The 113,095-nt window shown below is 48.1% G+C and carries 117 protein-coding genes, 4 tRNA genes and 1 riboswitch (2 of these 122 cut by a window edge); of the genes, 88 read left to right on the top strand and 33 right to left on the bottom strand.

The window, feature by feature from the left end:
- The 4 genes from EFA69_RS01750 to EFA69_RS01735 form a co-directional block, all read left to right on the top strand.
- Positions 1-1,278 carry the 3' end of a SusC/RagA family TonB-linked outer membrane protein gene (locus EFA69_RS01750; RefSeq protein ID WP_245964465.1) on the top strand. It extends 1,851 nt beyond the left edge of the window, so only the last 1,278 of its 3,129 coding nucleotides appear in the window; its start codon lies off the left edge, out of view; its stop codon occupies positions 1,276-1,278.
- Positions 1,279-1,296: 18 nt separating this feature from the next.
- Positions 1,297-2,859 (top strand): SusD/RagB family nutrient-binding outer membrane lipoprotein, encoded by a 1,563-nt coding sequence (locus tag EFA69_RS01745; protein WP_123131357.1) that lies wholly within the window; start codon positions 1,297-1,299, stop codon positions 2,857-2,859.
- A 15-nt stretch (positions 2,860-2,874) separates the two neighbouring features.
- Entirely contained in the window at positions 2,875-3,846 is a 972-nt protein-coding gene (locus tag EFA69_RS01740) for a DUF1735 domain-containing protein (protein WP_123131356.1), read from the top strand.
- A 646-nt stretch (positions 3,847-4,492) separates the two neighbouring features.
- A complete protein-coding gene (locus EFA69_RS01735) occupies positions 4,493-6,865 on the top strand; it encodes a prolyl oligopeptidase family serine peptidase (protein ID WP_123131355.1) in 2,373 nt (790 codons plus the stop codon).
- Between the two features lie 178 nt (positions 6,866-7,043).
- Here the strand turns inward: EFA69_RS01735 and EFA69_RS01730 are convergent, their stop codons facing one another.
- Positions 7,044-7,883: a phosphatase PAP2 family protein gene (locus EFA69_RS01730; RefSeq protein WP_123131354.1), complete on the bottom strand. Its 840-nt coding sequence runs from the start codon at positions 7,881-7,883 to the stop codon at positions 7,044-7,046.
- Positions 7,883-8,707, bottom strand: coding sequence for a phosphatase PAP2 family protein (locus EFA69_RS01725; RefSeq protein WP_123131353.1), 825 nt, complete (start codon positions 8,705-8,707; stop codon positions 7,883-7,885). Before EFA69_RS01725 ends, EFA69_RS01730 begins: the two co-directional genes overlap by 1 nt.
- Before the next feature lie 306 nt (positions 8,708-9,013).
- On the opposite strand from EFA69_RS01725, the gene metK reads away from it, so the two are divergent.
- A complete protein-coding gene (metK, locus tag EFA69_RS01720) occupies positions 9,014-10,318 on the top strand; it encodes a methionine adenosyltransferase (RefSeq protein WP_123131352.1) in 1,305 nt (434 codons plus the stop codon).
- A 75-nt stretch (positions 10,319-10,393) separates the two neighbouring features.
- Here metK and hpf read toward each other — a convergent pair whose 3' ends face one another.
- The 4 genes from hpf to EFA69_RS01700 form a co-directional block, all read right to left on the bottom strand.
- Positions 10,394-10,693 carry a ribosome hibernation-promoting factor, HPF/YfiA family gene (gene hpf / locus EFA69_RS01715; protein ID WP_123131351.1) on the bottom strand — a complete coding sequence of 100 codons (300 nt, stop codon included), beginning with the start codon at positions 10,691-10,693 and terminating at the stop codon, positions 10,394-10,396.
- A 26-nt stretch (positions 10,694-10,719) separates the two neighbouring features.
- Complete coding sequence (locus EFA69_RS01710; protein WP_123131350.1) at positions 10,720-11,598, bottom strand: tyrosine-type recombinase/integrase; 879 nt, start codon at positions 11,596-11,598, stop codon at positions 10,720-10,722.
- A 74-nt stretch (positions 11,599-11,672) separates the two neighbouring features.
- Positions 11,673-11,867, bottom strand: a complete 195-nt coding sequence (gene rpsU, locus EFA69_RS01705; protein WP_123131349.1) for a 30S ribosomal protein S21 — start codon at positions 11,865-11,867, stop codon at positions 11,673-11,675.
- Positions 11,868-11,951: 84 nt separating this feature from the next.
- The gene (locus EFA69_RS01700) at positions 11,952-13,091 is read right to left on the bottom strand and encodes an acyl-CoA dehydrogenase (RefSeq protein WP_123131489.1); all 1,140 of its coding nucleotides are present in this window, start codon (positions 13,089-13,091) and stop codon (positions 11,952-11,954) included.
- 213 nt (positions 13,092-13,304) lie between these two features.
- Between EFA69_RS01700 and EFA69_RS01695 the strand changes: the two genes are divergently transcribed.
- The 13 genes from EFA69_RS01695 (at position 13,305) to uvrB (ending at position 27,428) form a co-directional block, all read left to right on the top strand.
- The gene (locus tag EFA69_RS01695; protein ID WP_123131348.1) at positions 13,305-14,153 is read left to right on the top strand and encodes a polysaccharide biosynthesis/export family protein; all 849 of its coding nucleotides are present in this window, start codon (positions 13,305-13,307) and stop codon (positions 14,151-14,153) included.
- 13 nt (positions 14,154-14,166) lie between these two features.
- Entirely contained in the window at positions 14,167-16,605 is a 2,439-nt protein-coding gene (locus EFA69_RS01690; protein ID WP_123131347.1) for a polysaccharide biosynthesis tyrosine autokinase, read from the top strand.
- 5 nt (positions 16,606-16,610) lie between these two features.
- A complete protein-coding gene (locus EFA69_RS01685; RefSeq protein WP_123131346.1) occupies positions 16,611-17,366 on the top strand; it encodes a tyrosine-protein phosphatase in 756 nt (251 codons plus the stop codon).
- Positions 17,367-17,385: 19 nt separating this feature from the next.
- The gene (locus EFA69_RS01680; RefSeq protein ID WP_123131345.1) at positions 17,386-18,360 is read left to right on the top strand and encodes an NAD-dependent epimerase/dehydratase family protein; all 975 of its coding nucleotides are present in this window, start codon (positions 17,386-17,388) and stop codon (positions 18,358-18,360) included.
- Positions 18,361-18,421: 61 nt separating this feature from the next.
- Positions 18,422-19,822 (top strand): tetratricopeptide repeat protein, encoded by a 1,401-nt coding sequence (locus tag EFA69_RS01675; RefSeq protein ID WP_123131344.1) that lies wholly within the window; start codon positions 18,422-18,424, stop codon positions 19,820-19,822.
- A 9-nt stretch (positions 19,823-19,831) separates the two neighbouring features.
- A complete protein-coding gene (locus tag EFA69_RS01670; RefSeq protein WP_123131343.1) occupies positions 19,832-20,614 on the top strand; it encodes a phosphosulfolactate synthase in 783 nt (260 codons plus the stop codon).
- Positions 20,615-20,638: 24 nt separating this feature from the next.
- Entirely contained in the window at positions 20,639-21,283 is a 645-nt protein-coding gene (locus tag EFA69_RS01665; protein WP_123131342.1) for a DedA family protein, read from the top strand.
- A gap of 37 nt (positions 21,284-21,320) precedes the next feature.
- The gene (locus EFA69_RS01660) at positions 21,321-22,061 is read left to right on the top strand and encodes a shikimate dehydrogenase family protein (RefSeq protein WP_123131341.1); all 741 of its coding nucleotides are present in this window, start codon (positions 21,321-21,323) and stop codon (positions 22,059-22,061) included.
- Positions 22,062-22,235: 174 nt separating this feature from the next.
- A complete protein-coding gene (locus EFA69_RS01655; RefSeq protein WP_245964463.1) occupies positions 22,236-22,811 on the top strand; it encodes an RNA polymerase sigma factor in 576 nt (191 codons plus the stop codon).
- Positions 22,792-24,486 (top strand): outer membrane beta-barrel protein, encoded by a 1,695-nt coding sequence (locus EFA69_RS01650; RefSeq protein ID WP_123131340.1) that lies wholly within the window; start codon positions 22,792-22,794, stop codon positions 24,484-24,486. Before EFA69_RS01655 ends, EFA69_RS01650 begins: the two co-directional genes overlap by 20 nt.
- A 95-nt stretch (positions 24,487-24,581) precedes the next feature.
- Positions 24,582-24,797 carry a hypothetical protein gene (locus tag EFA69_RS01645; RefSeq protein ID WP_148041226.1) on the top strand — a complete coding sequence of 72 codons (216 nt, stop codon included), beginning with the start codon at positions 24,582-24,584 and terminating at the stop codon, positions 24,795-24,797.
- 99 nt (positions 24,798-24,896) lie between these two features.
- Positions 24,897-25,214 (top strand): hypothetical protein, encoded by a 318-nt coding sequence (locus EFA69_RS01640; RefSeq protein WP_123131338.1) that lies wholly within the window; start codon positions 24,897-24,899, stop codon positions 25,212-25,214.
- 180 nt (positions 25,215-25,394) lie between these two features.
- Positions 25,395-27,428, top strand: coding sequence for an excinuclease ABC subunit UvrB (gene uvrB / locus EFA69_RS01635; protein WP_123131337.1), 2,034 nt, complete (start codon positions 25,395-25,397; stop codon positions 27,426-27,428).
- Between the two features lie 732 nt (positions 27,429-28,160).
- Here the strand turns inward: uvrB and EFA69_RS01630 are convergent.
- The 3 genes from EFA69_RS01630 to EFA69_RS01620 are packed head-to-tail and all read right to left on the bottom strand — an operon-like array spanning position 28,161 to position 32,056.
- Positions 28,161-30,410, bottom strand: a complete 2,250-nt coding sequence (locus tag EFA69_RS01630) for a xanthine dehydrogenase family protein molybdopterin-binding subunit (RefSeq protein WP_123131336.1) — start codon at positions 30,408-30,410, stop codon at positions 28,161-28,163.
- A gap of 12 nt (positions 30,411-30,422) precedes the next feature.
- Entirely contained in the window at positions 30,423-31,406 is a 984-nt protein-coding gene (locus EFA69_RS01625) for an FAD binding domain-containing protein (protein WP_123131335.1), read from the bottom strand.
- Positions 31,403-32,056: a (2Fe-2S)-binding protein gene (locus EFA69_RS01620; protein ID WP_123131334.1), complete on the bottom strand. Its 654-nt coding sequence runs from the start codon at positions 32,054-32,056 to the stop codon at positions 31,403-31,405. Before EFA69_RS01620 ends, EFA69_RS01625 begins: the two co-directional genes overlap by 4 nt.
- 237 nt (positions 32,057-32,293) lie before the next feature.
- Between EFA69_RS01620 and EFA69_RS01615 the strand changes: the two genes are divergently transcribed.
- The gene (locus EFA69_RS01615) at positions 32,294-32,827 is read left to right on the top strand and encodes a GNAT family N-acetyltransferase (RefSeq protein WP_123131333.1); all 534 of its coding nucleotides are present in this window, start codon (positions 32,294-32,296) and stop codon (positions 32,825-32,827) included.
- 87 nt (positions 32,828-32,914) lie between these two features.
- Entirely contained in the window at positions 32,915-33,808 is an 894-nt protein-coding gene (locus EFA69_RS01610) for a DUF6624 domain-containing protein (protein ID WP_123131332.1), read from the top strand.
- Between the two features lie 389 nt (positions 33,809-34,197).
- Here EFA69_RS01610 and EFA69_RS01600 read toward each other — a convergent pair whose 3' ends face one another.
- Positions 34,198-36,405: a B12-binding domain-containing radical SAM protein gene (locus EFA69_RS01600; RefSeq protein ID WP_123131330.1), complete on the bottom strand. Its 2,208-nt coding sequence runs from the start codon at positions 36,403-36,405 to the stop codon at positions 34,198-34,200.
- 529 nt (positions 36,406-36,934) lie between these two features.
- On the opposite strand from EFA69_RS01600, the gene EFA69_RS01595 reads away from it, so the two are divergent.
- A complete protein-coding gene (locus tag EFA69_RS01595; RefSeq protein ID WP_123131329.1) occupies positions 36,935-38,002 on the top strand; it encodes a DUF748 domain-containing protein in 1,068 nt (355 codons plus the stop codon).
- A gap of 80 nt (positions 38,003-38,082) precedes the next feature.
- On the top strand, positions 38,083-38,697 hold the full coding sequence (locus tag EFA69_RS01590) for a hypothetical protein (protein WP_123131328.1): 615 nt from the start codon (positions 38,083-38,085) through the stop codon (positions 38,695-38,697).
- Between the two features lie 121 nt (positions 38,698-38,818).
- Here EFA69_RS01590 and EFA69_RS01585 read toward each other — a convergent pair whose 3' ends face one another.
- Entirely contained in the window at positions 38,819-40,582 is a 1,764-nt protein-coding gene (locus EFA69_RS01585) for a hypothetical protein (RefSeq protein ID WP_123131327.1), read from the bottom strand.
- A 209-nt stretch (positions 40,583-40,791) separates the two neighbouring features.
- Between EFA69_RS01585 and EFA69_RS01580 the strand changes: the two genes are divergently transcribed.
- From EFA69_RS01580 to EFA69_RS01570, 3 genes are all read left to right on the top strand, one after another.
- The gene (locus tag EFA69_RS01580) at positions 40,792-41,079 is read left to right on the top strand and encodes a YciI family protein (protein WP_123131326.1); all 288 of its coding nucleotides are present in this window, start codon (positions 40,792-40,794) and stop codon (positions 41,077-41,079) included.
- A gap of 225 nt (positions 41,080-41,304) precedes the next feature.
- A complete protein-coding gene (locus EFA69_RS01575) occupies positions 41,305-43,962 on the top strand; it encodes a cation-translocating P-type ATPase (RefSeq protein ID WP_123131325.1) in 2,658 nt (885 codons plus the stop codon).
- Positions 43,963-44,115: 153 nt separating this feature from the next.
- Entirely contained in the window at positions 44,116-45,675 is a 1,560-nt protein-coding gene (locus EFA69_RS01570; protein ID WP_123131324.1) for a protein adenylyltransferase SelO, read from the top strand.
- A gap of 85 nt (positions 45,676-45,760) precedes the next feature.
- Here the strand turns inward: EFA69_RS01570 and EFA69_RS01565 are convergent, their stop codons facing one another.
- The 11 genes from EFA69_RS01565 to EFA69_RS20465 all read right to left on the bottom strand — a co-directional run bounded on the left by EFA69_RS01565 (position 45,761) and on the right by EFA69_RS20465 (position 54,893).
- Positions 45,761-46,318 carry a hypothetical protein gene (locus EFA69_RS01565; protein WP_148041225.1) on the bottom strand — a complete coding sequence of 186 codons (558 nt, stop codon included), beginning with the start codon at positions 46,316-46,318 and terminating at the stop codon, positions 45,761-45,763.
- Between the two features lie 268 nt (positions 46,319-46,586).
- Complete coding sequence (locus EFA69_RS01560) at positions 46,587-46,799, bottom strand: heavy-metal-associated domain-containing protein (RefSeq protein WP_123131322.1); 213 nt, start codon at positions 46,797-46,799, stop codon at positions 46,587-46,589.
- Positions 46,800-46,872: 73 nt separating this feature from the next.
- Positions 46,873-49,110 (bottom strand): heavy metal translocating P-type ATPase, encoded by a 2,238-nt coding sequence (locus tag EFA69_RS01555; protein WP_123131321.1) that lies wholly within the window; start codon positions 49,108-49,110, stop codon positions 46,873-46,875.
- Positions 49,111-49,208: 98 nt separating this feature from the next.
- The gene (locus EFA69_RS01550) at positions 49,209-50,285 is read right to left on the bottom strand and encodes a flavin-containing monooxygenase (protein WP_123131320.1); all 1,077 of its coding nucleotides are present in this window, start codon (positions 50,283-50,285) and stop codon (positions 49,209-49,211) included.
- Positions 50,286-50,465: 180 nt separating this feature from the next.
- A complete protein-coding gene (locus EFA69_RS01545; RefSeq protein WP_221175649.1) occupies positions 50,466-50,846 on the bottom strand; it encodes a four-helix bundle copper-binding protein in 381 nt (126 codons plus the stop codon).
- Between the two features lie 105 nt (positions 50,847-50,951).
- Complete coding sequence (locus tag EFA69_RS01540) at positions 50,952-51,893, bottom strand: cation diffusion facilitator family transporter (RefSeq protein ID WP_123131319.1); 942 nt, start codon at positions 51,891-51,893, stop codon at positions 50,952-50,954.
- A 239-nt stretch (positions 51,894-52,132) separates the two neighbouring features.
- Positions 52,133-52,462 (bottom strand): four-helix bundle copper-binding protein, encoded by a 330-nt coding sequence (locus tag EFA69_RS01535; protein WP_123131318.1) that lies wholly within the window; start codon positions 52,460-52,462, stop codon positions 52,133-52,135.
- A 134-nt stretch (positions 52,463-52,596) separates the two neighbouring features.
- Positions 52,597-53,160 (bottom strand): AraC family transcriptional regulator, encoded by a 564-nt coding sequence (locus EFA69_RS01530; RefSeq protein WP_123131317.1) that lies wholly within the window; start codon positions 53,158-53,160, stop codon positions 52,597-52,599.
- Between the two features lie 89 nt (positions 53,161-53,249).
- A complete protein-coding gene (locus tag EFA69_RS01525; protein ID WP_123131316.1) occupies positions 53,250-53,564 on the bottom strand; it encodes a hypothetical protein in 315 nt (104 codons plus the stop codon).
- Between the two features lies 1 nt (position 53,565).
- Positions 53,566-54,189, bottom strand: coding sequence for a thioredoxin family protein (locus tag EFA69_RS01520; protein WP_123131315.1), 624 nt, complete (start codon positions 54,187-54,189; stop codon positions 53,566-53,568).
- A 161-nt stretch (positions 54,190-54,350) separates the two neighbouring features.
- Positions 54,351-54,893, bottom strand: coding sequence for a hypothetical protein (locus EFA69_RS20465; RefSeq protein ID WP_245964462.1), 543 nt, complete (start codon positions 54,891-54,893; stop codon positions 54,351-54,353).
- Between the two features lie 237 nt (positions 54,894-55,130).
- Here EFA69_RS20465 and EFA69_RS01510 point away from each other — a divergent pair, with 237 nt between their 5' ends.
- The gene (locus EFA69_RS01510; RefSeq protein WP_148041224.1) at positions 55,131-55,460 is read left to right on the top strand and encodes a hypothetical protein; all 330 of its coding nucleotides are present in this window, start codon (positions 55,131-55,133) and stop codon (positions 55,458-55,460) included.
- Positions 55,461-55,556: 96 nt separating this feature from the next.
- On the opposite strand, the gene EFA69_RS01505 is transcribed toward EFA69_RS01510, so the two are convergent.
- From EFA69_RS01505 to EFA69_RS01495, 3 genes are all read right to left on the bottom strand, one after another.
- Positions 55,557-56,627 (bottom strand): YncE family protein, encoded by a 1,071-nt coding sequence (locus EFA69_RS01505; RefSeq protein ID WP_123131313.1) that lies wholly within the window; start codon positions 56,625-56,627, stop codon positions 55,557-55,559.
- Between the two features lie 174 nt (positions 56,628-56,801).
- Complete coding sequence (locus EFA69_RS01500; RefSeq protein WP_183906651.1) at positions 56,802-57,854, bottom strand: YncE family protein; 1,053 nt, start codon at positions 57,852-57,854, stop codon at positions 56,802-56,804.
- 29 nt (positions 57,855-57,883) lie between these two features.
- The gene (locus EFA69_RS01495) at positions 57,884-59,812 is read right to left on the bottom strand and encodes a TonB-dependent receptor (protein ID WP_123131311.1); all 1,929 of its coding nucleotides are present in this window, start codon (positions 59,810-59,812) and stop codon (positions 57,884-57,886) included.
- Between the two features lie 107 nt (positions 59,813-59,919).
- Positions 59,920-60,119, bottom strand: a riboswitch (cobalamin riboswitch).
- Positions 60,120-60,367: 248 nt separating this feature from the next.
- Between EFA69_RS01495 and EFA69_RS01490 the strand changes: the two genes are divergently transcribed.
- The 4 genes from EFA69_RS01490 to EFA69_RS01475 all read left to right on the top strand — a co-directional run bounded on the left by EFA69_RS01490 (position 60,368) and on the right by EFA69_RS01475 (position 63,296).
- Complete coding sequence (locus EFA69_RS01490; protein WP_221175648.1) at positions 60,368-61,054, top strand: DUF4919 domain-containing protein; 687 nt, start codon at positions 60,368-60,370, stop codon at positions 61,052-61,054.
- A gap of 406 nt (positions 61,055-61,460) precedes the next feature.
- Complete coding sequence (locus EFA69_RS01485) at positions 61,461-62,120, top strand: DUF4919 domain-containing protein (RefSeq protein ID WP_123131309.1); 660 nt, start codon at positions 61,461-61,463, stop codon at positions 62,118-62,120.
- A gap of 90 nt (positions 62,121-62,210) precedes the next feature.
- Positions 62,211-62,672: a hypothetical protein gene (locus EFA69_RS01480; protein WP_123131308.1), complete on the top strand. Its 462-nt coding sequence runs from the start codon at positions 62,211-62,213 to the stop codon at positions 62,670-62,672.
- Positions 62,673-62,675: 3 nt separating this feature from the next.
- Entirely contained in the window at positions 62,676-63,296 is a 621-nt protein-coding gene (locus EFA69_RS01475) for a DNA-3-methyladenine glycosylase (protein ID WP_123131307.1), read from the top strand.
- A 122-nt stretch (positions 63,297-63,418) separates the two neighbouring features.
- Here EFA69_RS01475 and EFA69_RS01470 read toward each other — a convergent pair whose 3' ends face one another.
- Entirely contained in the window at positions 63,419-64,606 is a 1,188-nt protein-coding gene (locus EFA69_RS01470) for a THUMP-like domain-containing protein (protein ID WP_123131306.1), read from the bottom strand.
- A 156-nt stretch (positions 64,607-64,762) separates the two neighbouring features.
- Between EFA69_RS01470 and EFA69_RS01465 the strand changes: the two genes are divergently transcribed.
- A complete protein-coding gene (locus EFA69_RS01465) occupies positions 64,763-65,461 on the top strand; it encodes a DUF4397 domain-containing protein (RefSeq protein ID WP_123131305.1) in 699 nt (232 codons plus the stop codon).
- 167 nt (positions 65,462-65,628) lie between these two features.
- Complete coding sequence (ahcY, locus tag EFA69_RS01460) at positions 65,629-66,936, top strand: adenosylhomocysteinase (protein ID WP_123131304.1); 1,308 nt, start codon at positions 65,629-65,631, stop codon at positions 66,934-66,936.
- A gap of 82 nt (positions 66,937-67,018) precedes the next feature.
- Here the strand turns inward: ahcY and EFA69_RS01455 are convergent, their stop codons facing one another.
- The 3 genes from EFA69_RS01455 to EFA69_RS01445 all read right to left on the bottom strand — a co-directional run bounded on the left by EFA69_RS01455 (position 67,019) and on the right by EFA69_RS01445 (position 69,857).
- Entirely contained in the window at positions 67,019-67,999 is a 981-nt protein-coding gene (locus EFA69_RS01455) for a CgeB family protein (protein ID WP_123131303.1), read from the bottom strand.
- A gap of 82 nt (positions 68,000-68,081) precedes the next feature.
- Positions 68,082-68,849, bottom strand: a complete 768-nt coding sequence (locus EFA69_RS01450; protein ID WP_123131302.1) for a glycosyltransferase family 2 protein — start codon at positions 68,847-68,849, stop codon at positions 68,082-68,084.
- 135 nt (positions 68,850-68,984) lie between these two features.
- Complete coding sequence (locus tag EFA69_RS01445; protein WP_123131301.1) at positions 68,985-69,857, bottom strand: hypothetical protein; 873 nt, start codon at positions 69,855-69,857, stop codon at positions 68,985-68,987.
- A gap of 565 nt (positions 69,858-70,422) precedes the next feature.
- Between EFA69_RS01445 and EFA69_RS01440 the strand changes: the two genes are divergently transcribed.
- The 5 genes from EFA69_RS01440 (at position 70,423) to EFA69_RS01420 (ending at position 73,301) form a co-directional block, all read left to right on the top strand.
- Positions 70,423-71,019: a sigma-70 family RNA polymerase sigma factor gene (locus tag EFA69_RS01440; protein WP_123131300.1), complete on the top strand. Its 597-nt coding sequence runs from the start codon at positions 70,423-70,425 to the stop codon at positions 71,017-71,019.
- Between the two features lie 12 nt (positions 71,020-71,031).
- Positions 71,032-71,325: a hypothetical protein gene (locus tag EFA69_RS01435; protein WP_148041223.1), complete on the top strand. Its 294-nt coding sequence runs from the start codon at positions 71,032-71,034 to the stop codon at positions 71,323-71,325.
- Positions 71,326-71,346: 21 nt separating this feature from the next.
- Positions 71,347-71,931 (top strand): guanylate kinase, encoded by a 585-nt coding sequence (gene gmk, locus EFA69_RS01430; RefSeq protein ID WP_123131298.1) that lies wholly within the window; start codon positions 71,347-71,349, stop codon positions 71,929-71,931.
- A 2-nt stretch (positions 71,932-71,933) separates the two neighbouring features.
- Complete coding sequence (gene nadD / locus EFA69_RS01425) at positions 71,934-72,512, top strand: nicotinate (nicotinamide) nucleotide adenylyltransferase (protein WP_123131297.1); 579 nt, start codon at positions 71,934-71,936, stop codon at positions 72,510-72,512.
- Positions 72,513-72,881: 369 nt separating this feature from the next.
- Entirely contained in the window at positions 72,882-73,301 is a 420-nt protein-coding gene (locus tag EFA69_RS01420; protein WP_123131296.1) for a hypothetical protein, read from the top strand.
- 102 nt (positions 73,302-73,403) lie between these two features.
- On the opposite strand, the gene frr is transcribed toward EFA69_RS01420, so the two are convergent.
- The 3 genes from frr to EFA69_RS01405 all read right to left on the bottom strand — a co-directional run bounded on the left by frr (position 73,404) and on the right by EFA69_RS01405 (position 75,371).
- Entirely contained in the window at positions 73,404-73,967 is a 564-nt protein-coding gene (frr, locus tag EFA69_RS01415) for a ribosome recycling factor (RefSeq protein WP_123131295.1), read from the bottom strand.
- Positions 73,968-74,079: 112 nt separating this feature from the next.
- A complete protein-coding gene (pyrH, locus tag EFA69_RS01410) occupies positions 74,080-74,787 on the bottom strand; it encodes a UMP kinase (protein ID WP_123131294.1) in 708 nt (235 codons plus the stop codon).
- Between the two features lie 89 nt (positions 74,788-74,876).
- Positions 74,877-75,371 (bottom strand): acetyl-CoA carboxylase biotin carboxyl carrier protein subunit, encoded by a 495-nt coding sequence (locus EFA69_RS01405; protein ID WP_123131293.1) that lies wholly within the window; start codon positions 75,369-75,371, stop codon positions 74,877-74,879.
- Between the two features lie 82 nt (positions 75,372-75,453).
- On the opposite strand from EFA69_RS01405, the gene EFA69_RS01400 reads away from it, so the two are divergent.
- The 51 genes from EFA69_RS01400 (at position 75,454) to EFA69_RS01150 (ending at position 112,614) form a co-directional block, all read left to right on the top strand.
- Entirely contained in the window at positions 75,454-77,985 is a 2,532-nt protein-coding gene (locus EFA69_RS01400; protein ID WP_183906650.1) for a M1 family metallopeptidase, read from the top strand.
- Positions 77,986-78,100: 115 nt separating this feature from the next.
- A tRNA-Tyr gene (locus EFA69_RS01395) sits at positions 78,101-78,183 on the top strand.
- A 72-nt stretch (positions 78,184-78,255) separates the two neighbouring features.
- Positions 78,256-78,328: transfer RNA gene (locus EFA69_RS01390), tRNA-Gly, on the top strand.
- 41 nt (positions 78,329-78,369) lie between these two features.
- Positions 78,370-78,441, top strand: a tRNA-Thr gene (locus EFA69_RS01385).
- Between the two features lie 60 nt (positions 78,442-78,501).
- Entirely contained in the window at positions 78,502-79,689 is a 1,188-nt protein-coding gene (tuf, locus tag EFA69_RS01380; RefSeq protein WP_123131291.1) for an elongation factor Tu, read from the top strand.
- Positions 79,690-79,796: 107 nt separating this feature from the next.
- Positions 79,797-79,869 (top strand) — tRNA-Trp (locus tag EFA69_RS01375).
- 23 nt (positions 79,870-79,892) lie between these two features.
- Entirely contained in the window at positions 79,893-80,084 is a 192-nt protein-coding gene (gene secE / locus EFA69_RS01370) for a preprotein translocase subunit SecE (RefSeq protein WP_123131290.1), read from the top strand.
- Between the two features lie 15 nt (positions 80,085-80,099).
- Positions 80,100-80,657 carry a transcription termination/antitermination protein NusG gene (gene nusG / locus EFA69_RS01365; RefSeq protein WP_123131289.1) on the top strand — a complete coding sequence of 186 codons (558 nt, stop codon included), beginning with the start codon at positions 80,100-80,102 and terminating at the stop codon, positions 80,655-80,657.
- 12 nt (positions 80,658-80,669) lie between these two features.
- Entirely contained in the window at positions 80,670-81,113 is a 444-nt protein-coding gene (gene rplK / locus EFA69_RS01360; RefSeq protein ID WP_123131288.1) for a 50S ribosomal protein L11, read from the top strand.
- A gap of 11 nt (positions 81,114-81,124) precedes the next feature.
- A complete protein-coding gene (gene rplA, locus EFA69_RS01355; RefSeq protein WP_123131287.1) occupies positions 81,125-81,814 on the top strand; it encodes a 50S ribosomal protein L1 in 690 nt (229 codons plus the stop codon).
- Positions 81,815-81,823: 9 nt separating this feature from the next.
- The gene (gene rplJ, locus EFA69_RS01350; protein ID WP_123131286.1) at positions 81,824-82,351 is read left to right on the top strand and encodes a 50S ribosomal protein L10; all 528 of its coding nucleotides are present in this window, start codon (positions 81,824-81,826) and stop codon (positions 82,349-82,351) included.
- A 38-nt stretch (positions 82,352-82,389) separates the two neighbouring features.
- Complete coding sequence (rplL, locus tag EFA69_RS01345) at positions 82,390-82,773, top strand: 50S ribosomal protein L7/L12 (protein ID WP_066832322.1); 384 nt, start codon at positions 82,390-82,392, stop codon at positions 82,771-82,773.
- 153 nt (positions 82,774-82,926) lie between these two features.
- On the top strand, positions 82,927-86,799 hold the full coding sequence (rpoB, locus tag EFA69_RS01340) for a DNA-directed RNA polymerase subunit beta (RefSeq protein ID WP_123131285.1): 3,873 nt from the start codon (positions 82,927-82,929) through the stop codon (positions 86,797-86,799).
- A 122-nt stretch (positions 86,800-86,921) separates the two neighbouring features.
- A complete protein-coding gene (gene rpoC / locus EFA69_RS01335) occupies positions 86,922-91,238 on the top strand; it encodes a DNA-directed RNA polymerase subunit beta' (protein ID WP_123131284.1) in 4,317 nt (1,438 codons plus the stop codon).
- 1 nt (position 91,239) lies between these two features.
- Complete coding sequence (locus tag EFA69_RS01330) at positions 91,240-91,554, top strand: DUF3467 domain-containing protein (RefSeq protein WP_123131283.1); 315 nt, start codon at positions 91,240-91,242, stop codon at positions 91,552-91,554.
- A 102-nt stretch (positions 91,555-91,656) separates the two neighbouring features.
- The gene (gene rpsL, locus EFA69_RS01325; protein WP_048919295.1) at positions 91,657-92,073 is read left to right on the top strand and encodes a 30S ribosomal protein S12; all 417 of its coding nucleotides are present in this window, start codon (positions 91,657-91,659) and stop codon (positions 92,071-92,073) included.
- 13 nt (positions 92,074-92,086) lie between these two features.
- Positions 92,087-92,554 carry a 30S ribosomal protein S7 gene (gene rpsG / locus EFA69_RS01320; protein ID WP_123131282.1) on the top strand — a complete coding sequence of 156 codons (468 nt, stop codon included), beginning with the start codon at positions 92,087-92,089 and terminating at the stop codon, positions 92,552-92,554.
- A gap of 2 nt (positions 92,555-92,556) precedes the next feature.
- Positions 92,557-94,656, top strand: coding sequence for an elongation factor G (gene fusA, locus EFA69_RS01315; RefSeq protein ID WP_123131281.1), 2,100 nt, complete (start codon positions 92,557-92,559; stop codon positions 94,654-94,656).
- Positions 94,657-94,666: 10 nt separating this feature from the next.
- Positions 94,667-94,972 (top strand): 30S ribosomal protein S10, encoded by a 306-nt coding sequence (gene rpsJ / locus EFA69_RS01310; protein ID WP_048919298.1) that lies wholly within the window; start codon positions 94,667-94,669, stop codon positions 94,970-94,972.
- 329 nt (positions 94,973-95,301) lie between these two features.
- Positions 95,302-95,922, top strand: coding sequence for a 50S ribosomal protein L3 (gene rplC, locus EFA69_RS01305; protein ID WP_123131280.1), 621 nt, complete (start codon positions 95,302-95,304; stop codon positions 95,920-95,922).
- 1 nt (position 95,923) lies between these two features.
- A complete protein-coding gene (gene rplD, locus EFA69_RS01300; RefSeq protein WP_123131279.1) occupies positions 95,924-96,556 on the top strand; it encodes a 50S ribosomal protein L4 in 633 nt (210 codons plus the stop codon).
- Positions 96,556-96,843, top strand: coding sequence for a 50S ribosomal protein L23 (gene rplW / locus EFA69_RS01295; protein WP_123131278.1), 288 nt, complete (start codon positions 96,556-96,558; stop codon positions 96,841-96,843). Before rplD ends, rplW begins: the two co-directional genes overlap by 1 nt.
- Before the next feature lie 11 nt (positions 96,844-96,854).
- A complete protein-coding gene (gene rplB / locus EFA69_RS01290) occupies positions 96,855-97,679 on the top strand; it encodes a 50S ribosomal protein L2 (protein ID WP_123131277.1) in 825 nt (274 codons plus the stop codon).
- 3 nt (positions 97,680-97,682) lie between these two features.
- Positions 97,683-97,961, top strand: a complete 279-nt coding sequence (rpsS, locus tag EFA69_RS01285; protein WP_123131276.1) for a 30S ribosomal protein S19 — start codon at positions 97,683-97,685, stop codon at positions 97,959-97,961.
- Positions 97,961-98,341, top strand: coding sequence for a 50S ribosomal protein L22 (gene rplV / locus EFA69_RS01280; protein WP_123131275.1), 381 nt, complete (start codon positions 97,961-97,963; stop codon positions 98,339-98,341). Before rpsS ends, rplV begins: the two co-directional genes overlap by 1 nt.
- 5 nt (positions 98,342-98,346) lie before the next feature.
- Positions 98,347-99,129 carry a 30S ribosomal protein S3 gene (gene rpsC, locus EFA69_RS01275; protein ID WP_123131274.1) on the top strand — a complete coding sequence of 261 codons (783 nt, stop codon included), beginning with the start codon at positions 98,347-98,349 and terminating at the stop codon, positions 99,127-99,129.
- 26 nt (positions 99,130-99,155) lie between these two features.
- Positions 99,156-99,578, top strand: coding sequence for a 50S ribosomal protein L16 (gene rplP / locus EFA69_RS01270; RefSeq protein WP_066617994.1), 423 nt, complete (start codon positions 99,156-99,158; stop codon positions 99,576-99,578).
- Positions 99,579-99,580: 2 nt separating this feature from the next.
- Positions 99,581-99,775 (top strand): 50S ribosomal protein L29, encoded by a 195-nt coding sequence (gene rpmC / locus EFA69_RS01265; protein WP_123131273.1) that lies wholly within the window; start codon positions 99,581-99,583, stop codon positions 99,773-99,775.
- Between the two features lie 11 nt (positions 99,776-99,786).
- The gene (rpsQ, locus tag EFA69_RS01260; RefSeq protein WP_123131272.1) at positions 99,787-100,044 is read left to right on the top strand and encodes a 30S ribosomal protein S17; all 258 of its coding nucleotides are present in this window, start codon (positions 99,787-99,789) and stop codon (positions 100,042-100,044) included.
- A gap of 1 nt (position 100,045) precedes the next feature.
- A complete protein-coding gene (gene rplN, locus EFA69_RS01255) occupies positions 100,046-100,414 on the top strand; it encodes a 50S ribosomal protein L14 (RefSeq protein WP_048919309.1) in 369 nt (122 codons plus the stop codon).
- A gap of 12 nt (positions 100,415-100,426) precedes the next feature.
- Positions 100,427-100,750, top strand: coding sequence for a 50S ribosomal protein L24 (rplX, locus tag EFA69_RS01250; RefSeq protein WP_123131271.1), 324 nt, complete (start codon positions 100,427-100,429; stop codon positions 100,748-100,750).
- Position 100,751: 1 nt separating this feature from the next.
- Positions 100,752-101,303: a 50S ribosomal protein L5 gene (rplE, locus tag EFA69_RS01245; RefSeq protein WP_123131270.1), complete on the top strand. Its 552-nt coding sequence runs from the start codon at positions 100,752-100,754 to the stop codon at positions 101,301-101,303.
- Between the two features lie 4 nt (positions 101,304-101,307).
- Positions 101,308-101,577, top strand: coding sequence for a 30S ribosomal protein S14 (gene rpsN, locus EFA69_RS01240; protein WP_062543991.1), 270 nt, complete (start codon positions 101,308-101,310; stop codon positions 101,575-101,577).
- Positions 101,578-101,664: 87 nt separating this feature from the next.
- Positions 101,665-102,063, top strand: a complete 399-nt coding sequence (gene rpsH, locus EFA69_RS01235; protein WP_123131269.1) for a 30S ribosomal protein S8 — start codon at positions 101,665-101,667, stop codon at positions 102,061-102,063.
- Positions 102,064-102,073: 10 nt separating this feature from the next.
- Positions 102,074-102,628: a 50S ribosomal protein L6 gene (gene rplF / locus EFA69_RS01230; RefSeq protein WP_123131268.1), complete on the top strand. Its 555-nt coding sequence runs from the start codon at positions 102,074-102,076 to the stop codon at positions 102,626-102,628.
- Positions 102,629-102,636: 8 nt separating this feature from the next.
- Complete coding sequence (gene rplR / locus EFA69_RS01225; RefSeq protein ID WP_123131267.1) at positions 102,637-102,990, top strand: 50S ribosomal protein L18; 354 nt, start codon at positions 102,637-102,639, stop codon at positions 102,988-102,990.
- A 4-nt stretch (positions 102,991-102,994) separates the two neighbouring features.
- Positions 102,995-103,513 (top strand): 30S ribosomal protein S5, encoded by a 519-nt coding sequence (gene rpsE, locus EFA69_RS01220; RefSeq protein ID WP_123131266.1) that lies wholly within the window; start codon positions 102,995-102,997, stop codon positions 103,511-103,513.
- A gap of 2 nt (positions 103,514-103,515) precedes the next feature.
- Entirely contained in the window at positions 103,516-103,695 is a 180-nt protein-coding gene (gene rpmD / locus EFA69_RS01215; protein WP_123131265.1) for a 50S ribosomal protein L30, read from the top strand.
- 1 nt (position 103,696) lies between these two features.
- A complete protein-coding gene (gene rplO, locus EFA69_RS01210; protein ID WP_123131264.1) occupies positions 103,697-104,143 on the top strand; it encodes a 50S ribosomal protein L15 in 447 nt (148 codons plus the stop codon).
- A 3-nt stretch (positions 104,144-104,146) separates the two neighbouring features.
- On the top strand, positions 104,147-105,472 hold the full coding sequence (gene secY / locus EFA69_RS01205; RefSeq protein WP_123131263.1) for a preprotein translocase subunit SecY: 1,326 nt from the start codon (positions 104,147-104,149) through the stop codon (positions 105,470-105,472).
- Between the two features lie 2 nt (positions 105,473-105,474).
- Complete coding sequence (gene map / locus EFA69_RS01200; protein ID WP_123131262.1) at positions 105,475-106,239, top strand: type I methionyl aminopeptidase; 765 nt, start codon at positions 105,475-105,477, stop codon at positions 106,237-106,239.
- Positions 106,240-106,247: 8 nt separating this feature from the next.
- Positions 106,248-106,466, top strand: coding sequence for a translation initiation factor IF-1 (gene infA / locus EFA69_RS01195; protein WP_048919321.1), 219 nt, complete (start codon positions 106,248-106,250; stop codon positions 106,464-106,466).
- A 4-nt stretch (positions 106,467-106,470) separates the two neighbouring features.
- Positions 106,471-106,587 carry a type B 50S ribosomal protein L36 gene (gene ykgO / locus EFA69_RS01190; protein WP_071885446.1) on the top strand — a complete coding sequence of 39 codons (117 nt, stop codon included), beginning with the start codon at positions 106,471-106,473 and terminating at the stop codon, positions 106,585-106,587.
- Between the two features lie 10 nt (positions 106,588-106,597).
- Positions 106,598-106,975: a 30S ribosomal protein S13 gene (gene rpsM, locus EFA69_RS01185; RefSeq protein WP_123131261.1), complete on the top strand. Its 378-nt coding sequence runs from the start codon at positions 106,598-106,600 to the stop codon at positions 106,973-106,975.
- Positions 106,976-106,985: 10 nt separating this feature from the next.
- The gene (gene rpsK / locus EFA69_RS01180; RefSeq protein WP_066832394.1) at positions 106,986-107,378 is read left to right on the top strand and encodes a 30S ribosomal protein S11; all 393 of its coding nucleotides are present in this window, start codon (positions 106,986-106,988) and stop codon (positions 107,376-107,378) included.
- 20 nt (positions 107,379-107,398) lie between these two features.
- On the top strand, positions 107,399-108,004 hold the full coding sequence (rpsD, locus tag EFA69_RS01175) for a 30S ribosomal protein S4 (protein ID WP_123131260.1): 606 nt from the start codon (positions 107,399-107,401) through the stop codon (positions 108,002-108,004).
- A gap of 38 nt (positions 108,005-108,042) precedes the next feature.
- Complete coding sequence (locus tag EFA69_RS01170) at positions 108,043-109,032, top strand: DNA-directed RNA polymerase subunit alpha (protein ID WP_123131259.1); 990 nt, start codon at positions 108,043-108,045, stop codon at positions 109,030-109,032.
- A 67-nt stretch (positions 109,033-109,099) separates the two neighbouring features.
- On the top strand, positions 109,100-109,618 hold the full coding sequence (gene rplQ, locus EFA69_RS01165; RefSeq protein WP_123131258.1) for a 50S ribosomal protein L17: 519 nt from the start codon (positions 109,100-109,102) through the stop codon (positions 109,616-109,618).
- A gap of 79 nt (positions 109,619-109,697) precedes the next feature.
- Positions 109,698-110,810: a glutamine-hydrolyzing carbamoyl-phosphate synthase small subunit gene (carA, locus tag EFA69_RS01160; RefSeq protein WP_123131257.1), complete on the top strand. Its 1,113-nt coding sequence runs from the start codon at positions 109,698-109,700 to the stop codon at positions 110,808-110,810.
- 20 nt (positions 110,811-110,830) lie between these two features.
- Positions 110,831-112,108, top strand: a complete 1,278-nt coding sequence (gene eno / locus EFA69_RS01155) for a phosphopyruvate hydratase (protein ID WP_123131256.1) — start codon at positions 110,831-110,833, stop codon at positions 112,106-112,108.
- A gap of 176 nt (positions 112,109-112,284) precedes the next feature.
- Positions 112,285-112,614: an FtsB family cell division protein gene (locus tag EFA69_RS01150; protein WP_123131255.1), complete on the top strand. Its 330-nt coding sequence runs from the start codon at positions 112,285-112,287 to the stop codon at positions 112,612-112,614.
- Between the two features lie 108 nt (positions 112,615-112,722).
- Here EFA69_RS01150 and hscA read toward each other — a convergent pair whose 3' ends face one another.
- Positions 112,723-113,095, bottom strand: partial view of a Fe-S protein assembly chaperone HscA gene (gene hscA / locus EFA69_RS01145; RefSeq protein WP_221175647.1) — the end only. The gene runs 1,511 nt beyond the window's last position; only the last 373 of its 1,884 coding nucleotides appear in the window; the start codon falls outside the window, past its right edge; the stop codon is at positions 112,723-112,725.

The raw sequence follows: 113,095 nt of genomic DNA, 5'->3' as shown, positions 1-113,095 counted from the left end.
AACAGATCATTCTTCTACCCTGCGGCAGATATTTCATTCATGGCAAGTGAAGCTATTCCATTCTTAAGTGAGAGCGAATGGATTGATGAATTGAAGGTGCGTGGAGGTATATCTAAAGTAGGACAGGTAAACCTTGGTGGTACCTTTGGGGCTTATCAGTTAAATCCTACCTTTGGAGTGGCTCCAGGCTTCCCATATGGTAGCTTAGCAGCATATACTATAAATAATTCAATTGTGTCTTCAAACCTGAAGCCTGAGATGACTACTGCATACGAAGCAGGTTTTGACGTTACTTTGAAAGATGGTTTGATTACTGCTAGTGGTACTTATTATGCCAGCAGTACAGTAGACCAAACAGTATCTACTGGTATTTCCTCAACTACAGGATATACAAGCTTTCTAACAAATACAGGCGAAGTAACCAACAAAGGTGTAGAAGCAAGAGTAGCTGTAACACCTATCAGGGGTGCAGATTGGACAGTAACTGTTGGCACAAATTATACCTTCAATGATAGTAAAGTGGTTTCAATTTCTAGTGACCAAGAACGTCTTCAATTGTCAACAGGGGGAGCTGCTCAAGTATATGCAATTGTGGGAAACAGATTCCCAGCTTTGCTAGGAAATGATTACATAAGAGATGATCAAGGAAGAGTAGTTGTTGATAGAATTACTGGTTATCCTTCAATAAATAATACACAAGTTTATTTAGGGCATACAGAACCTTTGCATAGAATGGGTGTTGACGCAGAAGTTAGATACAAGAATTTTAGGCTAACTACTTTATTTGAATACAGAGGTAATTTCTATAGATATCATAACAGCAGTTCTAGTTTAGACTTTTCTGGATCTTCTGCTGCAACCGCTGTGTATAACCGTGACCGCTTTATATTTCCTAATTCTTCCTTCTTCGATGAAGAAACAGGGCAATACGTGGCAAATACCAGCATAACAGTAAGAGATGGAGGTTCTGATTTCTGGGCGAGTAACAATTTTAATAGGAATGTTGCAACTAACTACACTACTAAAGGAGATTACTGGAAATTAAGAGAGGCATCCATTTCTTATGAAGTTCCAAGAGCACTGCTGGCAAGAACAGGGTTTGTAAAAGGTGCTACCATCGCTTTGCAGGGCAGAAATCTATTCTTATGGACACCTAGATCAAATAAATTTACTGATCCAGATTATAATTTATCAGATACAAATGCAATCGGTATAACTACATTGGGACAAACACCTCCAACAAGATACTACGGTGCAACAGTTGCTGTAACTTTTTAATTAAAAGAGAAAACTTAAATGAAGAAAATATTCAGATTACTTGCTCTAAGTATTTGGACTTTAATGACAGTGTCATGTAATGACTTCCTTGACGTGAATGAAAATCCAAATTCAGCAACTTCTACTACTCCTCAGCTTATATTACCTGGTGCTTTAACTACTACCGCATCCTTAATGGTAACCTATAATAATTACGGATCAGGAGTAGTAGGGTATGCAGCCAATGCGGGAGGCTTCGGCTTTTCTGGTGCGTATATTACGTATAACTATAGCACTACTGACAATACAGGACTTTGGACAGGAATGTATGATAATCTTAACGATTACCAGTATGTAATTGATAATACGAAAAATGATCCAGCACTAGCAAGATTTTATGCTATTGCTAAAATTATGAAATCGCATAATTTTCAGATGCTTGTAGACCAATATGGTGATTTGCCCTATACAAATTCTTTGATAGGAGATGGTAATATTTCTCCTCAATACGACAATGCAGCAGATATATATAAAGACTTGATTGTGCAATTAGATTCAGCTGTGTACATTATAAATAATTCTCCTACTGCAACTAACCCAGGGACTACAGATGTAATGTTTGGTGGAAATATGGAGAGGTGGAAGCAATTTGCGAATACTGTTAAGCTTAGAATGCTCATCCGTATTTCAGGAGTTTCTTCTTTGACTTCTTTTGTTAATGAAAGATTTGCTACTTTCGGTGCCTCTCCTGTTTTCTTAACAGATGATGCCTTGATTAACCCTGGTTACACAACTGCAAATCAAAATCCTTATTGGGGTACCTACCATAGTTCCACTTCTGGTGCTGCTGCTTCCGGTGGTCGTCAATACATTCCTGGTTCGTATGCTTTAACTATGTATAATGGAAGCAGAATATCAGATCCGGTGAGAGGAGCTACTATATATCGCTCATTTCCTAGTACACCTAATAATCGTTTAGGCAATCAAGAGGGTAGTGTTCCTACAGCACCCGCAAACACAATTGCTTGGTACATTGGTAGAGGGACAGGATTGAATGCATTAGATACTGTTGGCTTATTCAAAGGCCGTACTATGGGTATGCCTATTGTACTTGCAGCTGAAAGTTACTTTTTACAGGCAGAGGCAATGCAACGAGGGCTACTGACTGGAACGGCAGCAACAGCATATAGACAAGGGGTAATCAGTTCGTTCCGCTATCTTTACAAAGGTGCTAATAATGCTGTTCTTGCAGGTAAAGACCCAATTGCTGATGCAGATGCCTACTTAGCTGCAAACAAAGAGAACCAACTTGTAGATTTTGAGGCTTCGACTAATAAAATTGAAACTATAATTACTCAAAAATATATTGCACTCAATTTTATACATGGTCATGAGGCTTGGAGTGAATTTAGAAGAACAGGTTACCCTTCTGTCTCATCTAGCTCAACTTTTGTTTCTACTGTGTCTCAAGCAACTAGTCCGGATAGATTACCTAAAAGACTGCTTTACCCTAACACAGAATATCAGTTGAACTCTGCGAACGTCCCTTCTACAGGACCTAACTTTGTATTCAATACTCCAATTTTCTGGGACGTCAACTAAAAAAAGCTCAATAGTATGAAGAAGATATTAAGTTTATTAACAGCCTTCGTTGCTATGGCAAGCCTTAGTTCTTGCCTTGATGAGGATCCTGTTTTCGATGCAAGTAAATCTCAAAATATAATTGAGATAAAGTATGTTGGTAATAAAGGTGCAACATTTCCTACGGGTACCATATTTCCTATGTATGCATTCTCGTTTCCTATCATTCAAGGAGCAGAAGAAGAAATTCCTGTACTTATTAATTATGGAGGCCCCAACGTTGCGCCAGAGGATATCACGGTAACTATCATGAATGATCCTTCTGCTTTAACTGAACATAATACCAAAACTGGTTCTAAGTTTGTTCTTTTGCCAGAATCAATGTACTCTATTCCATCAGCAACAATAACTATTCCTAAAGGAGAGCGAACTGCTTCTCTTCCTGTAAAAGTGAAGCCTTATTTATTTAACCCTGCTCTTACCTATGCATTAGCTATTTCAATTTCTAGTGCAAGTTCTGGTACTGTCAGCACAAATTTTAAAACAGCCATTTTGCCACTTAATGCTAAGAATAAATATGATGGTGTTTATAGGGTGACTAACCTTGTTTTTAATAATGTGACGGCTCCTCTTCATACTGCTAACTCGCCTCGTACTAGGCACTTAAGGACAGTAGATGCAGATTCAAATGAATTGTTCGACCCTGCTTTAAACGGAGGGACTCAAGGTATCAGCTTCTTTAATAATGGGGCTGGAAGTCTATATGGAAACTTTAGCCCAGTATTTAACTTTGACTTGAATACTGATAATGTAACTTCTGTAACTAATTATTTCCCAGTTCCCAATTCAAGTAATAGAGATGCTAAGCTAGATCCTACAGGGTTAAATAAAATGACAATAGTTTCTGCAGATCAAAAAACCTTAGAAGTAAGTTATATAATGACTGTAAATGGAGTTAATACTCTTTATTTAAAAGAGAAGTGGGAATATACTGGGCCAAGACCTTAGTATAAAGATCAAAAAAGGGCTGTATTTGCAGCCCTTTTTTGATCTTTATACTAAAGGCTTTTATTACGTTGTGTGTGGTCTATGACGTATACTAATTTCTGTAGTAGGATATTAGCCTTGTGACAGAGTATCGGTTTTGTTCCTTTTTGGAAAGACAGGCTATATTCTGACTAATCTTCTGTTCCTTGTAGAGGTACAGGTTTACCCCTTTACGTTTCTGGTGTAGATGTTTCCAATTAGATGGTTTTCCAGTGGCAACCTTTTGCTGAAAGCAAGCCATCATCAGTGCATGTCTAATTGATGTCGAGCGGCTGCAACTGTTTGTATAGCTTATGGCTGAGTGTAGACTTCGATATTCTAGTTCAGGGCCAGTATCTCGCCTGTCCTCTGCGTGCAGGCGTAGAAAGGCCAGCATATGTGCCGCACAACAAAGGACTAAACATCGCCAGTAAACACTAGTTTGTAGGGTTTGGCCTCTAGATTCTCTGCTTTCTGGTTGAACCGCCCGAACCCTCTGCGCTGGAGTTCCGCATGGCAGTCTTTTATTAACTACCAATAAAAAAGTCCTAGATTACTAGGACTTTTTTATTGGTAGTTAATAAAAGACTGCCATTTATAAGAAATTGTTCTAATTATAATGTGATCTATGAAATATGTAGTTACTTGTGTGCTTCTTTTTTATTTGGTTTGCTCATTCGCTGTTTGTCACGCCCAAACCAGCCCTACCCTTACGGTAGAGAAAATAATGCGGGATCCTGCACAGTGGATTGGATCCTCGCCTAGCAATATTTACTGGTCAGATGACAGCAAGCAGGTGTATTTCCAGTGGAACCCAGAGAGAGGGAGGAAAGATTCACTCTACTCTGTAGCGGCAAATGGGGGCAAGCCTACCAAGGTAGCAGCGGCAGCTCGTAAAAAATTACTTACTCCGGGCGGGGTGTATAACCAGAAGAGAACCCATAGACTGTATGAAAGGGGAGGGGACCTGTTTCTGGTGGAGGTGAAGTCTGGAAAACTGAAGCAACTTACCAAGACGGTTGAACGTGAATCTTCTCCCAGCTTTACGTTTGATGAGCAGGAAGTAACTTACTTGAAAGACGGTAACCTATATGCCTGGAATGTTGGCAATGGCCAAACTCGGCAATTGACAGATTTCAGGAAAGGACGAAAGCCTGCCGATCCAGATCTAATCAAAGATAAGCAGGAATTATTTCTGCGGGAACAACAGCGTGAGCTGCTGGTAATTGTTCAAAAAAGAGAAGAAGAGCGGAAACAGCAGCGACTGGTGCAGAAGGAGAATGCCAAGAGCAAGCCCAAAGAAATTTATACAGAGGATAAATCAGTAGACAATATAGTACTGAGTCCCAACGGGAGGTTCATCACGTACCGGTTGGTCGCCCGGCCAGCGAACAGTAAAGTGGCGCAGGTGCCTAATTATGTGACAGCTTCTGGCTACACAGAAGACATTCCTACCAGAACCAAGGTGGGGGCAGTGCAGGCTACTTATGAAATGGGGGTATATGATACACAGCTAGACACCACCTATACCATCTCTTTCAAAGAACTTTCAGGCATACAAGACAAACCAGGCTATCAACGCATAAGCGGGCAAGCTACTGCGGAGGCAGGACGTTCTACGGCAGAAGCTAGAAAAGTGATAATGTTTGGCCCGTATTACTCAGGAGATGGTAAAAAGGCCGTGTTGGTAGCAAGATCACAGGATAACAAAGACCGCTGGATTTTGGCTTTTGATCCGGGCACTCGTGCCTTAAAAGAATTGGCCCGACAGCATGACGAAGCTTGGATCAACGGGTATGGCCCCGGTGAAATAGGTTGGATGCCAGACAATGAGAGCGTCTGGTTTGTGTCAGAGGAAAGCGGATATGCGCACTTGTATACGGTTAACGCTTCTACCGGAAAGAAAACTGCGCTAACCAGCGGTACGTTTGAGGTGCAGAGCGTGCAAATGGCTCAGGATAAAAAGTACTGGTACCTCACTACCAATCAGGTGCACCCCGGGGAGCAGCATTTCTACCGTATGCTTTTGAATGGGGGTAAGATGGAACAGATTACCCATATGACGGGAGGCCATGAAGTAACCATGTCGCCAGATGAGAAGAAACTGGCCGTTCGGTACTCGTACACAAATAAGCCTTGGGAACTCTACCTCATGGACAATAAGCCCGGGGCCAAACCCACACAGATCACGCATTCAACCACATCGGAATTCAATAGTTACCCGTGGCGAGACCCGGAGGTGATCACCTTCAAAGCGACGGACGGGGCCGATGTGCACGCTCGCTTGTATAAACCGGCCAATGCGACTGGAGCGGGGCCTGCCGTGATTTTTGTGCACGGAGCCGGATATTTGCAGAATGCCCATAAGTGGTGGAGCTCTTACTTCAGAGAATTCATGTTCCATAATCTTTTGGTAGACAAGGGGTACACCGTCTTAGATATTGATTACCGGGGGAGCGCAGGGTATGGTAGAGATTGGCGTACGGGTATTTACCGGCACATGGGCGGAAAAGACCTGAGCGATCACGTAGACGGAGCCAACTTCTTGGTGGAGAAACATGGCGTTGATCCAAAACGCATCGGGATTTACGGTGGGTCTTACGGCGGTTTTATTACCCTAATGGCCATGTTCACCCAACCAGATGTATTTGCCGCCGGGGCCGCATTACGTTCCGTCACAGACTGGGCTCATTACAACCATGGCTATACCTCCAACATCTTGAATGAGCCCCAGGCAGACAGTTTGGCCTACGTCCGAAGCTCACCTATATATTATGCTGAAGGCTTGAAAGGAGCTTTGCTCATGTGCCACGGCATGGTAGATACCAACGTCCACTTTCAGGATATTGTGCGGTTGAGTCAGCGGTTGATAGAGTTAGGGAAAGACAATTGGGAACTGGCCGTTTACCCGGTAGAGGATCATGGCTTTGTAGAACCTTCCAGTTGGACCGATGAGTACAAGCGTATTCTCAAACTCTTTGAAACCAATCTCCGGAGATAATGATCAAAAGGGCCTGAAGAAAAGTAACCCGTTCTGCGTTTAGGGCCTCTTTTTCCAAAAAGAGGCCCTAAACGCAGAACGCGGCAGAGTGAAAGCCAAAGCCAAAGAGGCTCTAAACAGGACCGCCAGCTACCTATAGCTGGCGGTCCTGTTTAGAGCCTCTTTTTTCAAAATTAGGTTAAAAACGTTTCGTGAAGGAAATGCCCTGTAATGGTTCGCCAGCGGCCTGTTCAGAGGCAGGAACCAAGCTCCAACTGGTTTCTTGGCTCCTTTTATGCAGTTCTGGCACCAGAATCCCTATGCTGGCTCCTAGGGCGTAGCCAATGATGTTGTCGCTCAAGAAATGTTTTCCGGCCCGCAGGCGGAGATACCCTACCGTAGCCGGGAAAGCCGCGGCCGCTCCCCATACCACGGGGCGCCAGGGCGAATTTGGGTGAAGGTCATGGAAAACTTTGGCCGTAAAGAACGTGACGCTGGCGGTTGCGGCGGTATGTCCGGCAAAGAAGGAGTTCTTTGCATACTTGTGCAAGCGTTCCTCCAAAGGCGCCTGAGTGGCATACACATTTGGCCGCTTCCGGTTGGTTAAACCAGCGGTAAGAGCATAAATTCCTCCAGCCAGAGAAATGGTTTCGGCATACATAAAATAGATGTCCTTCGCATGCGGGACCGCTTTTTGGTCTGCCAGGAAAAGCAACGGCAGGCCGTACGAGGTATAGAAGAAGACATCACTGGCATCTTTGGCTTTCTGGCTGAAGTTTCCGGCCGCCCAACGGTCAAACTTGTTCACTTGGCTTTTGTCAAAGGAGGCAAGATCTGTTATTGTCAACGGCGTCTTGTTGCTCAGAAGTACAGAACCTGTTACGGCCATGGTCACTCCGCCTGCCGTGATAAGCCCGTCGCGCAGCAAGTCTGTGTGGTAAAGACGTGGCGTGTCTTGTGCCTGTACTGGCGGAGACACTACCGCACCTACCCAAAACAAGCCTAAAACTGCCCAATACTTTGCAAAGAGCGATTTCATCAGAACTTATACCGAAGCGATACCCCATCCAGGTTCTGGCCCAATACCGGAATCACACTAGGTGTAATAGAGAGGCCGCTGGCATTGCTTTTCTTGTGCAGCTGCGGTACCAAAATACCCACGGCTGCCCCAACGCCATACCCTATCAAGTTGTCGCTCAAGAAGTGTTTACCAGCCTCTAAGCGCAGATAACCTACTGCTGCAGGCACAATGGCGGCCCCGGCCCACACAAACGGACGCGCCGGTGAATCTGGGTTGTAGTCATGGAACACCTTGGCGGTGAAGAACGAGATAGTAGACACCGCAGCCGTATGCCCGGCAAAGAAAGAGTTCTGTGCATTGGCTCTTGTCAGCTCACTCAAAGGAACTTCATTGCGATTTTTACTATAAGTTAATGGTCTTGCCCTAGGAAAAGCCGCCGAACCCAAGGTGAAAAGCGTACCTGTAATAGACATGGTTTCTACATAAAGTGCGAGCAACTGACCGCCATTCTGGCTGATATCTTTGTCAAAAAGCAATAATGCCGGAGCTGCCAAGGAGCTGTACAAAACCATATCACTAGCTTTCTTAGCACTCTTGCTATGGTTTCCGGCAGAGAACCGGTCAAAGCCATTGACATCATTCCTGTTAAGGTTTTCTGCTTCTATGTCAGTGAAAGGGTCTTTCTGCTGCATGAGGTACAGCCCCAGGCCACTTAAGCCCATGCCTGCTACCGTAACAGGGGCATCAACCTTGAAAGAAGTTTTATAAGGAGAAGAAGATTGTGCAAACGAATGAGTGAACGTGAAAACACTCAAGACAAGCGTATAAATGTATTTTTTCATAGTTGGATGAATGGACTGAATAATTATTGTAAGATGCTTCTGAAACGGGCAGGTGGGGAAAAAGTTTCTGGGCAGGTACAGGAGCGGTATTGGGCGCCATTGCATAAAGTAAATGCGTTTAGCAGCCGTTTTTCCAGAATTGAACCAAAAGTAGAAAGCAGTCTATTTCTTAGGAAGAAAGCAAGAAACGGCTGCCCCTAAATTTGATTTGCCCCGCATGCTTTCACATCTCCCTCAATTAGACTAATTTTGTCTCTTGCGGACCACCTGCGGTACCGCCTTGTCGTTGTAATAAAACAGTAGATAATGCCTTATCTTTTTACATCTGAGTCGGTATCGGAAGGACATCCGGATAAAGTAGCCGATCAAATCTCTGACGCCCTGTTAGACGAGTTCCTGAAGCAAGATCCTCAGTCTAAGGTGGCGTGTGAAACATTGGTAACTACCGGCTTGGTGGTGCTGAGTGGCGAGGTGAAATCATCTGCGTACGTAGACGTGCAGAAGGTGGCCCGCGAGGTAATCCGCCGCATTGGCTACACCAAGTCAGAATATAAGTTTGACGCTGAGGCCTGTGGGGTGATTTCTGCCATCCATGAGCAGTCCGGTGACATTAACCAAGGTGTGGAGCGCGAGAACCCAGAAGATCAGGGAGCTGGTGACCAGGGCATGATGTTCGGCTATGCCACCAATGAAACGGACAGCTATATGCCGTTGGCGCTGGAGATCTCGCACCTGCTGCTGAAAGAACTAGCCGCCATCCGGAAGGAAGAAAAAGAAATGACGTACCTGCGCCCGGATGCCAAGTCACAGGTAACCATTCGCTACTCAGACAACCACGTGCCGGAGAAGATTGACACCATTGTGATCTCTACCCAGCATGATGAGTTTGAGGCATCTGATGCCAATGATCGGGCAGCTTCTAAGCAGGCCGAGGAGAAGATGGTGGCTAAAATCAAGGAAGACGTACTCAATATTCTGCTCCCGCGCGTGAAAAGCAAATTGCCGCAGCGTACTGCAGACTTATTCGCCGGAGACATTACCTACCACATTAACCCAACCGGTAAATTCGTGATTGGCGGTCCGCACGGAGATACTGGCTTAACCGGCCGTAAGATCATTGTTGACACGTTCGGCGGGAAAGGAGCCCACGGCGGAGGTGCTTTCTCTGGAAAAGATTCCTCAAAAGTAGACCGTTCTGCGGCGTATGCGGCCCGCCATATTGCCAAAAACCTGGTAGCCGCCGGGGTGGCAGACCAAGTATTGGTACAGGTGGCGTATGCGATTGGAGTAGCTGAGCCAGTAGGTCTGTACGTGACTACTTACGGTACCACCAAAGTGAAAGGCGCGAACGGAGAAACCATGACAGATGGCGAGATTGCGAACAAAGTGAATGAGCTGTTTGAGATGCGCCCGTATGATATTGTGAAGCGTTTCGGGTTGCAGAACCCTATTTTCTCTGAAACCGCCGCCTACGGACACATGGGCCGTGAGTCTAGCGTGAAGAAAGTGGAGTATCTGGTAAACGGTGCCACAGAGGTACGTGAGTTTGAAACCTTCACTTGGGAGAAACTAGATTACGTAGATAAAATCAAGGCTGCTTTCTCTTTATAGGGAGTTTGCGTTTAGCGCCTGTTTTTACGAAAAGAGCCCCTAAACGGGGCTCTTTTTATTTATATAGACTAGCGCTTAGTGCGTGGTCAGTTTGTCTTTGTATCTGATCAGCTGCTTCTTCATGTCTTCTATGGCTTTATCAGTAGCTGTCTCAAAGGTACCGGCTTCTTCTTTGCAGAACAGGGTTGCACCAGGCACAAAGAGTTTCAGCTCCACCAGTTTGTTGTCATGTGACTCAGGTTTTTGTACACGCAATACCACTTCGCCACTTACAATGCGGTCAAAGAATGTGTCCAGCTTGTCAATTTTCTTCTGCAGGAAGTCTAACAGGCTTTGGTCTGCGGTAAAGTGTACAGATCGGATTTGCAGTTTCATAGTTTACTTCTTTAGGGTGATACGAATTAAGCTTTGGGATGAGCTTTCTCAAAAATAGCTTTGAGTTTCTCAATCGAATTATGCGTATAGACTTGCGTTGCCGCCAAACTGGCGTGGCCCAGCAAATCCTTGATGGCACCCAAATCTGCCCCTCTGTTGAGTAAGTGCGTAGCAAAAGAGTGACGTAGCACGTGCGGGCTATTTTTGTTAGCGGTAGACACCGTGCTGATGTACTTTTTTACCACCCTGTACACATACTTGGGGTAGAGTGGGGCCTCTTTATCCGTAACGAAGAGAAAAGAAGAATTGTTATTGGGAAAAGTAGCACTGCGCAGTTGCAGGTAGTGGGAGAGGGCATTGATCAAGGAGGCATTCAGGGGTAGAATCCGTTCTTTGTTCCCTTTGCCCAGCACTTTTAAGGTGCTGGCCGCTAAGTTGATGTCCTCTAACTGTAGAGTGGTGAGTTCTGCCAGACGCATACCTGTTCCATACAGCAACTCTAAGATAAGCCTTTCTCGTTGGCCCTTGAAATCGGTAGTGAATTCACTTTGGTCAAGCAGTTGGGTGAACGCATCTTCAGGAATAAAGGCGGGAAGCTTCTTGGCTAGCTTGGGGGCTTTTATGCGGAGGGTTGGATTGGTTTCCAATAGCCCGCGCTGCACTAAGAAACGGTAATAAGACCGTAAAGAAGCAATTTTACGGTGGATGGTACGGCTGTCTAATTCTTTCTGAACCAGCGTGACTACCCACGAGCGGATGATAGCATGATCTGCGACCTTTAGGTCTTCCAACTGATACACCTCCTGCAAATACTCCTGGAACTGATGTAGATCCGTTTGGTAAGAGGTAATGGTGTGCGGGCTGAAGCGCTTTTCGTACTGGAGGTACTTAAAAAATAATTCCATAAATTAATAAGTAGCCGCTTGAGAGCGGTACCCACTAATTTATGGAATTACCACGTAAAATCTAGGAGTAACGACTAGTAGTTGTCGTTCGCGAACAGCTGTTGCTTGTAAATAGCTCTTTCTTTCTGCTTTCTCTTTGTTACAGAAGGCTTCTGGAAGAAAGTTCTTGCACGCAGTTGTTTCAACACGCCAGTTCTCTCAAATTTCTTTTTGAATCTCTTCAGGGCTTTGTCTACAGACTCGTTATCCTTTACGTTAATGATGATCATATAATTGATTGCTTTTAAAGTCAACTGTTTTAAGGAGTGCAAAGATATTTACAAATATCCTCACAGTCAATACCTGATTCCCAATTATTTTAAAACAGCTCTGGAAATAACAAGTTTCTGAATTTCAGAAGTACCTTCACCAATGGTGCATAACTTAGCATCACGGTAATACTTCTCAGCAGGATAGTCTTTGGTATAGCCATACCCACCAAAGATTTGCACTGCTTCATTAGCCACCCGCACACTTACTTCAGAAGCATATAATTTAGCCATGGCAGATTCTTTGTTAACATTTTCGCCCCGGCTCTTCATGGCCGCGGCCCTGTAGGTAAGTAAAGCGGCTGCCTCAATCTCGGTGGCCATGTCGGCTAGCTTGAAAGCAATGCCTTGGAACTGGGAGATAGGTTTATTGAATTGGTGGCGCTCTTTTGAATAAGCAAGGGCGGCTTCATAGGCACCTTGGGCTATCCCTAAGCTCAGAGCCGCAATAGAAATTCTGCCCCCGTCCAAAACTTTCATAGCTTGGATGAATCCTTCGCCTACCTCTCCCAAAATGTTCTCATGAGGAACGCGGCAGTCCTCAAAGATAAGTTCGGTAGTCTCTGAGGCCCGCATGCCCAATTTGTCTTCTTTGCGGCCCGCGTAGAATCCTTCGGTTGGCTTTTCTATCACAAATGCGGTCATGGCATGGGAATCTCCAACTTCACCGGTGCGGGCAATCACTACGGCTATATTGCCGGACTTGCCGTGGGTAATAAAGTTTTTGGCTCCATTCAATACCCAATAGTCTCCGTCTCTTACCGCAACAGTACGCATATTGCCGGCGTCAGATCCCGTATTGGGCTCAGTAAGTCCCCAAGCGCCAATCCATTCGGCACTAGCAAGTTTAGGGAGCCATTTCTTCTTTTGTTCTTCATTGCCAAACTGCAAGATATGGCCAGTGCAGAGAGAATTATGCGCAGCCATGGATAAGCCAATTGATCCATCAATTTTTGCTAGTTCTGCAATTGCTGTAACATATTCTGGGTACCCGAAACCAGAGCCTCCGTATTCCTGAGGGACCAAAACGCCCATTAATCCGAGTTCGCCCAATTGTTTGAACACCTGAACGGGGAACTCCTGAGACTCATCCCATTTCATCATGTCAGGTTTAATGGACTTTGCTCCAAAATCACGGACCATGTCCGCAATCATTTGTTGATTCTCGTTATAGCTTAATTGCATAGGGAGGGGTGTGATATGTCCTATAAAGTTAGCGAACAATACGTAATCATACTAACGTATGTTAGTTGTTTTTTGCAGTTTCAACTACCAAAGGTTAAGAGATAAGGCGTCTAAAGGTAATCTTACCGTTTGGCGTACCCGTTACTTTTGCCTTACTTTGTAATTGGCTTTAACTGTGCGTCAGTTATTAATTAAAAACAAGCCCATCTCTAGATGATTAAAAAGATGTTCCAGAAAATCATGTGGAAGCCCATCGCAAAGCTCTCTCTCTTTGCTGTGTTAGTTTGGTTGAGTTCCTGTAGTGTTTATAGGCAGAATGTGATGTTCAGAACCGAAAGCGAACTCAATACAGAGTTGCTGAGAAGTTCCATGGCTGAAGCTGGGCGCAACTATAAGCTTCAACCTAATGATATCTTGCAGATTCGTATTTATACTAATAAAGGAGAGATACTAGTTGACCCTAATAATTTTCTTAGACAGGAATTATTGCAGACAGCAGGTGGAAGCAGTGCAAATAGAGGTAATCAACAGATAGGGCAACAGCAAGAGCGACAGGATTATACTATTCTTCCTTCAGGAGAAGTTAAGGTGCCCATGATTGGGTTTGTGTATGTCCAAGGGTATACCGTGGCCCAGGCAGATAGCATGTTCCAAAGCAAGTTTGAAACTTATTACAGAGATACCTATGTTTATTCTCAGGTAGTTAGCAGAAGAGTGGTAGTGCTAGGAGCTACTGGTGGTACGGTAGTACCGTTGGCGCATGAAAACATGAATCTGGTGGAGGTGTTGGCATTAGCGGGGGGGATGCCTGACAATGGGAAAGCCCAAAATATAAGATTGATCAGAGATATTTCAACGGCGAAGCCAATTGTTCAAGTCATAGATCTGTCTACAGTAGCTGGTTTGCAGAAAGCGAACCTAAGAGTGCAGCCTAATGATGTAGTCTACGTTGAGCCTGTTAGGCGGGTGTTTAATGAGTCTCTTCGTGATGTTTTGACTGTGCTAGGGGCTGTTACGAATGTGCTTACCTCTTATGTAGTTATTAGAAATATAGTTAATTAGTTTAAATACGTTCATGAGTGTAAAGGCAGCCAATGATTTGGATGAACTGGATCATCGTTTAGGAAGTGATGAAGGAGAAGAGGAAGACGGTGGTGCTAGTATTGATTTCGTTACTCTTTTAGATGTAGTTAAAAGAAGCATTCTGTGGGTTGTGTTACTCATTCTCTTAGGTGGTGCTGGCGCTTATCTTTACCTGAGATATACAAAGAAAGTATACGAGTCTTCCTCAACCATAAAATTGGACGAGCAATCTGAGGCAGGTGTCTTGGGATTAGAAAGCAATGGGCTTCCTATAGAGGCTGGAGCTGGTAAATTACAGGGGGAGGTCGACCTCATAAAGTCTGATATAGTTTATGAAAGGCTTAAAAAGACTATGCCTTTACAAGTCAGCTATCACGTGGACGCTCGTGTGTTGGATGCAGAACTCTATAAAGACAGCCCCTTTGCCGTTAACTATGATACCTCTGCGTTTGATTTATTTGATCAGCAGATATTCATCGCTTTCAGTTCGCCAAGCAGATACGAAGTTTATGTAGGGGAAGAAGGCGAACGTCTCGTTGCTACTGTTGGTCAACCAGTAAATATCTCTGGCAATAATATCACCATCACTACTACATCATCCTTTTCAAGTGCTAAAGTAGGTGAGACCTACTATTTTATTGTTCATAGTAGCCAACGCCTGAAAAGATACATAGATGAAAATCTTTCAACGGCAATCTTAAATCCTGAATCCAAAACCATACAGATTTCATTTAAGGATTTTAACAGGTATAAAGCACGTGATATTGTTAATAACATAGATACCGTTTATCTACAGCACAAACTTGAAAGAAGTAATCAGGCCAGTAGACAAACGTTGAATTTCCTAACAGAGCAGTTAAAAGAGACAGAAAATAGCCTTAAAAAGGTAGAAGACGAAATAGAAAGCTTTGTAAGGCAGAATAAATCGTATGATATCAGATCAAGCTTTCAAGAGGCTATAACTGAATATAGGGAGTTAGAGCAGAAAAAGTTAGAGCAACGTTTTCTGCTTACGCTTTATAATACTATACAATCAAAGATGCAGCAGGATGAGGACCTAGGGTTGATTGTGGCAGGTCTCCAAGGGCAGCCCAATCAAGATCCTCAGTTATCAGAACTGCTCACAGAGCTGAGTCAGTTGCAGGCAAGGTCAAGAACTGCAAGAATGACAAGCAGAGGTAATACGGCTGCCGATAATTTGCGGGAAGAACAGCTAAAATTCACACAAGGAAGGTTAAATGCCATCATCAATAGTAATAAGGCACTAGTACAGGCGCAGATTGAGAATATTGATAGAACTCAGGGAGAACTAACCGGCAAGATGTTGCAAGCTCCTTCCCAAGAAACGGAGCGGGCTAGATTGGAGCGTCTATCTGGATTATATGCTGGTTTCTTTACCCAAATTTTGAATAAAAGGGTTGAGTATGGAATAGCGATGGCTGGTACCACCCCGGATTTTCAAATACTGTCTCCAGCAAGCTTACCTAATGAGGGAAATCCTATATCGCCAAACCCTATCATGATCTATGCAATAGGTATTGCTGGAGGTTTATTCTTAGGTTTAGGCTTGATCGCTACGCGTTACTTGATGCATGATACGGTCACCAATGTGCGTGAATTGGAGCGTAATACTTCTATTCCAGTTTTGGGAGTGGTGCCTTCTTATGATAAGCAGAAGATGCCTTTCTCTAAGCTTGTGGTTAACCAGAATCCAAAATCGGCATTAAGTGAATCAATCCGATCTATACGGACGAACCTAGAGTTCATGAGCTCCTCCAAGAGGAAACGGATTGTTTCTATTACTTCTACTATCAGTGGGGAAGGTAAGACGTTCGTGGCAGTGAATTTAGGTGGTATCATCGCTATGTCAGGCTTGAAGGTGGTTGTGCTGGATTTAGATATGAGGAAACCTAAAGTACACTTAGCCCTGGACGGTGACAACAGTAAGGGTATGAGTACTATCCTGATAGACAAGCATTCTGTAGAAGAATGTATTCAACAGACTTCTATCACAGATTTGAATTTCATATCAGCGGGACCTACTCCACCAAATCCATCTGAGTTGATTATGGGTAGCCGCTTTGATGAGGTTCTTCAGGAATTGCATCAGACTTTTGATTTGATTCTGGTAGACAGCCCGCCAGTTGGCTTGGTTACTGATGGTGTGTTAATCATGCGGAAAGCAGATATTCCTCTTTACATTGTAAGAGCTAATTATTCTAAGAAAGCGTTCTTAAGAGGAATTGATAAAATCATGCGGACAAATCAATTGTCTAATATGGCTGCTGTTTTGAATGATGTAAATAGCATGAATATGTACGGTTATGGCTACGGTTATGGCTACGGTTATGGCTACGGTTATGGCCAAGGATATTACGATGAGGAGGAAAAGCCCACATTAGGAAGTAGAATGAAATCTCTATTCAAATAACCTATATGTGGGGTAGTCTCAAGAAACTCTGGTGCAGAAGCGAACCTAACCATGTCTCTTCTTATGCAGCTTTAGGAGCAGATATGCATTCGCATCTGTTACCCGGGCTGGATGATGGGGCTGCTACTCTTGAGGATTCCATACAGTTGGTAGAAGCCTTACATACTTTAGGTTTCAGAAAACTCTGTATGACTCCCCATATCATGGGAGACTTTTTTAAGAACACTCCTGTTTGTATAAGAGAGAAATTACAGCAGTTAGAGGAGGCGATCAAAGCACACGGTCTCCCTGTTGAGCTATCTTGCGCGGCAGAATATTACTTGGATGAATGGTTTGTTTCTAAGTTGGAAAAGGGGGAGGAGCTACTGACTTTTGGGGGCGAACGTAAATTTCTGCTGATCGAGACTTCTTACATGAATGAGCCAGCTCATTTACGCCAAATTATTTTTGAGATACAAGCAGCGGGCTATACGCCAGTATTGGCGCATCCAGAGCGGTATACTTACTTTTACGGTAGGCCCGAAGCTCTTCTTTCTTTAAGGGAAACAGGTATTCTGTTTCAGATTAACCTCAACTCAATAGCAGGGTATTATTCAAAGCCTGCTAAGGACATGGCTCGGTTGCTTATACAGAGAAAGTCGGTTGAATTTTTGGGGACAGATACTCATTCCATGAAGCACATTAGAGTGCTTGAACGAGTGATGAGTGAACCATTATTTAAAGCGGCAATAAAATTGCCGCTTCTCAATTCTACGCTTTAAACTTCATCTACATCTCTTCTTGAAACATGTATTAGTTACCGGTGGTAGTGGCCTCTTAGGCCATTTCTTGTTACAGCGTTTGTTGCAGGAGGGGTGTAAGGTTACCGCTATTTTCAGGAATACAGTTTCAGAGCTTAGCCATGAGAATCTTCAGTGGATAGCGGGAGATATTCTGGATGTAGTACTACTGAGGTCGCTGGTGAAGGAGGTGGAGGAAGTATACCATTGTGCGGGATTTGTTTCTTACGCCCCTCAGGATGCGGCCCTGCTTCAACAAATCAATTTAGAAGGAACCGCAAATGTAGTAGACGCTTGCTTAGATCACCCAAGTGTACGCCTTTGCCATGTGAGTTCAATTGCTGCGATTAATCGCAAAAGAGGTGATAAAGTCATCCAGGAAAATGTAAAGTGGGATCCCATGGCAGAAAAGTCTGTTTATGCATTTTCCAAACATTATGCAGAGGTAGAGGTTTGGAGGGGTATCTCTGAAGGACTGAAAGCCGTTATTGTCAATCCTTCTGTTATTCTAGGACCAGGCGACCAAACACGTAGTAGCACCCAACTCTTCAAATATGTTTCTGATGAACGTGCCTTCTATACGCATGGGTATGCTAACTTCGTAGATGTACGCGATGTGGTAGAAGCTATGGTGCGTTTAATGAACGGAAATAACTGGGGAGAACGTTTTATCATTAATGGGCATCAAATTACCTATGAGCGCTTCTTTAGAGACGTTGCCCAATTAATGGGGAAAAAGCCACCTTTTGTAAAAGTTCCGTCTTGGGTAGCAGAGGTGCTGTGGCGTTTAGAAAGCGTGAGGGGAAAGATAATGAATAGTAAACCTCTCATCACAAAAGAAACAGCCCGTATTGCCAAAGAAGAACACTTTTATTCAAGTGAAAAGCTAATTAGGGCAACTGGCCTCACGTTCCGCCCGTTGGAAGAGACCCTTCGTTGGAGCTGTACACAATTAGCGGAAATGACCGCAAGTTAGAGCTGCCGAGGAGAGAGATGTGTACTGAAGGCTTTACGGCCACCATGTGATTTACTTGTAAATGAAAGATAATTTTGAAGAATATTCTAGCGACGATCTAGAGCTGATTCAACGGTTCGAGGCGATGTTAGATGCCAATACCACTGTTTTCTTTGATCTCTCAGATTATGAGAGTATCATAGACTATTATGCTAATAATTTTAATTACAGCCAAGCACTAAAAGCTTGTAATGCAGGCATCCTGCAATATCCTTTCTCCACAGAATTACTTATTGACAAAGCGCAGGTTCTTGCTATGCTGGGTGCTTTTGATGAAGCCCTCAATATTGTGGAGGAAGTGGCTCAGATGGAACCGGAGAATGAAGATATTGCTCTAACCAAGGGCATTATCTTCAACCAAAAAGGAGATTTCGCTTTGGCCATAGACTGTTTCAAGCAAGCCGTGGAGCAGTCTGAAGTGCGGGATGATATTTACTTTAACATAGGACTTTCTTACCAAGGCTGGGGCAAATTCAAGTCTGCCATGAAGTATTATAAGAAAAGCCTCAAAGTAAATATTGAGAATGAGTTGGCCTTACAAGAACTCCTGTACTGTCTGGAGATTACTGGTGAAGGTGATGATGTCATTAGCTTCTTTCAGGAGTTTGTAGACGAAGATCCTTATTCTGCCATGGCCTGGTTTAACCTGGGTTTGGTGCATAGCCGCTTGGGGAACTATGAAAAAGCGGTTGGTGCCTATGAGTATGCCACGTTGGTTCAACCAGATTTAGCGCCTGCCTACGTAAACTTGGCGAATAACTACGTTTATTTAGGTGAATTCTCTAAAGCCATTGAGGCTTTTCAAGGTGCTTTAGAACATACAGACCCTAATGCTGATATTCTCTGCAATATTGGCGAATGCTATGAAAAACTCTCTCAGTGGGATCTGGCGCATAAATATTATCAGAAAGCCATTGATCTATCTCCAGAGATGGATGAGGCTTGGTTTGGCATAGGGATTATTCTAGATCTACAAGGGAAATGGATGGAGGCGGTGCATTTTTACCGGAAAGCCATTTCTTTCTATGCTGATAACGCCGATTACTGGTTGGCTTTGGCCGCTGCCGAATATCAGTTGGGAAATATTATCTCCAGCGTAGAAGCATATGAGCAAGCCAGTGCCATTGCCCCCGAAAACAAAGATATCTGGCTAAGTTGGTCTATTATTCTATATGAACAGGGCAACTACGAGGGCGCCATAGACTTGCTTGTGAATGCGTTAGAGCTTCAGCCCGACGAGGCCGAGTTGCATTATAGACTCTGCGCCTACAGTTTAGCCGCAGGAAAATATAAGCAGGCATATAATTATCTGGAAAATGCCTTAATTTTGGACTTCGATAAGCATAAGCTTCTCTTTGACTTCTTTCCTGAACTGGAGTCTCAGCGGGCGCTCTCTCGCCTGATTGACCAGTATCGTAAATAACAGTAACCCATGAACTACGAACTTTCCCACCTTCCACAACGAACTTCTAAACCTAGAGAAAGCGGTTTCACCATGGCCATGGACAAGGGCCTAAGTCTAAGAGAAACGGAGAATTTTGTAGAAGTAGCCGGAGAGTACGTAGACATTGTGAAACTAGGTTGGGCCACATCTTTTGTGACCCCAAACCTAGACAAAAAGATTCAGATATATCAGGAGGCTGGTATTCCGGTTTATTTCGGGGGTACATTGTTTGAAGCTTTTATAGTGCGTGGCCAATTTGATGACTACAGAAAGCTGCTGGATAAATACAAGCTTGATTTTGCCGAAGTTTCTGATGGTTCCATTGAAATGGACCACAACCTGAAGTGCCAGTACATCAGCACGCTTGCCAAGCAGGCCACCGTGCTGTCAGAGGTAGGTTCCAAAGACGCCGAGAAAATCATTCCTCCGTATAAGTGGATCAGCCTCATGCAGGCAGAACTGGATGCGGGTGCTTGGAAAGTGATTGGTGAGTCAAGGGAAGCGGGTAATGTGGGGCTTTTCCGGTCTACCGGTGAAGTGAGAAGCGGTCTTGTGGAAGAGATCCTGACCAAAATTCCTTTTGAGAAGATTATCTGGGAAGCACCCCAAAAAGCGCAACAGGTTTTCTTTATCAAATTATTGGGGGCCAATGTAAACTTAGGCAACATTTCGCCTAATGAAGTACTGCCTCTGGAAACCATTCGTTTAGGTCTGCGGGGCGATACCTTTACCCATTTCCTGGACAAAGAAATGTTAGATAAATTAATCTAACCCACCTTTAGCGTCATCACCTTCATGGAGTTACTCCGTCAGTTCATCGATCTATTCCTGCACCTGGACCAGCACCTGAGCCAAATCATCACAGATTATGGTACCTGGACGTACATCATCCTGTTCCTGATCATCTTTGTGGAGACAGGCGTGGTGGTCATGCCCTTCCTGCCCGGTGATTCCCTTTTGTTTGCCGCGGGTGCTTTTGCCGCCAAAGGTGATCTTAATGTATGGCTGCTGTTGGTGCTGCTGTTTGTAGCCGCCTTCTTGGGAGATACGCTTAATTACATGATAGGCAATCATTTCGGTCCTAAAGTGTTCCGGAGGGATTACCGGTTCCTGAAGCGGGAGTATCTTATTAAGACTCAGGCGTTCTATGAGAAGCATGGGGGAAAAACCATCATCTTCGCCCGGTTCATTCCCATCATCCGTACGTTTGCCCCCTTTGTGGCAGGTGTGGGAACGATGAAGTACAGTAAGTTTCTGTCATATAATGTGATTGGCGGGCTACTATGGGTAGTAGGTTTTGTGGTGGCTGGTTTTGTCTTCGGAAACATACCGGCGGTGAAAAAGAACTTCTCCCTGGTGATTTTCGGGATCATCTTGCTTTCAGTAATACCGCCTATCATAGAGATGGTGAAGCATAAATTAAGCGCAAGAAAACAATAAGCGTTGTATATTAGCCAACTCTCCCAATTAGTTCAAAATGAAAAATGAATATGGGTTGGTTGGTTATAAGCTGAGCCATTCCTTTTCCCAAAAATATTTCACAGAGAAATTTGCCGCAGACGGTATCCAAAATAGTGTATACCATCTGTTTGAGCTAGATGACATTGAACAATTCCCGCAATTGTTACAGGCCCACCCTAATCTGAGGGGGCTAAATGTGACCATCCCTTACAAAGAGGTGGTCATCCCTTTCCTGGACGAGGTGGAACCGGCGGCCGCTCGCATTGGGGCCATCAACGTAGTGAAGTTTGAGAATGGTCGGCTAATTGGCTATAATTCAGATTACCAGGGGTTCATGCAGTCCCTCCAGAATTTCTACCATTGCTATTCACAGTCGCAGGCCTTGGTCTTGGGTACCGGGGGGGCCGCCAAGGCGGTGATGGCGGCCTTGGAATACCTGAACATTGCCTACCGGGTAGTCTCCAGAGAGAAAAGAAGCCCTCATGTGCTCACCTATGACGAGCTATCGCCCAGCGTTATGTCGGCGGTTTCCCTTATTATCAATGCCTCGCCGGTAGGCACCTACCCAAAGCAGGAGGAGGCGCCCGCCATTCCTTACCATCTGCTTTCCGCCCACCACTACCTCTATGATTTGGTGTATAACCCCGCCGAAACCCTGTTCCTGAAAAAAGGGAAAGAGATGGGGGCCAGAACCATTAACGGTTATGAAATGCTTTGCCTGCAGGCGGAAGTAGCCTGGCAAATCTGGAATAGCTAATCCTGTTTAGGGGCTGTTTTTCCAGAATCGGGCCCAAACTAACTTCCATTTACTCTCCTCTCTCTAAGCCATGTGCTTGGTTCATGAAAATAATTTCACAACCAAGCACATGGCCATGCAACCTTTGGCGCACTGCAGGGCTCTTACCAGTAGAAAATTATACAGGACCCACCGTTGAAGATTCTCAAATCCAAAGATCCTACTGAGGAAGACCTCATTAGGCGGGCGATAGCCGGGAAGCGAGACGCCCAACATCTGCTCTACCACCGGTACGCGGGCAAGATGTTGAGCGTGAGTAAACGGTATGCCCGTACAGATTTTGAGGCCGAAGACATCTTGCAGGATGCTTTCGTGAAGGTGTTTCTGTACCTGAAGAATTTTAAAGGCGACTGCCCGCTGGAGTTTTGGATTAAGCGCATTGTCATCAACACCGCCCTGAAGCACCAGCGCAGCAACCGGCATCTAATGGTGACGGAGCAGGAAGAGGAGTGGGAGGATGTAACCGAGAACGACAGCCTGGACAGTCAGTTTGCCTATGAAGAACTGTTGCAGTTGGTACGGGAGCTACCGCCCCGTTATCAGGCCGTTTTCAACCTGTACGCGATAGAAGGTTTTTCCCACAAGGAAATTGGAGAGATGCTGGACATCACAGAAAGTACTTCTAAGTCACAATATTCCCGCGCCCGCGCCAGCTTACGGCAGGCCTTGCTGCGGTTAAAAAAGCAATACCATGAAAAAGTCACCGGCTGAGAAAGACAAAGGCCAATCTGTGGAAGATATCTTCCGGCAGGGCTTTGCGGGGGCTGAGAGTACACCACCAGCCCGTATTTGGGAAGGCATAGGCAAAGAACTGGAGAACCATGAGTTGCAGCGCTATAAGCAGCAGGTGAAATGGTACCGCTCTATTGCGGCTGTTTTCCTGTTACTGCTCACATCTGCCGGCGTGGTGCTCTGGCGGCAAAATACCTCCTCCCCTCTGGGAACAGGTTCTTTGGCTACTCAAGCACCTAAGCAGTCTCAAGAAAACAAACAGCTTCCGGCACCGGCGGCAAAGGAAACAATAATTGCCAATGAAGGGCAGAATCCAGCACAAACATCAGACGCACTGGCTGCCGTTTGGGGGCCAATTTTGGAAAAAGAGCCGCTAAACGCAAATCAGGCCCAGAAAGAACAGCTAAGCCAGGAGGCAGGAAGAACTAAACGCAGGAATTGGAATAACCCCAGAACTACCAATGCCAGCGCAGAGTCATCATTGGCCCGGAAGGAGGAAGCCTTTGCCGGGGCGTTGGCCAGCGTAGGTCCAGCAGCAGATAGTTCGGCACCTGAGGGGTTAGGAGAAGCAAGCCAAGCTTCTTCAACCCAGCAAACAGAGGAGGCTGTGTTGACAAAAGCTCCAGTCATCAATGCAATGTCTGCTAAACCTTTTACAAGGGACATGGCGAACAATTTGGCTATAGATAAGGGGTTGCCAGTTGCCGGAAATGATTCCTCCTTGGCTATGGTTCCCAAGCGTACCATTATGGCCCAGAAAGAGCCTGAGAACCCTGCTGTTCTAGCCCAACAACCGCAGCTATCCGAAAATCAAGGCATTGATAAGAAGGAAGAGAATGATTTCTACAAGTGGAGCCTGAACATGAGCTATACACCGCAGTACGCTTATAACCAGGTTAAGATTGGGCAGAGCGCGGGCATGAGCGAGATGACATTGGCCCAGCCGCAGATGTATGAGCAGTACCACAGTTACCAAGAAGCGGTGGAGGAATATAATAAGAGTTATAACCCGGCGTACTCCTATTCTGCCATGGTGGGTGCCAGTTACAGAATAAACGAGAAATGGCAGATAGAAAGCGGCATTATGTATGCCCAAAACGAGGCCACTACCACGCATTCTTACTTAGTCTATGCTTCGGGGGCGTCAGCCTCCAGCCCTAATGGGTTCGTCTACGCCAATATGCGTTCCAATAAAAGTGCCCCGCTAGCCGCCAGTGCTTTAACTACCAGAAGTGACGTTTCTACGCAGAACGTTTTCGTGAGCCGCACAGATCAGTATAATACTAAATACAAGTACCAGCAGGTGGGGCTCCCGCTGCGGTTAGCTTACCGGCTGAACATGAAAAAGTTATATGCCTATTTCGCCGGCGGCGTTAACCTGAGTGTGTTGGTGCAGAACAGCATTATACCGGAGACAGATCAGGTGGCGGCGGTGGAGTACGGCTTCAATGACAAGGACTCTCCTTTCAAGACGCTCCAGTGGGCTACATCAACGGCCATAGGGCTAGGGTATGATGTGAGCAGGAAAATGAGTATTTTAGTGGCGCCAGAGTTTACCTACTCTCTCACTCCTATGGTACGCGAAGAGCAACAGCAGGCAAACGCGTATCAGTTGGGGGTAAGTATTGGGGGCAGATGGCGCCTAACTAAATAAATTATTTTATTCCAAATTTCAATGCTGAATAGGGGTAGGACGTGCTTCTGCGGTCTACACTACTCAGGCTATTTTCTTACCAAGTGATTACCATCATGAACAAGACTTACTCTCTCCCCAAAGTAGTAAGAACATGGGCGCTGTTATTTTCTGTACCCCTTTACGTTGGAACCTCAGCCTTGTGGCTGAAAGAAGAAATTAAAGACGTTGTAAGCGAAAAAGAAGAAAACGTAATGACTGCCATTGAGCAGCACATGGAAAAAGCCTTCGCAGACAAAAGCCAGAAAAAGAGTACCGTTACTTTACCTTAGACAAATGCTGTAGTGAAGCAAAAAAAACGTATAGAAACTGTAGCATAGAACATACACAGAATGAAGAAGGGGGGCTTAGTCTTATTGGCTCTTGCGGGTATGGCAACCTTCACAGGCTGCGAAGAGGAAGAGGTCATCAGTGACTGTTACCCGGCGGTAGTGCTGGACCAAGGCTGCGGAACCGTATTAGCCATTCTAGACCCTTCGGCCGCCGAACTGGTGGGCGAGAAACCCCAGAACGATTCTGTATACGTCAACACATTTGACCTGCATCCTGTGTACCAGGTACCCGGTAAGAAAGTGTACATCACCATGAAAGCCCTGTCTAAAGACGAAGTTCCTGAATGCCCTGGGTTTATCCCGGTGATTTACCCCCACGTCAAATTGCTGTCGGTGAACGAAGCTCCCTGTAATTGAAGCTCTAGGTTTTACGTATCCTTCTACAAACACCTTCTGGAACGCCACTTTACCCAAAGTGGCGTTTTTCGGTTAATTTCAGAAAAAGAGCCGCTAAACGCTACTTTCTTTAGCAAATGCTAAACTCTATTGCGGCAGTAGGTGTTATAATACGTTACCTTTGAGTGTAAATCTTCACGTATGAAGTTCCAATTAACATCAGAATTCAAACCCACCGGCGACCAGCCCCGGGCCATTGCCCAACTGGTGGAGGGTGTCAATAACGGCGAGCCTGCCCAGGTACTGCTGGGCGCAACCGGCACCGGTAAAACCTTTACCGTAGCTAATGTGGTGCAGCAGGTGCAGAAGCCCACGCTGGTGCTGTGCCACAACAAAACCCTGGCCGCGCAGCTCTACGGCGAGTTCAAGCAGTTCTTCCCCAACAACGCGGTAGAGTACTTCATCTCGTACTATGACTACTACCAGCCCGAGGCCTACATCGCTTCCTCTGATGTCTTCATTGAGAAAGACCTGGCCATCAACGAAGAGATTGAGAAACTGCGGCTGCACGCCACCTCGGCGCTGCTGTCCGGCCGCCGCGATGTGATCGTGGTCGCCTCAGTGAGCTGTATCTATGGTATAGGCAACCCCGAGGAGTTTGGGAAGAACGTGATTCCGCTGGCCCCGGGCATGAAAGTGAGCCGCAACAACCTGCTCTATCAGTTCGTGTCCATTCTCTACAGCCGCACCGAGGTGGAGTTCACACGTGGAACTTTCCGGGTGAAGGGCGATACCGTGGATATTTTTCCGGCCTACGCCGATTTCGCCTACCGCATTTACTTCTGGGGCGACGAGATTGAGTCTATCCAGCGCATTGACCCGCAGAGCGGAAAGAAAATAGCGGATGAGGAGAGCATTTCCCTGTTCCCGGCCAACCTCTTCGTGACGGGCAAAGACACGCTTAACCAAGCCATCAACGAGATTCAGTTTGACATGGTGGCCCAGCACGAGTACTTCCTGAAAGAAGGTCGTGACAACGAAGCCAAACGCATCAAAGAACGCACCGAGTTTGACCTGGAGATGATCCGGGAACTGGGCTACTGCTCCGGTATTGAGAACTACTCGCGCTACTTTGACCGCCGCGAGCCCGGAGCCCGTCCGTTCTGTCTCCTTGACTATTTCCCCGATGATTTCCTGATGGTGATTGACGAGAGCCACGCCACGCTGCCGCAGGTGCGCGCCATGTGGGGCGGTGACCGCTCGCGTAAAACCGCGCTGGTAGAATACGGCTTCCGCTTACCCGCCGCCATGGACAACCGCCCGCTTACTTTCAACGAGTTCGAGAGCGTGATGCACCAGGTCATCTTCGTGAGCGCCACGCCCGGCGATTACGAGATCCAGAAATCCGAAGGTGTGGTAGTGGAGCAGATCATTCGGCCCACCGGCTTGCTGGACCCCGAGATTGAGATCAGACCCAGCCAAAACCAGATTGACGATCTGCTGGACGAAGTGGATAACCGCATCAAGCGCGGCGACCGCATTCTGGTGACCACCCTCACCAAACGCATGGCCGAGGAACTCACCAAATACATGGAGCGCCTCAACATCAAAGTCAAATACATTCACTCCGAGGTGAAATCACTGGAGCGCGTGGAGATTCTGCGCGAGCTGCGTCTGGGCATCATAGACGTGCTCATTGGCGTCAACCTGCTCCGCGAAGGCCTGGATTTACCCGAAGTAAGCTTAGTCGCCATTCTGGACACCGACAAAGAAGGCTTCCTGCGCGACCAGCGTTCCCTGATCCAGACCATCGGCCGCGCCGCTCGGAACGAGAACGGCAAAGTGCTCATGTACGCCGATAGAATGACCGGTTCCATGCAGCGCGCCATTGACGAAACCAACCGCCGGAGAGCCACTCAGATGGAGTACAACCTGGAGCACGGCATCACGCCGCGCACGGTGTACAAATCCAAGGAAGCCATCATGGAACAAACCTCCGTGGCCGACTCCAATAAACGGGAGCCTAAGGTGTACGCCGGTCCAGACGAAAGCCTGATGTCGGTGGCCGCAGATCCGGTGGTGCAGTACATGAAGAAAGACGAGCTGGAGAAGGTCATCAAGAAAACCGAAAAGCAGATGGAGGCCGCCGCCAAAGAACTGGACTTCCTGCAAGCCGCCAAATACCGCGATGAGTTAGCCGAGCTGCGCAAGCTGCTCAAAAGCAAGCGGGATTAGGGGATACTATTTAGCTGGAGAGTTTCTGTTTTTGGCCTGTTTTCTGAAAATCAGGCCAAAAACAGAAATGGCGGTGACACTTATAAAATCCTAACACACTTATAGGCTTTTCATTAACGCTTTTGCGATTTCAAACCTCACAGGTTTTAAGAACCTGTGAGGTTTTTTTATTCGGAATAATGTTAGAGGCTATTGAGTAAATCTTTGCAGAGAGCAGTAAAGATGTTCCGATAGCGCCTGCTCCAAAGACCTCGTAGTGTGCGCAGCTCCTGCGAGCGTCTCCGCCAACAGCTTCTCAACTAGAAAGTCACGGAAGGAACTTCCGCGCCATAGGAGGAAATTCTGTTTTGAAGCCGTTTTCAGAAAATCACCTCCAAAACAGAAAAGGCTCTAACTTACTGCCAACTCACTAACTGTCCCCAACTGGCGCGAGTCTTCAGACTCGTGACTAAGGATGAAGCGAGTCTCCAGACTCGCCGGGAACCACAGGCATTCTCTATCCGGCTGTTTTACCAGACCCTGGAAAGATTGCTCCATGCGTACTTTCGCTGCTAGGCAGCGAGGAGAGTCAGAGACTCCCCGGCATCCGAAGACACGAGTCTGGAGACTCGCGCCAGCGTTTACAATAGTATTGAATTAATCTGTTTTCAGGCTGTTTTGCCAAAAACAGCCTGAAAACAGAAAAGCCGCTTCTCCTGAGAAAAGCGGCTTTTCCGTTTTACTACCAACTGTTTAAATCAGCTTATCCGGCGTGATGGGTAACTCACGAATCCGTTTGCCGGTGGCGTTGAAGATGGCGTTGGCAATGGCTGGGGCTACGCCGATGATCGCGATTTCCCCGATGCCTTTGGTGCCGTTCGGGTTGTTGATGAGGTCCGGTTTGTTCACGAACAGAGACGAGATATTAGGCGCATCGGCGTGAACGGGCACGTGGTACTCGGCTAAGTCTTTGGTCACGTACCGCCCGAACCGGTGGTCCATGACGGCGCCTTCGGTAAGAGCCATGCCGATGCCGCCTACTGCGCCGCCAACCATCTGATTGCCAGCCGTTTTGGCATTGATGATAGTGCCGGCATCGGCGCAGGAAACCATGTTGGTCACTTTGATTTGGCCCGTTAACGGATGCACCTGCACCTCGGCGAAATGCACTGAGTAGGAGTACATGGAGTATTTCTGCCGCAGGCTGGCGTCTGGGGTAGATTCCTCGGTGACTTCCAGCTCCGGTAAATTCTGCTGCTTCAGGATATCAGCGAACGAGAGCCGCGCTGAAGGGGAGGCCGTCATGGAAACATAGCCGTCTTTGAACGTGAGGTTCTCTACGGTAGCACCTTTGAAGCTGGTATCGGCGTTGCCGGCCACCATGCTGGTCAGCCGCTGCTTGAGTGCCTGGCACGCGGCATGCACCGCCGAGCCTACTGTAGCCACCGTCGCCGACCCGCCCTGGCTGGGCGAAGGCGGGTACAAAGAACTTCCCAGTTCAAACACAATCTTCTCGGGCGGCAAGCCCAGGTTCTGCGCGGCAATCTGCACCATGGCCGTTCCGGTGCCGGGGCCAATATCAGTGGTGGCACTTTGCATCACCAGCGTTCCGTCTTTGTGCAGGGTGGCTTTCACTTTGGCCCGACCGCGGTTCGCCCCGAAGGTGCCCACACCCATGCCGTAGCCTACCAGCCACTCGCCGTTTTTCACCATGCCGGGTTTCAACTGGCGTTTGCTCCAGCCAATCCGTTCGGCCCCCATCTGCATGGCTTCCTTCAGATATTTAGTAGACCAGGGAAGGTTCTTCTCCGGGTCTTTGTCGGTGTGGTTAATCAAGCGGAACTCCAGCGGGTCCATGCCTAACACAAACGCCATCTCGTCCAGCGCACTTTCCAGGGCAAACGCGCCGGTCGCCTCGCCGGGACCGCGCATCCAGATGGGTGTGCTCACGTCCAGCGGCAGGATGCGGTAACGGGTGGTCACGTTGGGGCTGGTGTACATCATGCGCGTCTGCTGCAAGGTAGACTCAGTGAACTCCTCATAGGAAGACGTTTGCCCGATGGCCTCGTGCGTGATGGCGGTGATTTTGCCGTCTTTGGTGGCGCTCATGCCCACCTTCTGCCAGGCGTGTGGCCGGTAGCCCACCATGGTAAACATCTGCTCGCGCGTCAGCATCAGCTTCACGGGGCGGTTTACTTTTTTTGCGGCCATTATAGCGGCGGTCTCGTGCGGCCAGGTGTGCAGCCCGTTCCCGAAGGCCCCGCCCACAAACGTGGCAATCACCTTCACGTTCTCCACCGGGATTTTCCAATCTTTGGCGAAAGCGTTCTGCGTACCCATCACGGCCTGGGTTTTGTCATAGACGGTGAGTTTGTCGGCGGCCTCCCAGTGCGCGATGATAGACTGCAACTCCATGGGGTTGTGAAACTCCGTGGGAATTACGTACTCGCTTTCAATCTTCAGAGGCTCGATTTTATAGGCGTCTTCTTTGCCGCGCACGTAATCGCCCAGCGGGTGTTTGGGGTTGCGTTTGGCGGCGGTGGGCAAGAACGCTTTGGCCGTGTTCCGGTTGAAATCGGTGGCGTGCTTTTCCTCGTTGTACTGCGCTTTCACCAGCTTGGCCGCGTACATGGCGCGTTCCAAGGTGTCGGCCACCACCACGGCAATGGGGTGGTCGTTGAAGTGGATTTGGTTGTCGATGAAAAGCTGGAGCGGTTGCCCCACGGGCTTGGGCTCAGTAGGGTGGGCGGCCTGCGCATAGCCGGGTACTTTGGGCGCATTCTGGTAATGCAGCACGGCCAGTACGCCCGGCGCATTCTCGGCTCTTTTGGTGTCTAGGCTTTTGATGCTGCCTTTAGCGATGGTGCTGCCCACCAACACCGCATGCGCCATGTTGGGCAACTCGTATTCAGCGGAGTATTTGGCGGCACCCGTTACTTTCAGGCGACCATCTACCCGGTCCATGGGCTTACCAACGGTATCTTGGAAGAAATAATCTTTCATAAGGAAGAAGGGTTAAGCAACGCCCGATGCGTTTTTCAGGGCCTGTACAATGGTGTTAGGGCCTAAAGTGAGTTTGAATTTATTATGTTCAAAGGCTTTCGCGCCGCGCATGGCCAACTGGGCGGCTTGCCGGAAGGTGGCTTCAGTGGCGGGTTTGCCGGCTAGGAACTGTTCGGCCTCGTTCAGTCGCCATGGTTTGTGCGCCACGCCGCCCATCGCCAACCTCGCCGATTTGATGGTACTGCCGTCCAAGTCCAGTGCCGCGGCCACCGAAACCAGGGCAAAGGCATAGGAGTTGCGGTCGCGTATTTTGAGGTAATTCACGTTTTTGGTATAAGGGTTCTCCGGTACATCCACGGCCATAATCAACTCGCCCTGTTGCAGGTTGGTGTGGATTTGGGGCGTGTCGCCGGGCAGGCGGTGGAACTCCGCGAATGGGATTTTTCTATCGCCTTTGGGGCCGGAAACCAGCACGACAGCATCCAGCGCCACCAACGCCACGTTCATGTCTGAGGGATTCACGGCAATGCATTTGTCGCTGTGCCCGAAGATGGCGTGCATGCGGTTGTAGCCTTCCAGCGCGCCGCAGCCGGTACCCGGTTCGCGTTTGTTGCAGGGCATGGCCGTGTCATAGAAATAAGGGCAGCGCACGCGTTGCATCATATTCCCGCCCACGGTGGCCATGTTCCGGAGCTGCGCCGAGGCCCCCGCGTTTAAGGCCTGCGCCAGCAAAGGATGTTTCTCCAGCACCAGTTTGTCCTCGGCCACGGCTCCGTTCAGCGCCAGAGCGCCAATGCGTACGTTTCCGTTTTCCCGCTCTATTTTCCGGAGCGGCAATTTGTTGATGTCTACCAGTTTCTCGGGGTTCATGACGCCGCGCTTCATAAGGTCCACCAGGTTGGTGCCTCCGGCGATGAACACAGCCGACTGGTCTTTGGCTACCGTGTCAATGGCGGCCTTGGGTTTGCTGGGTTTTACGTATTGGAACTGAATCATACCCGCTGCCCTCCGTTTTTAACTTCTTTGATGGCGTTCACAATGTTGGGGTAAGCGCCGCACCGGCAGATATTCCCGCTCATAAACTCACGGATTTCATCGTCAGAATCGGCGTGGCCTTCCCGTACGCAGGCCACCGCGCTCATGATCTGGCCCGGCGTGCAGTAGCCGCACTGGAAACCGTCATGCTTGATGAACGCTTCCTGCATGGGGTGCAGCTTGTCGCCGTTGGCGAGGCCTTCAATGGTGGTCACTTCTTTGCCGTCTACCATGGCGGCCAGCGTAAGGCAAGACAGAACGCGCTGTCCGTCTACGTGCACGGTGCAGGCGCCGCACTGGCCGTAGTCGCAGCCTTTCTTGGTGCCGGTCAGGTGCATCTGCTCGCGCAGCAAGTCCAGGAGCGTTGCCCGCGGCTCTATAGACAGTTTGTGTTTTTTGCCGTTGATGCCTAGCGTCACTTTCACTTGCTCAAACACGGCGGCTACTTTCTCCTCAAACTTCAGCTCGGCGGCTTTGATGGCTGCGCTGGGAGCCAGAGCCAGGGCCGTCAAGAGCGAGGATTGCTTCAGGAACGTGCGTCGGGCATCTGAATGTTGAGGCCCGTTCTCCTCTTCAGGAAGGTTTTTTTCGGGGAATTTATCGGAAGACATATAAATGTGCGGTGGATTTCTGGTTTAACCTACTAGTATACGCAGGTACGTCCTTAGAAAGTGTATAAATAACGACTGAATCCAGATGAATTTCCACCGCTCAAATACTTGTTACGGGATTCCAGTTTGGGGCTGATTTCAGAAAAACGGCCTCTAAACGCAACGCTGACCTCGGTTTATCCGGAGCGGGATTCTCCTTTGATATTCTGGCCTGTATCTTTGCCTAAAAAACACTGTATGTCCGTTCACGCCACCAATACCTTCACCTTCCGCCCCGGCACTTCCGCCGATGCTTCTTTGCTCGCCAATTTAGGCTGGCGCACCTTTGACGAGACCTTCGCGGCCTACAACAAACCCGAGGACATGGAGGCCTTTCACTTTACCATGTACACCCCGGAACTTCAGGCCGCTGAACTAGCCGACCCGTACACGGAGTTCCTGATCGCTGAAGCCGAGGGCGAGGCTGTGGCCTACGTGAAATGGAATACCGCCCCGGCTCCCCCCGAAATCTCCGGAGAAAAGCCGTTCCAGATCAGCCGCCTGTACCTCCTACAAGCCTGGATCGGCCGAGGGTTAGGCGATACGTTGATGAAAATGAGCTTAAAACGCGCTCAGGAGCACGGGCATGACGTGGTGTGGCTCACCGTGTGGGAAAGCAACGAGCGCGCTATTAGATTCTACCAGAAATACGGGTTTCAGGAAGCCGGAGAGCTGGAGTTTGTGCTAGGCCAGGATGTGCAGCGCGATCTGTACATGCAGCGCCCGGTGTAAAGGGTATTTGTTAAAGTGTGTTAAAATGCGCGGTGGGCTGGTTCTTTCTGAATATATTTCCTAAAAGAAATACAAACTTCAGCCCTCATGAAAACAGCCTTTTTATTTCTGTTCTGTCTGCTTCTGCTGGTCAGTAGCCATCACTCTTATGCCCAATCAGCCGCCGATGCGTTTGCCAAGTATCAGGCTAAAGATTACAAAGCTTCGGGTCAGCTGTATGACCAAGCCCTGAAGGCTGGAAAAGGAAGTTCCACCGATCATTACAACGCCGCCTGCTCCTGGGCGCTGGCGGGTGACAAAACCAAAGCCTTCACGTACCTGAACCAGGCCGTAGCCAAAGGTTGGGAAAACAAAAGCCACCTCCAAACCGACACCGACCTCACCAGCCTGCACACCGACAAGCGCTGGCCGCAACTGGTGAAAGACTTGGAAACCCACCTGGCGAAGATAGAAGCCAACTATGACAAACCTCTGAAGGCCCAGCTGGAGAAAATCTATGTGACCGACCAGCAGTACCGCGGCATGATTGATTCTGTGCAGAAAAAGTTCGGGATGGAGTCTACCCAGATGAAAGATTTGTGGTCTAAGATTGAGGTGCAGGACGAAGAAAACAAAAAGCAGGTGGTGGCCATTCTGGAGAAACGCGGCTGGCCCGGCAAGAGTCTGGTGGGGCAGCAGGCCAGCCAGGCCGTTTTCCTCGTGATTCAGCACGCAGACAAAGCCACCATGGAGAAATATCTGCCTCTGCTGCGGGAAGCCGCCGCCAAAGGAGAAGCCTCCAAAAGCAGCCTGGCCCTGATGGAAGACCGGGTACGCATGAACCAAGGCTTACCGCAACTCTACGGCAGCCAACTCCGGATGAACCCGCAGACCCAGAAACCAGAACTCTACCAAGTGGAAGACGAAGCCAACCTAGACAAACGCCGCGCCGAGATGGGACTTGAGCCGATAAAAGAGTATTTGAAACGGTTTAACCTGTAGTTTCCTAATGAAAATAAAAATCTCCGTTTTTGGCCCGTTTTTCAGAAAACAGGCCAAAAACGGAGATTTTTAAATATAATATTTTAGCTGATTGTCCCCCTTTGAAGGGGGGAGGGGGATGATGACTCTTGCTGAGGAATACGCATTGCTGATCACCTCTATGGCGCGGAAGTTGAGCAAGAAGTGTTTATAATGAGTAGGAAGGAGATGATGGCTTTGATCAGCAGCTTTTTGTTTCTTCTCGGCGGCCTTGGTCATCCCCCTACCCCTTCAAAGGGGGACGGAATGCGTGCGGAGGAAATTGAGTCGTGAGTCCAGAGTTGGCAATGGGAGACCTTAGTAACAGATGAATCTTACTGATTCAGAACTTAAGACTCAGAACTCCCTCCTCATACCACCAATAACCCACGCTCCCGCAAATCCAGCCACGTATCCGTAATCAGAAATTCCTGGAAGGTAAACATCTGACCCTCGGGGTAATCCGCGGCTAGGTCCTTTAAAAGATATTTGGGGCCGTAATCTTCTGACAAACGCGTCAACCACGTATGCAGCCATTGGCCCACTTCGGGCGAGGTGCGGATTTCGTATTCCTCCGTTTTCTCGGTGAAGGTGAGCAGGGCGTTATGGAACGTGCGGCCTTTCTTCGTTTGGGTCACTACTTCTATTTCCGGGGCATTGCCAAGCCACAGCACGCGCAGGTTCTGCTTCTCAGAATCTGCGCGTGCTGTGGCTTCTACAGCCTGCGCAATCATGTTTTTGGGGTGGGAGGCACGTGGAACCTTGAAGTCAAACCAGAACGAAAGCGGCTCTTCCAGCCCGATGCCGTGCATGTAGTTATACAGCGCTTTCGCTAAACCCGCCCCGAAGAGTTCATGGTCTGCGCCTTGGGGGTCTTCATGCCACAAGTCATTGTCAGCGAACAGGCCGGGCTCCGGGCCTATTTTCACTACGCCGTACTTCTCGGGGTTCTTGCCGACTGGACTGTGGGCGGTCATGGAGAACCGGTGCCAGTAGCCAGACTGAATCACATTCTGCTCAAACAACTGCCGAACCACTTCCAGAGAATCAATGGTCTCTTGCGCGGTCTGGGTGGGGAAGCCGTACATCAGATACGCGTGTACCATGATGCCGGCGGTGGTGAAATCACGGGTTACCCGCGCTACCTGGGCAATGCTCACGCCTTTTTCCATCTTCGCCAATAATCGGTCTGAGGCTACTTCCAACCCACCTGAGACGGCAATACAACCGCTGGCGGCCAGTAGGCGGCAAAGGTCAGCGCTGAAGGTTTTCTCGAAGCGGATGTTGCCCCACCAGGTAATCTTCACACCGCGGCGCAGCAGTTCAATGGCCAAATCGCGCAAGGCCAAGGGCGGCGCGGCCTCATCCACAAAGTGAAAACCAGTCTGGCCCGTCTGCGCGATAATCTGTTCAATGCGGTCTACCAATAAGGCGGCAGGCGCGGTCTCATAGCGGGAAATATAGTCTAAGGTGATGTCACAGAAGGAGCAGCGTTTCCAGTAGCAGCCGTGCGCCACGGTGAGTTTGTTCCAGCGGCCATCAGACCAGAGGCGGTGCATGGGGTTGAGCACTTCCACCACGCTCAGGTACTCGTGCAGTTTCAGGTCACTGTAATCAGGAGTGCCTACCTCGGTGTGCGGAATATCGGCATCGGTGGCGCCGTTGATGTATTGTACTTGGCCGTTCAGCAACAGGAAGGTGCGTTGCAGTTGCTCCACTTCGCGCTGGCCTTGGAAAAACTCCAGTAAGCGCAGCCACGGGCCTTCGCCGTCGTCTAGCGTGATAAAATCGATGTACTTGAAAATGCGGGGTTCGCGCAGGCTTCTTAATTCTGTGTTTGGGTAGCCGCCGCCCATGAGCGTTTTCACGTGCGGGTATTTCTGCTTGATGAACTGCGCCAACCGCAACGCGCCGTACAGATTACCGGGGAACGGCACCGAGAAACCAACCACATTGGGCTGAACTTCCTGCATTCGCTCGTCCAATAAATCCAGCAAGAGTTGGTCCACCAGATTGGGCGTGGTTTGCAGCTCATCTTCCAGCGGGTCAAAAGAGGTGGCGCTCAGGGCCAGTTTATCGGCGTAGCGGCTGAAGCCGAAGTGGGGGCAGACGGTCTCCTTGATTAAATCGGCTAAATCTTCTAAGTATAAGGTTGCTAGGTGCCGGGCGCGGTCGGTGATGCCCATCGTTCCGAAGGCTTCCTCCAAATCTGCTAACTGCAAAAAACGGCTCGCCTCGGGCAGAAACGCGCCCATGGCGATGGGGTGAGCCAAGGTGCTGTCGCGGCCTTGCAGGAACTTTATAACCGGCTCCACCGTGTCCAGGTACGACTTCCGCAGGCGCAGCATGCGCTGGCTGTTATCTGACAGCTCATATGTGCCCTCCAGAATGGCCTGACACACTTGATTCAACCCTCGGCGGGAGAACAACCGCAACACCAACTCCAAACCAAAATCTGCTTGGGTTACGTCAAACCCTCTTCCGCACAGAAATCCTTTGATGTAGGCGGTGGCGGGATAGGGCGTGTTGAGCTGCGTGAGCGGCGGCGTAAGGAGCAGGATTTTGGGAGCGGCGTTCAAGGTATTCTATTTTGGGCAAAGGTAGTAAAAGGAGTGCGGTATCACCTCACCCCCGGCTCCTCTCCCGCGGAGAGGGGAGTTTTCCGTTTAGCGGCTATTTTTCTGAAAACAGGCCAAAAACAGGAATTATATTCTCCTGGCGCGAGTCTCCAGACTCGTGACAAAACGTGCGTGGAGTCTCCAGACTCCAATATGCACGCATTTCCGGCTGGTGGTTCCCGGCGAGTCTGGAGACTCGCTTCACGGGTAGTCACGAGTCTGGAGACTCGCGCCAGCGAATTGCTTTTTTACCATCAACATCAATCAGGGACAATCAGCTATTTCAAATAGACCTCGTAGCGTCAGGAGGACCTGCGAGCGTCTACATCATTCCTGTTTTCGGCCTCGTTTTCCAAAAACAGGTCGAAAATAGCGCGTATACTGTGTCTGGAGAAACAAGTGAAAAGTGCTATGAGTTCAGCCCCAGAAGTGAGCAAATTAACAGTAATGGCCTAACTGCGTAAAAAGCTTGCAGAAAAGGAAATGAATTATGGCTATTCGGCTCACCAAACCATTGAAAATAGTACTCACCCTTGTGGTGCTGCTCCTCGCGTTCCGGATTGCGCTGCCGTACATTGTGAAAAATTACGTAAACAAAACGCTGGACGAACTGCCCGGCTACACGGGCCACGTGGAGGATATTGACATTGCCCTCATACGCGGGGCGTACCAGATAGACGGGCTGGTGCTGCTGGAGGAGAAAGGCAACCCCAAGTACCCGTTCCTGCAGATCACTGAAACCGATTTGTCTATTGAGTGGAAATCTTTGTTTAAGGGCAAGCTGGTGGGCGAGGTCATCATGACCAACCCCAGGCTGAACATTCTGGCGGGCGGCTCTAAATCGGAAGACCCTACGCTGGACCACTGGACCGAGGTGGTGAAAGACCTCATGCCCATCACCATCAACCGCTTTGAGGTGCACAACGGCCGACTGGCGTTCCTTGATTTTTCGGCCTCGCCGGACGTGAAACTGCATCTGGATAACCTAAGGCTGACGGCGCTCAATCTGGCCAACGTAGAGGAGGTGGGGAAAAAACTCCCTTCCTCGGTGACGGCCACCGCCTCTTCCATTGGCGGCGGGGCGTTCAAAGGTAAAATGCAGGTGAACGCCCTCAAACGCATCCCAGACTTCGATGGTGATTTTCAGCTCACGGGCGTGAACCTCACCAGCCTCAACGCCTTCATCAAGGCCAACGCCAAGTTTGACGTGGAGCGCGGCAAGCTGGACATGTACAGCGAACTCAAGAGCACCAACGGCCAGCTAAACGGCTACATCAAACCCTTCTTTGAAGACATCAAAGTCCTGAACTGGAAGAAAGACAAGAAGGAAGGCGGTTTCCTGAGTGCCGTAAAAGAAGCCGTGATTGGTGTCTTCACCGAGGCCGCTGAAAACCAGCCCCGCGACCAGGTAGCCACCAAAATTCCCATCTCCGGCGACATCAGCAACCCCAAAACCAACGGCTGGAAAACCTTCATCAACGTGCTCAAACACGCCTTCATTGACGCCTTCAGCAAAGGGATAGAAAGTAAGTTGCAGAGTTCTGAGGATGGGAAGTGAGTTTTTGGCGCAGACGCTCGCAGGTCCTCCGGACGCTACGAGGTCTTGGGAGCAGGCGCAGTTGCAATAACGTATAATGAATGATGCAGCAGACGAAGGCACTGGAACCCGGCAAGTTCTACCATCTTTACACAAGTGGTAATAATGGGGAGACCGTGTTTGTCACGCAAGAGAACTACTTTTATTTCCTGCAGTTATACCGCAAATATGTAGCCCCGTTTGTGAATACCTTTTGTTATTGTATGTTGCCGAACCATGTTCATTTCCTGGTGCAAGTGAAGGAAGAGCAGTATCTGTTCAAGCCAAGTGAGATGAACCAGGAGCTGTTGCCGGTAACCGTTCAACGCCAGTTGAGCCACTTACTGAACGCCTTCACCAAAGCCATGAACACCCGCTATGGCCGTAGCGACAGTTTGTTCCAGAAACGTTTCAGAAGAAAAGAAGTGACCTCAGAAGCCTATTTTACAAGGCTAGTGTTTTACATCCACTTCAATCCGCAGCACCACGGGTTAATTCCTGATTTCAAAGAGTGGCCCTACTCTTCCTATCATAGTCTCTTATCAAAAAGCAAAACCAATCTGGAGCGAAACGAAGTTCTAAGCTGGTTCGGCGGCGCACATCACTTCAAACTATTCCACCAAGAGCTTGCCGATTTCTCCAGCATCCATCCACTCATAGAAGAAGATGACCTCTAGCTCCGTTATCGCCTGCTCCAAAGACCTCGTAGCGTCCGGAGGACCTGCGAGCGTCTGCGCCAACTTCCGTTTTTGGCTTGTTCTCTAGAAAATAAGCCAAAAACGGAAGCTGGTTTTTCATTTAATGCTGATGTTCCATCCCAGAAGCCCCAGACTTCTTACCCCCGCCCATCATCAAGCCTGGGTTCAACCGCAGGTAGATTTCCCCGGAAACGGGCGTCTTGCCATACAACGGCTTCAGTAATTTATCTGGCGCGAAAACAGTGGCCTGTACGCCCAGCGTCAAATACGTATTCGCAAAATTCGCCACGCGCTGGCTGGTGCCCAAGGTCAACGCGTGCACGTCAAAGACCTCATGGTGGTCAAACTGGCTGGCCAGGTCCAGTTCGCCAGGTGTTTTCTGCACGTACTCATAGCGGCCGTACACCGCGGTTTTGTTCATCTGCAGGTTAGCTTCGGCAATGGCCGAATGCTCCTGGTGGTGGCCGCCGCCGTTAAAGCCCCAGATCAGCGCCGAGGTGAAGAATCTGTCTCCGCCCCCGGCTAATGCTCGGCTATACAAGGCAGAGGCCGTGGTGCGCGTCACGTCTTCCTCGGGCTCCAAGGACTCCGGGCTCTTCAGCCAACCTCTGGATACTTGCAGTGCCCAATTCTCAGTGGGGTTGTAAGACAGACGGGCGGCGTACGAATCAAAGCGGGCTTTGTCAAAGTCATAGCGGTTTTCATCGGGTTCGCGGCCCGTAAAGTTGGAGCCTTCCAGCTTGAAGTTCTTGTACCGGAAGCCCAGCGTGGCCACCCCAAACGTGATGTGGGTGGCGTCCTGCCAGTGGTGCCCCAGCGGCGACTCCGGGTTGTTGAACGCCGAGATGCGGTGCATGAACACGGGCGGACCAATCACTGGCTCGGCAGGATAACCCAAGAAGCCGTACACGTCCACGTCTTCGTTCACCATGTGCGTGTAGCCCACACTAATCTCTGAGAACAAATCATGCGGGTGCTGGCGGTCTACCAGTCTTTTGCCGCCGCCATACGTCTCGCCGCTCTGGAACAGGAGCGGGTAACCCCGGTCGCCCATGGTCAGTTCGTCCAGACTCAACATCACGCTGAAGCGAAGCAATCCGCGGCGGCCCACCTCGCGCTGCGCCATGCCCATAAACCAGTTGGGCGCATCCAGTTGAGAATCGCCGCGCGAGCCTTTGTCAAAAATATCCTGTCGGTTGTAGCGCAGCCAGAGTTGTCCGTGGAACATGAGCATCCAGTCGCCGGCGTGTTTCATGTAGCCGTACATGGGCGTGGCGTCTGGGTGCCAGCTGGTGCCGGAGCCGTTTCGGTTCATGGGCAGGTTGCGCGAGAACGAGTGGCTCATGCCGCCCATTCCCATGCCTGCGTGCTGCGTAGTGTCAGAAGCCATGGCGCCGTGGTTCATGTGCATGCCGGGGTTGTGCTGATGGTCTTTGGCGGTGTCCATGGGCATGGTATGTCCTTCATGGGTGGTTGTCTTTGCTCGGTTCATACTGTCAGCAGACATCTGGTGCCCTTGGTGTTTACCCGCGGAATCAGCGGCGGGCATGTGGTGTTGCGAGTGGTCTTGGTGCGTGACTGGCGGTGTCGCTTTCACCTTAGGGGCAGCATGCTTTTTCGGCGTAGCCGAGGGCTGGATTTTCTGGTTTGTCTTCGCCGGCGGCGGGGCGGGTTTATTGTTCTTCGGCTGTGCCTTAGATGGCTTGGCCGTGACATGAGCAGGGGCGGCCGTTTGCTTTTTGGGAGCGGGCTTTACCTCCTGCTTCGTTTCTTTCTTTGCGGGCGGCGTGTGGTGCTCGTGCTGCGCCGCAGCCGTAAAACATAGGAAGGAAAAAGCTATGCTGAGGGTGAAAATTCGTTTCATAATAAATGCAGTATGTAATTGGGTGAAAATCTGCTACAAAGAAAACGCAGGCCCGCCACCGGGGTTTAACACCATTCGGTAAGACTTGTGCATAATTTTATTGCTCGGGCCAAGTTTAGAAGAGGGCGTTCTGTTTTGAGCTTCTTTTCCAAAAAAGAGCCGCTAAACAGAAAGTTGCCGTAGCTTTGGGTAAAACAAGTGTCCTAATTATGTTCCTGATAGAACTTACCTACAAGGGTGCCTTCTCTGAGGTAGAACCCTTTATGGCCGAGCACCTGGCCTTCGTGGAGAAGCACTTCGCCAAGGGCAACTTCCTGGCCTCCGGCCGAAAAGTTCCGCGCACCGGCGGCCTCATTTTCTGCCAGGCCGTGAGCAAGACAGCGGTAGAGGAGCTCATGCAGGAAGACCCGTTTGTGTACCAAGACCTGGTGGAACTCACCGTAACAGAATTTGTGGCCTCCAGAGCCGTAGACACCTTAAAAGGGCTGTTGGCGTAGGTACCCGTTTAGCGGCCGTTTTTCCAAAAACAGCCCTAAACCAGCGAGGCCACATGCCCGGTGTACGGGGCATATGCACGAAATTTCAGGAACCGGCGGGAGACTTATATAAATCTACCGTAGAAGCCGTTAAGAAAGAGCTTGCATCCAGAGGGGGAGCGTGAACAGCAGGAGAGAGGTGCAGCCCGTATTACCAGTAATAAAAGCGAGTCAATCCTTAGATATATGGAATTTTACCAGCGTCCCACGCAAGAGATTTTACAGGAACTCAACACCCCCCAGCAAGGGCTCTCTGGAGCAGAGGCCCAGCAGCGGCTCCAGACCCACGGCTACAATGAGCTGCAGGAAGCCGAGCGCGACTCCGTCTTCAAACTGCTGCTAGAAACCTTCAAAGACCCCATGGTCATTGTGCTGCTGCTGGCCGCGGCGGTGCAGCTGGTGCTGGGTGAGGTCATAGAGGCCGTCATCATCTTTGCCGTGCTGGTGCTCAACGCCATTGTGAGCGTGGTGCAGACCAAAAAAGCCGAAGGTGCCCTGGATGCTCTCCGCCAGATGTCGGCGCCGTCTGCCAAAGTGCTGCGCGATGGCGTTACTCAATCTGTTGCCGCGCGCGAACTGGTGCCCGGTGATGTGGTGGTGCTGGAGGCCGGCGATTTCGTGTCTGCCGATGGGCGTCTGCTGGAAAGCGGTTCCCTGCGCGTAGACGAAGGCATGCTCACCGGCGAGTCTGAAGCCGTGGAAAAACACACCGACGCCATTCCGGAAGACGTAGCCTTAGGCGACCGCAAGAACATGGTCTACAGCGGCGCGCTGGTAGTCTATGGCCGCGGCTCATTTGTGGTAACGGCTACCGCCGATAAAACCGAGATAGGAAAAATTGCCGGGCTCTTGGCCTCCGCCGAGGCCAAACAAACCCCGCTCCAGCGCAAACTCGCGGCGTTCAGCAAGAAATTAGGTTGGGCCATTCTGGCGCTGTGTATCCTCATTTTCGGGGTGGAAGCGGCGCGTGTCTGGCTGGGGGGCGACACTGGGAACATGACCAACGCCCTGCTCAAGGCTTTTATGTTTGCCGTAGCGGTGGCGGTGGCGGCCATCCCAGAGGCCCTTTCCTCCATTGTGACCATTGTGTTGGCCGTGGGCACCAATAAAATGGCCAAGCGCCACGCCATCATCCGAAAACTTCCGGCGGTAGAAACCCTGGGCTCCACCAGCGTCATCTGCACAGATAAAACCGGTACCCTCACCCAGAACAAAATGACGGTAGTGGATTATTTCGTGCCCCAGAAAACGGCCCCGGAGTTACCAGATGATCATGCCCAGTGGTCAGATTCTGAGCGGCGACTCATGGAAGTGGCCGTGCTCTGCAATGATTCCCAGATCAACGAAGACGGTGCCGAAGTAGGTGACCCCACTGAAATAGCCTTGATCGCGTACAGCAACAGCAAAAACCTGCCGTACCGGCAACTGCGGGAGCAGCACACCCGTGAGGCCGAACTGCCTTTTGACTCAGACCGCAAACTTATGTCTACCGTCTACACCTTAGACGGGCAGCGCCTACTCTTAACCAAGGGCGGCCCAGACGTAGTGTTCTCCCGCTGCTCGCGCATTCTGGTGAACGGACAGGAACAGCCGCTCACCCCAGACCTGAAAGAACACCTGCAAGACCAGAACGAAGCGTTTTCAGACCGGGCGCTGCGGGTGCTGGCTTTCGCCTATAAACCGCTCTCGGCCTCCGCTGCGGTCACCTTTGACGAAGAGAATGACCTAGTACTCGTGGGTCTGTTGGCCATGATTGATCCGCCGCGCGAAGAAGTCTATAGCTCCATTGAAGACGCCAAGAAAGCGGGCATCAGAACCGTTATGATCACCGGCGACCACAAGACCACCGCCCGCGCCATTGGCAAACAGATTGGCCTCATGGACGAAAATGACATTGCCGTGACCGGGCAGGAACTGGACCGTCTTTCAGACGAGGAACTGGACCGGAAGCTGGAAGATATTGCCGTGTACGCCCGCGTCTCGCCGGAGAATAAGATCAGGATTGTGCGGGCCTGGCAGAAGAAAGGCAAAATCACGGCCATGACCGGCGATGGTGTGAACGATGCCCCCGCCCTCAAACAAGCCGACATTGGGGTGGCCATGGGTAGCGGCACCGATGTAGCCAAAGACGCCGCCGCTATGATTCTCACCGATGACAACTTCGTTTCCATTGTGAGCGCCGTGGCTGTGGGCCGCACCGTCTTTGACAACATCAAGAAAGCCATCGCCTATTTATTCGCGGGCAACTTAGGAGCTATCATCGCTATTCTGTTCGCGCTGGCGCTGGACTGGATTAACCCGTTCACGCCCATTCAGCTGCTGTTCATCAACCTGCTCAATGACTCCCTGCCCGCCATTGCCCTGGGCGTAGAGAAAGCCGAACCCAACGTGATGCGCCGCAAACCGCGCGACATCAACGAGGGCATTTTTGCCGGTGGCACTTTGCGCAGTGTGCTTATGCGGGGCTTGATGATTGGGATAGCCGTGATCATTTCGCAGTGGCTGGGCATGCAGCATTCGCCGGAGATGAGCGTGGCCATGGCGTTCACTACCTTGATTCTGGCGCGTACGCTACAGACTTTTGCAGCCCGTTCCAACACCCAGACCGTTTTTGGCGCCGGCTTTTTCCAGAACAAATATGTGCTGGGGGCGGTGCTGCTGTGCTTCGGGTTGTACGGCCTCACGGTGCTGCCCGGCATCAGGGAAATCTTCTCCATTCCTGTCGCCTTCGGCTGGGCCGAGTGGCAGCGGGCGGCGGGGCTGGCGGTGGTGGCCGTTACTTTCATGGAAGTCTGGAAACTGACGCCCTGGGCAAGCGCCAACCGCGAGAAGAAGAAAGAATAAGTTTCTGTTTTAGGGCTGTTTTCAGAAAAAGAGCCGCTAAACAGACTGCCATCTTAACTATTTCCGCCTGAAAGATGTTGAAGGAAGAGGCCGGTCCCCTGCCTGCTTTAGGCAGACCCGGGAGTCGGCGAGAACATCTGTAAAAAGGAAACCATGCAAACTTTAAGCAACAAAGAATATAAGAATGAATTTGTCCAGGCCTTTCCCGGCGATGACAGCGGCAACGTGAAGCCCCGGCAGACCCCCGGCGTCCTGTACAGCAAAGCGCTGCCCACGCCGGTGAAAAAACCGGAGTTGCTGGCCTGGTCAGATGAGCTGGCGCAGGAACTGGGCATAGAGAAACCAACTGACCAGAAAGACATTGATGTTTTGGGCGGGAACCACGTGGCCCCCTCCATGTACCCCTACGCCGCCTGCTACGCCGGGCACCAGTTCGGGAACTGGGCCGGGCAGCTGGGCGATGGCCGTGCTATTACCTTAGGCGAATGGGAAGCCCCCGACGGAAAATCTTGGGAACTACAGCTGAAAGGCGCGGGCCTTACTCCGTATTCCCGCCGTGCCGATGGGCGGGCGGTGCTGCGGTCCTCGGTGCGGGAGTACCTCATGAGCGAGGCCATGCACTACCTGGGCGTCCCCACTACCCGCGCCCTCAGCTTGGTTTCCACCGGAGACCAGATCATCAGGGATATGTTTTACAACGGCAATCCGGCGTATGAGCCTGGGGCTATTGTAATGCGCGTGGCGCCCAGTTTCCTGCGCTTTGGGAGCTTTGAGATGCCTGCCGCCAGAAAAGAAACCGAGAATTTGCAACAGCTGGTCAACTGGACCATTGACCGGTACTATCCGCATATTACCGGGGAGAACCGCATTTTGGATTGGTTCAAAGAAGTGCTGGAAAGAACGGCTCATCTAATGGTGGAGTGGATGCGCGTAGGCTTTGTGCACGGCGTCATGAACACCGACAATATGTCTATCCTGGGCCTCACCATTGACTACGGCCCCTATTCCTTCCTGGACGATTACGACCCCGACTTCACCCCTAACACCACTGATCTGCCCGGCCGCCGCTACGCCTTCGGGAAGCAGGCGAACATTGCGTATTGGAACCTGGGGTGTCTGGCCAGCGCCATCGCGCCGCTCTTGCCGGGTACGCAGGAACTGGTAGCGGTGCTGGAAACGTATGAAGAGGTTTTCTACCGGAAGTACTACGCCATGATGGCCGGCAAACTGGGGCTAGATGCGCCCACGGAGGCCGACCAGGACCTGATCCGGCGCTTCTCTGAAACTATGGCTACCCTCAATCTGGACATGACCATCTTCTTCCAGTTGCTCATGGAGCTTCCGGAGGACGTGCAAGAGCAGCAGACCGTGGTGGGCCATTTCCAACCCAGCTTCTACCGCGAACTGGAAACAGGCGAGCGGGAACTTCTGCACACCTTGATAAAAGACTACCAGCTTCGGCGCAAGGCCAATTCCATGGCCCAGGAAGAAGCGGTGCAGAAGATGCGGGAGAACAACCCAAGGTTCATCCTGAGAAATTACCTGCTGCACCAAGCCATTGAAGAACTGGAGAAAGGACAGAACACGCTGTTCCTGAAATTACAGGCCGCCTTGAAAGACCCGTATTCAAGCCAGCATGATGAGTTCTTCGCCAAACGCCCCGACTGGGCCAGCCAGAAAGCCGGTTGCTCCATGCTGTCTTGCAGCTCCTAATCAAATAGGGGAAGAGGTGCGTTTAGCGGCCCTTTTTCTCAAAACAGAGCTAAAACAGGAATGGACGGTGACGGTCTTAGAGAGGTTAATACATCTCAATGACTTTCAGCGTCCATTTTTCATTGATGGTGTACGTGCCGTAGCGCATGGCCTGTAATACTGTGCCGGCCGCAAACAGAACGGCGGCCCCGCCCATGGTGTGCAAACCGTCCTGTCGGTCATACTTCTCATTGAGGTTGGTCAGGAAATTGATGGCGCCCACCAGCGTGAAAATGGTGCCCGCCGTTTTGAGGAACGCCCCGCTGAAGTTGGCCACTTTTCGGCCGCCCGTGTGGTTTTTGAGCTTGATCTTTTCTATGTCCTTCAGGGGAACCCGCAAGCCCTGCACATACAGCGTGCTGTCCCTGATGTCCAGAATGGGCAAGGTCTTGAACCCTTCGTCCTGATGTCGCTTGAACGTGATTTTCTCGCCAATGTACATCCTGTAGCGGGCCAGCGAGCCGGTTTTAGCCAGCAGCAAGTACCTATGCGATGCCGTGGAAGAAGGAGCGGCACGAACACTGTCTGAGATTTGGGCCTGGCAGAGATGGGTAAAAACGGAGGCGAAGACGAGGAGGAACCCGAACAGTAGGTGTTTGCTCATGCTGAATGGTGCGTTTACAGAGGAACGGTCCAGAGGTGAACTTATTGACCAAAGCTAAACTATAATTCTTTATGTGCGGTAACCCACTAACGTTTTAGGCCTGATTTCAGAAAAAGAGCCGCTAAACGCATTAGAGCGTATTGAATAGATCCCAAGCAGCTTCCGTTCTCTTCGTGAAAATCTACTAGAACCCAAACTATCAAGTACTCCTAAAAAAGCAAGGCCACCTTTCAACGGGTGGCCTTGCTTTTTTAGGAACTAAGCAGAATTACTCCTGCACCGGAGTAGCGTTATAGCCTGCTTTGCTCACGGCTTCCACTACTTGCTGGGCAGAAATATCGCCTTCCACCGTCAGGATTTTGTCTGGGTTGTTGGTGTCAACGCCCCAGTTCTGGATGCCTTCCGTAGCGTTGAGGGTTGGTGTTACGGCACTGATGCAGCCACCGCACTTAATATTAGTTTTGAATTTTAATGTCGACATAAGGGTAATGATGAATTAAGAATTAGAAATGAAGAATCAACTCGAAATCAATAAACAATGAGAAATTAACAATCTATAATTTTAACGTCCGGAGGCGTAAACTGTTGGTGACTACAGACACAGAACTCAAGGCCATGGCGGCACCGGCCAGCATGGGGTCCAGCAGGAAGCCCCAGATGGGGTAGAGCAGCCCGGCGGCCACCGGAATCCCGATCACGTTGTAGATAAAGGCCCAGAACAGGTTCTGGTGGATGGTGCGCACCGTGGCCTTGCTCAGTTTAATGGCCTTGGCAATGGCGCGCAGGTCTGAGTGCATGAGCGTGATTTTGGCCACATCCATGGCAATATCCGTCCCGCGGCCCATGGCAATGCCTACATCTGCCAAGGCAAGCGCCTGGGAGTCATTGATGCCGTCGCCCGCCATGCCTACCACGTGGCCCTGGCGCTGGAGTTCCTGGATGAAATCGGCTTTGTCTTGGGGCATCACTTCGGCTTTGAAATGTTGCAGGCTCACCTGTTGCGCAACGGCGGCGGCGGTTTGGGCGTTGTCTCCCGTGAGCATGTACACGTGCAGGCCCAACTGCTGCATCTCTTTAATGGCTTGCGCCGAAGTTTCTTTAATAGCATCAGCGATGGCGATGAGCGCCACCACCTGTCCCTGCGTGCCGGCGTAGACCACGGTTTTGGCCTCGGCTTTGCGTTTAGCGGCCGTTTTTTCCAAATCGGGGCTAAACTGGAGGCCGTTTTCCTGCATCAGCTTCTCGTTGCCCAGCCAGAACGTTTGGCCCTGGTACTGCGCCTGCACGCCGCGGCCGGTCACGCTGGTAAACTGCTCCAGTACCGCCGGTTGCACGCCCTGCTCGGTGAGGTGTTTAGACACGGCCTCGGCCAGCGGGTGCTCACTCTGGTTTTCCAGCGCCAGCAAAACAGGAGCCAAGCCCTTTGTTTCTTCCTCTGGAACCGCCCAGTGCAGCTCCGTTACCTCGGGCCGACCTTTGGTGATGGTGCCAGTTTTATCCAGCACCACGGCGGTGAGTTTATGGGCAGTTTCCAGAGATTCGGCGTCTTTGATCAGGATTCCGTTTTCGGCGCCGCGGCCCACGCCCACCATAATGGCGGTAGGGGTGGCCAGACCCAGGGCGCAGGGGCAGGCAATAATGAGCACGGTAATGAGGGCCAGCAGCGCGTGGGTTACGTTGTTATCGCCTCCCAGGAAGTACCACGCCGCGAAGCTCAGCAGCGCAATCCCAATCACCACTGGCACAAAGATACCGGCAATTCTATCGGTGAGTTTCTGCACGGGCGCTTTGGAGCCCTGCGCCTGCTGCACCATCTTGATGATCTGGGCCAGCAGCGTTTCTGCGCCAACTTTCTCCGCCGCAATCTGCAAGCTGCCTTTCTGGTTGATGGTGCCGGTGAACACCTGGTCTCCGGCTTTTTTCTCCACGGCCATCGGCTCGCCGCTGATCATACTTTCGTCTAAAAATGAAGAGCCACTGACCACCCGTCCGTCCACGGGAATTTTCTCGCCGGGGCGGATCAGGAGAATATCGCCTACCAGTACTTGTTCAATGGGCAGTTCTATTTCCTGGCCGTTACGGAGGGCTTTCACGCTTTTCGGCTGCAGGCCCATGAGCTTTTTAATGGCGCCGCTGGTGCGGGATTTGGCGCGTTCTTCCAGCAGCTTGCCTAAAAGAATAAACGCGATGATGACCGTGGCCGCTTCATAATAGACATGCGGCTCCAGCCCGCGGGAGAGGAAAAACTGCGGATAGAACGTGTTGAAGGCGCTGAACAGAAACGCGATGCCGGTGCTCAGGGCCACCAGCGTGTCCATGTTGGCCTTGCCGTGGCGGGCTTGCTTGAACGCGTTTACATAAAAATTGCGGCCAAACCAGAACACCACCGGCAGGGTAAGCGCCAGCATGATCCAGTTGCCGTAGGGCATATGGTGAAAGAACATGCCAATCACGGCCACGGGCAGAGACAGTGCCGCCGCCCAAATGGTTTTGGTTTTGAGGCGGGTGTACGCTTCCTGCTCGCGGGCCTCCTGCGCCTCCTGCGTGGCCTCCTCCTGCTGGATGAGCAGGTCATAGCCCACGCTCTGGAGGGCTTTCTGCAGTTGGGAGAGGTCAGTGCCTGAGGCGTATTCAACCAGGGCTGTTTTGTTGGCGAAGTTCACCGCCGCGCTCTGGACACCGGGTTGGGCCTGCAGCATAGACTCTACGCTCACAGCACAGGCCGCGCAGGTCATGCCCTCTACCGGAAAACTGTTCTTTATGGCGGGTTTTTCTTTGGTCAAGGTGGCCATATATCTATTGGTTGAGGTTCTGATTCTAGTTCTGTTACAAAGGTACGGGCCGCAAGCGCGCGCGGCGTTACAGCTTTGTATACCGTTGTTACATAATTTTAAGTAAGCTGCCGCGAGATAAACAGGGCATCACGGCCGGCGCCTAGCAAGAGAGCCGAGCTTCGGCTCCGTTGCCAGGAGAGTCCCAGGAAAAACAGACCGGTGACCGGACTGATGCCCTGCTGGTGCAAGGGCCATCCGTTCGGTCCCAACGCCTCCGGAATCTGAAGCCACTCATACGATGGCCTGAAACCCGTGGCCCAAACAATGCTCTCAAAGCTGCCCAGCGTATGGTCTTCAAAGTAGACGTGTTGCTGATTGAATCCTATAATCAATGGCCGCAACGTGATTTCCCTTTTCTTGAGCGCCTGTTCCAGCTCATGGCCATAAATGACATCGTTCTGCTGAAGTAGTTTCCTGCCCAGGAAAGTGGAGGGCGGTGCATAGATAGCCCCGGTTTTGGTGGCCCACCAGAACACGCTTTTCCCCCACTTGCGCAGGGGCGAGAAGCGGGGCGGTTTCTTTACGGAAAGATGCACCTCATGCGTTTGGGACAGTTCCACGGCTATCTGTGCCCCGGAGTTTCCGGCTCCCACCACCAATACCCGTCCCGCAGGAAGCTGCCCGGCATTACGATATTGTGCACTATGCACCTGTACCACCTCTTTGCCCGGTGCTGTGGCGTACGTAGGAATAAAAGGAACCTGGAACGGCCCGGTGGCCACAATGACCTGCCGCGCCTGGAAGTGATGTTGGGTTGTTTGCAGGTGGAAGAGATTCCCTTCCCGCGTAAGCGATACTACCTTCTGGCGCAGCAACACCGGGAGCCGGAAGTGCTGTGCGTAGCGGTGAAGATAATCGGCGATCTGGTCTTTGGTGGGGTAGTGGCCCTGGGGCAGGGATAAGGGTAAACCCGGTAAGGCACAGTATTCCGCCGGGGTGAACAGTTTTAGGGAATCGTACCGGTCTCTCCAGGTCTGGCCAACCGCCAGGGACTGCTCCAGCAACAGGAAACGTTGGTTTTGTTGTTTCAGATAGTACCCCATCGCCAGCCCGGCCTGACCAGCCCCCACCACGATGGCGTCATAAAGAGCAGCTTCGGACGGAAAAAGGAACGTGTGGTTCTCTGGTTGCATGGCACTTGTTTACCTTGTGTTGATAGGCAAAACTAGGCTGCTCCCTGGCTACTAAACTTACATAATTTTGAAAAAGAGGTACAGGATTTTGCAGTATGAAAACAGCCTCCCCGGCCGTGGCAAAGGAGGCTGTCATGGGTGCGTTTAGGGGCTGTTTTTCCAAAAACGGCCCCTAAACGGCTATTCAGAATCTGAGGCGTTGGCCACAGACAAAAGCTCACTCAAGGGATCGGTTTTAGGAATGAGTTCCTGGCAGACCTCTATGCACCTGCGGCAGGCGGCAGCGCAGGCCTGGCAATGGTCATGGGCATGGCGTTCACACTCTACGGCGCAGGCTTCGCAGATTTCAATGCACTGGCGCAGCACCAGCCGGGCATGTTCAGAACCTTTTGACAGGAATGACGCAGAAAGCCGACAGTAATCGGCGCAGTCCAGGTCCAGGTGAATGCAGCGTGCCATCTTTTTTACTTCTTCTTCCTGCAAGCAGGCAGTGGCACAATGGTCGCAGGCCGCAATACAGGCCAGTAACGCGTCAATGGCCGGTTTAAACTCGGTACGCATAGGCTTGAAGTTTGGTGAACCTTTTTATACGCGAGCGGGCAAGAGGAAGACGAACTGTTTTAGTCCTCATTTCAGAAAAATAGCCGCTAAACAGATGACGGCAAGTTAATGATACACCCCCGCTTTGACGCAGGCTTGGTTAACCGCCCCTCTTTCTACCTGAAGGGTGACATGCTGTATGCCGAAGTGGTGCACCAATTCTTCCCGTATTTCTGTGAGTTGGGTGTCTTGGTACGTGTTTTCCACCACCAGGTGGGCGGTAAGCGAGTTCTCCGTGCTGCTCATGGCCCACACGTGCAGATCATGCACTTGCACTACCCCGGGCGTGGCCAGCAAATGTTCCCTGATGACCCGCACATCAAGCCCCTGCGGCACGGCGTCTAGGGTGAGCCGTAGAGACTCTACCAGTAAGCCCCAGGTGCTCCAGACAATCACTACAATAATGATCAGACTGAGCACGGCGTCTACCCAGAACCAGTTGGTGTAGTACATGGTCACGCCGCCCGCTACCACGCCCAAACTCACCAGGGCATCGGCGGCCATGTGCAGATAGGCGCCTTTCACGTTGATGTCATGGTCTTTGTCCCGGAGGAAGAGCAGGGCGGTGGCGCCGTTGATCACAATACCTACCAGGGCTACTACCGATATGGCGGTGCCGTTCAGGCTGGGGGCAGTGCCCAGACGTTCTATGGCTTCCCACCCAATGGCGCCCACCGCCAACAGCAGCAACATGGCGTTGAGCAAGGAGACCAACGTAGTGCTTTTCCCGAAGCCGTAGGTAAAGCGGTAGGTTGGCTTGCGCTGCGCCATCTTGAGGGCGAAGAAAGCCAGCAATAGACTAATGACATCGGTGAAGTTATGGCCCGCGTCTGAGAGCAGCGCCAGCGAATTGTACCACCAGCCGGCCCAGGCTTCGGCCGCTACATAAACTAGGTTCAAGCCAATGCCCAGCAGAAAAGCCTTGTTCAGGTGTCCCGAGGCCGGTAAACCATGACTATGCCCATGACTGTGGGAATGGCCGTGCGAAGATGGGTGCGAGTGTGCCATGACAGGAAAGCGTTAGATTCTTTTGGTGCCGCTGAAACAGGTGCAGTACGGAGTAAAGGAACAAAGTCTAGGGAGGAAGCGCGTTACATGATTACGCCCCTGGGTTATATAATTTTAGCCCGCCACGGATATGAAGTGGTTCTTGTGTAAGAACGTCAGCCGTTTGCGTTTAGCGCCCGTTTTTCCAAAAACAGGCGCTAAACGCAAACGGCTGACAAAGTGTAAAGGGCTTGTTTAAATTAAGCGGCCAGACTGCGGCAAGCTTCGGCGCAACGGCGGCAGGCCTCGGCGCAGGCCTGGCAATGGTCATGGTCATGTTGGGCGCATTCGGCGGCGCAGGCCTCGCAGACCTCAATGCATTCACGCAGGAGGTGCTTGCCGTGCACGGAGCCGCGGGCCAGCAAAGTGGCGGTGAGGCGGCAGATATCGGCGCAGTCGCGGTCCAGTTGGATGCAGCGGGCCATCATCTTGACATGTTCTTCCTGCAGGCAGGCAGAAGCGCAGTGCTCACAGGCCAGAATACATTCTTGTAAAGCATCAATGACGGGACGGTTTTGGGAATTGTGCATACGTTCAGGTTTAAATGAAACAAGGATAAGGCACATTCACACACTACTGCGGTAACCTTACGCGAACAGGTGTCGCTTAATAAGGTTTACGCGCAGGCATCCCAGACGTTGTTCTAAAAAGGAAATTGACGCTATTACACGAGTTTATCCAGTGACAGGCGCTCAGCGGTTGGGGCTTTCTTATAATCTGTCACGGAGGTGCCGGTCACTTTCTTGAATTGGTTGGAAAGGTGCTGCACGCTGCTGTACTGCAGCCGGTGGGCAATCTCGCTTAAGGTAAGCTCGCCGTAGGAGATGAGCTCCTTCACCCGTTCAATCTTGAGCCTGATGAGGTATTTCTCAATGGTGGTGCCGGTCTGCTGGGAGAAAACTTTGCTCAGGTGCTGGTAAGACAAGCCCAGTTTCTCCGCCAGATACACAGAGGTGGTCAGGGGCTGGTAATTCTCTTCCAGGTGCCGCTGGTACTCCAGCAAGGTAGTTTTGATGAGGTCAGTGAGCTGTTCGTCTTTTTCCTGCAACAGTTCAAAGCCTTGTTCCCACAGAGCCTCCGCAACAGCCGGTTCATGCACGTCTCCTGTGACCAAGGCCTCACCCAGCTTCACTTCCCGCACCGTTAGCCCCTGGCGCGTGAGCACCTCCGTTACCGTGGCAATGCAACGCGGGCAGACCATGTTCTTGATATGCAAATGATGTTCCATGGACAATGAAGTGAGTTATTGACGTGTGAATCTACGGGTATAACAGGAAACAACGCACAGAAGTGCAGTTAAAGAGTGTGGGATGTAGGCTATTCTTCCCAGGTAGGCGCTTTAGGGGCTCTGGGCGTGTTTCGTTTGGGCCTGGCGGCCGATGCTGCCTTCGTCTTTTTCCCGAAGAAGCGCTGAAACACCCAGTTCACCCCGGGCACAATGACAAAGGCCGTGCCCGCACCCAGAATAAAGATGGCCAGAAACGCGTTGAGCAGCCGCAGGATAAAATCACTGGTGAGCCCGAAGGTGTAGAGCAGCAAGGCCATGGCCAGCAACAGGCTAATGAGCGCGGCAATGAGCAGGTCGCGCCGCCAGTCGCGCTGGAAGGGGTGTCTTTTGATTGTTTTGGCCATGTTATGTCAAAGAGGCTCTCACCCAGTGGGGGAGCAGGTGCAGTAATTCGGCTTGCAGCGCCTGCCCGTTGTCTTCCTCTGAGTGCTGCAAAGACTTTTTAATGAAGTCCAACAGGGGCAGTTCCTGCTTTTTCAGTTCCAGCACATAGTCCTGCAACACCTGCGGGCGCGGCCCCCAGGTACCAAGAGGCTGCAACGTCTGGGCGTGCAGCGCAATCAGTTTGGGAATGCTTTTGCCGCCGTTGGTGAGGTAGGCGTCCATGACGGCGGGTTGTTCAGAGCGCAGCACCGTTCTCAGCTCAATCTCCGCCGATTGATCGGCCAGCGCGGCCAGCACCGGAAGATGTACCGCGGCGTCTCCGCACCAGCCTTCGGTGAGCACCAGCCACAGTTGGGGCCGGGGTACCTCGCGCAGCAGGTTCACCAAATCTGGCTCAAGCGGTGTTTGGTACGTGCGCTCCATAATGGCCAGGTTGTCTTTGGTGAGTTGGGCCAGAAAAGCAGACTGCTCCAGACCGGTGGTCTTTTCCTGGGCCACTGCCGCCCGCACCAGTTCCAGGTAGCCGCTAAACGGTAGGCTTTGCGCCACTACCTCTGGGGTGATGATATTCTGTTGTGCTTCCATACGCTTTTGGTTACGCTGCCGGTGCAAACGCTTCTGCGAAGATACGGCAAAGCTGGTTTCTTGCCCAAACCTAGGATGATACGCCTTAAAAAGAAAGACCCGGGCGTTTCCCGGGTCTTTTTGAAAAAACAGCCCCTAAACGGCTGCCTCAGTAGATGACATTATTCTTTCTCGTTGCCTAGCCCTTCTTTGTCCTTGTGCCCTTTGAGGGTGCTGGCATTGGGTTGGTTGTTCCGGAACTCTTTGTCAGAAGAATCAGACCCGCGGGTATCTGAGGGGTTGGCGTGCGAGCCCTGCGGACTGTGTTGCTCTGGGTCAAATTTCCCTTTCTTGGCTCCGCCGCCGTGTCCTTCCCTGGACGGTACGTTCTCCCCGCGGGTATTGTCGGCGCCGCCGGCTACGGGACCATCCTGGAACTTGGGCGGGTTGTTGCCCTGGTCTGGGTTGTGGTTATGGCTGTTGTTGGGCTGCCCGCTTACGCCGGCCCCGAAGTCATCGTTCTGGCTGCCGTTCGCCGACTTCTGGTTTCCGCTGCCCGAAGCCTGCGGATTGGACCGGGTCTCCGGGGAGCCTTCATACGGCGGGTTGTTGTTGTGCCGGTTGCTGTTGTTGAGATTATCGTCTTGGCTGTTGATGTCGCGCCAGCTGCGGTCTTGGTCTGGTCTATGTTGCTTAGGGCTGTTGTCACCTTTTCCTTTGGTCATGGCTTGGTCTCCTTATTTAAAGTAAAACTTATACAAACTACCTGCGCCAGGGTATCTGGGGGTACCCGTTGTACGAAGACAAGGCCCGTTAAGGTTAAGCCCAAACCAGCCATCTCACAAATTAGCCCTAATGGCCCCCGCGGGTTAACTCAAAGACAACGAAGCCCGTACTACCTCTGGACAAGGCCCGTAGCCCCGCTGCCGGCCGCTTATGTGCCACTCTACTGAACCAGAACTATGAAAAAGCGAATGATTTCCCTAAAACGCCTTTCCTGGGCCATGCTGTTGGGCGGTGCCTTGATGGTAGGCACCTCGGCGTGCAGCACCGGCACCAATGAAGGCGAGACCAACGTGGAAGAAAGTGACTTCAAGGATAAAAGCCCCACTGAAAATAACCCTCAGGGTGTCTCAGACAATAGCCAGGATGACCTCAACACCACCGGCACCGACTCCACAAACCAAGCGATCTACGACCAGCAGGAAGACAAACTGAGAGAGCGTAACGGTGGCTCAACCAGACCAGGGGTTGGCGCCGCCGCCGGAAGTAATACAAGCACCGGCAATTAACATGGTGCAATAGAACCCTAAAACAATGAAGCCTGCCCGGTTAAGGGCAGGCTTCATTGTTTTAGGCCTGTTTTCAAAAAAAGAGCCGCTAAACGCTTATCTGAAGTGGTAGCCGGTGGGTGGCCCCTGCACTTGGAAAGAGTCTACTACGGTTCCGTTGCTCCGGTACCGGATGACCCAATTCTCGGTGCTGGCCGTTCTGGAAGTGTACAGAAAACCATCATTGGGGTCTTGGGCAACGGTTTCTAGCGCCCGCGGAATGAGTGGGTTCCGGGGTAAGCCGGTGGCGGCTATGTCCATTTGGTAAACGCCGTTGTACAAATAATACAGACGGTTTCTGGAGGCGCTGAGCGTGAGGCTGGTGGGCGTAGTGGCTGCATTGGGGAATTCAAACACCACGGCTTTGTTGAGCAGGTTGTTGGGCGTGACACGTACCAGCTGACCTTTGGTAGCGTCCGCGCCGGATTTCCCGCCGCACAAGATCCAGAGGAACCCTGCGCCGTCTATGACCATGCTGTTGGGCGCGGCACCTACGGTAAGGGTAGTGTCTACGCGGTTGGTGGTGGTGTTGATGACGTTCACCCTATTTTCAGCTAGGTTGGCTACAAACAGACGGGTACCCGCAAGCGCCATAGCCGTGGGTTGTTTGCCGGTTTTAATGGTGTCTATGACAGCAAGCGTGCGGAGGTTCACTTCCAGGACCTGTCCGGAGTCTGGTGCCGCCACCTGTCCGGAGGCTGGTAGGGTGGTGATCCAGTTGCTTATGAAACCTCGCTGGTTGTTGAGTGCTACCATCCGCTGCGGGTCTTCTATTTCTTGGATGGCACCGGAGAGGAGAAGGGTATTGGCCATGAGTACCTCTACCTGTCGGGCATCTGTAATCAGGTACATTTTGTCAAAGGCGCTTGTCATGGACCGCACTCCGCCAGACAGGAACTGGTTATTCACTTTATTGAAGATATCGGGCTCCAGGGTGTTGGTGCCACGGTCATAGTAGCTCAGGTTGCCGTTAGCGGGGGGAGTAGTGGTGGCGCTGGAAATAAGGACTCCCGCCTCATAGGTGGGAACCAACTCCTTCGTTTCCTCCTCACAGCCGGAGAACCCAAACGCAAGGGCAGCAAAAAAAACAGACAGTGCCTGCCTGATGAAAGGGAAATCTGTGTTCATCCTGCTAAGGTAGAAAAATTAGAAGTAATAGCTTTTGATGGAGTTGTGATTCAGAAACGCTGTACTGCGCTTTTTCTTTTCTGCCTGGACAGATAAAACGCAGAACCGCCAACCCTAAAGAGCTGGCGGTTCTGCGTTTTGCGCCTGATTTTCAAAAAACGGCCCCTAAACGCCTTATCTGAAAGAGAAGCCGTTGGGCGCTATTCTTACCTGGAATGAGTCAATAACGGTGCCGGATGGCTGGTACCGGATGGCCCAGCCGTTGGAACTGAAGTCGCCTATGCCCAGGTACAGAACATTGGTCTCTGGGTCAATGCCCAAACCATACGGGTCTCTACGGATGATGGGCGCGGTAGGGGCAGCGGTAGCCGTGGTAGACATGGAATAGATGCGGCCACCGTAAGAGTAGTAAAGCGTGTTCTTCGCTCCGTTGATGGTAAGCTGACCCGCCCCCAGAGATTCGCCCGGCAGGGTGTAACTGGTGATGGCGTGATTGTTGACCGGGTCAATCTTCACCAGAGCGCCCGCCTCTGAATATCCGCCTCTTAACACCCAGATCTTCTGGTTGGCATCCAGTACCAGAAACTTAGGGCCTTCGCCTACGGTAAGGGTGGTTTCTACCGCATCTGTGGTGGTGTTGATCACGGAGACGGTGTTTCCGTCACTGTTGGCCACGTACAGTTTCCCGTTGTGGAGGAGCAAGCCTTCAGGCAGTTTGCCCACGTCAATGGTTTTGGAGACGGTGTTGGTGGTGAGGTCCAGCACAGAAACGCGGCCCGGCCCGGTGTACCCGAAGAATTCGTAGCCCACGTATTCCGTCACGTATGCTTTTCTGCTGTTAAGGGCGACCATGTACCGGGGAATCTCCAACCCGTTGATCACGCCGGTGGAGGCGAAGGAGTAGGCATTCACTACCTCAATTCTATTGCTGCCGTTGAGGGCAATATAGGCTTTGTCCTCAACAAACATGATGGACTGGGCGGCATCGCCCAGAGGGCGGTTGTTTACCTGCTTGAACAGCTCCGGTTGCACCGTCTTAGTCTGGGGCAGTAGGTAGCTTATCTCAGCGTTGCCGTGTCCAAAAGCACCTTCGTTAGTGATAAACACGCCGTGTTCATACGCGCCTTTGGGGCTGTTGTCTTCATTATCGCTGTCACAGGCGGTGGTAAGCAGGGTACTGCCCAGCAGTGCGTACAGGAAGTGCTTCTTGAGTTGGGTAAGATTCATAGTAAAGTTAAGTGAGTAAAAGAATTGGTTTAAGGCTGCTGGGCCCATTTAAGCCCGAGCGATATTCTGAAGTTGCGCGGCGGCATAGCGCGGTAGGCCATGGTCTGGTACACGGTATTGGAAAGGTTCTGCACCTGCGCCTGTAACTGGGCCTCAAAGGTGCGCCAGGCGAAGGTCTTGCCTATGCTGGCGTTTATGAGGGCATAAGGGTCCAGCCAGTTGTTGTTGTCATTGTCTGTGTAGCGCTTACTGGTGAAAGTAGCATCCGTGGCCAGCCACCAGTTGCGGTAACGTACCTCGGCCCAGCCGGCTACTTTGTGTTTGGGTACATAAAACAGTTGGCGGTCTTGCAGTTCGGCCCAGGCATTGGGCAGTTTTTGCTCAGAAATGGTGTAAGCATAGGCCAGACCGCCGGAGAGAAGTACATTTTCGGCCGCTTGGAAATTCCAGCGGTAATCTGCTTCCATGCCGTAGCCGCGCACGTTCTGCAGGTTCACGGGTTCTGAGTATGCGCCTCTGGTCTGCCACTGGATCCAGTCCTCTACCTTAAGACGGTATCCTGTTATTTCTGTAGTGCCAGTTAGTTTGCCTTGCTGGAACGCATGGACCAAACCCGCTTCATAGCCCCAGCCGTTTTCCGGTTTCAGGTCTGGGTTTCCGCTTGGGTACCAAAAACGGTCATTCAAGGTAGGCACCCGGTAGCTGCGCGAGACATTGGCTTTGGCGGTGAGGGTATTCCCTTCGGTAGCGAGAAGCGTATAGTTAGCGCCCAAAGTAGGGGTGAACGGTGGGTTGAAACTCTGCACCCAGGCCTGCCGCACGTTGAGGTTGATCTGTAGCTTATCCACCGGAGTATACCTGAGCCAGCTGTAGGCCGAGAACCTGGTTTCATCTACGTTGCCGCTGTAACCGCCTACTTCCGCTTTAAATACTTGGGCCTCGCCGCCTACCTGTAGCAGGAGGTGCGGCAACAGCTGGCGCTCATGTTCCACCTGGCTTTGATAGGTAGAAACCGTGGAAAGAGACGGGGTTCCGTTTTCTGCGTAATCCAGGCGGTCTTTGAACCACGCGCCCCGCACGGTGGTGGTACCGCCAGCCAACTGCCCCTGCCATTCGGCCATCAGGCGGAGGTTTTCATCGTCCTGGACGGCATGGTTGTTGGCGCTGCCCATGGACGGCTGAATCTGCCGGTGGGTCTTCACGTACCAGCCCCGTACCGTGAGCCGCTGGTTCTGGGAAAGCTTGTAATGCAGATCTTGGGCGAAACTGGTCTGCTTAAAGGCGGCATTCTGCTGGGTTTCCCGGGGCGCCCCAAAAACAGTGGTGTTCCTGAACCGGAAATCATTGTCAGACGCGGTGCGGGTAAACGAAGACGTGAGAGAAAGGCGGCCGTTGGAGAATGAACCACTGGCGGCGCTCCGCCGATGCCCGAAACTACCCAGTTCTTGCTGTACCTGTACTTCGCGCCGGGGCTCAAAAGAAACCGGATTGTTGAGGAGAACCGTGCCGCCCACAGCCCCACTGCCGTGCAAGGCCCCGCCGGGCCCATGCTGCAACGCTACCTGCGTGTGGGCAGAAGGCGGCAACAAGGCAAAATCTGTCAGCCCCAGCGTGGGCAAGGCAATGTTGAGCCCGTTCCAAAGCACGGCGGTATGGCTGGCAGTGGTACCCCTAAAGGCGACGGTGGCCGTCATGCCGTTGCCGTAGCTTTTCAGGTACAGGGGGCTGCGCTGCTGGAGCACATCGGCGAGGGTAATGCCGGGCTGTCGGCTTAGGAGCAGGGAGTCTATGGACTGGGTGCGGGAACCAGCGGCGTAGCGGGTGTATTTATGGCCTGCCACCGTTACCGCCCGCAGTTCTACCGTGTCTGGCAGCTGCGTCTGGGCATAGGTCTCTGGCGCCAGCAGGGTACTGGCCAGCCCTAGTATGTAAGCAAAAAATACTGCACGTTGTGTCATGTCCTCGGCTTGGTGAAAGCAGAGGAGACTAAAGCGGAAGAAATAACCGAAAATGCCAGCCCATGCCGGGCCACCATCCTTGCTGCTTTTTTTCCCGAAAGCCTCCAGGTGAATGTATGACGTTGGCAGGTCTCCTGGCTCTCTTCTCTGGCCCGGCCTTCCCATCTGGTAAAGCAGACAGTGGCATGCGGTGGGCAGAATCTTTTGAAGATAACAGTTGCGGGTACAGCTCAGGTTTTACACCTGATTCCCTTTTAAGACACCGTCGGCAGATGGCCGGGGTGTCACCAATATCGGGCGCAAAGGTACGGCAAGTTTACATAAGGCGCTACGGCGGCCCGAAGAAAAAATATGAATTGTAAATAAGCGTTTAGGGAGTCTTTTTTAGAAATTAACTTAAAAGTAGAATCAACCTTAAATTGTTTGCGTAGAAGAGGTTATGAATATAATATATTAAAGGCGAGGCCGCGGGAGGTGTTGTCTTCAAAATTAGCCAAAACCATGAAACGTTCTTTACTTGTAAGCTTTATGCTATGCCTGTGCTGCCTTAGAGGCATGTCTCAGACCATCTCCAACGTGGACCTTACCAAAGTCTATAGCGCCATTGAAGACAAAGATTCCCCCTTTTACTACCCCCATTTGCTGGAGCGCTACATGGCCAATGACTCCATGCTCACGTTCTTTGATTTCCACCACCTCTACTACGGTTACACCAAGCAGCCCGGCTATACGCCCTACGGCCGCGGCATGGGCGAACTGGCGGCCATGAAAATGGTGGAGCAAGGCCGGTTAGACGAGGCCAAGGAACTGCTCTTGCAGGAGTATGCCCAATCACCGTTCAGCCTCAACATCATCTTCCGGCTGGGCAGCCTGGCCGATATGCGTCAAGAGCCCGCTGAGGCCCGCATGTGGCTCCTGAAGTTCAGCGGCCTGCTGCGCACTATCCTGGACAGCGGCGATGGTCGGTCTGAGGAAAGCGCCTGGGTGGTGATCTCGGCGCAGGACGAGTACCCCATCCTGGGAATGCTGGGTCTGGAGCCTACCAGCCAAGGCTTGGTGAAGCAGAAGTTTGATGTGCAGACCCTGAGAACCCCCAATGAACTGGAGGCCGAAAAACTCTATTTCAACATTGAAATGCCCGTGGAACACATGACCAAATCATACACCAAAGAAGTGATTGAAGCAGACTCGCCGGTGCGGCTGAGAAAAGTAAATAAATCAAAATCGCTGGGGATAAATTGATGAAATGCGTTTAGGGGCCGTTTTTGGAAAAACAGCCCCTAAACGCATTTCGTTTTTCATACGGAGTCTGGTAGTGGTGCGCTGCCAGACTTTTATTTTTTTAGAACTGGAAGAATTTTAAACATGAAAAGACTTCTGCACCGCCAACTTGCTTTAGAAGAGCAGCGGCACAATATTGGTTACCTCTTTGGAAGTGGTGGAAAGAATACCATTTGAAGCTCAGTGAATTAATTTGGGCTGAGATGGCGCGAAGGCGATCTGGTTTGGCGTTGTTTTAGAAAAAACGGGCGCTAAACGGAAGCCGGCAGAAAGGGGAGCGGCAGCGCGTACGCAACTTTTTAGCGGGGCTACAGTTTTTAGCACTGTATTTGCAATCGGCTTGCCGTGTTACTTTTCTGAACAATCCATGAAAAAAATTTTGCTGCTAAGTGTGCTGTGCCTGGGTTTAGGATTTGCCGGGGAGGCGCAGGTGGTTTCCAAAATCAACTATGACGCCATCCGCAAAGAAGTGACCTCGCCCAAATCACGGATGTATTACCCCAACTTGTTGAAGCGCTACCACGCCAACGACAACAAACTGACCGTTGACGAGTACAAGCACCTCTACTACGGCTGGACCATGCAGCCCGGCTACGCTCCCCACAAACCTAATGACAAGTCCGATGCCCTGAACGAGATGTTGCTGTACGAGCGGTTCCCTGAGATTATCAGCACCGGCAAGACCCTGCTGGCCAAAGACCCCTTCAACCTGGACGTGATGTATCTTATGCACATGGCCTACGGCGAGATGAATAACCAGGTGGAGAGCAAGAAATGGCTCACCAAGTTTGAAGGGCTTATGGCGGCCATTAAGGCCAGCGGTAACGGCAGGTCCAAAGAAACCGCGGTGGTCCTCAACGCGCCGCGCGATGAGTATATGTTTTTAACCGTGGTGGGGCTTCGGCAGAAAGGCCGGCCGCAGTTGGTAGAAAACAAATATGACCTGGTGAGCCTGCAAACGCCCAATAAACTCAACCTCACGGAGGTTTACTTCAACATTCAGAAGGCGGTGGAGAAAAAACGCTAAACTTCACACCGCGCTGCTCCCTTGCTGGGCGTGGCGCGGTGTGTTTCTTTTCGCTTTCTTGCCGTTCCTACCTAAATGACTGCTGTTGCCATGAAGAAGCTGTTTCCTGCCGCCCTGATCTTAACCGTACTGTTGGCTGCCTGCCAAACCAACGGAGACAAACCCCAGAACGGTTCTTCTGCGGAGAATGCGGGAGATACCACGCCGGTAACGCTCTGCGAGTTCACCTCCACAGATCCGGCTACCGCGGCGGAGTGGCTTGTGGGTAAATGGGAACTGCGGGGCATCCAGTCTAACTACGTGGGCGTGAAGGAAGATGAATTCCTGACCGGGGAGCAGATGGGCTACACCAAAACCCTCACGTTCTTTGCCAACGGGGAGTATGAAGAGTACGTGAACGGTAAATTACAGGGGAAGCGGCAGCCCTTCAATGTGGTAGGGCAGAGCCTGCCGCCGGTGGGGTACCAGTTCTGGTTCTGCGGCGAGAATACGCTGGTGGTCAGTAATATTATTGTAGACGGCGCTACCGAGGTGTTCGTTAAGCAGAAATAAAACATGGCTGTTCAGCAGAAACTCCCGGAAAGCTTTTACACCGGCCCAGATGTGGTGTCCATTGCCCATAGCCTCATTGGCAAATACTTCTTTTCCTGTTTTGACGGCGTGCTCACCGGCGGCATGATTGTGGAGACCGAAGCCTATTCTGGCCTGAACGATGCCGCCTGCCATGCCCACCTGGGCCGTAGAACCAAGCGCACCCAGATCATGTACGCTCAGGGCGGTGTGGCGTATGTATACCTCATCTACGGCATTTACTCCCTGTTCAACATTGTGACCAACGTGGAAGGCACCGCCGATGCCGTGCTCATCAGGGCCATTGAACCTACCGAAGGCCTGGAAGAAATGAAGCTCCGCCGAGGTTTAACAAAGATAGAGCCTCGGCTTACCGCGGGCCCTGGCTTGGTTACGCAGGCGCTGGGCATCTCTACCCAACACAACGGCACCAGTTTATCGGATTCCCAGATTTGGCTGGAAGACCGCGGAACACAAGTGCCCGAGGAAGACATTGTGAGCGGACCCAGAGTAGGGGTAGCCTACGCCGGGGCAGACGCGCTCTTGCCGTGGCGGTTCAGTCTGAAGGGCAGCAAATGGGTGAGCAAAGCCAACCCGAAGTATTAATTATGGATTGTCAATGGCTGATTATCAGTTAAGGCATTTCTGGCGTAAGCGCCCGCTGGCGCCAAGGCAGGAGCTTCCGTTTAGGGGCTCTTTTTCCAAAATAAGGCGCTAAACGGAAAGGGTCAGTTTACCTTTTGGCAGAGTAGCAGCAGAGGTTTGTTGTGCAGATCTGTGGTCGCGAACAGATAATCAGAGCCGCCTTCTTTCAACTTTACCTTCTCCCGCAGCTGTGCCACCGTGAGCGGATAGTTCCTGACGGTGATGTTGGCTTTCTTCTGGGGTAGAAGTTTATGCAGCTCCTTGGCGTTAGCCTTGGGTTGGGCAATGATTTCAAAGATCCGGCCGGGGAATGTCTCGCAGAGTTCTATGGAAGTGTACAGATGGCTGTTGCGATGGAGCTTATGGAGCTTGTATTCTACTGATAGCCATTTAAAGGCTCCTGCCTTCAGCAAGGCGGTGTTAGGCTCATACAAATAGCGTTGGGGCTCTGCGTACGTTGCCTGCGCGTTTTCTTCGTCCGGCTGGGTAAAGGAAACTTCCAGCGGCTCCTGCCCCGGCCTCAGATTTACGGCAGTGATGAGGGGAGCCTCCTGGGGCGCTTCGGCCGGAATAAGATACAGTACTTCCTTCACTTCGTTCTGCACGGCCACAATCCACACCCGCACCACCTCCTTTAGTTCCTGTAGTGCCAGGTCCAGGTCCAGCATGGGGGCGGTCTTGAACAGCACGTACCGGGCTTTCTGCCGCAGCACCGGAAGCAGGCGCAGCACATCTGGCTCGCAGTCCTGGAGCAGGTGCACACGCTCCTGGCTGTGGCCGCGGCGGGCCGGATCCAGGTAGATCACGTCCAGCGGTGCTTCTAACTGATGTAGAAAATCCTCGGCCGCAATGTTCACACTTTTGATGTTGGAGGCACCCAATAGCTGGAAATTGTATTGGGCAATTTGCTGCAGTTCTGCGTTCTGCTCCACGTGCGTGACCTGGGCAAACTGCCTGGAGAAATGAAAGCTGTCTACACCCAGGCCACCGGTCAGATCTGCCAATGTCTGGCCCTGTACCAGTTGCGCTTTATAGGCGGCGGTTACTTCAGAGGAACTCTGCTCCAGCGACAGCATCACCGGAAACACCACCGCCGGGTTTTGCGCCCAGGTGGGTAATTTCTGTAAGGCCTTCTGCCGGGCTTTGATCTGGGACACCAACTCCTGCATGGGCAAATGCGGAAACCGCTTAGCCTGCAACATCAGTTGCGCGGGGTCCTGCTGTAGGTGTTGAAAGATGAATTCCTGCTCCTCAAGAGAAAAAACACGCATACCGGACTGTCTGAAGTAAAATGTAAAGATACAGAATTGGCGTAGAAGCTCGCCAGATCGAATTTTTCCAGAAAAATCGGCTGATCCTTTAAACAAGCAGCTAGGTTGGCGGTTGATTATATGTATGTACATTAATTAACCTTACTCTTAACTGCTATGAAAAAATGGATGAAACTCAGCTTACTGGCCGTGTTGCCAGCATTAGTACTCACCAGTTGCGATGACGACGATGACGATGCTATGGCCATGGAGCAGAAAGCCAATGTGATGGTAGTGCACGCCGCCCCCAACGCTCCCGCCGTTGATTTGTATGTAGACGGTACCAAAGCCAATAGCGCAGCCTTAATGTACCCAATGAACACAGGGTATGTGCAACTGAACGCCGGTAACCGAAACGTGAAAGTAGCCCCTGCCGGTACCAGTGCCGCCAGCGCGGTCATAGATGCCAATCTCAACCTAGCCGCAGATAAGAACTACTCTGTGTTTGCCGCCGAGCCGCTCGCCAGCATTGGAGCCGTGGTGGTGGAAGACAATCTGGCCGCCCCGGCCTCGGGCAAAGCCCATGTCCGGTTTATTCACCTCTCACCAGATGCGCCTAACGTAGACGTGGTGGTGCAGGCTACCAACAGCAACTTGTTTTCTAACATCGCATTCAAAGGATCTACGGCGTTCACCCCGGTAGACGGCGGCAGCTATACCCTGCTGGTGCAGCCCGTAGGTACTGATGTCAACGCCGTGACGGCCACCGTGAACCTACAGGCGGGCAAGATTTACACCATCTTCGCCAAAGGGTTCTTGAACCCACCGGCAGGTAACACCAATACCTTGGGTGCCGAAGTGATCGTTAACAGATAAGAGCTTTTCTATATCACTGTTCCGGGAGGTCTGCTTGTTGAGCAGGCCTCCTGGCGTTTAGGGGCTGTTTTTCAGGAATTAGGCCCAAAACGGCTCATGGGCAGATAATTGAGGATGATAAACTTATTGCGTACCTTTGCGGTTCTATATAAAAAAGTTGAACTACCATGGTAGAAACCTATCAGAAGTACAAAGTAAAAGATATTTCCCTGGCTGAGTGGGGAAGAAAAGAAATAAAACTGGCTGAGGCTGAGATGCCTGGCCTGATGGCGATACGGGAAGAGTACGGCCCTAGCCAACCACTGGCGGGCGCGCGTATTGCCGGTTGCTTGCACATGACTATCCAGACCGCCGTGTTGATTGAAACGCTGGTAGCCCTGGGGGCCGAGGTAACCTGGTCTTCCTGCAACATCTTCTCCACCCAGGACCATGCCGCCGCCGCTATTGCCGCCGCCGGTATCTCTGTGTACGCCTGGAAGGGAATGAACGCCGAGGAGTTCGACTGGTGCATTGAGCAGACGCTTTTCTTCGGGGAAGACCGTCAGCCCTTGAACATGATCCTGGACGATGGTGGTGACCTGACCAACATGGTGTTTGATAAATATCCAGAGCTGGCCGCCGGTATCAAAGGTTTGTCTGAAGAGACTACCACCGGGGTGCACCGTCTGTATGAGCGTATGAAGAACGGCACGCTGTTGATTCCTGCTATCAACGTGAACGACTCCGTGACCAAATCTAAATTCGATAACAAATACGGCTGTAAAGAATCATTGGTAGACTCCATCAGAAGAGCTACCGACGTGATGATGGCCGGTAAAGTAGCTGTGGTGGCCGGTTACGGCGACGTTGGGAAAGGTTCTGCCGCCTCGTTGCGTGGTGCCGGTGCCCGCGTGATTGTAACTGAGATAGACCCTATCTGCGCCCTGCAAGCCGCCATGGACGGGTTTGCCGTGAGAAGAATGGAAAACGCCATTCCGGAGGCCGACATTGTGGTAACCGCTACTGGTAACTTCAACATCATCCGGGCAGAGCACTTCCAGGCCATGAAAGACAAAACCATTGTCTGCAACATCGGTCACTTTGACAACGAGATTGACATGGCTTGGCTGAATGAGAACTACGGCCACACCAAAGATACCGTGAAGCCACAGGTAGACCTGTACACCATTAACGGCAAAGATATCATTGTATTAGCCGAAGGTCGTTTGGTAAACTTGGGTTGCGCCACTGGTCACCCATCTTTTGTGATGTCTAACTCTTTCTCTAACCAGACGCTAGCCCAGATTGAGCTGTGGACAAACGCGGAGGCCTACGAGAACAAAGTATACACGCTGCCTAAACACCTGGATGAGAAGGTTGCCCGTCTGCACCTTGCTAAGATTGGTGTGGAACTGGAGGAACTTTCTCCAGAGCAAGCCGCTTACATTGGCGTAGAAGTGGAAGGACCGTTCAAACCAGAATACTACCGTTACTAAGCAGTTTCCGTTTAGGGACTCTTTTTCCGGAATTAAGCTTAAAACGCCCGGCTTCTGTATAGAGGCCGGGCGTTTTGTTTCTTTAGCTGATAATGTCCAGCATTTCCTGCATCCGGTGCACGTACGTATGTGATTGGAGTGTGCGTTTCAAGGCCTGGGCTGCAATAGCCTCTCCTTCGGCAGGGTGTTTGAGGTAGTAGGTAAATAGTTCAGGAATTTCTTCTACCCGGTCATACAAGATGATTTCCTTGCCTGGCAAATACAGGTCTTTAATCTCTTCTTTGTTGTCACTGATTTGGAAAGCGCCACAGCCACTGGCTTCAAATAGTCTAGGATTTACCCCATAGGGCCAACGCCCATACCACGTATGGAGGTTGAAGACAATATGTGCTTTGTTAAACAGTTCTGCCATGGCAGCAGGGGTAAAGAAGCGTTGGTTTACAAAGCTAGAGCGCAAGGGTGAGTCTTTGGCTATCTTCCTTTTCCAGGGCCCCGCCATGGTAATAGAAAAATGCTGGCTCAACTCCGTGATCACTTTTTCCCGGATGGGGTGCCAGTCTCCCGCGAAGACAATGTCATATTCCTTTTTTACCCCTGGCTGCGGTTGATGCACTGACGGATCTATGCCTACTGGTAGGTAGTACGCATTCTTTACCTGATAATGCTTGTAAACTGCTTGGGTGCCTCTGCTGTTTGAGAAGAAATAATCATATAGATGGGCTGGAATATGTTTGTAGGCTAAGTCAAAAGGATCGTTTAACCACCAACAAGCCGTAAGAATCCCTTTCTGTTTGATTTTTTCAATAGTGCCGGCATCATGGTTATTGCCGTAGATGGTGAAGAACAAGTCTGGTTTGACTGTATTCACCAATGCCAGCACCTGATTGTTTTTATAAGCCAGGAAACTTTTGTAACTGATCTTCTCCCTGAGCCGCTCTACCTGGTTGTCTCTTTCATAGTTGAACACATACACCTCATGGCCTAACTGTTGCAGGGCTTTCTCCACAAAGCGTCCCATAGGAATGGTTTTGGTGTGTTCGGGGATAGATAACAGGATTTTCATCAAAGGTTAGTCGCGGTTAGGTCGCAATTTATCAAAGGTAACATTATCTGTGTTTTTGATGGGCAAAAGGAGATAAATAGAATTAGTCCTCTGTTCTCTGTCGTGAGCGTTGGTTAGCTTCATGCAGCTTCATGTATTTGTAGAAAGATCCCAGCGCGTTGGTGACAGAGATCAGGAAACCGTCAGATCCGTAAAGAATACCCCGTTTGAGTATGTAATTCCGGAAAAAAGAGAAAAGGCCTTTGTAAACTGCGGTAAAAGGCGAGGAGCTTTTTCTCCCTTGTTGTTCCTGCGCGAAAAGCGAAGAGTAGTAGTTCATCTTCTGTACCAGCTGGGTGGCATTCTGATAAGAGTAATGGTCCATTGTCCCCGGCAGGGTTTCAACTTTTACGTGCTCCGTAAGGATTGTTTCGTGCACTTCGCTTTGGGAGAAACCGGTGGTTTTTCGATTGTACAGACGTAAGACATAATCATTTTCCCAACCGCATGCGTTAATGTGGCGGTTGCCATAAAAGTTTTTACGCAGAAATTTGTATGCTTTCTGCTTGTCTAAGGGCTGTCGCAGAATACTTTGTGCCAAAGCCGGAGAGAGCACTTCGTCACTGTCTATTGACAGAATCCAGTCTTGGGTAGCGTAAGAGGCGGCCAGGTTCTTAAGGGGGCCAAATCCAATAAAGGGTGAGTGGAAAACCTTCACATTTGCAAAGCTCTCGGCAATAGCCACGGTATCATCAGTAGAACCGTTGTCCAGCAGAATAATTTCAGGGAAATCAGTTAGAGCTGTAAGGCACCGGGCTAAATGTTCCTGGCTGTTTTTAGCCAATATGGTTACGGCAATGGACGAAGGCATGTAGATTGAAAGTAAAAATGCAGAAACGTAATTTAAAGGTGGTCACGCTTGCTTTCCGGGCGCCTTTATTAGACATTTTGACTCTATGTGGCGTTGTAGAGAACAATAGGCAGTGCAGTTACCTACTAAAGAAGATCAAGGGAGTTGGTAAGGTGGGATGTTCCATAGCTTTCCGCTAAGCTTTCTCCAGGCTTTGCTGAAGAAGGGAAGCGATTCATAGGCTCGTTTAGGTAAAATCAGTTTTTGGGGTTGTATCAACTCCATATGCTCCACCAATCTCTGGTAACGTTGCCCTTGGAAATGCCTGAAAAAAACATTCAAAACACCTCTGAATTCTTTGAAGTCCCAGTAATGGAAAATTTCTTGGGTAGCTGTATAGACAGGTTTCTGCGCCAACTTATTCATGTGGAACGAAAAAGCCAGTTGTTCTATGATATGTTTCTGGTAAAGTTGATACAGACGATCTGTCGTTGCCAGAACATCATCTAACATTTGTTTATCAGAACTCCTGAACCCCAAAACACCTGCATTATTCATGGGAGTATCTGGTGAAATACCAGTAGACGTATTTCTTAAAAAAGTATCTACTTTCTTAAAGATGCTGTTTTTACGGGATGAGATAGGGCCTTCATTCTCATGCATGACATAGGACTTGCCATCTTCCAGCAAAGAAAAAATATGATCAAGGGAGCCTGTAATAACTGTATCTGTGTCTAAGTACAGAACGGTACCCTCGTGCTGTTGTATGAAGTCCCGGAGAACCATAATCTTTACCCGGTGTACAAAATCAAGCTCACCGCGCCATTGTTGAATTTGGTCCGCTGACATGTTCTGGTAAATCACCCAGGAAGGAAGGAGGGGTTCTAAGTAGTTGCTGTTATCTGTAAAGACTACCACTTGAAAGGCAGGCTGACCCTGGTACTGTTTCAGGAGCGAATAAATAGAATATACCAGTTCCTGGAGAATTTCCTCCTTGCCGTAGGCTTGGTAGAGAAGGTATTGGTGCATATAGAGTTGTTTAATGTCCTACCTTTTACTTTTTAACAGGCTACTTTAGGGAAGGCATTGATTAGATAAACAGCTTACGGCCTCAAAAATACGGCTAAATTAAAGAATTGTGCCCTATTCCTTAGTACGCAACTTTTTCCTGTTCATTACTTAATGTCCCACACTAACTTAGTAATGGAAGAAAAATCAGAATCTTCAAGTGAAGCCTCACTGGACACATTATTACAGGTAGGGAGAACACCTCATTTTACGTTTAACAAGGTCTGGGTTGAACCCTGTAAGGCTGGCTTTATGTAGGGCAAAAAAGTGTCTCTATTGTAAACAAAGAAACCACCTATAGCTGTAAATCTCTTCAGCGAAAACTTTTTTGCCAGAAACGAGGTAGGTTGGGAAGTAGGTTCTATTTAAAAGAGAACAAAAAAGGGATGGAGAATCCCTGGCATTATGTTTGGGCTGTGTACTGTAAACATCTGCCCAAATATTCGTATGTACCTATGTATATTTAATTTCTATATTTGCGTATAGGTATTTTTATCCCAAGTGTAAAAGTACAAAATCAAGACCAATGAGCGAACAGAGAGCGAATTCAATGACTAAAGAGGAGAAAGACGCCAGGTTTGAGGCGGAGTTGATGCCGGTTATTTCGCCTCTCTACAACTTCGCGTACCGTTTAACCCTAGATGAAGACGATGCCAATGACTTGGTTCAGGAGACCTACCTCAAGGCCTATCGTTTCTTCGATTATTTCGAACCCGGAACTAATGCCAAAGCCTGGCTGTTCCGCATCCTGAAGAACTCATTCATTAACGACTTCAGAAAGAAGAGTAAACAGCCCGCCAAAGTAGATTACTCTGAGGTGGAAGGTTACTACAATTCTGAAGACGTAGACGCGGAAGGAGACAGTTCTGGCGGCACCACAGACCTGCGCATGGAAAGTGTACAGGACCTGATTGGGGACGAAGTGGCGGGTGCGCTCAACTCGTTGCCGGTAGATTTCCGGACTGTGATTATCCTCTGCGATCTGGAAGGGTTCACCTATGAGGAAATGGCCAAGATACTGGACATTCCCATCGGGACAGTAAGAAGTCGCCTGCACCGTGCCCGGCACTTTTTAAAGGAAAAGTTGGAGAAATACGCAAAGTCAATGGGTTATAACAGCTAACGGAAATTAATTATGATGGGGACTACTACAATGACAGATGAATTGATGGGCGATAACGCCACAGAGGAGAGCCATGAGCCTGACTGTGAGAAGGTACAGGGCGTTTTTGAGAAGTGGCTGGAGGGCGTAGCCACGAAGGAGGATGAAGCTTTTCTGGCTGAACAGGCCGATGAATGCTCTCCATGTTTTGAAAGTGTAGACAAACAGCGTTTATTTGTCAAGTTCCTGAACGCGTCTCTCCGTCGCCCGGGCACACCTGCCAATCTGGTAGATTCCATCAAATCAAAAATTCACCAAACCGCTTAGTTTTAAGCCTCCTAATCCCGGATGCAAGGTAAAATCATCATTTTTTCGGCTCCCTCTGGGGCCGGCAAAACTACAATTGTCCGCCACTTAGTAAACGTTCTGCCAGAACTGAGTTTCTCTATCTCCGCCTGCACCCGCGATCGCCGGGGCCGCTCTGAAGAAAACGGAAAAGACTATTACTTCATCACCCCGGAAGAATTCCGCGAGAAGATTGGGAATGATGAGTTTGTGGAGTGGGAAGAAGTCTATGAGGGTGCCTTCTATGGTACGCTCAAATCTGAAATTGAACGTATCTGGTCTGAGGGCAAGCATGCCATTCTGGATGTAGACGTAAAAGGAGGATTAAGTGTCAAGAACTTTTACAAAGACCGCGCCCTTGCCATTTTTGTGAAGCCGCCTTCGGTAGAGGAATTATCTAAGCGTTTGGTTGCCCGCAATACAGATTCGGCTTCCAGCATCTCCAGCCGTGTGTTCAAAGCCAAGTTTGAGCTGAGCTTTGAGGATCAGTTTGATGAGGTGATCGTGAATGACAATCTGGAGGAGGCGTTTGCCAAGGCAGAGAAGCTGGTACGGAACTTTCTCTATGAAGTAGACGAAATTGTGTAATCATGCGGGTGGGGCTGCTTTTTGGGTCTTTCAACCCAATCCATGTGGGACATCTGATTCTGGCCAACTATATGGCTACCAACACAACTTTAGATGCTGTTTGGTTAGTGGTAAGTCCGCAGAATCCTTTTAAACCCAGTAGCAGCCTGTTGCATGAGTTTGACCGGTTGCACATGGTGCGCCTGGCCATTGCAGATAACACAGATCTAGGGGTAACGGATATTGAGTTCCGGATGCCCAAACCCAGCTACACCATAGATTCGCTCACCTACCTGCAGGAAAGATATCCTACCTATCAGTTCGCGCTCATTATGGGCGAAGACAATTTGGTTACTTTCCCTAAATGGAAAAACCATGAGCAGATTCTGGAGTTTCATGAGATACTGGTGTATCCGAGGCCGGGAAGCGGTAAAGTGCCCGATGTACTGAAGAATCATCCTAAAATAACGGTAGTGCCGGCTCCCTTGCTGGATATTTCGGCCACGTTCATCAGGCAATGCCTGAAAGAAGGAAAATCTACCCGTTATCTGCTGCCTGAAGCGGTGTTAGACTACATCCAAATCAAGAAACTGTACCTGTGAGCAGTTTTAGGAACAGGCCCTCTCACTTATGCGGGAGAGCCTGTTTTTATAATCATGGTAAAGCCTGGCGTTTAGGGGCTGTTTTTCGAAAAACAGCCCCTAAACGCCAGGCTTTATTTTTTAAGTACGCTCTTTATTTGTGGAGGTGAAGCTAGGGCAAGATTGAAATAGTTATGGTTTATGTAATAAGCAAAGGTCTGAGAAAATCAAGTGAACTTTCTGTAAAAGTATTCGTAAAAATTAAGTTGCTCGTTTGCTTATGTAGAAATAGTACAGTTTTTCTAAGTATAAATACTTGTTATGCTCGCTTATGCGACGTAATTTGCTCTTCCTTCCAAGACAAACAGCATAGAAGGCTCACATTTGACAATGAGTAACTCATTAATATTCAAAGACACATATATTACCATCTGTTTCAATCCGGAGGAGAAATATATTCTGGGTGATTGGACCGGCTTCCAGACAAAGCAGTCGGTTCAGGATGGTTGCGAGCGGATTCTGGAGGCGATGGTGCAGCATGAATGCCACAAGATCCTAAATGACAATACCAACGTGGAGGGGATCTGGTCTTCTGCCGCTGAGTGGGTAGGGTCAGATTGGTTTCCGCGGTTGCGCCAGGCCGGCATGACTTCCTTTGCCTGGGTCTATTCTCCCAGTATGTTCAGCCGTCTCTCTACAGATAAATCACTCAGGTTTACTTATGACACCACAGGCATTGAAGTGTTTGATAGCATAGCGGAAGCGTTGCAGTGGTTGGCTTCCAGAAGTGACACCCCTGAGAAAAAGTAGATATTTGTTTATAGCCTTTTAAAAGAGAAGCCCGCTCTGGTTGGAGCGGGCTTCTCTTTTGAGGCCTCTTTTAGAAAAAGAGGCTCTAAACGCCTTTCTATCTTAGATGGTCATGATCTCCGCCTCTTTTTTGGCAAGGAGTTCATCCAGCTTCACAATGTAGGCATCGGTAAGTTTCTGCACCTTCCCTTCGGCGTCTTTCACGGCGTCTTCAGAAGTGCCTTCTTTCTGGAGTTTTCTCAGGGCCTCGTTAACGTCCTTGCGGATGTTGCGCACTCTGATCTTGCCGCTCTCCGTTTCGTTTTTGGCTTGCTTCACCAGGTCCCGGCGCCGCTCTTCGGTAAGGGCTGGGATGTTCAGGCGAACACCGTCTGCTTCCATGTTAGGGGCAAGGCCCAAGTCGCTGTTCTTGATGGCTTTGCCAATTTCAGCCACCATGTTTTTCTCCCATGGCTTGATCATGAGGGTGCGGGCATCTGGGGTGCTCACGTTGGCTACCTGTGAGATAGGGGTGGGTGTGCCATAGTAATCTACGCGCAGGTCTTCCACCATGGCGGGAGAGGCTTTGCCTGCTCTGATCTTGGTTAATTCTACGCTGGTATGCTGCACCGATTTCTGCATTGATTCCTCGGCTTCGCTCAAATAAAAATTAATTTCTTCGGTCATTGGTTTTTCTGATTTAGAAAGATGACTAGATCTGCTGCCCTTGTTTTGCCAAAGGCGGCACTAATTTCTGATTTTATTCTGTAATATCAACGGCTTGCGCCAGGGGTAAGGTTTACATAGAAACCAAAGTTCCCACTTTTTCGCCGTTGATCAGCCTGGCAAGATTGCCCCGCGTGTTGATGTCAAACACCACAATAGGCAGGTTGTTTTCTTTGCAGAGGGTAAAGGCGGTCATGTCCATTACGTTGAGCCCTTTCTCAAACACCTCCTCAAAGCTGATGTCTGTGTAGCGGGTAGCCGAAGGATCTTTCTCAGGGTCTGCGGTGTAGATGCCGTCTACGCGGGTTCCTTTTAAAACCACATCGGCCTCAATCTCAATGGCACGTAGTGAAGCCGCTGAGTCTGTAGTGAAGTAAGGGCTGCCAATACCAGCCCCGAAAATCACTACGCGGCCTTTCTCCAGGTGGCGCAACGCCCGGCGGCGGATATACGGCTCGCACACCTGCTGGATGTTGATGCCGGAGAGCAGGCGGGTAAACACGCCATTTTTCTCCAGTGCACTCTGCAACGCCATACTATTGATTACCGTGGCCAGCATGCCCATGTAATCGCCCTGCACGCGGTCTAATCCTACAGACTCGGCCTGTACTCCCCTGAAAATGTTTCCTCCGCCAATCACCACAGCCACCTGGGCGCCCAGGTCAATGGCAGATTTGATTTCTTGGGCATATTGCACCAGCATGTTAGTATCTATGCCATACTGCTGCTCGCCCATCAAGGACTCTCCGCTGAGCTTCAATAGAATTCTTTTGAATCGCATGCTTCTATGTTAAATAGGAATTGTAAATGATGTTGTATGAATGCGTTTAGGGCCTGTTTTTCCAAAAACAGGCCCTAAACGGGAATTGCTTAAAAAACGATAAGGACTTGGTTTTTCTCTACGTTCTGCCTCACGGTTACCTTTACCTCGCGCACCACACCATCTCCGGGAGATTTGATGATGTTCTCCATTTTCATGGCTTCCAGGATCAGGATAGGGTCACCTTTCTTTACTTCCTGGCCTGGCGTAACCTTGATGTCCAGGATCAGCCCTGGCATAGGGGCCTTGATGTCGTTTACTTTTTGGGAAAGCGCTTCGCCCATGCCCAGGCTTTCCAGGAGCAGGTCCATTCTGTCTTGCACCTGTAGCGTGTGCACCTTGCCGTTGATTTTGATCTTGAAGGTCTTGCTCTCTGGCTCAGACTCCAACAGTTCAGCGGTATAAGAACGGCTGTCTTTAAGAATATGGAAAGAGGTAGGGCTAAGCGGGAGCAGGTCCCAGGTAAAAGGTGTGTCATTGAGAAGGATCTGGTTTTTCTCTAGGACTACTTGCCACGTAGCGTTGGCCGATTTTACCTGTAGCATCTGGACTGCGTTAAACTGTAAATACCGTATGTGTGAAATAAATTCACAACTTGAGTCCTCAAAGTTAATAAATCATTATTACATGAATCACATCCTTTTGCGCGCCTTGTTCCTTTTTTTGGTGGTGACTACTGGTTGGGGCTGCGCCGTGAAAAAGCCTTCGGCCCCAGCGGCAGTGGCCGAAGAAGTGACTGCCACGCCAGAGGCGGTTGCCGCTGAACCAGCGCCTGTCACTAGCAAAGGACCGTACCAACCCGCCGCAGAACGTCTGGTAGATCTGCTGCATACTACTTTAAAAGTACGGTTTGACTGGGCCAAACAGCACCTGTTAGGGGAGGCTACCCTTACGTTGAAACCTTACTTCTACCCACAAGACTCCGTGGTATTGGATGCGAAAGGATTTGATATCCATAAAGTGACTCTGCTGAAAGGAAGACAGGAAGTGCCGCTGCAGTATGCCTATGACCAATACAGGCTCACGTTGCGGTTAGGCCAGCGCTATACCAGAAAAGATACGCTCCAGCTCTTCATTTCCTATACCGCCAAACCCAATGAGTTAAAAGTAAAGGGCAGCGAAGCCATCTTATCTGATAAAGGCCTGTATTTTATCAATCCATTGGGAACCGAGGACGGAGTGCCTCAGCAAATCTGGACGCAAGGAGAAACTGAGGCGAACTCGGCCTGGTTTCCCACCATTGACAAGCCCAATGAGCGCATGACACAGGATCTTTTCATTACCGTTGAAAACCGCTTCAAGACCCTGTCAAATGGGGTACTGGTTTCTTCCCGAAAGTTGAAAGATGGGTTAAGGATAGATCACTGGCGCATGAGCAAGCCACATGCTCCTTATCTGGCCATGATGGCCATTGGCGAATACGCAGTTGTAAAAGATAAGTGGCGGAACAAGGAAATCAGCTATTGGGTGGAGCCAGAGTATGTCGCTACTGCAAAGTCTACCTTCGGGCGCACGCCTGCCATGCTGGAGTTCTTTTCTCAGAAGTTGGGAATGGCTTTCCCCTGGGACAAATATGCACAGGTGGTGGTGCGGGATTTTGTTTCCGGGGCCATGGAAAACACCACGGCCTCTACTTTTATGGAAGCGTTGCACCAAGACCGCCGTGAGTTGTTAGACAAGAACTGGGACCACATCATTGCCCATGAGCTTTTCCACCAGTGGTTCGGGGATTTAGTCACCACAGAGTCTTGGGCCAACTTGCCCTTGAATGAATCCTTCGCCGATTATTCTGAATATCTGTGGGCAGAGCATCAGTATGGGCCAGAGGAAGCCGCCTTAACGCATCAGACGGCTTTGCTGGAATATTTAGGTGAATCCAGAACCAAGCAGGAGCCGCTTATACGGTATCACTATGAGGACAAGGAAGATATGTTTGACAGCCACTCCTACGCCAAAGGAGGACGCGTGCTGCACATGCTCCGGCAGGAGGTAGGGGAGGACGCCTTTTTTGCCGCATTGAACCTGTATTTACGGCAGAACCAATACAGTGCAGTAGAGCTTGACAAGCTTCGGCTGGCCTTTGAAGAAGTAACCGGTCGTGATTTAAAACCCTTCTTCCAGCAGTGGTTCCTGACACCTGGTCATCCTGAGTTGGCGGTGTCGCATCAATATGAGAATGGGACCCTTACCGTGCTGGTGCAGCAAACGCAGGATACTGTACGGTCCACGGTTTATAAATTTCCGCTCGTAATTAGTCTTCTGCAGGAGGGGAAATGGCAGGAGCAGACTGTGCAGGTGGAGAAAGTCTTAGAGACCTTCCGCTTCCCAATGGCGGCTGCCCCTCAAACCGTAGTGGTAGATCCACGGCAACACCTTTTGGCTAGAATTAAACATAGTAAGTCTATAGCAGAGTGGGCAAACCAATTCAATTACAGTCCAGGATACGCTGCCAAGTCTAATGCCTTAGAGCAGTTAAGGGACACCGCAGATACGCAGATTGAGCCGGTGCTCCTCAAAGCTCTACAAGACCCGTTCTGGAAGATCAGATATATGGGTGTAGAAATGTTAGTGTCTACTAATGCCATGCAGCAGCCTCAGACGCAGAGACAGGTGCAGCAAATGGCAGCAACTGATGAGAACAGCTCTGTTAGAGCCATTGCCATGTACGCTCTAAGCACCTTGCAGGGGTTGCCGCAGGAAATTATCCGAAGAGGGTTGGAGGATAGCTCTTATCTGGTAGTGAGTGCCTCTATTTTCGCATGGGCGAAAGGCGAGCATGAACTGGAAGCACTAAAACCATTCCTGAGCTATAAAAATCCTGATGTAGTCAATGCCTTGGCATCGGCCTTTACGGGAAGCGAACAGGAAGAACTGTATAGCTGGTATCTGCAAAATGCCCGAAGAATGAAGGGAGCAGACCTCTATTTCTTTATTCAGAGCTTCGGAGCCTTTCTTCTGAAGAAAAAAATTGATGCGCAGGAACGCGGATGGCAGGCTCTGGTGCAGGTAGTAGAGCGAGAGGCAATGGCTGAAATAAAACAAGCTGCCTTTCAAATGCTTAGCTTAATGAGTGAGACAGATGAACGGAGGGAAACACTCCAGAAACTAACCGAGCAAGACCCTGGACTGAGCCCAATGACAGGGGTTGAAATAAAATAATTGAAAAAATATTTGCCGAAATATTTGACATGGAAGAAAAAGCCTATAATTTTGCAGCTCCTAAGAACGAAAAACGGAAACGAAAACGCTTCTTAGGGTTCTTTGAAACAAGAATGGGGAGATTCCAGAGTGGCCAAATGGGACGGACTGTAACTCCGTTAGCGTAAGCTTTCGAAGGTTCGAATCCTTCTCTCCCCACACCAACACCAACCAAGAGTTGAGGCAAGGTTACAGATTGTCTCGTGAAGATTCTTGGATTCTTAGAAATAAGCGGGAGTAGCTCAGTTGGTAGAGCGACAGCCTTCCAAGCTGTAGGTCGCGGGTTCGAACCTCGTCTCCCGCTCAATTAAAAATGATGCAGCGAAAGCTGCATCATTTCATTATGCCGACGTAGCTCAGGGGTAGAGTACTTCCTTGGTAAGGAAGGGGTCGTGGGTTCAATTCCCATCGTTGGCTCAAGGAGTATTTGAAACAAGCAATACACCGTATTAACCCAAGAACTAAATACTTTCTAAAATGGCTAAAGAAACATTTGACCGTTCCAAACCGCACGTAAACATCGGTACGATTGGGCACGTTGACCACGGTAAGACAACCTTGACTGCTGCTATTACTCAGGTTTTAGCGGAAAAAGGTCTGGCCGCTAAAAGAGATTTCTCTTCAATTGACAACGCTCCTGAAGAAAAAGAGCGTGGTATTACTATTAACACCTCTCACGTAGAGTATGCTACTGAGAACCGTCACTATGCACACGTTGACTGTCCTGGTCACGCTGACTATGTGAAAAACATGGTTACTGGTGCTGCTCAGATGGATGGTGCTATCCTTGTGGTTGCTGCTACAGATGGTCCTATGCCACAAACTCGTGAGCACATCCTTTTGGCTCGTCAGGTAGGTGTTCCTGCTCTTGTTGTGTTCATGAACAAAGTGGACATGGTAGACGATCCAGAATTGTTAGAGCTGGTTGAAATGGAAATCAGAGAGCTTCTTTCTTTCTATGATTTCGACGGTGACAACATTCCAGTTATCCAAGGTTCAGCTCTTGGTGGCTTGAACGGTGACGCTAAATGGGTTAAGACTATTGAGGAATTGATGGCAGCTGTAGATAGCTACATTCCAATCCCTGCTCGTTTAACTGACCTTCCATTCTTGATGCCAGTTGAGGACGTGTTCTCTATCACTGGTCGTGGTACAGTAGCTACTGGCCGTATCGAGCGTGGTATCATCAACTCTGGTGAGCAAGTTGATATCTTGGGCATGGGTGCTGAAGGCTTGAAGTCTACAGTAACTGGTGTGGAAATGTTCCGCAAAATCCTAGACAGAGGTGAAGCTGGTGACAACGTAGGTCTGTTGTTACGTGGTATTGAGAAAACCGATATCCGTCGTGGTATGGTTATCTGTAAGCCAGGTTCAGTAACTCCTCACCAGAAATTCAAAGCTGAGGTTTACGTTCTTTCAAAAGAAGAAGGTGGTCGTCACACTCCTTTCTTCAACAACTACCGTCCACAGTTCTACTTGAGAACTACAGACGTAACTGGTGTGATCACACTGCCAGAAGGTGTTGAAATGGTTATGCCTGGTGATAACATCACTATCACTGTTGAACTGATCAACAAAGTAGCCATGGAGAAAGGTCTACGTTTCGCTATCCGTGAGGGTGGTAGAACTGTAGGTGCCGGTCAGGTAACTGAGATCCTTGACTAAATAAAAATTACAAGTCCGTCTTTCTTAATAAAGTGAGGCGGACTTGTTTTTTTTAGAAAACAATATTACATTTGCACTCCATTTGAATGAATGGTGTGCATTTTTTTACGGGAGTAGCTCAATTGGTAGAGTAGTGGTCTCCAAAACCATTGGTTGTAGGTTCGAGTCCTACCTCCCGTGCAAATAGAGTTAATAGCATCAGAATGGGAAAGCTGACGAAATTTTTCAATGACGCTGTAGAGGAAATGCAGCACAAGGTAACCTGGCCGAGTTACTTAGAGCTTCAGAAAAGCTCTATTTTAGTTTTGGTTGGGTCTGTTGTGTTTGCAGTTGTTGTAGGTGCTATGGACTTTGTTTACGACTCCACCCTGGAATGGTTCTATAACCAGTTCTAATTTAAGCTGGAGAAAATGGCAGATTTAAAATGGTATGTAGTGCGGGCTGTTTCTGGTCAGGAGAAGAAAGCAAAGTCTTATCTAGAGAACGAAGTAGCGCGTCATAATTTAACGGAAATGGTGCCTCAGGTGCTAATTCCTTCTGAAAAAGTATATGAAATGCGTAACGGCAAAAAGCGGGTTAGAGAACGTAGCTTTTTTCCGGGTTATGTGTTGGTGTATGCAGATATCTCCAATGGAGAGGTAGAACACTTAATTACAAGCACCCCTGGGGTAATTGGATTCTTAGGTGCTAATGGTGGTAACGCCACTACTAAACCTGTTCCGTTACGCATGTCTGAAGTTAACCGGATCTTAGGAAAGGTAGATGAGACAGACGAGCAGGTGGAAACTCTGGAGACCCCATTTATTGTTGGGGAGACAGTAAAGGTTATGGACGGTCCATTCAATGGTTTCTCAGGAACAGTTGAGGAAGTGTTTGAAGAGCGTCGTAAACTAAACGTGATGGTGAAGATCTTCGGGCGTAATACTCCTGTTGAACTGAACTACATGCAGGTAGAAAAAGAACAGTAGTAATAAATAGTAATGGCAAAAGAAATAAAAGGTTATCTGAAACTTCAGGTAAAGGGAGGCGCCGCGAATCCAGCACCGCCGATTGGACCTGCACTTGGATCTAAAGGTCTTAACATTATGGAGTTCTGTAAGCAATTCAATGCTAGAACTCAAGATAAGGCCGGCCAAGTATGCCCAGTTTTGATTACAATGTACACTGACAAGTCTTTTGACTTCGTAATTAAAACTCCTCCCGCTCCAGTATTATTGATGGATGCAGCGAAAATTAAATCTGGATCTAAAGAGCCTAACCGTAACAAAGTGGGTTCTGTGACTTGGGATCAAATTCGTGAGATTGCAGAAATCAAGATGCCTGACCTGAATGCTTTCAAAGTTGAGGCGGCAATGAGATTGGTAGCTGGTACCGCAAGAAGCATGGGTATCACAGTTAAAGGAACTGCTCCCTGGAGTGAGTAATTAAGAAGCAAATGGCTAGAATTTCTAAAAACAGAAAAGCAGTCTTAGCGAAGTACGATCCTAAAAAGGAATACTCTTTGTTAGATGCAGCAGGTGTAGTGAAAGAAATTACTTTCACTAAGTTTGATGCCTCTGTTGACATTGATGTGCGTTTGGGAGTTGACCCGCGTAAGGCTGATCAAATGGTAAGAGGGGTGGTTACTCTTCCCCATGGAACCGGGAAAGATGTGCGTGTATTAGTACTTTGCACTCCTGACAAAGAGCAGGAAGCGAAAGATGCAGGTGCAGACTTCGTAGGCTTAGATGAGTACATCCAGAAAATTGAAAAAGGATGGACTGATATTGACGTGATTATCACTATGCCTGCTGTAATGGCTAAAGTTGGTAGATTAGGTCGTATTCTGGGACCACGTAACTTGATGCCAAACCCTAAAGCTGGTACTGTAACTACAGATGTAGCCAAAGCAGTGAAAGAAGTAAAAGCTGGTAAAATTGACTTCAAAGTTGACAAAACCGGTATCATTCACACTAGCATTGGTAAAGTATCTTTTGGACCAGATCAGATTGCTGCAAACGCAACAGAGGTTATTGCTACCCTCAACCGTTTGAAGCCATCTTCTGCGAAAGGAACTTATATTAAGAGCATCACATTGTCAAGTACAATGAGTCCTGGTGTAGTAGTTGACAAAAACTCAATTTAACGAGAAGAGATGACACGGGAAGAGAAAGAAATCATTGTACGTGACCTGAGCGAGAAGTTCTCGCAAAACTCCTTCGTCTACATCACAGACGCTTCAGAATTGACAGTTGCAACTATCAATAAATTCAGAAGACTGTGCTTTGATAGAGGGATTGAGTACAAAGTGTACAAAAACACTCTGATTCGTAAAGCATTAGACACTTTAGATGTTGATACATCATCTTTAGATGTTGCCTTGAAAGGATCTTCAGGCTTATTGTTTGAGGCGACTACAGGTAATGCTCCTGCTAAACTTTTGCTTGACTTCCGCAAAGGAGGTAATAAAAAGCCAGTTTTGAAAGGAGCTTATATTGATAGCAGCATTTACCTTGGTGATGACCAATTAGATGCGCTAAGCAAGATCAAGTCTAAAGAAGAGCTTATTGGCGAAATCATTGGCTTGCTTCAGTCTCCTGCCAAAAACGTTATTTCTGCCCTTCAGAGCGGTGGCAATATCTTGGCTGGCTTGGTTAAGACTTTATCAGAGAAAGAACAATAACATTTCAATTTTAAAACAACTTTTAATTACTAATAAAAATGGCAGATTTGAAAGCATTCGCTGAGCAGTTGGTTAACTTAACTGTAAAAGAAGTTAATGAACTTGCTACTATTCTTAAGGATGAGTATGGTATTGAGCCAGCAGCTGCTGCTCCTGTAATGGTAGCAGGTGGTGCTGCCGGTGGAGACGCCGGAGCCGCTGCTGAGGAGAAAACATCTTTCGATGTAGTCCTTAAGTCAGCTGGTGCCTCTAAACTAGCAGTTGTGAAGCTAGTGAAAGAATTGACTGGTCTTGGCTTGAAAGAAGCAAAAGAACTTGTTGATGGTGCTCCAAAACCATTGAAAGAAGGTGTTGCTAAAGATGAAGCAGATTCATTGAAGAAGCAATTGGAAGAAGCTGGTGCTGAAGTGGAGGTTAAGTAATCCACACTACCTTCCATCACCATTAAGGGTTAGACCTGGCAATTTCGTCAGGTCTTTTCCTGTTTGTACCTAGAAATGATTTTCTAGAAAATTCTGTCAGCGAAGAAACTATTCGCGGGCACGACAAAGTTTAAACGTAAAAATCTGACAACTTTGGCAACAAGTAAAACCACAGAGCGGATTAATTTTGCGTCTATCAAGTCAGTGATTGATTATCCTGACTTTTTGGATGTACAGCTCCAATCTTTTCAAGACTTTTTCCAGTTGGAAACCGCTGCCGAGAACCGGACGGAAGAAGGTCTTTTCAAAGTATTTGCTGAAAACTTTCCGATCTCTGATTCAAGAGAGAATTTCGTACTGGAATTCGTAGATTATCACGTTGATCCACCAAAATACTCTGTAGATGAGTGTATTGATCGTGGCTTAACTTACTCCGTTCCTTTGAAAGCGAAACTTCGTCTTATTTGTAATGATACAGATAATGAGGATTTTGAGACAATTGAGCAGGAGGTATTCTTAGGAAACATCCCGTACATGACGGAGAAAGGTTCTTTTGTGATCAACGGCGCAGAGCGTGTCATTGTTTCACAGTTGCACCGCTCCCCAGGTGTTTTCTTTGCCCAAAGTAAGCATACCAACGGGACAAAACTATATTCTGCCAGAATTATTCCGTTCAAAGGTTCATGGATTGAATTCGCTACTGACGTTAACAACGTAATGTACGCGTACATCGATCGGAAAAAGAAATTCCCTGTTACTACATTGCTCCGTGCTATCGGTTATGGTACAGATAAGGATATCTTAGACCTCTTTGGATTGTCTGAAGAAGTAAAAGCAGACAAAAAAACATTGAAGGGTGTAGTGGGAAGAAAGCTTGCTGCAAGGGTTCTGCGGACATGGACTGAAGACTTCGTTGACGAAGATACTGGTGAAGTAGTATCTATTGATAGAAATGAAGTTCTATTAGAGCGTGATTCTGAAGTAACGGAAGATGATTTAGACGTAATCATTGACTCAGGTGTTAAATCAATCATCCTACACCGTGAGAATGTTAACATCGCTGACTACAACATCATATATAATACCTTACAGAAGGACAACTCCAACTCAGAGAAAGAAGCGGTAGAACAGATCTATCGTCAACTGAGAAATACAGAGGCTCCTGATGAAGAAACCGCTCGTGATATCATCCAAAAGCTTTTCTTCAGTGATAAGCGCTATGACTTGGGTGATGTTGGGCGTTATAGAATCAATAAGAAATTAGGTCTTGATAAGAACTGGGAAGCTAAAGTATTGACCAATGAAGACATTGTTCTTATTGTGAAGTACTTGATTGGCTTGATCAACTCAAGAGCTGTTGTTGATGATATTGACCACTTAAGTAACCGCCGTGTTAGAACAGTGGGTGAACAGTTGTATGCTCAATTTGGTGTAGGCTTAGCCCGTATGGCTAGAACCATCAAAGAGCGTATGAACGTGCGCGATAACGAAGAATTTAAACCCGTTGATTTGATCAACGCACGTACTCTTTCTTCGGTGATCAACTCCTTCTTCGGAACGAACCAGCTGTCTCAGTTCATGGACCAAACCAACCCATTGGCAGAGATAACACACAAGCGTCGTGTTTCTGCTCTGGGGCCAGGAGGTCTGTCTCGGGAGCGTGCAGGTTTTGAGGTACGTGACGTACACTATACCCACTATGGACGTCTTTGTACCATTGAGACTCCTGAAGGACCAAACATTGGTCTGATATCTTCGCTATGTGTGCATGCACGCGTGAACAGCATGGGCTTTATTGAAACACCGTATCGCAATGTGGTGGAAGGTAAGGTAGATATCACCTCAGGTGTGAAGTACTTGACTGCAGAGGAGGAAGATACTCACCATATCGCGCAGGCTAACGCAGTTATAGATGAAAACGGCAACTTTGTCAATGATAAAGTTAAAGGTCGTTTTGAAGGTGACTTCCCAGTAGTAGAGCCAGAGCGTTACACGTATATGGACGTTGCTCCTAATCAGATTGTGTCTGTAGCGGCTTCATTAATTCCGTTTCTGGAGCATGATGATGCGAACCGCGCCTTGATGGGATCTAACATGCAGCGTCAGGCAGTACCGTTACTGAAGCCACAAGCTCCAATTGTTGGGACAGGTCTGGAACTCAGAGCTGCACTTGACTCTAGGGCTTTAGTTAGAGCAGAAGGAGATGGGTACGTACATTTCGTAGATGCAGATAAAATCATCATTCGTTATGATCTCTCTGAAGAAGAGAAGCTGGTTAGCTTTGATGCAGAGTATGTGACCTATGACTTGATTAAGTTCCGCCGCACGAACCAAGATACCTGCATCAACCTTACTCCTTTGGTTAAGAAGAATGAGCGGGTAACCAAAGGGCAGGCTTTATGCGAAGGTTATGCTACCAATCAAGGTGAACTAGCATTAGGTAGAAACCTACAAGTGGCATTCATGCCTTGGCAGGGATATAACTTTGAGGATGCGATTGTGATCTCTGAGCGTGTAGTGAGAGATGACGTGTTTACCTCTATTCACATTGAAGAGTTTGAACTGGAAGTTCGTGAGACGAAAAGAGGGGAAGAGGAATTAACCTCTGAAATCCCGAACGTAAGCGAAGAAGCGGTTCGGAACTTAGATGAGAATGGTATCATTCGTATTGGTGCTGAAGTTAGAGAAGGTGATATTCTGATTGGAAAAATCACTCCGAAAGGAGAGACAGATCCAACGCCGGAAGAAAAACTGCTCCGTGCCATCTTCGGTGACAAAGCCGGTGATGTGAAGGATGCTTCCCTCAAGGCACCGCCATCATTGAATGGTGTGGTAATTGAGACAAAGTTATTCTCTCGTCCTAAGAAAGATAAGAACCTCCGTGCTAAGGCTAAGAAAGAGGTAGAAGACCTGAAGACAAAGTACAACAGCGAACTCAAAGCGGTTAAAAACGTGATGATTGAGAAGCTGGTAGAGTTGTTGGAAGGTAAAACTAGCCAAGGAGTACGTCATCGCTTTGGAGATGAAATCTTATCGAAAGGTGCCAAGTTTGGTAAAAAGAACATCACTGATGCTCTTTTCCCAGACAAGAACCCTTACAAGGATGAAAGCAACTATGCTGTTCCGGAGGAGGTGAACATGTTCAAAGACCTTATTCTGGAAGGCTGGACCTCCGATGAGCAGACTAATAAAATGTTACTGGAGTTGGTGAAGAACTACACCAAACGCCGCAACATGATCTCTGCTCGCTTCAAACGTGACAGATTCACGTTAGAAGTTGGGGATGAGCTTCCTGCAGGTATTGTGCAGCTGGCCAAAGTATACATCGCGAAGAAGCGTAAGCTGAAAGTAGGTGATAAAATGGCGGGTCGTCACGGTAACAAGGGAGTTGTAGCCAGAATTGTGCGGGAAGAGGACATGCCGTTCTTAGAAGACGGAACGCCAATGGACATCGTGCTAAACCCTCTTGGGGTACCATCAAGGATGAACATCGGGCAGATCTATGAAACTGTATTAGGATGGGCAGGTTTGAAATTGGGTCGTAAATACGCTACTCCAATTTTCGACGGTGCTTCTGAAGAGCAAGTTTCGGCAGAACTGGCGGAAGCTGGGGTGCCTCGTTTTGGACGTACCTACCTGTATGATGGCTTGAGCGGAGACCGTTTTGATCAACCTGTCACTGTAGGTGTTATCTACATGCTGAAACTGGGTCACTTGGTTGACGATAAGATGCACGCCCGTTCCATTGGACCATACTCATTGATCACGCAGCAACCATTGGGTGGTAAAGCCCAGTTTGGTGGTCAGCGTTTTGGTGAGATGGAGGTGTGGGCGTTGGAGGCTTTTGGTGCCGCTAACGTGCTACAAGAGATCTTGACCGTGAAGTCTGATGATGTGATTGGTCGCGCGAAAGCATACGAAGCCATTGTAAAAGGAGACGTATTGCCGAAACCGAATATCCCAGAATCATTCAACGTGTTAATCCACGAGCTCAGAGGCTTAGCCTTGGAAATTACGCTGGACTAAAAAGCTGTTTTGGAGGAGATTTCAGAAAAAGGGCCGCTAAACGCCTTTTCTGGGGTCTCCCTCTTACGCGTTAGAAGAGCTGCTTAGTAAATAGGAATTTTACATATCTAGCAACACATAGCATGGCGTTAGCAAGAAATAAGAAATTAATCCAGGACTTCTCTAAAGTTACCATCAGCTTAGCTTCCCCAGAATCAATTCTGGAGAGATCTAATGGTGAGGTAACCAAGCCGGAAACCATTAACTACAGAACTTACAAGCCTGAGATGGGCGGTTTGTTCTGCGAGCGGATTTTCGGGCCAGTGAAGGACTGGGAGTGCCACTGCGGTAAATACAAGAGAATCCGTTACAAAGGGATTATCTGTGACCGCTGCGGCGTTGAAGTAACTGAGAAGAAAGTGCGCCGTGAGCGCATGGGACATATTGAATTAGTGGTACCGGTAGCCCATATCTGGTACTTCAAATCACTCCCAAACAAAATTGGTTATCTGTTAGGCTTACCAACAAAGAAGCTTGACCAGATTATCTATTATGAGCGGTACGTAGTAATCCAGCCAGGTATCTTAGGTGAAGACGGCGTGAACATGCTGGACTTCCTCACCGAAGATGAGTACCTGGACATGATTGACAAGCTGCCACGTGAGAACCAGATGTTGGACAACCATGATCCAAACAAGTTCATCGCGAAGATGGGAGCCGAGGCGCTACAGATGTTACTGGAGCGCATCAACCTAGATGACCTTTCTTACGACCTGCGTTATTCTGCTGCCCATGAGACTTCTCAGCAGCGGAAAGCGGAAGCTTTGAAGCGTCTGCGGGTAGTGGAAGCATTCCGTGATGCCGCCACTAGAATTGAGAACAAGCCAGAGTGGATGGTAATCCGCATGGTACCGGTGATTCCACCAGAATTGCGTCCGTTAGTTCCATTAGATGGTGGTCGTTTCGCTACATCTGACTTGAACGACTTATACCGCCGCGTTATCATCCGTAATAACCGTCTGAAGCGTCTGATAGAAATCAAAGCTCCAGAGGTAATCCTGCGGAACGAGAAGCGGATGTTGCAGGAAGCGGTAGATTCCCTGTTCGACAACTCACGGAAAGTGAATGCTGTTCGTGCAGAAGGTAACCGGGCTCTGAAGTCACTTTCTGACATGCTGAAGGGTAAGCAAGGACGTTTCCGTCAGAACTTGCTTGGTAAGCGTGTTGACTACTCTGGTCGTTCGGTTATTGTGGTAGGTCCAGAGTTGAAACTGCACGAGTGTGGTTTGCCTAAGAACATGGCCGCTGAGCTTTTCAAGCCGTTCATCATCCGTAAGCTTATTGAGCGCGGTATTGTGAAAACGGTGAAGTCTGCGAAGAAAATCGTAGACCGCAAAGACCCGGTGGTTTGGGATATTCTGGAAAACGTATTGAAGGGACACCCAGTACTGCTGAACCGTGCTCCTACGCTTCACCGATTAGGTATCCAGGCCTTCCAGCCAAAGCTGATTGAAGGTAAAGCGATCCAGCTTCACCCATTGGTAACCACGGCCTTCAACGCCGACTTTGACGGTGACCAGATGGCGGTACACGTTCCTCTTGGACCGGCTGCTATTTTGGAAGCCTCTATGTTGATGTTGGCTTCACACAATATCCTGAACCCTGCTAACGGTGCGCCCATTGCAGTACCTTCTCAGGACATGGTGTTGGGCTTGTACTACGTGACCAAAGGAAAGCGCTCAACTGAAAATGAGAAAATCGCTGGAGAAGGGATGTCTTTCTATAGCGCAGAAGAGGTAATCATTGCTATTAATGAAGGGCGTCTATCTAAACATGCCTTCATCAAAGTAAGAGCGAAAGTACTTGATGAAAATGGACAACTGGTAACAAAGCTCATTGATACCGTTGCTGGTAGAGTTTTATTCAACCAGTTTGTGCCAGAAGAAGTGGGTTATGTAGACGAACTTCTTTCTAAAAAGAAATTGCAGCAGATCATTTCACGCGTGTTCAAAGTAACAGGCATGGCAAGAACTGCTCAGTTCTTGGATGATATCAAAACCCTTGGTTTCCAATCAGCCTATAAAGGAGGATTGTCCATGGGCTTAGGTGATATCGTGATCCCGAAAGAAAAGGACATATTGGTTGAGCAGGCTCAAAAAGATGTAGACGCTGTATGGGCTAACTACTCAATGGGTCTTATCACAGATAATGAGCGTTACAACCAGGTAATTGATATCTGGACACGTATTAACAACCAGATCACTGAAACCTTGATGAACCGTCTGGAAAAAGACGATCAGGGCTTTAACTCTATCTTCATGATGATGCACTCAGGAGCCCGTGGTTCAAGAGAGCAGATTCGTCAGTTAGGTGGTATGAGAGGTCTGATGGCGAAGCCGCAGAAGTCATTACAAGGTTCAGTAGGGGAGATCATCGAAAACCCAATTCTCTCCAACTTCAAAGAAGGTTTGGATGTAATTGAGTACTTCATCTCTACCCACGGTGCCCGTAAAGGTCTGGCAGATACAGCCTTGAAAACAGCCGATGCGGGTTATCTGACACGCCGTCTGGTAGACGTTTCTCAGGATGTAATTGTGAACGAAGAAGACTGCGGTACATTACGTGGTCTGGAAGTGAGCGCATTGAAAGACAATGAGGATATCGTTGAATCCTTATCTGAGCGTATTTTGGGTCGTGTAAACGTGCATGATATCATTGATCCGATCACCGGAGAACTAATCCATGAATCAGGAAATGAAATCACTGAGGAAGTAGCCCGTATCATTGAGAATACTGCTATTGAAAGTGTGGAGATTCGCTCAGTATTGACTTGCGAAACCAAGCGTGGAATCTGTGCCAAATGCTACGGACGTAACCTGTCTACAGGGCGTATGGTGCAAAAAGGTGAAGCTGTTGGTGTTATCGCGGCACAATCAATTGGTGAGCCTGGTACTCAGTTAACACTACGTACTTTCCACGTGGGTGGTACTGCGTCCAATATTGCGGTAGATGCAGCTATCAGAGCCAAGTTTGCAGGGGTAATTGAGTTCGAAGATGTTCGTACCATTGAAACGACCAATGCAGAAGGTGAACCGGTTAAAGTAGTGATGGGACGCTCTGGTGAGGTGAAAATAGTTGAACCTGTTACAGGCAAGCTATTGATTAGTAACCACGTGCCTTATGGTTCATTCTTGCTAGTGAATGAGGGAGACACTGTTGCCAAAGGTGATGAAATGTGTAACTGGGATCCATATAACGCAGTTATCCTTTCAGAATTTGATGGTACTATTGCCTATGAGTCTATCGTGGAAGGAATTACATTCCGTGAAGAATCTGATGAGCAAACTGGTCACCGTGAGAAAGTGATCATCGAAACGAAGGATAAAACTAAAAACCCTGCCATTGTTATCAATCCTGTAAATGGAGAGCCTAAAACCTACAACATACCAGTAGGAGCTCACTTGGCAGTAGAAGATGGACAAAGAATCAAAGCGGGTCAGATTATCTCTAAAATTCCTCGTGCTATAGGTAAAACTCGTGATATTACAGGTGGTTTGCCACGTGTTACAGAGCTTTTTGAAGCCCGTAATCCATCAAACCCAGCTGTAGTGAGTGAGATTGATGGTGTAGTGACTTACGGTGGCGTAAAACGCGGTAACCGTGAGATATACATTGAATCTAAAGATGGTGTGAAGAAGAAGTACATGGTGCCTCTCTCTAAGCACATCTTGGTACAGGACAATGACTTTGTCCGGGCAGGTGTTCCATTGTCAGATGGAGCCATCACGCCTAATGACATCCTGAACATCCAAGGACCTGGCGCCGTGCAAGAATACTTAGTGAATGAGATTCAGGAAGTATATCGCTTGCAAGGGGTAAAGATCAATGATAAACACATTGAAGTTGTGGTTCGTCAGATGATGCAGAAAGTGAATGTAATTGACCCCGGTGATACCAGCTTCCTGGAGAACCAGACGGTTGATAAAGTTACCTTCATGGAGGAAAATGACATGATCATTGACATGAAAGTAGTGGAAGATGCAGGTGACTCAACTGCCATGAAACCTGGTATGATTGTAACAGCTCGTCGTCTGCGGGATGAAAATTCGAGCTTGAAGCGCCGTGACCTTCGACTAGTGACTGTACGTGATGCGCAGCCGGCGGTATCAAGACCAACCTTACAAGGTATTACTCAAGCCTCATTGGGTACGCAAAGCTTTATCTCAGCCGCTTCCTTCCAGGAAACGACTAAGGTATTAAGCGAGGCTGCCATCAAAGGTAAGGCTGACGAATTGTTAGGCTTGAAGGAGAATGTGATTGTAGGTCACTTAATTCCAGCAGGAACAGGCTTGCGTGAATACTCTAAAATCATTGTTGGTTCAAAAGAAGAGTATGAAGCTCTTTCAGCGAGCAAACAAGCAGGAGTGAAAGCAAGACAAAGCGAACTGCAAGAGAAATAAGATGGCTGCTACAGAGCAACAAGGTCAAATCAACATTGAATTGACAGAGGAGATTGCAGAAGGTGAATATGCAAACCTTGCTATGATTGCACACTCCCATAGTGAATTTGTGATTGATTTTATCCGCCTTATGCCCGGTATACCTAAGGCTAAGGTAAAGTCAAGAGTTGTAATTACTCCAGAGCATGCCAAGCGTTTTTTGGCTGCTCTGGAGGAAAACATCTTGAAGTATGAGCAAAGTTTTGGGGTGATAAAGCAGACGCCGGAAGCCCCAAGCTTTCCTCTGAATTTCGGTGGAACTATCGGTGAAGCATAAGCCGTTAAGAATTAATGAATTAAAACTTTGAATTTGCAAAGCGAATTATATACCTTTGCAAACCATTTTTTGAAGAGAAGAATCTATTTAAAAAGTTAGTAAATGCCTACTATACAACAATTAGTAAGAAAGGGAAGAGAAGCGCTAACATCAAAGTCAAAGTCTCCTGCACTTGACTCATGCCCACAAAGACGTGGAGTATGTACCCGCGTTTACACAACCACACCTAAGAAGCCTAACTCCGCAATGCGTAAAGTGGCTCGTGTGCGTTTAACAAACGGTAAAGAAGTCAATGCCTATATTCCAGGTGAAGGTCACAATTTACAGGAGCACTCTATCGTGTTGATTAGAGGTGGTCGTGTGAAAGACTTACCAGGTGTAAGATACCACATCATCCGTGGTGCTTTGGATACAGCTGGTGTAAACGGTCGTCTGCAATCCCGTTCTAAATACGGAGCAAAACGTCCAAAACCAGGTCAACCAGCAGCAGCTGCAGGTAAAGGCGGTAAGAAAAAATAATTGAGTAAAGACAATGAGAAAAGCGAAACCAAAGAAGAGAATTCTTCTTCCTGATCCAAAATACAAAGAAACTCTAGTTACACGGTTTGTAAACTACCTAATGGTAGACGGTAAGAAGAGTTTGGCATACAAGATTTTTTACGATGCTTGTGATTTAGTTGAGAAAAGAACTAAAGAAAATGGGTTAGAAACCTGGAAAAAAGCATTGAACAATATCATGCCAGGTGTAGAGGTAAAAAGCCGCCGTGTAGGTGGAGCTACTTTTCAGGTACCTACTGAAGTTCGTCCTGACAGAAAGATCTCTCTAGGAATCAAATGGATGATTTCTTATGCTCGTAAGAGAGGTGAGAAAACCATGATGGATAAGTTGGCTGGTGAGATCATTGCCGCAGCCAAAGGAGAAGGTGCAGCTGTGAAGAAAAAAGATGATACTCACAGAATGGCTGAAGCCAACAAGGCATTCTCACATTTTAGATTTTAATAATGGCTAGAGACTTAAAATATACCAGAAATATTGGTATTGCAGCACATATTGATGCTGGTAAAACCACTACTACTGAGCGTATTCTTTATTATACCGGGAAATCACATAAACTAGGCGAAGTTCACGAAGGTGGTGCTACCACAGACTGGATGGAGCAGGAGCAGGAGCGTGGAATCACTATCACTTCTGCTGCGGTGACGGTAAACTGGAACTATAGAAACGAACCATACCATATCAATATCATTGATACACCAGGTCACGTTGACTTCACAGTAGAAGTAAACCGTTCCTTACGTGTATTAGATGGACTTGTATTCTTGTTTAGCGCAGTTGATGGTGTTGAACCACAATCAGAGACTAACTGGAGACTTGCGGATAACTATAAAGTAGCTCGTATCGGTTTCGTTAATAAAATGGACCGTTCAGGTGCTGACTTCCTAGCTGTATGTAAGCAAGTGAAGGAAATGCTGGGCAGCAATGCTGTGGCTTTGCAGTTGCCAATAGGTGCTGAAGATAACTTCAAAGGGGTAGTTGACTTAGTTAACTTCAGAGGAATCATCTGGAATGAGTCAGATAAAGGGATGACCTTTACTGAAGTTCCTATTCCAGATGACATGCTGGAGGAAGCTGAGGAGTACAGAGAGAAGCTTCTTGAGGCAGTAGCTGAATACGATGAGTCTTTGATGGAAAAATACTTCGAAGATCCTAATTCAATTACTGAAGATGAAATTCTGGCTGCTCTTAGAGCCGCAACTATTGATATGGCTATTGTGCCAATGCTTTGCGGATCTTCATTCAAAAACAAAGGGGTGCAGACAATGCTTGACTACGTGATGGCATTGCTTCCTTCACCAGTTGATAAAGAAAGCATCATTGGTACAAACCCAGATACTGGGGAAGAAGTAGCAAGAAAGCCATCTGCAAATGATCCTTTTGCTGGTCTAGCTTTTAAAATTGCAACTGACCCTTATGTGGGTAGACTTTGCTTCGTTCGTGCGTATTCAGGCGTTTTAGAATCTGGTTCTTACGTGTTCAACACACGGTCTAACAACAAAGAGCGGATCTCTAGAATCTTCCAAATGCATGCCAACAAGCAGAACCAAATCGAAAGATTGGAAGCTGGTGACATTGCTGCGGTTGTAGGTTTCAAAGACATCAAAACAGGCGATACTCTTTGCGACCAAAGCGCGAAAATTGTGCTGGAATCAATGGAGTTCCCAGAGCCAGTAATCGGATATGCCATTGAGCCTAAAACGCAGGCTGACTCTGATAAGATGGGTATGGCAATCGCGAAACTGGTGGAAGAAGATCCAACTCTGCAAGTTAACACTGATGAAGAAACTGGTCAGACTATCTTAAGAGGAATGGGTGAACTTCACTTGGAGATTATCATTGACCGGATGAAGCGTGAGTTCAAAGTAGAGTTGAACCAAGGCGCACCACAGGTAGCTTACAAAGAGACAATCACGAAGACAATTGAGCACAGAGAAGTGTACAAGAAGCAGTCGGGTGGTCGTGGTAAGTTTGCCGACATCGTGTTCAACATAGGTCCACGTGATGACGATAAGCAAGGTCTTCTATTCGAGAATGCTATTGTAGGTGGTGTGATTCCTAAAGAATTCATTCCTGCAATTCAGAAAGGATTTGAAGAGGCCATGAAGAATGGTATTTTGGCAGGCTTCCCTGTTGACTCAATGAAAGTTCGGTTATTCCACGGTTCTTTCCACGATGTTGACTCAGATTCGCTTTCATTTGAATTGGCCGCTCGTCAAGGTTTCAAAGAAGCAGGTAAACAATGTGCTCCAAAGCTTCTTGAGCCAATTATGGCAGTAGACGTAGTTACACCAGATGAATATACTGGTCCAGTTACAGGCGACTTGAACAGAAGAAGAGGTATCATGAAAGGTATGGATACAAAAGGTACTTCCACAGTAGTGAAGGCAGATGTTCCTCTTTCAGAGTTATTCGGATATGTGACAGACCTACGTACCATCACCTCTGGTAGAGCAACGGCTTCTCTTACTTTCTCACATTATGAGCAAGTACCTCAGAACTTGGCAGATGGCATTGTGGCAAAAATTAAAGGAACAGCGAAATAGTTGAAATAGAATGAATCAAAAGATCAGAATCAAACTGAAATCTTACGATCACAATCTGGTAGATAAATCTTCAGAGAAAATCGTGAAAGCGGTAAAAGCGACTGGTGCGATCGTAAGTGGTCCCATTCCTTTGCCAACTGAAAAAGATATCTTTACTGTTCTTCGTTCACCACACGTGAACAAGAAAGCAAGAGAGCAATTCCAGCTTTGTACCTACAAAAGATTAGTAGATATTTATTCTACTTCTTCTAAAACTGTAGATGCGTTAATGAAGTTAGAACTACCTAGCGGAGTTGATGTTGAAATCAAAGTTTGATAAACAAGTATTTAAAAAAAAGGAGAGGGAGACCTCTCCTTTTTTTATGCGTGAAGCACAAGCTTTCTTTTGAGTAACAAAAAACGAGTAGGAATACTGAAAAGGCTGGTTAATAAATTAGCAGAATAAGATTACTAAAGGAAATAGCATAAAAAGACTAGTGGGTATGACTAATGATCTAGAATGGAATAGGAGATAAAGAAAATCATTAGTAGCTGAAAACAAATAATTTAGCTAAGCTTGTAAATTAAGAATTAAATATAGAACTTTGCACTCCCTAAATGAACCCTATGTAGGGTCTAGTATTAAATGTTTAAATAAAAAGTAGAATGCCTGGAATTATCGGTAAGAAAATCGGAATGACAAGCCTCTTCACTCCTGAAGGGAAGAGCGTGGCCTGTACTTTGATTCAAGCAGGTCCATGCGTAGTAACTCAGGTTAAGACGCAAGAAACAGATGGCTATACAGCTGTCCAGCTTGGGTACGGAGAGAAAAAAGTGAAAAGAGTAAGCAAGGCGCTTGCTGGTCACTTTGCCAAAGCAAATACTACTGCTAAGAAGAAATTAGTAGAGTTTAAGTTGGATGATGCAGCTTCCTTCTCACTGGGAGATGAAGTGAATGTTAACCTGTTCGAAGAAGGTGAATTTGTGGATGTAGTTGGAACTTCGAAAGGTAAAGGCTTTCAAGGGGTAGTGAAACGCTACAACTTTGGTGGTGTTGGTGGGCAAACCCACGGTCAGCACAATAGAGCACGTCACCCGGGTTCAATTGGTGCTTGCTCTTGGCCATCACGTGTATTCAAAGGAATGCGCATGGCTGGTAGAATGGGTGGTGCGCGTGTTAAGGTGCAAAACCTGCGTGTATTACGCGTAATGGCAGACCAGAATGTACTAGTTGTAAGCGGTTCTATCCCTGGTGCTAAAAATTCATTTATTGTAGTTGAGAAATAAGATGGAGCTATCAGTTTTCAATATTAAAGGAGAAGATACTGGAAGGAAAGTAAACCTTCCAGAGTCTGTGTTCGGTGTTGAGCCAAATGAACATGCAATGTATCTTGATGTGAAGCAATATTTGGCTAATCAACGTCAAGGTACTCACAAAGCGAAAGAGCGGAATGAGGTAGCTGGTTCAACTAAAAAAATTAAGCGTCAAAAGGGAACTGGTGGCGCAAGAGCTGGTTCTTTAAAAGCTCCAGTTTTTGTTGGAGGTGGTCGCGTATTTGGACCAAGACCGAGAAACTATAGCTTCAAATTGAATAAGAAGTTGAAAGAGGTGGCAAGAATGTCTGCTCTTTCAACTTTAGCAAAAGATGAGCGTCTGGTTCTTGTTGATAACATAACCATTGATACTCCAAAAACAAAGACCTTCGCTGCTATTTTACAAAGTCTGAAAGTAGGGGCAAGAAAAACTTTGATCATTACAAAAGAGATTGATAAGAACGTTATCCTATCAAGCAGAAACCTCCCTAAAGTGAAGGTGGCTACCCCTGGAGCGTTAACAACTTATGATCTTTTGAATGCTGATAAAGTAGTTTGTTTAGAAGAGTCTCTTTCTGTTTTTGAGGAAATTTACGCTAAGAAATAATGAGTATCCTGAAAAGACCATTATTGACCGAAAAGCTTACAGCTTTGAATGAAGCAGGGAAATATGCTTTTGAGGTTGATAGAAAAGCCAATAAGATTGAAATCAAAAAAGCGATTCAATCACGTTATGGAGTTACTGTAGAAAAGATTTCTACAATGAGAACTCAAGGAAAAGTTAAGTCACGCAACACCAAATCTGGTGTTGTTACTGGACGTACAGCATCCTCTAAGAAGGCGATTGTAACCTTGAAAGCTGGTGAAGTAATCGATTTCTATAGCGGTATTTAAGTTAAAGCATAATGGCATTAAAAAAACTAAGACCAACAACACCAGGTCAAAGATTTAGAATAGCGCCAGCCTTCACTGAAATAACGAAGACTGAGCCTGAAAAATCTTTGTTGGCATCCAAGAAAAAATCTGGTGGACGCAACAATGCAGGAAGAATGACCATGCGCTACATTGGTGGCGGTCATAAAAAGAGATTCCGTATTATTGATTTCAAAAGAGATAAATACGGTGTGCCTGCAACAGTAAAAGCAATTGAATACGATCCTAACAGAACAGCGAGAATAGCCCTGCTGTACTATGCGGATGGAGAGAAAGCTTATATCATTGCACCAGCAGGCTTGGCTGTAGATGCAACAGTTGTATCAGGTCCAGGAGTAGCGCCGGAAGTAGGTAATGCATTGCCTCTTTCTGATATTCCTTTAGGTACGATCATTCATAATATTGAACTGGCTCCAGGTCAGGGTGCGGTGCTTGCCAGAAGTGCAGGTTCTTATGCTCAGCTTGTTGCCCGTGAAGGACGGTATGCTACTCTAAAATTACCTTCTGGTGAGATGAGAATGATATTAGTAAACTGTATGGCTACTGTTGGTACAGTTTCTAATGCTGATCATATGAACGTTAAGCTGGGTAAAGCTGGACGTAGCAGATGGATGGGTATCAGACCAAGAGTAAGAGGTGTGGCAATGAACCCTGTTGATCACCCAATGGGTGGTGGTGAAGGTAAATCTTCAGGAGGTCACCCGAGATCACGTAAAGGTCTTTACGCAAAAGGTCAAAAGACCAGAAACAAAAATAAATATTCTGAGAACCTGATTGTTAATAGAAGGAAAAAATAACTAATGGCAAGATCATTAAAGAAAGGGCCTTATATTGACTACAGGCTCGACAGAAAAGTGCAGACAATGGATGAGTCTGGAAAAAAATCAGTGATTAAAACATGGTCACGTCGCTCCATGATTTCTCCTGATTTTGTTGGTCATACTTTCGCTGTACATAATGGGAATAAATTCATTCCTGTATATGTGACTGAAAATATGGTAGGCCATAAACTAGGCGAATTTGCTCCAACAAGGAACTTTAGAGGCCACATTGCTAAGAAAGATAAAGGTAAAAGATAATGGAAGCGGTTGCTAAATTAAAAAATGTACCAAGCTCACCTCGTAAGATGAGATTGGTAGCGAACTTGATTCGTGGTAAAAGTGTTACCCGCGCATTAGGTTTATTAAAATTTGAAGCGAATGCCGGCGCTCCTAAATTGGAGAAACTTCTTTTATCTGCTTTATCAAATTGGCAGGCAGCAAATGAAGATGCTCGCATTGAAGATGCTAATCTATATATCAAAGAGATTAGAGTAGATGAAGGAAAGATGCTGAAGCGCCTGCGTCCTGCTCCACAGGGCCGTGGTCACAGAATCAGAAAAAGATCTAACCATGTTACACTTGTGATTGATTCAAAAGTGGATTCAGTTGAAACATCTACCTCTAACGAAGCCAAATAGTTAAAATGGGACAAAAAGTAAATCCAGTAGGCCTAAGACTTGGTATTGTTAAAGGCTGGGACTCTAATTGGTTCGGAGGAAAAGATTTCGCTGACAAACTCATCGAAGATGAGAAGATTCGTAAATACATCCTTGCACGTATACCAAAGGGAGGTATCTCTAAAATCATAATCGAAAGAACCTTAAAAAGAATCACAATTACTATCAATACTGCCCGTCCAGGTGTTGTAATTGGTAAAGGTGGACAAGAGGTTGATAAGATTAAAGAGGAATTAAAGAAAATCACCAGCAAAGATGTTCAGATCAACATCTTTGAAATTAAGCGTCCAGAACTTGATGCTAAATTAGTTGGTGAGTCAGTAGCTCAGCAGTTACAGGCTCGTATCTCTTTCAGAAGAGCTATGAAACAAGCAATTGCTTCAGCTATCAGAGTTGGTGCAGAAGGTATAAAAATACAAGTTTCAGGCCGTTTAGGTGGCGCTGAAATGGCCCGTACAGAACACTATAAAGAAGGCCGTACCCCTTTACATACACTTAGAGCTGATATTGATTATGCTTTATCAGAAGCTCAGACTGTATATGGTAAATTAGGTATTAAGGTGTGGATCTTCAAAGGAGAAGTTTTTGGTAAACGTGACTTGTCTCCTAATGCTGGCCAACAAAGTGGTGGATCATCTGCTGCCCCTCGTAATGAGAGAGGTGAAAGAGGTGGTGAGCGTGGCGACCGTCGTGACGGCCGCAAGCGTCCTGCTGATGCCAACCAAAAGCGCGGTGCTAAGCGCAAGTAGTTGTTCAACTTTTAGGATAATTAGAAATGTTACAACCAAAAAGGACCAAATATAGAAAGATGCAGAAAGGCCGTGTACATGGTCTTGCACATAGAGGAAGCACAATCTCCTTCGGATCTTTCGCTATTAAATCATTAGAAGCCTCTTGGATCACAAGTCGGCAGATTGAAGCTGCCCGTATCGCTATGACTCGTGCCATGAAACGTGAAGGCCAAGTTTGGATTCGTATTTTCCCTGATAAGCCTATCACAAAAAAACCTGCTGAGGTACGGATGGGTAAAGGTAAAGGATCTCCTGAATACTGGGTAGCAGTGGTTAAACCTGGTACTATTATGTTTGAGTCTGATGGAGTATCTTTAGAAGTAGCTCAAGAGTCTTTACGACTGGCTGCTCAAAAGCTCCCAGTTAGAACTAAATTTGTAGTACGTAGAGATTACGTTGAGAAATAGTCATGAAACAATCTGAAATTAAAGCTCTTTCACTCAATGAAGTGAAAGAGCAACTTATCGCTGAGAGAAATAACTTGCAGAACTTAAAGTTTGCTCATGCTATTTCGCCTCTTGAGAACCCAATCAGAATTAAGCATACAAGAAAGACCATCGCCAGACTAGAGACGCAACTGCGTTCTTTAGAGCTCAATGGCTAAATTGCACAACCATGGAGACTAGAAATCTAAGAAAAGAAAAAACTGGACGTGTGGTAAGTAACAAGATGGATAAATCCATCACTGTTATTGTGGAAAGCAAAGTAAAACACCCTATTTATGGGAAATTTGTTTCCAAGTCCAAAAAGTTCATGGCACATGATGAAAATAATGAGTGCGGTATTGGAGATACTGTGCGCATCATGGAAACCAGGCCTTTGAGTAAAAATAAATGCTGGCGCTTAGTTGAAATTGTAGAAAGAGCTAAATAAGATGATACAACAAGAATCAAGACTTACTGTTGCTGATAACAGCGGAGCAAAAGAGGTTCTGTGCATCCGAGTATTGGGTGGTACAGGAAAAAAATATGCCTCTGTGGGTGATAAAATTGTTGTTACCGTAAAATCTGCTCTTTCTTCAGGAAACGTAAAAAAAGGAACTGTTACCAAAGCTGTAATTGTTCGCACTAAAAAAGAGGTTCGTCGTAAGGATGGATCTTATATCCGTTTCGATGATAATGCTGCTGTATTATTAAACAACAACGATGAGCCTCGTGGCACACGTATTTTTGGTCCAGTTGCCCGTGAATTACGTGAAAGACAATTTATGAAAATTGTTTCTCTGGCTCCTGAGGTATTATAATTAGAGATCAAGATGTCAAGAAATAAACTTCATGTAAAGAAAGGTGACACTGTGAAAGTGATCACTGGTGATGATAAAGGTAAAACAGGTGTTATTACCTCAGTTATCACAGATAAACAAAAAGTAGTTGTAGAGGGATTGAATTTGGTTTCAAAACATCAGAAGCCAACCGCTAAGAATCCTAATGGAGGTATTGTTAAGCAAGAAGCTCCTATCCATGCTAGTAATGTTATGCTTGTTGAGCCTTCAACCAATGCACCTACTAGAACAGGTAAGAAGCTTAACAACGATGGTAAGCTACAACGTTATTCCAAAAAATCTGGAAACTTAATCTAACATGGCTGCTAGACTAAAAGACAAGTATACAAAAGAGATTGTGCCTGCTCTGAAAGAAAAGTTTCAGTACAAGAGCATAATGCAAGTGCCAAAGATTACCAAGATCAGCATTAACAGAGGTATTGGTAATGCTGTTGCTGATAAGAAACTGGTGGACATAGGAGTAGACGAACTCACAATCATTGCTGGTCAAAAGGCTGTTCAGACTAAAGCTAAAAACTCTATCTCTAACTTCAAGTTGAGAGAAGGAATGCCAATTGGCGCAAGAGTTACTTTACGTGGTGAAAGAATGTATGAATTCTTAGATCGTCTAGTTACTGTTGCACTTCCTCGCGTACGTGACTTCAAAGGAATTAACGATAAGGGTTTTGATGGTCGTGGCAACTATACCTTAGGTGTAAAAGAGCAGATCATATTCCCTGAGATCAGCATTGATAAAATCAAAGCAATTGCTGGTATGGACATCACTTTTGTAACCACAGCTACAACAGACGAGGAAAGTCTTGAGTTATTGAAAGCTTTTGGGTTACCTTTTGCAAACTTAAAGAAATAAAAACATGGCTAAAGAATCAGCAAAAGCAAGAGAGCTCAAAAGACAAAAGATGGTTGCTAAATATGCAGCTAAAAGAGCTCAACTAAAAGCTGCTGGCGATTATGAAGCTCTAGACAAATTGCCTAAAGATGCCTCTCCAGTACGTTTACATAACAGATGTAAATTGACAGGAAGACCAAGAGGTTACATGAGAAAGTTTGGGATCTCTCGTGTGACTTTCAGAGAAATGGCTTCAGCTGGCAAGATTCCTGGAGTAACGAAGGCTAGTTGGTAAATATTACTCCTACCATTATTTATAGTTAGGGAAAAATTAGTATCTTTGCGGCTCCTTAAAAAGAGCGGAATCTAAAATTATAGTCTAATGCATTCAGATCCGATAGCAGATTATTTAACTAGACTACGGAATGCCATCAAGGCACATCACCGTGTAGTTGAAATTCCGGCTAGCAAAATAAAGAAAGAATTAACTAAGGTTCTTTACGAGAAAGGTTATATTCAGAGTTACAAGTTCGATGATAGTTCAGTTCAAGGCACCATCAAAATCGCCTTGAAGTATGATCCAGCTACCAAGCAATCTGCTATCGTGAAACTTGAAAGAGTCAGTAAGCCGGGGCTCCGTAAATATGTGCATCTTGATGAGATGCCAAGAGTGTTGAATGGATATGGTGTAGCCATTCTTTCAACCTCCAAGGGTGTTATCACTGATAAAGAGGCGAAAGGCCTTAACGTTGGTGGTGAAGTATTATGTTATGTGTATTAATTAAGAAGAAATGTCACGGATAGGAAAACTACCCATCACACTCCCACAAGGTGTAGAGGTGTTGGTAGGCCAGGATAATCTGGTAACAGTGAAAGGACCAAAAGGCACCCTTACTTCTCAAGTTGATACAGATATCATTGTGGCGGTTGAAGATGGTGTTCTTACAGTAACACGTCCTACAGAGCAGAAGAGACATAAAGCTCTTCATGGTTTGTATCGTTCACTGATAAATAACATGGTTGTTGGTGTGAGTACTGGTTATAAATTGTCTCTTGAATTAGTTGGTGTTGGTTTCAAAGCCACTACTCAAGGACAGAATTTAGAACTAGCTCTAGGTTACTCACACAATATCTTCGTTTCATTACCTCCAGAAATTTCTGCTGTTGCCGTAACTGAAAAAGGTAAAGCTCCAGTGATCACTCTTGAGGGTATTGATAAGCAGTTGATAGGTCAAGTAGCCGCTAAGATCAGATCACTGCGTAAAGTTGAGCCTTACAAAGGTAAAGGTATTCGCTTCGTTGGTGAAGTTGTTAGAAGAAAAGCTGGTAAAACTGCTTCTAAATAAGTAAGAAAATGGCATTCGATAAAGCAAAAAGAAGATTGAGAATCCGTCGCAGTATCCGTAATAAGGTATCTGGAACGGCTCAACGTCCACGTCTGTCTGTATTCAGAAGCAATAAATTTATTTATGCTCAGCTGATTGATGATGTGCAAGGTGTTACATTAGCAAGTTCTTCATCTGCTACTATTGAAGGAGGAGCCTCTTCAAACAAGAGTGATGCCTCTACTTCCGTAGGACGTGATATTGCAGCAAAGGCTTTGGAAAAAGGCATCACTGAAGTTGTTTTCGATAGAGGTGGTTATCTTTACCATGGACGAGTTAAATCATTAGCAGAAGGGGCTCGTGAAGCGGGTCTTAAATTCTAAGAACATGTCTAAATTAAATATCAGAAGCATCAAAGCTAGCGAGATTGAACTCAAGGAGCGCGTAGTAGCGATCAATCGCGTAGCCAAAGTAGTTAAAGGTGGTAGAAGATTTAGTTTCTCTGCCATCGTAGTAGTAGGTGATGGTAACGGTGTTGTTGGCTACGGATTAGGTAAAGCAAATGAAGTAACCGATGCTATTGCAAAGGGAATCGATGATGCTAAAAAGAACTTGGTACGTGTTCCTTTATTCAAGCATACTGTTCCTCATCCAATGGAAGGTAAGTTCTCTGGTGGATTTGTATTGATCAAGCCAGCTGCCGCCGGTACCGGTGTAATTGCAGGTGGTGCGATGCGTGCAGTGTTTGAAAGTGCTGGAATTAAAGATGTATTAGCTAAGTCTAAAGGCTCTTCTAATCCACACAACGTGGTTAAAGCTACTTTTGACGCCTTGTCTAAAATGCGTGATCCATTAGTAGTTGCTCAGCAACGTGGAATTAGTTTACAACGTGTATTTAACGGGTAAAAATGGCAAGTGTAGAAATCACTCAAATAAAAAGTATTATTGATCGGCCGGAAAGACAAAAGCAGACAATGAAAGCTCTTGGCTTGGGTAAAATCAATAAAACTGTCACTAAAGAGTTAACCCCTCAGATTGCAGGAATGGTTAATCGTGTACAGCATCTAGTAACGATTAAAGAGGTCTAAAATGAACTTAAGTAATTTAAAACCTGCTGAAGGTTCTATCAAGAACCGGAAGAGAATTGGTCGTGGTACCGGTTCTGGTAGAGGTGGAACCTCAACCCGTGGACATAAAGGAGCTAAATCACGTTCTGGCTATTCATCTAAGGCTGGTTTCGAAGGTGGACAGATGCCTTTAGTGCGTCGTGTACCTAAGTTTGGCTTCAAAAACATCAACAGAGTTGAATTTACAGCTGTAAATCTTGATGTTTTACAAAATTTAGCTTCTAAGTCTGGTTTGACTGTTATTGATTTTGCAGTTCTTCGTGAAAACGGATTAGCTTCAAAAAATGATAACATCAAAATATTAGGTAGAGGTGAAGTATCTGCTGCTATTGAAGTGCATGCTCATGCCTTCTCTCAGACTGCAGTTGAAGCTATTGAAAAAGCAGGCGGCAAGGTTGTGACTCTGTAATAGATGAAGAAGCTGATAACTACGATCAAGAATATCTTTGCGATTGAAGATTTGCGAGTTAGAATCCTAAATACTTTAGGATTCATCGCTATCTTCAGACTAGGCTCCTATGTTGTATTGCCTGGTATCAATCCCAATCAACTAGGTGGTGATTCTCAAGGGATACTAGGTTTATTAGATGCCTTTTTGGGTGGAGCATTTAGCAATGCTTCCATTTTTGCATTAGGTATAATGCCTTATATCTCTGCTTCTATCGTTTTACAGCTTCTAACTATCGCAGTTCCCTACTTCCAGAAGTTGCAAAAAGAGGGAGAGTCTGGACGGAAGAAAATTAACCAGTATACTAGAGTTTTAACAATTGTCATTACTCTTGCTCAATCTGTTGGTTTCTTAGCTACAATCAATGCTGAGGCGATTGATCCTTCTGTAGCTGGCCCTCTTTTCACAATTTCTTCCATGATCATTTTAACTGCTGGGACAATGTTCTGTATGTGGTTAGGAGAGAAAATTACTGACAAGGGTATTGGAAACGGTATATCAATGCTGATCATGATTGGTATTGTTTCACGTTTACCAGGTGCCTTAGTTGGTGAGGCTCTAGCCCTTGGTCTTGGTAGAGCGTTAATTTTCATTATTGAATTGATTATTCTTTTCTTTGTTGTCATGAGTGTGGTAATGCTGACTCAAGCAATCAGAAGAATACCGGTTCAGTATGCTAAACAAGTAGGTGGTAGTGCTTCTTTACAAGCTGGTCAAAGACAATTTATTCCTCTTAAGGTAAATGCGGCAGGTGTAATGCCTATTATCTTTGCTCAGTCTCTTATGTTCTTGCCTGGAATGATAGCATCTTTCTGGAGGAATGAGAGTGATATTGCAAATCAAATTGGTAATGTCTTCTCTGACTATACCTCTTGGCAATACAATGTGTCCTTCGCTGTCCTAATTATTATCTTCACCTTCTTCTATACTGCCATTAGTGTGAATCCGAATCAAATCTCTGATGATTTGAAGAGGAGTGGTGGATTTATTCCTGGAGTGAAGCCTGGATTAGCCACTTCAGAATATATTGATGAAGTTCTAACTAGAATTACTCTACCTGGAGCATTATTCCTAGCTATTATTGCTATTCTTCCATCTATTGCCATGCTGTTTGGAATAACAAGAGAATTTGCCGCATTTTTTGGAGGAACGTCTCTTATTATCTTAGTTGGTGTAGTATTGGACACTTTGAACCAAGTTGAAAGTTATCTGTTGATGCGTCACTATGATGGCATGATGAAATCAGGTAATCTTCGTGGTCGTTCTAAAAGTATAGCAGTAGCTTCTTAATAATGATTGTATATAAGACCGAAGAAGAAATCGAGCTTATTAGATTAAGTGCTAACATCCTCAGTCAAGTGCATGGTGTTCTTGCCAAGCATGTAACTGAGGGTGTTACTACTTTAGAACTAGATGCTATTGCTGAAGAGTTTATCAATGATCACGGTGCCACTCCTTCTTTCAAAGGGTACAATGGGTTTAAGAATAGCTTATGTATAAGTCTTAATTCTGCTGTAGTTCATGGTATTCCTAATGCTTATCAGCTAAAGCCTGGAGATGTAGTATCTATTGACTGTGGTGTCTTTTATAAAGGTTACCATAGTGATAGTGCTTATACCCATGGTGTTGGTGAGGTTTCTCCAGAGGTTGCGTCTCTACTTCTCCATACAAAGGAGTCTTTATATAAAGGTATAGAGCAAGCGGTTGTAGGTTCTCGGATTGGTGACATAGGGTATGCTATTCAATCTCACGTTGAACAATATGGTTATGGTGTTGTTCGCGAGTTAGTTGGACACGGTCTTGGTAAAAGTTTACATGAAAGCCCAGAAGTTCCCAATTATGGGAAGCGTGGGCAGGGCATGAAGCTTCAGGATGGTTTAGTTTTAGCCATTGAACCAATGGTGAACTTAGGCTCCAGACATGTGGTTCAGGAAGAGGACGGTTGGACTATTCGTACAAGGGATAAGAAACCATCTGCCCATTTTGAACATACTGTTGTTGTTAGAAAGGGACAAGCGGAGATTTTAACTACTTTTGATTACATAGAAAAGCACTAAACTGATACATGGCTAAACAGTCTTCTATCGAACAAGACGGTACTATTATTGAGGCACTATCCAATGCAATGTTTAGGGTAGAGTTAGAAAATGGCCATCAAGTAATTGCTCATATCTCTGGGAAAATGCGGATGCACTACATCAAGATCCTTCCTGGTGACCGAGTAAAATTGGAAATGTCTCCTTACGACCTTAGTAAAGGCAGAATAGTTTACAGATACAAATAAACAGATGAAAGTAAAAGCGTCAGTTAAGAAGCGCAGTGAAGACTGCAAAGTGATCAGACGTAAAGGCAAGCTTTACGTGATCAACAAGAAGAATCCACGTTATAAACAAAGACAAGGTTAATTTTTAAAACATGGCTAGAATAGCAGGAGTTGATATTCCAGATAACAAAAGAGGCGAAATCGCTTTGACGTACATCTACGGTATTGGCCGTAAGTTGTCACAGTCTATTTTGGTGAAGGCTGGGGTGGATCTTGACAAGAAAGTAAAGGATTGGACCGAGGATGAAGCCGGTGAAATCCGTAACGTTATTGCTTCTGAGCACAAAGTAGAAGGTGTTCTTCGTTCTGAAGTGCAGTTACACATCAAACGTTTAATGGACATTGGTAGCTACCGTGGTTTACGTCACAGAAAAGGACTACCAGTTAGAGGTCAGAGAACTAAAAACAACTCTAGAACTCGTAAAGGCAAGCGTAAGACTGTTGCAAATAAGAAGAAGGCATCTAAATAATTAAACGACAATGGCTCAGAAAAGAAAAGATAAAGCCAAGAAGCGCGTGGTTGTTGTGGAGCCTGTTGGTCAGGTTCACATCAAAGCTTCTTTCAACAATATTATTATTTCCGTTACCAACATCAATGGTCAAGTTATCTCTTGGGCATCTGCTGGTAAAATGGGGTTCAAGGGGTCTAAGAAAAATACTCCTTATGCTGCTCAGATGGCCGCCGCAGATTGCGGTAAAGTAGCCTATGAAGCTGGTTTAAGAAAGGCTGAAGTGTTTGTGAAAGGCCCAGGTGCTGGACGTGAGTCAGCGATCCGGACAATGCAAAACGTTGGTATTGAAATCACTTCTATCAAAGATGTGACTCCTCTTCCTCATAATGGTTGCCGTCCTCCCAAACGCAGAAGAGTTTAAGGTATTATTTAGTATTAGACATGGCAAGATATACAGGCCCTAAGAGTAAAATCTCTAGAAGATATAACGAACCTATTTTTGGACCAAGCAAAGCTTTAGCAAAAAAAGCGTATGGTCCTGGTCAACATGGCCGAGGTCGTAGAAAGAAGCAATCTGAATATGCAATCCAGTTAATGGAGAAGCAGAAAGCTAAATACATTTATGGTGTGTTGGAGCGTCAGTTTGCTAACTTGTTTGACAAAGCAGCCCGTAAGACTGGTATCACAGGTGAAAATTTACTTGCCCTTTTGGAAGCAAGATTGGATAACACCGTTTTCCGTTTAGGCATTGCCCCAACAAGACGTGCTGCTCGTCAGTTAGTTCTTCACAAACACATTTTGGTTAATGGTGGTGTGGTAAACATTCCATCTTACACTTTGCGTCCTGGTGATGTAGTAAGTGTTCGTGAGAAATCTAAATCATTAGAAGCTATTACTACCAGCTTGTCTGCGCGTAATGCTCGTCAATTTACTTGGTTAGAATGGGATGGCGGCCAAATGGCTGGTAAATTCATCTCTAATCCACAGCGTGACCAAATCCCTGAGAAGATCCAGGAGCAGCTGATTGTCGAGCTTTACTCTAAGTAATCAGTTCTAACTTAAGTTTCAACCTTAAACCAGCAATCATGTCAATATTAGCCTTTCAAATGCCGGAGAAGGTCGTGATGGAGAAATCCGACGACTTTCATGGGCAGTTTGAATTTAAGCCGCTAGAAAAGGGCTATGGTGTTACCATTGGGAATGCGTTGAGAAGAATTCTTCTCTCCTCATTGGAGGGATATGCCATCTCTAGCATCCGTATTCCTAGTGTGCTCCATGAGTTCTCTACCATTGAAGGTGTGGTTGAAGATGTCTCTGAAATTATCCTGAACCTGAAAATGGTTCGTTTCAAGAAGATTGGTGACTTGGTTGATGATAAAATCACCGTTAGCATCAGCAAGCAAGATACCTTCACTGCCGGTGACATCAACAAATTCTCAGGTTCTTTCCAAGTTCTGAACCCTGACCTCGTTATCTGCAACGTAGATCCTGAGGCTTCTTTTGAAATTGAATTAACAATTCAGAAGGGTAGAGGTTATGTTCCTGCAGAGGAGAACAAACCGGCAGATCAAGTTTTTGGTCAAATAGCAATTGATGCTATTTTCACTCCAGTTAAAAACGTTAAGTATAGCGTTGAGAATACTCGGGTAGAGCAGAAAACTGACTATGAGCGTCTTTTGCTTGAAATTACTACGGATGGTTCCATCCATCCGGAAGATGCATTGAAAGGTGCTGCCAATATTCTGATCCAGCATTTCATGCTTTTCTCTGACAATACCATGACTTTTGAGACAGTGAAGCCTGAAGAGGAAGAAGCTGTAGACGAAGAAATGCTCCATATGAGAAAAGTGCTTAAGACTCCATTGCATGACATGGATCTTTCTGTGCGCGCATACAACTGCTTGAAAGCAGCTGATATCAGAACGCTCGGAGATCTGGTGCAATTAGATCTTTCAGACATGATGAAGTTCCGTAATTTCGGTAAGAAATCTTTAACAGAGTTGGAGAACCTTGTTTCTGATAAAGGGCTTACTTTTGGGATGGATATCTCTAAGTATAAATTAGAAGAAGATTAATCATCTACGGCATAATTCCCGATCCCGGTAGGTTGATCGACGGTATGCACGTGCACAATTCAAAATAATGAGACACGGTAAAAAAATTAACCACTTAGGAAGAACGGCCTCGCACCGTGCGGCTTTACTTTCTAACATGGCTTCATCCCTTATTCTACACAAGCGTTTAACCACTACGGTTGCCAAAGCAAAAGCGCTACGTAAATATGTTGAGCCTTTGTTAACCAAATCAAAGAACGACACTACTCATTCACGTCGTACAGTATTTTCTTACCTGCAGAACAAAGAGTCTGTTAAAGAGCTTTTTGATGGTGTAGCTTCTAAAATTGCTACGCGTCCAGGTGGATATACACGTATCATCAAAACTGGTACTCGTCTTGGCGACAACGCCGATATGTGTATCATTGAGTTGGTAGACTACAATGAGGATATGCTTAGCACAACCGGTACTGCCGCTGCTGCCAAGCCTAAAACAAGACGTCGGGCTTCTGGTAAGAAGAAAGATGCAGCAGATACTACTTCTGAAGCAGCAGCTCCTGCTACTGATGATGCTGCTCCTGCAACTGATACTCCAACTGCTGAATAACCATTATGCAGTAATAATTCTAAAGGGATACGATATTAATCGTATCCCTTTTTTATTTTTGCCTAATTAACAATTTAGAATGAAGCTTCATACAACAACTGATGCAGTACTGGTGCTGGAAGATGGTACCGTTTTTAGGGGCAAAAGCCTGGGTAAAATTGGCACTACGGGCGGCGAGGTATGCTTTAATACCGGTATGACCGGTTACCAAGAAATCTTTACAGATCCTTCTTACTATGGACAGATTGTAATTACCACTGTTTCTCACGTGGGCAATTACGGTGTTCAGCCAGAGGAGGTAGAGTCTTCTAACATCCAAATCAAAGGTTTGGTATGTAAAGAGTTCTCTCATCATTTCTCACGCAAAACGGCCGAAGGCTCTTTGCAGGAGTATTTTGAGAAAGCCGGTGTTGTTGGTATCTGCGAGATTGACACGCGCGAGCTTGTGAGATACGTGCGTGACAAGGGAGCAATGAACGCGATCATTTCTTCAGAAACTACAGATGTAGAAGAGCTGAAGAAACAATTGGCTGCCGTTCCTTCTATGGCAGGACTGGAACTCTCCTCTAAAGTTTCTACAGCCAGCCAGTATGACCTACCGGTGAGTGAGCCAAAGTTTAAGGTAGCGGTTCTTGATTTGGGCGTGAAACGCAATATCCTGAACAACCTTACCGTGCGTGGCTGTGAGTGCCGTGTGTTCCCATACGGAACTACGTTTGAAGAAATGGAAGCTTGGGGACCAGATGGATATTTCATCTCCAACGGTCCTGGTGATCCAGCCGTGACTACTGAGGCGGTTAGAAGCGTTGAACAGATCTTGTCTGTGGAGAAACCAATGTTCGGGATCTGCATGGGGCACCAGATACTAGCCCAGGCCAATGGCATTCCTACCTATAAGATGCACAATGGTCACCGCGGCTTGAATCACCCCGTGAAAAACCTGATCACTGGCCGTAGCGAGGTGACTTCCCAGAACCATGGTTTTGCGGTTGACGCTGAGGCTGTGAAGAATAACCCCAATGTGGAGATCACGCACATCAACCTGAATGATAATACCATAGAGGGGATCAGAATCAAGAATAAACCCGCTTTCTCTGTTCAGTACCACCCAGAATCTTCCCCAGGACCACATGACTCTGAATACCTGTTCGACCTATTTGTGGAAATGCTGGAAAAAGAAAAGAAATCATAATTCAAACTAGAAGGAAGTATATGAGCTTAATTGAAGACATCAAAGCCCGCCAGATTTTTGACTCACGCGGTAACCCTACTGTAGAAGTAGATGTAATCACCCAGAACGGTATTGTTGGTAGAGCGGCAGTTCCATCAGGAGCTTCTACCGGTAAGCACGAAGCTGTTGAGCTGCGTGACGACGACAAAAGCAAATACATGGGCAAAGGCGTGTTACAGGCGGTACAGAATGTAAACACAGTTATTGCTGATGAACTGGTTGGTTTCTCTGTGTTTGAGCAGAGCCTGCTAGATAAAATCATGATTGAGATTGACGGTACTCCTAACAAAGCCAAGTTGGGAGCCAACGCCATCTTAGGGGTTTCCTTGGCCGCTGCCAAAGCCGCTGCCAAAGAAGCCGGCCAGTCTTTGTACCGTTACGTGGGGGGCGTGAACGCCAACACCCTGCCGGTACCAATGATGAACATCTTGAACGGCGGTAGCCACGCAGACAACTCCATTGACTTCCAGGAGTTCATGGTAATGCCCGTAGGCGCTCCGTCTTTCTCTGAGGCGCTCCGGTGGGGTTCTGAGGTGTTCCATCACCTTAAAAACGTTCTGAAGAAGAAAGGCATGTCTACCAACGTAGGCGACGAAGGCGGCTTTGCGCCTAACATTGGCTCTAACCAAGAGGCCATTGAGGTGGTATTGCAAGCCATTGAGGCTGCCGGTTACCGTCCGGGTGAAGACTTCATGATCGCTATGGATGCCGCCGCTTCTGAGTTCTATGACGCCTCTACCGGCCACTACCACTTTAAGAAATCTACCGGTGATAAACTGACTTCTTCTGAAATGGTAGGTTTCTGGACCGAGTGGGCGAACAAATACCCCATCATCTCTATTGAAGACGGTATGGACGAGGACGACTGGACTGGTTGGAAACAACTGACAGATTCTATCGGCAATAAGACTCAGTTGGTTGGTGATGACTTGTTCGTGACCAACGTGACCCGTCTGCAGCAGGGGATTGACCAGCAGGTAGCCAACGCCATCCTCATCAAAGTAAACCAGATTGGTACGTTGACTGAGACCATCAACGCCATCAACCTGGGCCGCATCAACGGGTATAAGAGCATCATGAGCCACCGTTCAGGGGAGACCGAAGACAATACCATTGCTGACTTAGCGGTGGCGTTAAATACTGGTCAAATCAAAACTGGTTCGGCTTCGCGTTCTGACCGGATGGCTAAGTACAACCAATTGCTCCGCATTGAGGAGGAACTGGGCGAGGTAGCTTACTTCCCAGGAAGAAAAATGTAATGGAACCAGATTCTTTTGAATCTTTCATTCCTTCAGTTTAGGCTTTATTTGAGAAAAAGAGGCGCTAAACGGATAATTGAAAAGAAGTAGCCCCAGGTATACAGGAGCTGCTGAAAATCTTAGTAAATTCATGGCGGCAAGTGCAGACTTGCCGCCATTTTTATGTAGAGGTGTGTATGTTGGCTCGGGTACCTAAATTTTTCAGAAACTTCTATTTCCTTACCACGCTGCTGTTTCTGGTATGGATGTTCTTCTTTGACTCCAATGACTTCGTGACGCAGTTCCAGACCAGCCGAAAATTGGCCGTGCTGGAAGAGGAGCGTGACTACTATCTGGAGAAGATTGAGGAAGTGCAGAAAGACCGCAAGGAACTGATGAGTAACCCAGAATTGCTGGAGAAGTTTGCGCGGGAGAAGTATCTCATGAAGAAACCCACTGAGGACCTGTACATCATTGTAGAGAAAGACGAAGAAGAACTGGAGGCCGAACAGCCACCGCAGCAATAGTTCACAGAAAGACCATAAAAGCAGAAGGCGCTACTGTACAGTAGCGCCTTCTGCTTTTATGGATGTGCGTTTAGGGGCTCTTTTTCCAAAAAGAGCCCCTAAACAGCTTTACTCAATCTTCTTGCCGGTCATGGCTTTCTTGATGGAAATTTGCATCACGCGCTCCGCGAAAGGACTGGTCTGTTCTTCCAGCACATCCACGGCTTTCAGAATAGTGTCTTTGTCGCCGGTAGGTAACACCTCTTTCAGGTGCTGCACGTTTTGCCGGGTAAGGTTAATTTCCTCTGAGGTAAGGTGCTCGCCGTTCTTCTCCAGGAAGCGCTCCACCTGGTAGATCATCTGCTCGGCGGTGGTGCGGGCCTCAATGACCATGCGGGTAGAAACGTCTTCGCGGGCGTGGGTGATGGAGTCCATGAGCATCTGCTCTACCTGTTCATCGGTGAGGCCGTACTGCGGTTTCACCTCTACCTCCTGGCGCACG

Source organism: Rufibacter immobilis (assembly GCF_003721565.1).
GTDB classification, from domain to species: domain Bacteria; phylum Bacteroidota; class Bacteroidia; order Cytophagales; family Hymenobacteraceae; genus Nibribacter; species Nibribacter immobilis.
Note: the sequence above shows the minus strand (reverse complement) of the source record. Positions and strands in the feature narration are given on the sequence as shown.

Bases quoted from the DNA above. Each gene is read 5' to 3' on its own strand.
- EFA69_RS01745 (WP_123131357.1), top strand. From the start codon at position 1,297: ATGAAGAAAATATTCAGATTACTTGCTCTAAGTATTTGGACTTTAATG.
- EFA69_RS01740 (WP_123131356.1), top strand. From the start codon at position 2,875: ATGAAGAAGATATTAAGTTTATTAACAGCCTTCGTTGCTATGGCAAGC.
- EFA69_RS01735 (WP_123131355.1), top strand. From the start codon at position 4,493: ATGAAATATGTAGTTACTTGTGTGCTTCTTTTTTATTTGGTTTGCTCA.
- EFA69_RS01730 (WP_123131354.1), bottom strand. From the start codon at position 7,883: ATGAAATCGCTCTTTGCAAAGTATTGGGCAGTTTTAGGCTTGTTTTGG.
- EFA69_RS01725 (WP_123131353.1), bottom strand. From the start codon at position 8,707: ATGAAAAAATACATTTATACGCTTGTCTTGAGTGTTTTCACGTTCACT.
- metK (WP_123131352.1), top strand. From the start codon at position 9,014: ATGCCTTATCTTTTTACATCTGAGTCGGTATCGGAAGGACATCCGGAT.
- hpf (WP_123131351.1), bottom strand. From the start codon at position 10,693: ATGAAACTGCAAATCCGATCTGTACACTTTACCGCAGACCAAAGCCTG.
- EFA69_RS01710 (WP_123131350.1), bottom strand. From the start codon at position 11,598: ATGGAATTATTTTTTAAGTACCTCCAGTACGAAAAGCGCTTCAGCCCG.
- rpsU (WP_123131349.1), bottom strand. From the start codon at position 11,867: ATGATCATCATTAACGTAAAGGATAACGAGTCTGTAGACAAAGCCCTG.
- EFA69_RS01700 (WP_123131489.1), bottom strand. From the start codon at position 13,091: ATGCAATTAAGCTATAACGAGAATCAACAAATGATTGCGGACATGGTC.
- EFA69_RS01695 (WP_123131348.1), top strand. From the start codon at position 13,305: ATGATTAAAAAGATGTTCCAGAAAATCATGTGGAAGCCCATCGCAAAG.
- EFA69_RS01690 (WP_123131347.1), top strand. From the start codon at position 14,167: ATGAGTGTAAAGGCAGCCAATGATTTGGATGAACTGGATCATCGTTTA.
- EFA69_RS01685 (WP_123131346.1), top strand. From the start codon at position 16,611: ATGTGGGGTAGTCTCAAGAAACTCTGGTGCAGAAGCGAACCTAACCAT.
- EFA69_RS01675 (WP_123131344.1), top strand. From the start codon at position 18,422: ATGAAAGATAATTTTGAAGAATATTCTAGCGACGATCTAGAGCTGATT.
- EFA69_RS01670 (WP_123131343.1), top strand. From the start codon at position 19,832: ATGAACTACGAACTTTCCCACCTTCCACAACGAACTTCTAAACCTAGA.
- EFA69_RS01665 (WP_123131342.1), top strand. From the start codon at position 20,639: ATGGAGTTACTCCGTCAGTTCATCGATCTATTCCTGCACCTGGACCAG.
- EFA69_RS01660 (WP_123131341.1), top strand. From the start codon at position 21,321: ATGAAAAATGAATATGGGTTGGTTGGTTATAAGCTGAGCCATTCCTTT.
- EFA69_RS01650 (WP_123131340.1), top strand. From the start codon at position 22,792: ATGAAAAAGTCACCGGCTGAGAAAGACAAAGGCCAATCTGTGGAAGAT.
- EFA69_RS01645 (WP_148041226.1), top strand. From the start codon at position 24,582: ATGAACAAGACTTACTCTCTCCCCAAAGTAGTAAGAACATGGGCGCTG.
- EFA69_RS01640 (WP_123131338.1), top strand. From the start codon at position 24,897: ATGGCAACCTTCACAGGCTGCGAAGAGGAAGAGGTCATCAGTGACTGT.
- uvrB (WP_123131337.1), top strand. From the start codon at position 25,395: ATGAAGTTCCAATTAACATCAGAATTCAAACCCACCGGCGACCAGCCC.
- EFA69_RS01630 (WP_123131336.1), bottom strand. From the start codon at position 30,410: ATGAAAGATTATTTCTTCCAAGATACCGTTGGTAAGCCCATGGACCGG.
- EFA69_RS01625 (WP_123131335.1), bottom strand. From the start codon at position 31,406: ATGATTCAGTTCCAATACGTAAAACCCAGCAAACCCAAGGCCGCCATT.
- EFA69_RS01620 (WP_123131334.1), bottom strand. From the start codon at position 32,056: ATGTCTTCCGATAAATTCCCCGAAAAAAACCTTCCTGAAGAGGAGAAC.
- EFA69_RS01615 (WP_123131333.1), top strand. From the start codon at position 32,294: ATGTCCGTTCACGCCACCAATACCTTCACCTTCCGCCCCGGCACTTCC.
- EFA69_RS01610 (WP_123131332.1), top strand. From the start codon at position 32,915: ATGAAAACAGCCTTTTTATTTCTGTTCTGTCTGCTTCTGCTGGTCAGT.
- EFA69_RS01595 (WP_123131329.1), top strand. From the start codon at position 36,935: ATGGCTATTCGGCTCACCAAACCATTGAAAATAGTACTCACCCTTGTG.
- EFA69_RS01590 (WP_123131328.1), top strand. From the start codon at position 38,083: ATGATGCAGCAGACGAAGGCACTGGAACCCGGCAAGTTCTACCATCTT.
- EFA69_RS01585 (WP_123131327.1), bottom strand. From the start codon at position 40,582: ATGAAACGAATTTTCACCCTCAGCATAGCTTTTTCCTTCCTATGTTTT.
- EFA69_RS01580 (WP_123131326.1), top strand. From the start codon at position 40,792: ATGTTCCTGATAGAACTTACCTACAAGGGTGCCTTCTCTGAGGTAGAA.
- EFA69_RS01575 (WP_123131325.1), top strand. From the start codon at position 41,305: ATGGAATTTTACCAGCGTCCCACGCAAGAGATTTTACAGGAACTCAAC.
- EFA69_RS01570 (WP_123131324.1), top strand. From the start codon at position 44,116: ATGCAAACTTTAAGCAACAAAGAATATAAGAATGAATTTGTCCAGGCC.
- EFA69_RS01565 (WP_148041225.1), bottom strand. From the start codon at position 46,318: ATGAGCAAACACCTACTGTTCGGGTTCCTCCTCGTCTTCGCCTCCGTT.
- EFA69_RS01560 (WP_123131322.1), bottom strand. From the start codon at position 46,799: ATGTCGACATTAAAATTCAAAACTAATATTAAGTGCGGTGGCTGCATC.
- EFA69_RS01555 (WP_123131321.1), bottom strand. From the start codon at position 49,110: ATGGCCACCTTGACCAAAGAAAAACCCGCCATAAAGAACAGTTTTCCG.
- EFA69_RS01550 (WP_123131320.1), bottom strand. From the start codon at position 50,285: ATGCAACCAGAGAACCACACGTTCCTTTTTCCGTCCGAAGCTGCTCTT.
- EFA69_RS01545 (WP_221175649.1), bottom strand. From the start codon at position 50,846: ATGCGTACCGAGTTTAAACCGGCCATTGACGCGTTACTGGCCTGTATT.
- EFA69_RS01540 (WP_123131319.1), bottom strand. From the start codon at position 51,893: ATGGCACACTCGCACCCATCTTCGCACGGCCATTCCCACAGTCATGGG.
- EFA69_RS01535 (WP_123131318.1), bottom strand. From the start codon at position 52,462: ATGCACAATTCCCAAAACCGTCCCGTCATTGATGCTTTACAAGAATGT.
- EFA69_RS01530 (WP_123131317.1), bottom strand. From the start codon at position 53,160: ATGGAACATCATTTGCATATCAAGAACATGGTCTGCCCGCGTTGCATT.
- EFA69_RS01525 (WP_123131316.1), bottom strand. From the start codon at position 53,564: ATGGCCAAAACAATCAAAAGACACCCCTTCCAGCGCGACTGGCGGCGC.
- EFA69_RS01520 (WP_123131315.1), bottom strand. From the start codon at position 54,189: ATGGAAGCACAACAGAATATCATCACCCCAGAGGTAGTGGCGCAAAGC.
- EFA69_RS20465 (WP_245964462.1), bottom strand. From the start codon at position 54,893: ATGACCAAAGGAAAAGGTGACAACAGCCCTAAGCAACATAGACCAGAC.
- EFA69_RS01510 (WP_148041224.1), top strand. From the start codon at position 55,131: ATGAAAAAGCGAATGATTTCCCTAAAACGCCTTTCCTGGGCCATGCTG.
- EFA69_RS01505 (WP_123131313.1), bottom strand. From the start codon at position 56,627: ATGAACACAGATTTCCCTTTCATCAGGCAGGCACTGTCTGTTTTTTTT.
- EFA69_RS01500 (WP_183906651.1), bottom strand. From the start codon at position 57,854: ATGAATCTTACCCAACTCAAGAAGCACTTCCTGTACGCACTGCTGGGC.
- EFA69_RS01495 (WP_123131311.1), bottom strand. From the start codon at position 59,812: ATGACACAACGTGCAGTATTTTTTGCTTACATACTAGGGCTGGCCAGT.
- EFA69_RS01490 (WP_221175648.1), top strand. From the start codon at position 60,368: ATGTCTCAGACCATCTCCAACGTGGACCTTACCAAAGTCTATAGCGCC.
- EFA69_RS01485 (WP_123131309.1), top strand. From the start codon at position 61,461: ATGAAAAAAATTTTGCTGCTAAGTGTGCTGTGCCTGGGTTTAGGATTT.
- EFA69_RS01480 (WP_123131308.1), top strand. From the start codon at position 62,211: ATGAAGAAGCTGTTTCCTGCCGCCCTGATCTTAACCGTACTGTTGGCT.
- EFA69_RS01475 (WP_123131307.1), top strand. From the start codon at position 62,676: ATGGCTGTTCAGCAGAAACTCCCGGAAAGCTTTTACACCGGCCCAGAT.
- EFA69_RS01470 (WP_123131306.1), bottom strand. From the start codon at position 64,606: ATGCGTGTTTTTTCTCTTGAGGAGCAGGAATTCATCTTTCAACACCTA.
- EFA69_RS01465 (WP_123131305.1), top strand. From the start codon at position 64,763: ATGAAAAAATGGATGAAACTCAGCTTACTGGCCGTGTTGCCAGCATTA.
- ahcY (WP_123131304.1), top strand. From the start codon at position 65,629: ATGGTAGAAACCTATCAGAAGTACAAAGTAAAAGATATTTCCCTGGCT.
- EFA69_RS01455 (WP_123131303.1), bottom strand. From the start codon at position 67,999: ATGAAAATCCTGTTATCTATCCCCGAACACACCAAAACCATTCCTATG.
- EFA69_RS01450 (WP_123131302.1), bottom strand. From the start codon at position 68,849: ATGCCTTCGTCCATTGCCGTAACCATATTGGCTAAAAACAGCCAGGAA.
- EFA69_RS01445 (WP_123131301.1), bottom strand. From the start codon at position 69,857: ATGCACCAATACCTTCTCTACCAAGCCTACGGCAAGGAGGAAATTCTC.
- EFA69_RS01440 (WP_123131300.1), top strand. From the start codon at position 70,423: ATGAGCGAACAGAGAGCGAATTCAATGACTAAAGAGGAGAAAGACGCC.
- EFA69_RS01435 (WP_148041223.1), top strand. From the start codon at position 71,032: ATGATGGGGACTACTACAATGACAGATGAATTGATGGGCGATAACGCC.
- gmk (WP_123131298.1), top strand. From the start codon at position 71,347: ATGCAAGGTAAAATCATCATTTTTTCGGCTCCCTCTGGGGCCGGCAAA.
- nadD (WP_123131297.1), top strand. From the start codon at position 71,934: ATGCGGGTGGGGCTGCTTTTTGGGTCTTTCAACCCAATCCATGTGGGA.
- EFA69_RS01420 (WP_123131296.1), top strand. From the start codon at position 72,882: ATGAGTAACTCATTAATATTCAAAGACACATATATTACCATCTGTTTC.
- frr (WP_123131295.1), bottom strand. From the start codon at position 73,967: ATGACCGAAGAAATTAATTTTTATTTGAGCGAAGCCGAGGAATCAATG.
- pyrH (WP_123131294.1), bottom strand. From the start codon at position 74,787: ATGCGATTCAAAAGAATTCTATTGAAGCTCAGCGGAGAGTCCTTGATG.
- EFA69_RS01405 (WP_123131293.1), bottom strand. From the start codon at position 75,371: ATGCTACAGGTAAAATCGGCCAACGCTACGTGGCAAGTAGTCCTAGAG.
- EFA69_RS01400 (WP_183906650.1), top strand. From the start codon at position 75,454: ATGAATCACATCCTTTTGCGCGCCTTGTTCCTTTTTTTGGTGGTGACT.
- tuf (WP_123131291.1), top strand. From the start codon at position 78,502: ATGGCTAAAGAAACATTTGACCGTTCCAAACCGCACGTAAACATCGGT.
- secE (WP_123131290.1), top strand. From the start codon at position 79,893: ATGGGAAAGCTGACGAAATTTTTCAATGACGCTGTAGAGGAAATGCAG.
- nusG (WP_123131289.1), top strand. From the start codon at position 80,100: ATGGCAGATTTAAAATGGTATGTAGTGCGGGCTGTTTCTGGTCAGGAG.
- rplK (WP_123131288.1), top strand. From the start codon at position 80,670: ATGGCAAAAGAAATAAAAGGTTATCTGAAACTTCAGGTAAAGGGAGGC.
- rplA (WP_123131287.1), top strand. From the start codon at position 81,125: ATGGCTAGAATTTCTAAAAACAGAAAAGCAGTCTTAGCGAAGTACGAT.
- rplJ (WP_123131286.1), top strand. From the start codon at position 81,824: ATGACACGGGAAGAGAAAGAAATCATTGTACGTGACCTGAGCGAGAAG.
- rplL (WP_066832322.1), top strand. From the start codon at position 82,390: ATGGCAGATTTGAAAGCATTCGCTGAGCAGTTGGTTAACTTAACTGTA.
- rpoC (WP_123131284.1), top strand. From the start codon at position 86,922: ATGGCGTTAGCAAGAAATAAGAAATTAATCCAGGACTTCTCTAAAGTT.
- EFA69_RS01330 (WP_123131283.1), top strand. From the start codon at position 91,240: ATGGCTGCTACAGAGCAACAAGGTCAAATCAACATTGAATTGACAGAG.
- rpsL (WP_048919295.1), top strand. From the start codon at position 91,657: ATGCCTACTATACAACAATTAGTAAGAAAGGGAAGAGAAGCGCTAACA.
- rpsG (WP_123131282.1), top strand. From the start codon at position 92,087: ATGAGAAAAGCGAAACCAAAGAAGAGAATTCTTCTTCCTGATCCAAAA.
- fusA (WP_123131281.1), top strand. From the start codon at position 92,557: ATGGCTAGAGACTTAAAATATACCAGAAATATTGGTATTGCAGCACAT.
- rpsJ (WP_048919298.1), top strand. From the start codon at position 94,667: ATGAATCAAAAGATCAGAATCAAACTGAAATCTTACGATCACAATCTG.
- rplC (WP_123131280.1), top strand. From the start codon at position 95,302: ATGCCTGGAATTATCGGTAAGAAAATCGGAATGACAAGCCTCTTCACT.
- rplD (WP_123131279.1), top strand. From the start codon at position 95,924: ATGGAGCTATCAGTTTTCAATATTAAAGGAGAAGATACTGGAAGGAAA.
- rplW (WP_123131278.1), top strand. From the start codon at position 96,556: ATGAGTATCCTGAAAAGACCATTATTGACCGAAAAGCTTACAGCTTTG.
- rplB (WP_123131277.1), top strand. From the start codon at position 96,855: ATGGCATTAAAAAAACTAAGACCAACAACACCAGGTCAAAGATTTAGA.
- rpsS (WP_123131276.1), top strand. From the start codon at position 97,683: ATGGCAAGATCATTAAAGAAAGGGCCTTATATTGACTACAGGCTCGAC.
- rplV (WP_123131275.1), top strand. From the start codon at position 97,961: ATGGAAGCGGTTGCTAAATTAAAAAATGTACCAAGCTCACCTCGTAAG.
- rpsC (WP_123131274.1), top strand. From the start codon at position 98,347: ATGGGACAAAAAGTAAATCCAGTAGGCCTAAGACTTGGTATTGTTAAA.
- rplP (WP_066617994.1), top strand. From the start codon at position 99,156: ATGTTACAACCAAAAAGGACCAAATATAGAAAGATGCAGAAAGGCCGT.
- rpmC (WP_123131273.1), top strand. From the start codon at position 99,581: ATGAAACAATCTGAAATTAAAGCTCTTTCACTCAATGAAGTGAAAGAG.
- rpsQ (WP_123131272.1), top strand. From the start codon at position 99,787: ATGGAGACTAGAAATCTAAGAAAAGAAAAAACTGGACGTGTGGTAAGT.
- rplN (WP_048919309.1), top strand. From the start codon at position 100,046: ATGATACAACAAGAATCAAGACTTACTGTTGCTGATAACAGCGGAGCA.
- rplX (WP_123131271.1), top strand. From the start codon at position 100,427: ATGTCAAGAAATAAACTTCATGTAAAGAAAGGTGACACTGTGAAAGTG.
- rplE (WP_123131270.1), top strand. From the start codon at position 100,752: ATGGCTGCTAGACTAAAAGACAAGTATACAAAAGAGATTGTGCCTGCT.
- rpsN (WP_062543991.1), top strand. From the start codon at position 101,308: ATGGCTAAAGAATCAGCAAAAGCAAGAGAGCTCAAAAGACAAAAGATG.
- rpsH (WP_123131269.1), top strand. From the start codon at position 101,665: ATGCATTCAGATCCGATAGCAGATTATTTAACTAGACTACGGAATGCC.
- rplF (WP_123131268.1), top strand. From the start codon at position 102,074: ATGTCACGGATAGGAAAACTACCCATCACACTCCCACAAGGTGTAGAG.
- rplR (WP_123131267.1), top strand. From the start codon at position 102,637: ATGGCATTCGATAAAGCAAAAAGAAGATTGAGAATCCGTCGCAGTATC.
- rpsE (WP_123131266.1), top strand. From the start codon at position 102,995: ATGTCTAAATTAAATATCAGAAGCATCAAAGCTAGCGAGATTGAACTC.
- rpmD (WP_123131265.1), top strand. From the start codon at position 103,516: ATGGCAAGTGTAGAAATCACTCAAATAAAAAGTATTATTGATCGGCCG.
- rplO (WP_123131264.1), top strand. From the start codon at position 103,697: ATGAACTTAAGTAATTTAAAACCTGCTGAAGGTTCTATCAAGAACCGG.
- secY (WP_123131263.1), top strand. From the start codon at position 104,147: ATGAAGAAGCTGATAACTACGATCAAGAATATCTTTGCGATTGAAGAT.
- map (WP_123131262.1), top strand. From the start codon at position 105,475: ATGATTGTATATAAGACCGAAGAAGAAATCGAGCTTATTAGATTAAGT.
- infA (WP_048919321.1), top strand. From the start codon at position 106,248: ATGGCTAAACAGTCTTCTATCGAACAAGACGGTACTATTATTGAGGCA.
- ykgO (WP_071885446.1), top strand. From the start codon at position 106,471: ATGAAAGTAAAAGCGTCAGTTAAGAAGCGCAGTGAAGACTGCAAAGTG.
- rpsM (WP_123131261.1), top strand. From the start codon at position 106,598: ATGGCTAGAATAGCAGGAGTTGATATTCCAGATAACAAAAGAGGCGAA.
- rpsK (WP_066832394.1), top strand. From the start codon at position 106,986: ATGGCTCAGAAAAGAAAAGATAAAGCCAAGAAGCGCGTGGTTGTTGTG.
- rpsD (WP_123131260.1), top strand. From the start codon at position 107,399: ATGGCAAGATATACAGGCCCTAAGAGTAAAATCTCTAGAAGATATAAC.
- EFA69_RS01170 (WP_123131259.1), top strand. From the start codon at position 108,043: ATGTCAATATTAGCCTTTCAAATGCCGGAGAAGGTCGTGATGGAGAAA.
- rplQ (WP_123131258.1), top strand. From the start codon at position 109,100: ATGAGACACGGTAAAAAAATTAACCACTTAGGAAGAACGGCCTCGCAC.
- carA (WP_123131257.1), top strand. From the start codon at position 109,698: ATGAAGCTTCATACAACAACTGATGCAGTACTGGTGCTGGAAGATGGT.
- eno (WP_123131256.1), top strand. From the start codon at position 110,831: ATGAGCTTAATTGAAGACATCAAAGCCCGCCAGATTTTTGACTCACGC.
- EFA69_RS01150 (WP_123131255.1), top strand. From the start codon at position 112,285: ATGTTGGCTCGGGTACCTAAATTTTTCAGAAACTTCTATTTCCTTACC.